The sequence below is a fragment of the Novosphingobium panipatense genome (genome assembly GCF_900182875.1).
Lineage (GTDB): Bacteria > Pseudomonadota > Alphaproteobacteria > Sphingomonadales > Sphingomonadaceae > Novosphingobium > Novosphingobium panipatense.
In genome coordinates, this window is the sequence record NZ_FXUI01000007.1 from 114099 (window position 1) to 205481 (window position 91383).

Consider the following 91383-nt stretch of genomic DNA (forward strand, 5'->3'; position numbering starts at 1 on the left):
CCGAACAGGCATGGCCGCCAAGGTAGGCCGCCTTGAACCCGACGTGCTGGACGATTCGCCCGGTAAGCGCGCTGTACGCTTCGGCAGCCACGAAGTGCTCGCCGTTCTCGATCAGCGCGCGCAGCTTTTCACCCGGTGTCGGCATGTCCTGTCTCCCTCTCTGGGATCGAGGGCTCGCACGTCGCCCCCGAACAGGCAAGCGTGCGGGCGTACCGGACCAAAGGCTTCAGCGGCTTATCGGCGGGGCGTTGCCAATGCGCTCCAGCGTCGGGACCAGTTCATCGAAGTGGTCGATCACCGCCGCCGCGCCCAGCTCCGCCGGCGCCATGTCGTTGAATCCGAAACTGACCGCGACGCACGGCAGCCCCGCAGCGGCAGCCGCCAGCGTATCGTAGCTGGTGTCGCCCACGTAAGCCGCCGCGCCCGCTCCGCCCTTTTCACGCATCAGGTGAAGAAGGTCAGGCCTGGGCTTCGCACGGCCGGGGCCCAGCGTATCCCCGCCGATGATGGCGTAGAACCGCTCCGAGAGACCCAGTTGCTCGAAGATCGCTCTGGCGAAGCGCTCAAGCTTGTTAGTCACGACGGCGATGCGCACCCCCCGCTGCGCCAAGGCATCGAGCATCGCCTCACCCCCCGGAAACAGCCGCGTCTCGACCGCGATGTTGTCGGCGTAGAAGTCCAGCAGCGCAGTGTGCAGTTCCTCGAACCGCCTCGCCTCGACCGGCCCGCCGGTCGCCAGCAGCGCCTTGTCCAGCATCCTGCGCGCACCGCCGCCTACAAAGCCGCGCACTTCGTCGCGCGCGACGGCGCGCCGTCCTTCCAGAGCGAGGGCGTGGTTCACCGCGTGATCGAGGTCACCCAGCGTGTCGAGCAGCGTCCCGTCAAGGTCGAACCCCACTATCGCGAAAGGAAAATCAGTCATGGTGCGATGCAGTGACGGCACGGGATGGAAACCGCAACAATTTGCTGGCACTAGAGCGCGCATGACATCTGCCAGCCCCACCCAGACCACGCCGCTCGCCATCGTCGTTCTTGCCGCCGGCAAGGGAACCCGCATGAAGAGCGACCTGCACAAGGTGCTCCATCCCATTGCCGGTCGCCCGATGCTCGAGCACCTGCTCGCCAGCGCGGCCGAACTTGCGCCGGAACGGCAGGTAGTCATCGCGGGGCATGGGCGCGAGCAACTGGCCACGGCGCTCGGCACCCGCGCGACGATCGCGGTACAAGACCCGCAGCTTGGCACCGGCCATGCGGTCCAGCAGGCCGAGGAGGCCCTCTCGGGCTTCGATGGCGACGTGCTGATCCTTTACGGCGACGTGCCTTTCGTGCGGCCGCAGACCATGCGCGCCATGATCGAGCGCCTTCACGCACCGGACGGGCCGGCCGTCGTGGTGCTGGGCTTCGAACCGCAGGATCCGCTGCAGTACGGCCGCATTCTCGCTCACGACGACGGCCGCATCGCCATGATGGTCGAGTACAAGGACGCGACGGACGAACAGCGCGCCTGCCGCCTCTGCAATTCCGGGCTGATGGCCGTGAAGTCCGCCGATCTCTTCGGCCTTCTCGCCAAGGTCGGCAATGAGAACACCCAGGGCGAGTACTACCTGGTCGACATCGTCAACATCGCGACGCTGGAAGACCGCGCCTGCGCCGTCATCGTCACGGACGATGAGGACGAGGTGGCCGGGATCAACAGCCGGGGCGAGCTTGCCGAGGCGGAAGGCCGCTGGCAGCACAAGCGCCGCGCGCAGGCGATGGCGGACGGCGTCACGCTGGTCGCTCCCGAAACGGTGTTCTTTGCGTGGGACACGCGCCTCGGTCGCGACGTCACGGTGGAGCCGAACGTCGTATTCGGTCCGGGCGTGACGGTTGCGGACAAGGTCGTGATCCACGCCTTCTCGCACCTTGAAGGCGCCACTCTCGAGAGCGGCGTGGAGGTCGGACCCTACGCCCGCCTGCGCCCCGGCGCCGTGCTGAAGGCCAACGCCAAAGTCGGCAATTTCGTCGAGGTCAAGAAGGCGGTGCTGGGCGAAGGCGCCAAGGCCAATCACCTGACGTATCTGGGAGACGCCGTCATCGGTGCCGGTGCGAACATCGGCGCTGGCACGATCACGTGCAACTACGACGGGTACTTCAAGCACCAGACGGTCATCGGCGACCGTGCCTTCATCGGGTCCAACAGCGCCCTCGTGGCTCCGCTCCGGATCGGCGCCGATGCCATCGTGGCGGCGGGCAGCGCCGTGACACGAGACGTCGCGGACGGCGAACTGCGGCTCGTGCGCGGGGAACAGCTCGTCAAGCCGGGCTGGGCGGACCGCTTCCACGACGCGATGAAGAAGAAGAAGGCCGAGAAGCCCCGCTGATTACCGGCGTCAGGGCCGCCGCCTCCTGGCGGCGCGGCGGCCGAACGAACGATCAGGAGCCGATTGCGGTGCGACGGGCGATGTTGCCGAGTTCGGCCCGGGCGATTGCGCTTCCCGGATCGTACTGAAGCGACTGTTCGTAGAAGCCCTTCGCTGCATCGAACTGTCCCATGGCCGCCTTGGTGAAGCCCATTCCGCGCAGCGCGCGTGCAGCGACCTTGGTGTCTGCGCCGCCGGTCGTCTTGTCGACAACGGCCCAGGCCTTCGCGAAAAGGTCATAGCTCTGCTGCCAGTCGCGCCGGGACTTGAACAGTTCCGCGTATTCATTCGTGAAATGCGCGTTGGCAGGCGCCATCTGCGATGCCTTCCGCAGCTCGTTTTCCGCGAGGTCGCCACGGCCGAGATCGATGAGCGCGAAGCCCTTGCCGAAGTGCGCCTCGCACAGGGCCTTGTCGACCACGATGGCTCCGGCGGCGTCCTGCCCGTCACTGCGGCACAGGCGCGGGCGCATGTCCCCGGCGAACTGCCGCTCCGAATCGGCGATGACCTTGTCGAACATCTTCACCGCCTGGTCGTGCTTGCCCTGCCGGAGAAGATTATAGCCGCGCTCCACATGGGCTGCGGCGTCGAAGCGCGTGTCGGTGACGCGCGCGGGGGCATTGAAGCTGTTGCTGGCCAGCTTGGCGGGCGCAGGGGTGGCCGTGTTGGCGTGCGCCGCACCGGCAAGAAGCAGGGAAGTCAGGACACAGGACGCAATTCGAGCGTTCATCAGCGATTTTCCTCTCCCGAGACACTGTTCTGCGCCGGTCTGCGCCGAGCTCTTTGATGAGGCCAAGTCGTCAGCCAGTGTTCGTTGAACGCCCGAAGATATCCGACGTCCGTGGTTTGACAAGTCATCTTGACGAAACCAAACCCAGTTTATCGCAAATGTCGGCACGCAGGCCGGTAACTGGAGTTTTACGATGGCGAATAGCCCCTGGAGTCACAGCCGTAATTCGTCGATTTCGGATGACGTCGACTTCGAGATCAAGGGTCAGGACCTGCAATTTGTCGAGATTGAACTCGATCCGGGGGAAAGCGCGGTGGCGGAAGCCGGTTCAATGGTCTGGAAGGATTCGTCGATCGATATGACCACGGTCTTCGGAGACGGTTCGGCCGACCAGGGCGGCGGTTTCATGGGGAAGCTGCTGGGGGCGGGCAAGCGCCTCGTTACGGGCGAAAGCCTCTTTACCACGGTCTTCACGCATCGCGGCCACGGTAAGGCGCGCGTCTCCTTTGCCGCACCCGTGCCCGGCGCGATCCTGCCGATCAAGCTGGACGACGTGGGAGGCCGCCTGATCTGCCAGAAGGACGCCTTCCTCTGCGCGGCGCGCGGGGTCTCCATCGGCATTCACTTCCAGCAGCGCATCATGACCGGCCTCTTCGGAGGCGAAGGGTTCATCATGCAGAACCTGGAAGGCGACGGCTGGGTCTTCGTCCAGATGGGCGGCACCGTCATCGAGCGGGAGCTCCGCCCCGGCGAGGAACTGCACGTCGATACCGGCTGCGTCGCCGCCTTCCAGCCCAGCGTCGAATTCGACGTGGTGCGCGCCGGCTCCGTCAAGTCGATGATTTTCGGCGGCGAAGGCGTATTCTTCGCGCGCCTGCGAGGGCCGGGCAAGGTGTGGATCCAGTCCCTGCCCTTCTCGCGCCTGGCGGGCCGGATGCTGTCGGCCGCCGGTTCACGCGGTGGCCAGAATCGAGGCGAAGGCTCGATACTTGGCTCCTTCGGCAACCTGATCGACGGAGACTAAGTTTTATCGAAAGCGGCGCGCTCCACCCCGGATTGTCCCGGTGACGCGCCGCTTTCCATCACATCGAAGGCGCATATCCGCCGTTGAGGGGATAGGTCTGGCCCGTGATCCACTCGGCCGCGTCGGAGCAGAGGAACGTAACCAGCGCCGCCACGTCCGTCGACTTCCCGTAGCGGCGGATGATATAGCGTGCGACCTGCGCCTTGGCGCGGTCACTCTCCATGATCTCGGCAAGCTTCTCTTCCGGCATGTCTGGCATCAGGGAGGACAACGAAACGGCGTTGCAGGTCACGTTGTAGCGACCGACCTCCTTTGCGATGGAACGCACGAAGCCCTGGGCCCCGGCCTTCGCTGAAGCATAGACCGCCAGCTTCGGCTCCCCCACGCGACCGGAATCCGAAACGATCGTCACGATGCGGCCCTTCTTCGCTTCAACCATGTTCGGAATGAAGGCGAAGCAGGCATTGTACACGCCGTAGAGGTTGGTGCGCAGGTACTGGTCCCAGGCCGAAGGATCCTCTTCCCAGAAGTTCACCCTCGGCCTCAGCAGGGCGGTGGGGCCTGCCATTCCCGCGTTGTTGACAAGCACGGTTGCGGGCCCAAGCGCCTCCTTGATCGCCGCGTTCGCCGCGCGGATCGCGTCGAGGTCTCCGACATCGAACGGCACCGCCAGCGCCGGAACGCCGGTCCTGCGGATTTCCTCCGCCACTGCCTCGGCCCGCTCCGGAACGAAGTCGTTGACGGCGATGCCTGCGGCATTGTGGCGGGATAGCTCCAGCGCGATGGCGCGTCCCGCGTTCTGCCCGGCTCCGGTGACGATCGCGACCTGCCCTCCCAGATCCAGAAGATCGTGCTCACTCATCTCTCTGCTCCAGTCCCTGTTGCCTGACTGTTTGATAGTATATACTATCTTTGATGGCGATGCCGGATGGTGGCCCGGCAATGGCGATCATCCGGGCGATGCCGTTCGCGGTTCGGTGCTAGTGAAGAGGCACGCACGCACAATGCCAAGCGCAGAGCACGCTGCTCCGGAGGATATCGCGGCGACGGTGGCCGGGTGAGGGAGGAGAGGACATGTTCGAAGAATTCGACCTGAGCGGCCGCGTTGCCGTGGTTACCGGAGCTGGCACGGGGATCGGTCGGGCGACGGCCCTGCTCCTCGCCCGACGCGGTGCCGACATCGTGGCGGTCGGACGCAAGCGCCCTGCCCTCGATGCCGTCGTGCGAGAGATCGAGGTGCTCGGCCGCAGTGGTCTGGCGGTCGAGGCGGATGTCCGCGAGTTGGACCCGGTCCAGAACATGGTCGATACCGCAGCGACGCACTTCGGGCGCCTTGACATTCTGGTCAACAACGCGGGGGGCGCTCACGGGCACGTCGGGATCGCCCAGATGCCGCCCGCCAAGTGGGAGCGCGACATCGCGCTGAACCTGAACTCCGCAATGTATGCCTCACAAGCTGCCTTCCCCCACCTGCGCAAAGTGCGGGGCTGCATCGTCAACATATCGTCCGTCGCGGGAATGCACGGCACGCAGGGTGTGGCAGCCTATTCCGCAGCGAAGGCCGGGCTGCAGATGTTCACCCGCGTCTCGGCCGCCGAGTGGGGTCCCGTGGGCATACGCGTCAATGCCGTGGCGCCCGGCATGACGGCGACGGAGAAGGCCCGGGCCGGATGGGAGAAAGCTGGCTTCGATGCGGACAGCGCCACTCACGTGTTTCCGCTGCGGCGGTACGGCTATCCGGAAGAGGTGGCGCAGCTGGTGGCGTTCCTCGTCAGCGACGCCGCAAGCTACATCACGGGCGAGGCCATCGCCGTGGCCGGAGGACCGGTTCTCGGCGGCATGGTGACAATCGAGGACTGAACTGCGAACCCTCCCGGTCAAGACCGGGAGGGGGCCCGCGATCAGTCCGCCAGCTTCGCTTCCATGGCGGCGATCTCGGAGCGCAGCCACATCGTCTCAGACAGGTTGCTCCCGCCGCTCTCCTTCAGCAACGCCTCATGCGCCGCCTTGCGCACGGCGAGCGAGCGGGCGTTGGCGGGCTCGGCACTCAAGGCGATGTCCGTGAGGTGTATGGCTTCCAACGGAGCCCCGCCGTCGAGCTTCGCCTGCGCGCGCGCGGCCAGGATGTCCGCGCCACCTGCAAGCTCGACAAGGTCGGCATCCACGCTTGTCCTGGGCACACCGTAGAGGGCCGTCGTACCCTCCTCGTAATGCAGCCAGCCCGAATACTCCCGCCAGATCGACTTGACGGCCCAGCTCGCCTTGCCGTGGTATTCGCCGATCGCAAGCCCCTCGGGCCAGGCGAAATCGCGCATCAGGCTATGAACATCGCGCCCTTCCGTCATGCCGCCCAGTGTGTAATCGCGGACGTAGGAGACGGCGGCGTGCAGCCTGTCGAGGTCGGCCCGGATGCGGTCCTTGCCTCGGATCGCTTCACCGTGGCCGGTGATAACGATCTCGGCGCCGAGATCGCGCACCGTTTCGAGGGACTTCAGGTAATTGCGGACCAGTCGCGGCTTGTCTCCGCGCAAGGTGTTGAGAAAGGGCATGGATAGCCACACCGGCCCGAACAGGTTTCCGGTGAAAGCGATCTTTTCGCGCGGCATCCAGACGGTCAGGCTGTCGATCGTCTCTCCTTCGGGCGTGGAGATCAGTTCAAAGCAGCGTCCGCCCAGTTCCATGGTCAGGCGGCGGTCGACAAGAATGTCGGGCTTCACCTCTGGAGCGGCCTTCGGGGTATTGCCGCGTTTCAGCGTGGCCCCCCACAGCTTTCCGCTGCGGGGACCGAAGAAGGGCTGAAGCCTCATCATGTCGCCAAGCGCTTCATTGAAGCCGGGACCGCCCACGACCTGGGTGCCCTCTTCCACAAAGTCGGGTACGCCACCATAGTGATCCGCGTGGCTCTGCGTCAGGATGATGAAGGCCAGCGGACCCGTGCGATGCGGTTCCAGCAGCCGCTTCGTCCGCTCGGCGTTGTCCATAAATCCGGTATTGATCATCACATCGCCTTCGCTGGTGGTCACCAGATAGGCATTGGAGATGTCGTTCGCCTGGAAGACGAAATCCGTCACGGCAATGGCCGCAGTCTGCTCGTCACCCGAACGCACCAGATTGGCAAGCTTTGGCCCGGCGTCTTTCACCTCGCTCATTTCAGTTCTCCTCAAACCCGATCATGACCTTGGCCGACTGCGGCATGGCGGCGATCTCAAGGCCTTTCATGACTTCGCTGAAGGGTAGCTTGTGGCTGATCATGCCGGCGATCTTGTCCTTCAGGCGCGGCATGGCAGCGATCACCTCGGGCATCTCTGTCGGGTAGCCGACGGCCGTCGTGATCGTCATCTCGCTGGTCAGCATACGCCCGGCGGGGAATTCAATCGGCTTCATATACGCCGCCGTAATGACGAGCCGGGCGTGAAGCTTGGCCATCATTATGACCTCGGTCAGGATGTTGGGCGCACCCGCGGCGTCAATATAGGCGTCCGTACCCACGCCCACGCGGCCGTAACTCGGCACCTCGCCATGAAGACGTGCGAGTTCCGCGCGCAGATCCACCTTCGTCGGATCAAGCGCGGCCTGCACACCAAGAGCGCGTGCGCGTTCCAGCCGCTCCTCCGCCAGATCGAGCGCAACGACGTCGGTAATGCCACGGTCGATCAGCCACAGCACCATGCCAAGCCCGATCGGTCCGCAGCCGAACACGACGACCTTGTCGCCCGGCTTGACCTCGGCCCGGTTGACCCCGTGCATGGCCACCGCAAGCGGTTCGCACATGGCGGCGACGTCGAAGTCGATCCCCTCGGGGATGGGCAGGATCGACTCACCGAGCCGGGCCTCACGCACGAGAAGCTCCTGGGTAAAGGCGCCTTCCGGCCCGCCCGACCCGATGTTGCCCGGGGTCATCATCGGATTGACGACGACCGCATCTCCCACCGCGATTCCTTCAACCGAAGGGCCGACCTCCATCACCTCCCCAGCGCCTTCATGACCGAGCGCCGTAAGCGTCCCGGGCGTCGGTATGCCGCCAATCTTGATGTAGGACAGGTCCGATCCGCAGATCCCGACTGACTTCATCCGGACGACGACATCATTGGGACCGGTGGGCGGGCGCTCGTAGGCATCCAGCCGCACGTCACCCGATCCATGGATCCTGAGCAGTTCCATTCGCCTCTCTCCTCGCCGGTCCGCCGCCCTCACGGCCGGACCATGTATCCCCCGTCGATGGTGATGGTCTCACCGGTCATGAAGCTGCTGGCGTCCGAGCACAGGTAAGCGCCGATTCCTTCGAAATCCGCGGGCCGACCGGTGCGCTTCATCGGTATCGTCGGCGCAAAGTGCTGCGCGACCGCTTCCGCCCGCGCGCCTTCGCCCATCATTGGCGTGATAATCAGGCCCGGCGCGACGACGTTGGCGCGGATGCCGAGCGGCGCCAGTTCGATGGCGAGACAGCGGATCGCCGCGGCCACCGCCGATTTCGATGCGGCATACTCCATCTTGCCGGGCAGTCCCTGAAAGAGCGAGAGCGATCCGCAGGCCACCAGGCTGCCGCCGCTTTCGTCTCCAGCCTCGACGCGCTCCTTCATCAGTCTCGCGCCTTCGCGCAGGGTGAAGAAGGCGCCGTGCAGCGCGGTCTTCTGGAAGTCATACCAGTGGTCCGTCGGCATGTCGAAGACCGAGTTGTAGCGCGGCGATGCGCCGGAGTTGGCGAACACGCAGTCCACCCGGCCAAAGTCCGCCATCACCTGATCGTAGCCCGCAACGATGTTCGCCTCTTCGGAGACATCCACCTGGTAAGCGATCACCCGTCCCGCGCCGGCCGCTTCAAGCTCCGCCTTGGCCTTCGCGCTTTTCTCGGCGTTGCGGGCCCAGATCGCGACATCACTGCCCATCCTGGCCACACCCATGGCAAAGCCGAAACCGATGCCGCCGTTGCCTCCGGTCACCACCGTCACCTTGCCCGTGCAGTCAAACAGGCCCTTGGCCATCACTTTCTCCCTCGATCCCGGTTCACGCCTTCAGGCGGCGCATTCGTGGCCGCGATGTTCAGGGGCGGGGCGTTGTCCCGCAAGCCCGAGCGCCATAGAAATACGGTCGGAACGTGGCGTTCGGGACATATAGCGATCCCTTGCGCCGGAAAGACGCCGATGATGCCTGACGAAGTGCAACGCCCCTCCATGAGCGTGGATGCCCGCCTTGAGAGCGACGGCATCTGCGCCCAGCTTGTGCGTTTCGACATACCGACACCTACGGACACCCGGCACGCCGTTGCAGAGGGCTATCATGTCAACATGTGCCTTACCCCGCGTCCGCTGCAGTCTCGCGGAGGGTATCGGCACCGTTGGGGGCCGCACCGGCTGGAGCGGCTGGGTGACATCTTCGTGATTCCTCCGGGCGAGGAGCTGTCCATCAAGGGTGGCACCGGCCGGCAGGTATCACTGATCTGTACGATCGACGCGGCGCTTGTTCACGATCTTGCGGGCCAGAGCCTCAGCTGGGACGACGCGCACCTCGCCGCCGCGCTCGACATCGGCAGCGCACAGATCCGCGCCCTCCTCTTTCGCATCACGGCCGAGGTGCGCCACCCCGGGCTGGCCTGGCAGAAGATGTTGGCCTTGCTTGGCAGCCAGCTGGCCATCGAACTGGCCCGTCATTGCCTGGAGGTGGCGGAGCGTCCCGTGACCGGCGGCCTTTCCGGCTGGCGCCTGCGGCTGATCGACGAGCGCCTGGCCGACTACTCGGCGGCGCCCTCGCTGGAGGAACTGGCCAGGCTCTGCTCGCTGTCCATCCGGCAGTTAACGCGAGGCTTCCGGGTCAGCCGCGCCTGTTCGATCGGGGACTACATCGAACAGCGCCGGATGGAGGCGGCCAAGCGACTCCTCATGGACGGCGAGAGCGTCAAGACGATCGCCTTTTCCATGGGCTTCTCGTCCCCTTCCAGCTTCACCTTCGCCTTCCGCCGCGCTGTCGGAGCAAGCCCCAGTACCTTCCGGCAGCGGCAGGGGCGTGCGCTTGAACAGCCCGTCGGGTCTTGACCGGAAATCGACATAACGTCCGGATCTGGCACTCCAAGCGCGTTGCCTTGCAGGTGTGAGGGACGATTACTCTTCCCTCATGAACGGCCGCACAGGCCGATGGGAGAGGACAACCGCATCATGGCCACGACTGCCGCCGAACGACTCGTACCTGACGCTCTGGTCGAGCAGGCGATCAAGGACACCGGCATCGACAGCTTCGACAACGACAGCTGGCGCGAAGGCTTCGACGTTTTCACGCGCTCGTTCAACGAAGGCATTGACCGGGGCTGGATGACCGACGGCGGCATCGAGCGCGCGCGCAACGACACCCTTCATTACCTGCGCGGCCGCCTCAAGGTGTCGCAGTACCTCCGCGACAATCCCCAGTTGCTCGAGCGCCCGGTCGAGCGGCCGGTCTTTGTCATGGGCGTGCCGCGCACCGGCACCACGCTAATGTCCAACCTGCTTGCGGCCGACCCCGCCCGCCGTTCGCCCCTCACCTGGGAGATCGACGACCCGGTGCCGCCGGTGGGGTCCAACGCGCTGCTGACCAGTGATCCCCGTGCGACCAGCCGTCTCGCACAGGAAAAGGCCGCGCTGGCGGCAAACCCGGCCATGGGCAAGTACTACCGCGGCTCTGCCATCTATCCGAACGAGTGCGTGTTCTTCATGGCGCACGATTTCAAGACGCTGATGATCGAGTCCAAGGGCAAGCTGCCGCTGTACAAGGACTTCATCTTCTCCTGCGACATGACGAGCGCGTACGAGTACCACAAGAAGTTCCTGCAGGTGCTGCAGCACCACGCGGGCGGCGTCTGGAACGTCAAGAAGCCGAGCCATGCGCTGTGGCTGGAAACGATCTTCAAGGTCTACCCCGATGCCCGTGTCATCTGGACGCACCGCGACCCGTTCACCGCCACGGGCTCGCTGTGTTCGATCATCTCGCTCAGCCATATGGCGCACATGGGCAGGATCGACGCCGAGTGGCTCAAGGAAGACTACCCCTGGCAAGCGGCCGAGCACGCCAACCGGATCATGGATTTCCGCGACATGTACGGTGAGGACAAGATCATCGACGTGCATTACGCCGATCTCGTCAGCGATCCGGTGGCCGCCACCAGGAAGGTCTACGCCGCCCTGGGGGACGAATGGACCTCCGAGGCCGAGGCGGGCATCCAGCAGTGGGTGGACGATAACCCGCAGGACAAGTTCGGTCGTCACGAATACAAGCTGGCTCAGTACGGTCTTTCGAAGGCGGACCTGGAGCCGCTCTTCGAACGGTATCTCTCGCGCTACGACATCGCGCGGGAGGGCTGAGATGCTGGAAGGGCTCCATTACCAGAACGCCTACGTCTGTGACGAGTTGGAGGCAGGTATCGACCTTTTTCGCGGCCGCGGGCTGGAAAAGGACCCTGTCATCATTCCGGTCGACCAGACGGTCGTCACGCCGGGGGGGCCGAAGCGCCAGAAGGGCCGCATCTGCTTCATCTGGATCGGCGACCTGCAGTACGAGCTGATCGAGAACGAAATCGACGAGGTGGGCCTTTACGCCAACTGTCTGTCGAACGGCGGTCCCCTGCGGTTCCACCACATCTGCTTTCGCGTGCCGGACTGGGCCGACTTCCGGTCCCGTGTCGATGCGCAGGAGTTCCCCGTCGCGATGGAGCGCGGCCTTTCGGCTGAAGCCGAGGGCGGGCTGAAATTCCTTTACCTCGATGCCCGCGAGGTCTTCGGACACTACATCGAGTACACGTGGATGCCCGAACCCATGTGGCAGCACATCCGCGCCATGTAAGCGGTTGCCCCGGCGTGCCGGGGCAGCCGCTCACAGGCGATCATCAGGCCATTTCGGCGGTGACATCCTTGTAAAGCGTCGTGCGCTGGCGCAGGCGGCGCCCGACGCTTTCAGCGGCCGCGCGCATGTCCGCCACGTCGGCGAGTTGCCCGTGCGAGGCACCGGCCGCGCGGCTGATGCTCTCGTCCATCAGAACGCCGCCGAGGTCGTTGGCTCCTGCCGCCAGCACCGCCGCCGCGCCCGGCATGCCCAGCTTGACCCACGAAACCTGTATCGATCCGATCGCTCCGTGCAGCGCGAGCCGGGCGACGGCATGCATCATGACCGCCTCCCGCCAGGTCGGCCCCTTCCGGCACTGGCCCTTGCGATAGAACGGCGCTTCCATGTGGACCAGCGGAAGCGGCACGAACTCGGTGATCCCGCCGGTGTCGAGTTGGAGGTCGCGCAGCGCAAGAAGGTGCTTCGCCCAATGGCGCGGGCTTTCGAGGTGACCGAACATGATGGTCGAGGTCGTCGGCAGGCCTACGCGATGTGCCGAAGCCACGACGTCGAGCCACTCCTGCGTGGTGAGCTTGTCCGGGCAGATCCTCTCGCGAATGTCGTCGCAAAGGATCTCGGCCGCCGTCCCCGGCAGCGAACCCAGGCCCGCGTCCCGGAGCATGGACAGGTAATCGCTCACCGGCATCTCCAGCGTTCGCGCCCCCTGGCTCACTTCCAGCGGGGAGAAGGCGTGCACGTGGAGTTGGGGACGAGCGTCCTTCACCGCCCGCAGAATGGAGAGGTAGGTCTCGCCCGTGTAGCGGGGATGGATGCCTCCCTGAAGGCATACCTCGGTCGCGCCGCGCGCCACCGCCTCCCGCGCGCGTGCCGCGATCTCCTCCAGATCGAGGTCATAGGGTTTGTCGCGAAAGCCCGCCTTGCTGCTGGTCTTGCTGAAGGCGCAGAAGGAACAGGCGTGGGTGCAGATATTGGTGTAGTTGATATTGCGATTCACCACGTAGGTAACATCGTCGCCCTGCACCTCGGCGCGAAGCACATCCGCCGCTTCGATCACCGCCTGCGCGGCCGCGCCACGTGTGGCGAACAGTGCCGCGATCTGGTCTTCATCCAGCCCCGTGCCGCTTGCGGCCCGATCGAGGATGCGATGCAATTGCGAGGCCACCGGCCCCTCGTGGCGACGGCCGAGAGGCGCCTTGACCGTACCCGGCGCGCGATCGGCGATGCCGGGACTCCACCGGCTGTCGCGCCCCAGTGCCTCGGCATCCGCCAGCCGCAGGACCGCCGGTCGCAGGCTATCATCCAGCCAGCCGCCTTCCTCCACGAAGCGCGGATAGATGGTCAGGCGCTCCACCAGCGGTAGACCGGCCCGGGCACACACGGCTTCCAGTCGCTCGATCTCGGGCCAGGGTGCTTCGGGGTTGACGTGGTCGAGCGTGACGGGCGAGATCCCGCCCCAATCGTCTATTCCCGCCTCGATCAGTTCCAGCAGTCGCTCGTCGTTGAGATTGGGCGGCGCCTGCACGGAAACCGTATCCGGCAGGACGATCCGGGCCGCGGCCACGACACGAAGGAAGTCGTTTTCCGTGGCCTCCGCCGCCCCGGACATCTTCGTGCCGGGCTTGGGACAGAAGTTCTGCACGATGACTTCCTGCAGGTGCCCGTGCTCTTCATGAAGATCCCGCAAGGCCAGCAAGGCACCCATCCGTTCCTCAGGACGTTCGCCGATCCCGATCAGGACGCCGCTGGTCGTCGGCACCCGCGCCCGACCAGCCGCCGCCAACGACGCCAGACGGACCTCGGGCGCCTTGTCGGGCGAGCCGTGATGGCACATGCCCTTTTCCATCAGGCGTTCCGACGTGCTTTCCAGCATCAGCCCGACCGAAGCGGCGACCGGGCGCAGCATTCGCCAATCCTCCTCCTCCAGCACACCGGCGTTAACGTGAGGCAGAAGCCCCGTCTCGAGCAGCACTCGCTCCGCGCAGTGCCGCACGTAGTCGATCGTGCGGCTGAACCCTCTTTCGGCCAGCCATTCGCGCGCGGCCGCGTAGCGCCGCTCCGGCGCATCGCCCAGCGTGAACAGCGCCTCCTTGCACCCGGCAGCGACCCCGGCCCGTGCGATCTGCAGCACTTCGTCCTCGCTGAGGTAAGGCGCTTCAAGGCGTGACGGCGTGGTTGCGAAGGTGCAGTAATGGCAGACGTCGGCACAGAGCCGGGTAAGCGGGATGAAGACTTTCGGGGAATAGGTCATCCTGGCGGGGGTGTAGTTGCCGAACCGCGACCCGCGGCGCGTGCGGGCCTCTGCCATGAGCTCATCCAGCGGTGTGGTGAGCAGCCTCGATACAAGTGCAGTGTCGTCGCGTGCCATGGTCATCCTGTCTCGATACCGGCTGCGCTCAGTGCTACGCGCGCTAGCCTCTCCCGGTCACCGGCAGCGCACATGACTGTGGGCGTGACGGTGACTGAAAGGCCCCTCTCCTGCAAGCCCCCTGCATCGGCGGCGTCCGCGCTGTCTATGATGATGTGGTCGAGAAGATCGCCGTAGTGATCGGCTATGGAGGCGTTGGAGACCGGCCTGCCCAGTTCTGCGAGCAGCTTGCCCAGCGGCCCCTTCAGCGATGCCCCGCCAACAAGAGGCGAGACCGCCACGACCGGCACCCGGCGATGACGCAGGGCTTCCCACACACCGGGAAGGCTTAGGATCGGATCGACGCTGAGGTACGGATTCGAGGGGCAAATCACGATCGCGCCGAGGTCCTGGCTCTCGAGCGCGGCGGCAAAGGCCGGTGACGGCGCAGCCCGTAATGCGCCGCTGAAACGGACCCCCGTGGCGACGGGCCGGCACTGCTCCTTCACGAAGTACCGCTGGAAATCGAGCCACCCTCCGGCCGTGCCGACCTGGGTGCGGACCGGAGCGTCGCTCATCGGAACTATCGCGTGCGCGATACCCAGCGCGCGGGTCAGTCGGGCGGTGATCTGCGACAGGCTGTCGCCCTGCCGCAGACGCCAGGAGCGCGCGATGTGCGTTCCCAGGTCGCGGTCGCCAAGATTGAACCAGTCCGCTTCCCCAAGGGACCGCAGCATCGCCATGGCCTGCCAGCTCTCGTCCTTCACGCCCCAGCCCCGGGACGTGTCGTTGAGATCGGCGAGCGCATAAGCGACGGAGTCGATATCAGGGCAGATCGTCAGCCCCAGGTGTTCGAAATCATCACCGGTATTCACCACAAGTGTCAGATCCTGCGGCGAAACTGTCGCCGCAAGGCCAGCCGCCAGCTTCGCCCCGCCGACGCCACCACTAAGCGCCAGAACGTGCTTTCCCGTCATCGAAACATATCCTGTTCAATCGGTCGCAGCCCGCTTGCGGCGCCCGGTCCGTCCTCTTGCGTGGTCCAGCGTGATGCACCCCGGACCAGCGCCACAGGGGTTCCTTCGTCGCCTTCCCCCATGGCGAGGCCCGCCATGGCCGCCAGCGAATCCGCAACCGCGATCACGGTGGCCTGCAACGTCCGCCCGTAAAGATCGCTTCCCCTTCCGCGCCGATCCTCGATCATGGAGAGCCCGGCGCAGCCGATGGCGGTGCCGACCGTGCCGATCCGCCACGCCCGCCCCATGGAGTCCGCAATCACCACGCCGATCCGGGCGCCCGTCCGTACCTGCAGCTCATCCCGCAGGCGCCGCGCCGACGCATCGGGATCGACGGGCCAGAGCAGAACCGTGCCCGCGTCTGCGCCTTCCACGTTGCTGGCATCGATACCGGCATTGGCCAGGACATGCCCGGTGCGATGGCGCGCGATGATGGCCGCCGGGTGCGGCCGCAGGATCTCGGCACTTTCGTCGAGGATCGCCTGCGCCATCGGCGCTGGCCGACCGGTTGCCTCAGCGAGCCACTGCGCCTCCGCGCCCGGCTGCAGGGATGCGAGCGCCACCGTGCGGCCTTCCACCTTGGATACGATCTTCTGCGCGACGACACAGATATCGCCGTCGCGTAAGGCGTCCCTTTCGGCGTCGAGGGCTGCGCAAATCGCTTGCGCAATGGAGTGCCCGGCGGCGAACATGGGCAACCCGGTCAGCGGTCGCACGGATAGTTCTGGAACGAGGTTCATTCTGTTCTCCCGGACAAAGCTTGTACGTGCGCGGCCCGGGACGACAATCGCCTGAGGCAAGATTTCGCGGGAGGGATTTCAGGACATGGCCAGGATCGCTGTCATCGGAGGCACGGGGGCGCTCGGCAAGGGGATCGCGCGTCGTTTGGTCGGCGCCGGGCACGAGGTCACCATCGGTTCCCGCTCGGCCGAGAAGGCGCAAGCGACCGCGCAGGACCTTGGCGCCGCTGGCTTCGCCGCGAACGCAGATGCGGCCGAAGGCAAGGACGTGGTGATCGTGACCGTGCCCCATTCCTCCCAGGCCGATACGCTGGCCGGCATCCGTGACCGGGTGGGTGAAGCGGTCGTCGTGGACACAACCGTCCCGCTCGTGCCGCCCAAGGTGATGCGTGTTCAACTGCCCGCCGAAGGCAGCGCGGCAATGCAGGCGCGGGCGCATCTCGGCGCCGACATCCGACTGGTGACGGCCTTCCACAACGTCTCGGCCCATCACCTTGATTCCGACCATCCCATCGACTGCGACGTGCTCGTCTTCTCGGACGACGTGGCGGCGCGGCAGACCGTGATCGACCTCTGCCCTGGCATGGGCCTACGCGGCCTCTCGGGCGGTGCTCTCGCCAACTCGGCCGCTGCGGAAGCGCTGACCTCCATTCTCATCTACATGAACAGGACCTACAAGGCGGATGGTGCCGGTATCCGCTTCACCAATCTGGCGGAAGCGCCGGCCATCCCGTGACCGTATGGGCGCTCATCGCGGCCAAGTCGCCGGGCCAGGGCAAGACGCGCCTCGCCGCTGTTCTGTCACCGCGTGAGCGGGGCGCACTGGTGGAGGCCATGCTCCGCCATGTCGTCGGCGTGGCGCAAGGCGTGGCGGACCGGACGCTCCTGACAGGGCTTCGCCGCGGTGGATGGGACACGATCGAGGATCCGGGCGGAGGCCTGAACCCGGCCTTGATGCACGCCCTCCGCACCATAGCGGCAGTAAACCCGCCCGACCGGCTTGTCGTGCTGGCGGCCGACCTTCCCAGGCTCGCGCCGGAGGATATGGTCCGGCTCGCATCGATCCCCGGAGCCACCGTCGGCATCGCGCCGGATCGCCATGGCACGGGCACCAACGCGCTCTCGCTTCCCCTGCCCCACGCGGCGGCCTTCGCCTTCCACTATGGAGCAGGCAGCGCCGCCCGGCATAGGGCAGAGGCGGATCGGCTGCGACTGAACGCAGTGACGATCACCTCGCCCGGGCTGGCGAAAGACATAGACGAGCCCTCGGACTTGGCCGATGCTGGCCGTCTGTTCAGCCCTTCGGCCTAGCGCAGGTGTGGGATCACAAAGCCGAAAAGGGTTCGGAGGCGGAGGGGGATCTGTGCAGGCAAGCGACCTCGACCTGAGCGGCCAAGTGGCCTTCGTGACCGGCGGCGGAGGCGGTATCGGGCGGGCGATCGCACTGTGCATGGCCGACATGGGCGCCGACATCGCCATGATCGAAGCCATTCCCGAGCGCTGCGAACAGGTCGCCCGGATGGTGGAGGAACGCGGCCGCACGGCGCTGTGCATCCCGGGCAATGTGATGGATATCGACGCCCTGCAGAGCGCCGTTGCCCGCGCCGCAGACACTTTCGGCAGACTCGACATCCTCGTGAACAACGCAGGCGGCGTCACCCGGCGCGGATTCCTGGACATGACGGAGAAGAACTGGCGCCGCCACGTCGACCTCAACCTGATCAGCAACCTTGCAGCCACCCAGGCGGCGGTGCCGGTGATGATCGCAGGCGGACGCGGGGGCGCGATCGTGAACGTCACCAGCATCGAGGCCAGCCGCGCGGCGCCCGGCTATGCCGTCTACGCCGCGTGTAAGGCCGGCATCAACAACCTGACCCGCACTTTCGCGCTTGAGTTCGCCGAACACGGTATCCGCGTCAACGCCATCGCACCGGACTATACGGTGACGCCCGGAACCCGCGGCAATTTCACCGGACGTGTGGATGAAAGCACCTGGCATCAGCCAAGCACCGCGCAGGCCGATGGCATCGGCAGGCGCATTCCCGCAGGGCGAGCCGGCATCGACGAGGAGTGCGGCCGCGTGGCTGTGTTCCTTGCCTCGTCCATGGCGAGCTACGTCACAGGGACCATCATCCCCGTGGACGGCGGCTCCTGGGCATCCAGCGGCTGGGTGCGGGATCGCGGCGGCACCTGGATCCTCCCGCCGGACGTCACCGAATAACGAACGAGAGAGCGATGACCTTCACCCTCAGCACCAGCCTGCCCTTCGACCATGTGGACCAGCCTCGGGAATGGGGAACGATGGAGGCGCTGCACGAAATCGCAAGAGCGGTGGAGAAGGCGGGCTTCTTCGCCGGTTCCGTCACGGATCATCCGGTGCCATCCTCCCGGTGGCTCGACAACGGCGGGCATTATGCGCAGGACCCCTTCGTGATGCTCTCCATGCTCGGAGCCGCCACCACGACGCTGCGGCTCCAGACAAACATCCTCGTCCTGCCGTATCGCAATCCGTTCATCACCGCGCGGGCGATTTCCAGCCTCGACCATTTCACCGGCGGGCGCGTGATCCTCGGGCTGGGCGCGGGCTACCTCAAAGCCGAATACAAGGCGCTGGGGGTGGACTTCGACACCCGCAACGACACCATGGACGAGTACATGAAGGCGATGAAGCTCGCCTGGACCGGCAAGGACTTCACCTTCGAAGGCAACGGATACACCGCACTGGGCAACCGCGTGCTGCCCACGCCCGTGCAGACCCCGCACCCGCCGCTGCTCGTGGGGGGCAACTCAAAGCGCGCCCTTCGCCGGGCGGTGGAACTGGGCGACGCATGGCACCCGTTCTTCGTGCCAAAGGCCGTGACCGATACGGCCCGCACCGCCAACCTCGAGGGCGACGAGGACATCCTCGCCGCCATCGGCTACATGGCAGAGCACTGCGAGAAGGTAGGCCGCGCCGTCCCGCCCCAGGTCATCGCGTCCTCGACCTACAGCGTGAAGGCCGGGTGGAACGCGCAGGAGGCGCTTGACCACTTCGCCCACCTCAAGTCCCTCGGGGTGGACGGTTCAGGGGCGACGATCTACACGCGAACGCGCGCCGAATACCTCGACCAGGCACAGAAGTTCGGCGAAGAAGTCATTGCGAAGATTGACTTCTGAGCGCCATGTGCTGTGTTGGCCTGGCAGCCGACCCCGGCCGAGCGGCCGCATTTCCCCGCCCGGTTCAGAGTGCCGTCAGGGCCTCGTGGAAAGCCTTGACGGCGGCTTCTTCGTCGCCATTCCACACCGCCCCTGAAGCGGCGACGAAGTCGGCACCCGCGCGCGCAAGATCCGCACAGTTCGTGGGCGTCACGCCGCCGATGGCGACACAGGGGATCTCGAAGATGGACTGCCACCACTCCAGCAGGTCAAGCCCGGCGACGTGCTTCGTCTCCTTCGTGGTGGTCGGGAAGAATGCACCGAACGCGACGTAATCCGCACCCGCCTCACCGGCCTCCATAGCAAGATGGCGGCTGTCGTGGCAGGTCACGCCGATCTGCGCATCGCGTCCCAACGCTTCCCGCGCTTCCTGCACGGTTCCGTCGCCTTGCCCGATGTGAACCCCGTCCGCGCCGAGCCGTTTGGCAAGGCTGATCGAATCGTTCACGATGAACGCTACGTCCCGATCCGCGCAGATCTTCTGCAGGGGTTCTGCCAGCCGGGCTGCGGCATGCTGGTCCAGATCCTTCACCCGAAACTGGAACGCCGCCACTTCTGCGGCATCGAGCGCGCGTGCAAGACGATCGGGAAAGCCGCCGCCGACGTCCAACGGCGAAATCAGGTAAAGCTGCGTGGGCTCGCGGGGGATCTCGGCTTCGTCTGTCATGGCGTCGGCCCTACCGCTTCGCGGCGGACAGGAAAAGACCTCGTTGGCAGGACAGCATCATGAAGCCCTCACGACGACACGGCTGGATCACGCCTTCGGAATTCCTTCGGGGCGCTCTACTGGCAATGCTGCAGGCCGCACGGTAACACCGGCATTCGAAAACTGTTCAGGGAGCAATGCACATCCTCGGCTCAATGAAAACGACCGGCCTTCTTCTCGCCCCTGCGCTCGCCCTTGCCGGCTGCACGCTTATTCCTCCTGCGGACCCGTCGCGCATCGGAGCCGCACCGGTAGCGCAGCCTGTGCCCGCCTACACGCCCGCTCCTGTCTATACACCGCCGGCCGATTACAACCCTGTCCCACCGCCTGCCGTGCAGGACAGGCTCATATACGCGGCACTCGGCCAGACCGTCGCCGTCGATGGTCCGCGCCTCACCCCGCTGCAGGTGCTGGAGGACAGCCGCTGCCCGATGAACGCACGCTGCGTCTGGGCCGGACAGGTCCGGTTGCGGATCCGCATCGAGACCGGGACCGGCGGCGAACTGGAACTGACGTCCGGCAAGCCGGCGCGGGTGGCTGACGGCACGCTGGAACTGGTCCGGACCAGCCCCGACAAGATGACGGGCAGCGGCAGCGGCGCCATCGATCCGGCCGCCTACCGGTTCGGCTTCCGCTTCGTGGGCGGATACTGAACATAGCAAAGGCGGCACCCGCTCGGATGCCGCCCTCACTGACGAAGGTTCGTGAAGATTAGACGGCAGCTGCCGCTTCGGCCTTCTGCGTCGAACCCTTGTGGATCTCGGCGATGGCTTCGCCCAGAGCTGCGTCGAATTCCGCATCGCTCATCTGCGAGCGCAGGTCCGACAGCAGGGCCCGGCTGAAGCTCGCGATGATCCCCTTGTTCCTCGACAGTTCAACGCACGCTTCCGCACGCGAGTAGCCGCCCGAGAGGGCGACGACGCGCAGCACCTTCGGATGCTCGACCAAGGGATCGAAAGTGCCCGGAACGACCGGCAGCGACAGCTTCAGCATGACCTGCTGCCCCTCGGGCAGCGCGTCGAGGTTCTTCAGGATCTCGGCCAGGAGGATCGTGTCACACTCAGCGCGAGTTTCGCTCTTGATGTTCACTTCCGGCTCGATCATCGGCATCATGCCGTGCGAGAGCACCTGCTTGCCGACCTCGAACTGCTGCTTGACGACGGCAGCGATGCCTTCGGCGTTGGCGGAGTTGATGAGCGAACGCTCCTTCGTGCCGTAGACACCCAGCGCCTTCGAACGGGTGAGCAGTTCGTCCAGCGTCGGCATCGGCTTCATCAGCTGCACGCCGTTCACTTCATCCTCAAGGCCCTTGTCGATCTTGATGAACGGGACCACGCCCTTGGCGATCAGCGCCTGCGGGGTGGGCACGCCGTTGACGGTGCCGTCCATGGTGCGCTCAAACAGGATCGCACCAATGACCTTTTCACCGGTGAACGCGTCCGACGAAATAATGCGGGCGCGCATTTCGTGGATCAGGCCGAACATTTCCTCCTCGTTCGACCAGGCGCCTTCTTCGATCCCGTAGCCCTTGAGCGCCTTGGGCGTAGAACCGCCGCTCTGATCCAGCGCCGCGATAAAACCGTTACCGGCGGCCATTTTGGCGGTCATTTCCGAATACTGCATGGTTTCTCCTCCTGAGGTGTTCGGTAACTTGATCTTAGCCTACGCTGCGCTCCCCTCGTTCGCAACTGAGGCATCCGTTAATTCGGTACGCTGCGCGGGGGCACGTGGCGTGCCCGGGCGTGCAGCAGAATGTTGAGACGACGGCGAAGCGGAATGTCGATGTAGCGTACACACAACCACCCCAGCCCCACGCATGCGGAAAGGTATAGCGCTCCCATGAGCGCAGGGTTCCAGCCGAGATCATCCTTGAACCAGCGAAGCGGCTCCATCAGTCCCCAATGGACCGCGTAGACTGCATAGGACACCTCTCCCAGGAACCACGCGACGGGCACCAGCACCCGCGACGGCTCTCCGCGCGATCCGAGCCAGACCAGCGCGGGAGCCACGAACAGGCTGCAGGCAAGGTCGTACCACGCCTTCGGGATGGCCTGCGGATTCGCCACGAGCATCGTGACTATGGCGAAGAGGCAGAACACGCCGAGCCATCCCGGGTGACGGATGTCCTTGGCGGGCAGTTGGGCGAGCAGAACCCCGGCCGTGAAGGACATGGCCGTACGCACCAGTGAAATGCCAAGCTGGCTCCAGAGCGGACCGATGTTGCCGCCATCATTCGCCAGCACGGCGGGAACGAAGATGCAGGCGGACGCCGCCGCCACCGCCACCTGCCCCTTCCGGGGCAGCCGGAACAGGACAAGGACCAGCGCCAGGCTGGCCACAAGTTCGAAGAACAGGGACCACGCCGGCACGTTCAGAGGGAAAAGGGTGTGCGTGAACGGTGAAGGCAGCATCAGCGCGTTGAAGGGCAGCGAGCTCGCGATCTTCTCATAGCTGAAGATATCGCCCCTGCCCGTCCACCGGTTCGAGACGGCGGATAGCGTGGTGATGACGATCCCCGCCAGGAACAGCGGATAAAGCCGCACGACGCGCTGCTTCATGAATTGCACGCTCGTCAGTCCGGTGCGCCAGCGCGGCAGATACGTGCGGCACAACACAAAGCCCGACAGCGCGAAGAAGAAGTCAACCGCGACATAGCCGTGCGGCGCCTGCGAGATGTTGTAATGAAAAAGCGCCACGCCGAGCGCCGCAATGCCTCGCATGCCGTCAAGGGTAACATACCGGCCCTGCCAGGGCGGCGCTGCTCGGTCACTGGCGTTCATGCGCGGGGCACTTCCGAAGGCTTTCGTGTCATCGTTCGTCCCACACCGGGACGGGCTTCGACTGGCGGCAAATCCCTCTTAGGAGTTTCCGCCGCCAGCGAGCAATTCAGGTCTTCCGCCCGACGGTGGGGCGGGGGCCAGGAGGCAATCAGGCAGACAGCGCCGCGACGCCGGGCAGCTCCTTGCCTTCCATCCATTCGAGGAAGGCACCGCCGGCCGTCGAGATGTAAGTGAAGTCCTGTGCAACCCCGGCATGGTTGAGCGCCGCCACCGTGTCGCCACCGCCGGCAACGGAGATCAGCGAGCCTTCCGCCGTAAGCGCGGCGGCGGTCTTCGCCAACGCGACGGTGGCCGCGTCGAACGGTGCCATCTCGAAAGCGCCGAGCGGCCCGTTCCAAACGAGCGTGCGGCAGGTCTTCAGCACGTCGCCCAGCGTTTCCGCTGCCGCCGGGCCTGCATCGAGGATCATTTCGTCCGCCGCCACTTCATGGACGTTGCAGGTGCGCAGGCTCGGCGGATTGGCCGCAAACTCCTTTGACACAACGACGTCGTACGGCAGGTGCACCGTGCAGCCCGAAGCGTCCGCAGTTGCGAGGATCGCGTTTGCGGTGTCGGTCAGGTCATGCTCGCAAAGCGACTTGCCCACATCCACCCCCTTCGCCGCAAGGAACGTGTTGGCCATGCCGCCGCCAATGATCAGGTGGTCGACCTGGGTAACGAGGTGCTTCAGCACATCCAGCTTCGACGACACCTTGGCGCCGCCAACCACGGCCGCGACCGGCTTCTCGGGCGCACCGAGAGCCTTGTCGAGCGCTTCGAGTTCGGCCTGCATGGAGCGCCCCGCATAGGCGGGCAGGACGTGCGCTAGACCCTCGGTCGTGGCATGGGCGCGGTGCGCGGCCGAGAAGGCGTCGTTGACGTAGAAGTCGGCATTGGCGGCAATGGCCTTCGCCAGTTCCGGATCGTTCTTCTCCTCGCCCTTCCAGAAGCGGGTGTTCTCGAGGATGGCGATGTCACCCGCGCGCAGGATGCCCACGGCCTGCTTCACCACGTCACCCGCAATTTCGGGAACGAACATCACTTCCTTGCCGAGCGTCTTTTCGACCGCTCCGACCACCATCGAAAGCGACTGCGTGGACACGCGCTCCCCCTTGGGGCGGCCGAAGTGCGCCAGCAGCAGGACCTTCGCGCCCTTTTCGCTCAGTTCGAGAATGGTGGGCGCCGCCGCACGGATGCGGGTGTCGTCCGTTACCGCCCCGTCCTGCATGGGCAGGTTGAGGTCAACACGCACGAGCGCCACCTTCCCTGTCACGTCACCAAGGTCATCAAGGGTCTTGAACGCGGTCATCTCTCGATCCTTATCTCGTCGCCCACGGCGATAGCGCCGTCCTCAAGCACCGTACCCAGCACGCCGCCCCGCCAGTCCGGCATGAGCGCGCCTTCGAGGCCCGGCACCACATTCTCCATGCGGCTGCACGGATCGCATTCCATGGTTATTCCGATGCGCAGAGTCGGGCCAATGGCCACCACGTAACCGGCCTGCCGCGGAAAACGCAGCCCTTCGACCAGCAGGTTCGCACGACGCGAATGCCACGAAGGACGCTCTCCGAAGAGATCCGACACGTTCAGCTCATCGAGCGCCGCCTCCCAGCTCTCGATCTCCATGAGGGAGATCTGCCGGCGCGGCGCGCGCCCCGGACGCACCGCGCCGCGAAAGTCCCCCTGGACTCCCGCGGCGGCAGTTACGGTGACGGACCGCATATCCTCCATCGGTGCACGCGAACGTCTGCGCCGCGCGATGCCGATGAGGCGCCCCGTCACCATCGCAGGTTTTACAGCAGGCCGCCCATGACGCCAGCCGTGTCGACCATGCGGTTGGAGAAGCCCCACTCATTGTCGTACCACGAGAGTACGCGCACCAGCTTGCCTTCGAGCACGGCCGTTTCCAGGCTGTCGATGGTGGACGAGTGCGAATCGTGGTTGAAGTCGATCGATACGAGCGGCTCTTCGGTGTAGCCGAGCACGCCCTTGAGTTCGCCTTCCGCAGCCGCCTTGAGCAGTGCGTTGACTTCCTCGGCGGTGGTGTCGCGCGAGGGCACGAAGGTCAGGTCGACGACCGAGACGTTCGGGGTGGGAACGCGGATCGACGAACCGTCGAGCTTGCCCTTGAGGTCGGGAAGAACGAGGCCGACGGCAACGGCGGCACCGGTGCTGGTCGGGATCATGTTCATCGCGGCAGCGCGCGCGCGACGCGGATCGGAGTGGATCTGGTCGAGGATCTTCTGGTCGTTGGTATACGAGTGGATCGTGGTCATCAGACCGCGCTCGATGCCGATCTTCTCGTGCAGGACCTTGGCGAAAGGCGCCAGGCAGTTGGTGGTGCACGAAGCGTTTGACACGACGGTGTGCTCGGCGGTGAGCTGGTCGTGGTTGACGCCGTAGACGACTGTCAGATCGACGTTCTTGGCCGGAGCCGAGATCAGTACGCGCTTGGCGCCGGCTTCGATATGCTTCGAGGCGGAAGCCTTGTCGGTGAAGAAGCCGGTGCACTCCAGCGCGATGTCGATGCCGTTGGCCGCATGCGGCAGGTTCGCCGGATCGCGCTCGGCAGTGACCTTGATGCGCTTGCCGTTGACGATCAGGTCGTCACCATCGACTTCGACGGTGCCGGCGAAGGCGCCGTGCACGCTGTCGCGCTTGAAGAGGAGAGCGTTCGCCTTGGCGCTCGCGAGGTCGTTGATCGAAACCAGTTCGAGGTCATGGTCGGTCCGCTCGAGAATGGCACGGGCAACATTACGCCCGATACGTCCGAAACCGTTGATCGCAACCTTGGTCGCCATGTATATCTCCTCCTACTTAAGCGCTGAGCTGGTCCATGATCTTGGGAACGATGGCATCGACCGTGAAGCCGAAGCGTTCGAAAAGGACCTTGGCCGGGGCCGACGCGCCGAAGCGGTCCAGGCCAATGTTCAGGCCGCCATTGCGGCTGAATGCAGTGAAGCGTTCCCACCCGTGCGTGACCCCCGCCTCGATCGAGACGCGCAGGATCGACGGATCGTTGGGAAGGATTTCGTGCTTGTAAGCGGAGTCCTGCGCCTCGAACAGCTCCATGCACGGCATCGAGACGACATCCGCGCCGATACCCTGCGCTTCAAGGGCGTCGCGCACCTTGACCGCCAGCTCCACTTCGGAGCCCGTGGCGATGAGGATGACCTTGCGATCCCCCTTTGCCCGGCGAAGGGTGTAGGCGCCGCGAGCCGAGAGCATGTCGCCCGAGGTGCGTAGCTGCGGCAGGTTCTGACGCGTGAGCGCCAGGACGGAGGGCGTTTCCGCCGATTCCAGCGCAAGCTGCCAGCACTCGGCGGTCTCGATGACGTCCGCCGGACGGAAGACGTTGAGATTAGGGATGAGGCGCAGCGACATGACCGTTTCCACCGGCTGGTGCGTCGGTCCGTCTTCGCCGAGACCGATCGAATCGTGCGTGAGGACGTAGATCACGCGGGTCTGCTGCAGCGCCGACATGCGGATGGCGTTGCGGGCGTAGTCCGAGAAGATCAGGAACGTGCCGCCGTAAGGAATGACGCCGCCGTGCAGCGCCATGCCGTTCATCGCGGCGGACATGCCGAACTCGCGGATGCCGTAGTAGACGTAGCGGCCCGCGTAGTCTTCCGCCGTGAACGGCGCCTGGCATTTCGCCTTGGTGTTGTTCGAACCGGTGAGGTCAGCCGAGCCACCCACCATGTCCGGCACCAGCGGTGCCAGGACGTTCAACACGTTTTCCGACGCCTTGCGGGTCGCGACGTTGCTTTCGCCCTCAAGCCAACCCGCGAAGGCCTTTGCAGCCTCGTCACCGGAGGGCAACTCGCCGTTCATGCGACGCGTGAATTCCGCTGCCTTGTCCGATGCAGAAAGCCGCGCCTCCCACTCGGCCCGGAGCTTCGCACCCCGTTCGCCCAGCGAGCGCCAGTCGGCCAGCACTTCGGCCGGGATCTCGAACGGAGCCGAGGTCCAGCCAAGGTGACTGCGTGCTGCGGCGATCTCGGCGTCGCCAAGCGGCGCGCCATGGACATCATGGCCGCCCTGCTTGTTGGGCGCGCCCTTGCCGATGACCGTGCGGCACGCCACCAGCGTCGGCTTGTCGGAAGCCGCAGCCTGGCCGAGCGCCCGCTCGATGTCGGCGAAATCGTGGCCATCGCACTCGAACACGTCCCAGCCGGACGCACGGTAGCGCGCGGGGATGTCCTCGGAGGTCGAGAGCGAAGCGTCGCCGTCGATCGTGATCTTGTTGTCGTCCCACAGAACCTTGAGGCGGCCCAGCTTCAGCGTACCGGCAAGACCGACCGCTTCGTGGTTGACGCCTTCCATGAGGCAGCCGTCACCCGCGATCACCCAGGTGTTGTGATCCACCAGATCGTCCCCGAAGGTGGCAGCGAGATGACGCTCGGCCATGGCCATGCCCACGGCCATCGCCACGCCCTGCCCCAGCGGACCGGTCGTGCATTCGACGGCTTCGATCAGGAAATTCTCGGGGTGACCGGCGCAGACAGAGCCCAGCTGGCGGAAGTTGCGGATGTCGTCCAGCGTCGGGCTGGCGTACCCTGAGAGGTGCAGCAGCGAGTAGATGAGCATCGACCCGTGGCCGGCGGAGAGCACGAAGCGGTCCCGGTCCGCCCACTTGGGCTGCGAGGGATCGAACTTCAGGAACTTCGCGAAGAGCACCGTTGCAACATCGGCCATGCCCATGGGCATGCCGGGGTGACCGCTGTTGGCGGCCTGAACCGCATCCATCGACAGCGCCCGAATGGCGTTGGCCATCGGCGCAAGGCGGTCGGAAGCGAGGGTCATTGAAAAACTCCGGGTACGCGGGAATGCAGGGCGATTCGTACTTTGCGAACCCCTTTAGGGAGAGGTCGCCTCCCGTCAAGTTCGGCTCCCCTATTCGCGTGGCTGACGCCCTGAATCGTACCCGTTCGCGCCCGGTCGACCATGCTTTCGAGGTCAGATCGTCGCGCTCGGCGCACTTGTGGCGCGATGCTTGCCCAAAAGGTTGTGAACAACGCGGCTCAACTGCTTGCCTGGCGACCACAATGCAGCCAGCGCTGAACCATGGAAAAGGCCCCTGCCCTGCTGGCGCTCGACCGGATCGACGCCGCCCTGGCGCGGATCGAGGCAGCCGCGTCGAGCAATTTCGGTCGCGACGAAGACCTGCGCCGCCGTCACGACGATCTCAAGCAGAGCGTCGCGCGTTCGCTTGCCGGGCTCGACCAGCTTCTGGAAGGGCGCGGCTGATGGGCAACGTCACGCTTTCCATCGGCTCTCGCGAGTTCACCCTGGCCTGCTCCGACGGCGAGGAAGGCCATATCCGGCGGCTCGGCGAGGTCGTGGACGCCAAGGTTGCTGCTGCCGGCGCTGTCGGACAGACCGAATCGCGCATGCTGCTGTTCGCGGCGCTCATGCTGGCCGACGAACTCCACGAACTGCGCGTTCGCCCCGCTGTCAGCGCCATCCCCGATGAAGTGGGAGAACGCCTGGCCGCGCTTGCCGCGCGTGTTGAAAATCTTGCCGACCTTCTTGAGAGTGACGCGCCGAACGCCTAACTAGGTTTCGACGGGATCTGCCCGGCACGAGCCGTTCGAACATCCCTGAGGCTATAAGCAATCCATTGGGAGCTGTCCCTGCCCGGATCCTGGTCCGATGCACATGGTTCCCACCTGACGTCGAGGCGTCAGAGGATTTCTAGGAAAACGACCCATGGTGGACCCGTCACCCCCCATCGATCCGGCAACCGGCGAGGCGCGCGCCGGTGATGCGGCCGCGGCAAAGGCCGCGCTGCGCCAGCACTTCCGGCAGCTTAGGAGCGAGCATGTGAAGGCGCTGCCGCAGACGCTGCGCGCCCTGATCCTCAATCGCCCGCCCGCGCCGATCGCGACGATGCTGCCCGAGGGGTCGACTGTCGGCCTCTATCATCCGGCAGGGGCCGAGGCGCCCGCGTTGGGCTGGGCGCGGTGGCTGTCTGAGAACGGCCGGCGCATTGCCCTGCCCTTCTTTGCCGCGCGGGATGCTGCGATGGAGTTTCGCACCTGGAGCAATCCGTGGGATGATGAGGCCCTGGAGGTCGGCCCGTGGCGGACGCTCCAGCCTTCCAGCCCCGAAGAGCGTGTCATTCCCGACGCGGTCATCGTCCCGCTCGTGGCCTTCACCGCCGACTGCCACAGGCTCGGACAGGGCGGCGGGCATTATGACCGCTGGCTCGCGGCAAATCCGGACGCCATCGCGATCGGACTTGCATGGGACTGCCAGTTGGCCGAGGAACTGCCTGTCGAAGCACACGACCAGCCTCTGGCAGCCGTGGTCACTCCGACACGGATATACAAAGCACACGATTGAGAGACAGAGAGGGCCCTGCAATGCGCGAAGCACCCACATGGCGAATTCCGTTCGGGGTGCTCCTGCTGGTCCTCGCGCTGGGCATCTATTCGATCGCCGTCGCCACGTTCGTCCCGCCGCTGATCGGCACCTGGCACGCACTGGCGCAGACCCCCGTCTACATCTTCTTTGGCGTGATCTGGCTGCTCCCTCTCAAGCGCTTCCTGATCTGGATGGAAACCGGACGCTGGAGCGCCCCCGCCGCCGCCGAATAGAGGCAGACTTCGAAAAGCCAGACGTGCAGATACGAAAAAGGCCGGGCAAAGCCCGGCCTTTTCATCTCAATCGCTGTGGGACCACTTCAAGAAGAAGTGGCGCGAGTGACGGGGCTCGAACCCGCGACCTCCGGCGTGACAGGCCGGCACTCTAACCAACTGAGCTACACCCGCGCAGCGATATCATGTTTACCGGTTTCCCGGCCCGACTGCCCAAGCAGCCGGTATTTTTCCCAAGTGGCGCGAGTGACGGGGCTCGAACCCGCGACCTCCGGCGTGACAGGCCGGCACTCTAACCAACTGAGCTACACCCGCGTTCTTGCGGTTGCGTCCGCTTGGGAGCGCCGCCACTAGGCCAGCCTCGCAGGGCTGTCAACGGCTTTGCGAAGCGCTTTTCGATTTTTTCTGAAAAAGCAAAATTCGGCCGTCTTTTCAGAGGGTGAACCGGAGTATTCCTCCCCAGGCAAGGCATTCCGGCAGCAGGCCTCTCACACACGAAACCGATGGTCGGGCTCTCTCGTACTCCCAGTTGCGCCGCTTGCCCGCTGACAGCCACTCGACAACCGTGCGATCGGTCTCCACCGGGACCGCCGTCCTGGCCCGGCGATCCATTTCAGGACATCGCGTCTGTGCGAAGGAGCGAAGCCGTCGAGCGTTCGCTGTGCACCCGAATTTGGCCAAGGCGGCGAAGTTCTCCGGAATAGGAATATCGGGCTTTGGAGCACGCGACGGGCGTAGGCCGCCTGAAGGGATCCACGCCCTTGCCGCCCCGCGAGTCTGTCGCGCAGTTCCGCTTCGATGGCAGATCGGACCCGGTTCGCACGTGGCCGAACTGGCCTAAGGCAGCGTGGACAAATTCGGCTCGCCGAATGGCCGGGATGGGTGGGAAGAGGAATGTCTGCATTGCGGTGTCAGATACTTGATATCGGGCGGTAGCGTCGTTTAGCGTATCTAAATGTCCCGAGCCAAAATTTTCATATTGCTCGTTGTTGCCTTAATCTTTGTGGGAGTAGCCGTTGTCGCAACTTCAGACCTCGTAGAGGAGCACGAGCAAAAATGCAGAGAGAACGTCAAAATCATCGTGCACGATGAACTTCTCTGGCAGCAGTTTCGGTCCGAAGCTCAGACTGCTTATCGGAATGAGGCGGCGCAAGTACCTCCTATGACGGGCCGGACTTACTACGTTGGAGTAGGCGAATTTACGGTTTCATTTGGAAAAGGTCGGACATATTTCCGGCCTTCCGCTAAGAATCAAATATTGCGCGACGACCTTTTCATTATGAAAGGTGACAAGACAGTCGCCCAATTTGTGGATTTCATATATTCGTATGGAGGTTCACTGGGCGGCCCTACCGGGTTCAACTGCCTGCACCATTATCAAGGAATGAATTTATCCCAACATAATTTGCCGAGCACTAGGTGACGTCCACTCTCGGGTAGCCAAAATGTCTAGATGAGCGTCCGCCTTGGGGCGTTTCCAGACCGTCCGAATTTGTCCACGCGCCCTAGGGCCTCGCCCTGCTGATCTTCGCCGTGGATGACGAACGTGCAGTGCGCCGTGAACGGGGCCACGTCCGCCACATTTCTGCCGGCGACGGTGAAGTGCGGCATACCCACTTCACAGTCTCCTCTGCATCGGGCAGCGCGGCGTGAGCGATGCCGCCCAGGTGTCCGAGAATCGGACGGGCGAAATCCGCCGCGGCGACGATGTATTCGTCCACACGCGGATCCCGCCCGATCTCAAGTCGTAACTTATCCTGCAAGAATGAGCGCGGGAGCCTCTATAAGCGTCTTCAGGTCCTGTGCGAAGCTGGCTGCGTCCCAGCCATCGACGACCCGATGGTCGCAGCTGATCGAGATGTTCATGAGCTTGCGCTTCTCGATCCGCTCGACGCCGTCCGCGCCCTTGACGAACATAGGCCGCTCCACGATCCGGTTAGGGCCGATGATCGCGACCTCCGGCCGGTTGATGACGGGCGTGGTCGCCACGCCGCCCATGGGGCCTAGTGAGGTGACGGTGATCGTCGAGCCGGACAGTTCGGACGACTTGGCCGAACCATCGCGCGCCGCATTGGCAAGACGGGCGATCTCGGTCGCCAGCTGCCACAGGTTGCGGTCCTGTGCGTCGCGGATCACCGGAACCATGAGCCCGGCGGGCGTCTGCGCCGCCATGCCGAGATGCACCGCACCGTGGCGCGTCACCACGCCGACCTGATCGTCGTAGTGCGCGTTCAGCATCGGATACCGCGGAAGCAGCCTGCAGATGGCGGTGATCAGGAACGGCAGCATCGTCAGCTTCGGCCGCTCGCCACGCCCGGCGTTCAGCTGGGCACGCGTTTCCTCCAGCGCCGTCACGTCGAATTCCTCGACATAGGTGAAGTGCGGGATGTTGCGCTTCGACGCAGCCATGTTCTCCGCGATGCGGCGGCGAAGACCGATGACGCGGACCTGCTCGTCCTTGCCGCGGCTGGCTGCAGCACGGAAGCCTCCCCCGGTGTTGTAAGAGAGGAACGCGTCCAGATCGCCATGACGCACGCGGCCATCCTCGGCCGACCGCACTTCGGCGAGGTCGATTCCGAGATCCTGCGCGCGCTTGCGTACGGCGGGGCTGGCCTGCACCTTGGCGGCACTGCTCCTGCCCTCCGCCGTCTCCGTAGTCTCCCTGGCGGCGACAGGTTCGGGCGCAAGGTCGGCGGGCGGCTTGGCGGCAGAGTCCGGTGCCGCAGCGGCAGCGCGGTCCACATCGCCGGCATCCGACGTCTCGGCCTCGATCCGCTCCGCAACCGCTTCCGCCTTGGGCGCAGGCGCCTTGCCCTCCTCGTTGCCGCTGCCTTCCACCTCGATGACGACGAGAGGCGAGCCGATTGCAATGACATCACCCGCCATGCCAGCGACTTCGACGACGGTGCCCGACACGGGGCTTTCCATTTCGACCGTGGCCTTGTCGGTCATCATGTCCGCAAGGCGGCCGTCTTCCTCGACCGTGTCGCCGACTTTCACGTGCCAGGCGACAATCTCGGCCTCGGCAATGCCCTCACCGATGTCGGGGAGCCTGAAGATATAGCGTCCCATGCAATCAATCCTTCAAGAGCCGGTCCACCGCCTCGCCAATGCGGACGGGACCAGGGAAATAGGCCCACTCAAGGCTGTGGGGATACGGAGTGTCGAAGCCGGTGACGCGCTCGACAGGCGCTTCGAGGTGATAGAAGCAACGCTCCTGCACCAGCGTGACGAGTTCGGCGCCGAAACCGGAGGTGCGGGTAGCCTCGTGTATCACCAGGCATTTCCCCGTCTTCTCCACGGACTTTTCCACAGTCTCGATGTCGAGCGGGACAAGGGTGCGCAGGTCGATGATCTCGGCGTCGACCCCCTTCTCCGCCAGGACCGCCTCGGCCACATGGATCATCGTGCCATAGGCGAGGACCGTCAGCGCCGACCCTTCCCGCACAATGCGCGCCTTGCCGAGAGGGGTGCGGTAATAGCCCTCGGGAACGAGGCCACCGGGATGGCCTTTCCAGGTGCGCGACGGCTTGTCGTAGTACCCGTCGAAAGGCCCGTTGTAGATGCGCTTGGGCTCGAAGACGATGACAGGGTCGTTGTCCTCGATCGCTGCGATCAGAAGGCCCTTGGCATCGTAGGGCGTGGCCGGGATCACCGTCTTGATACCCGCCACGTGCGTGAACAGCGCCTCCGGGCTTTGACTGTGGGTCTGCCCGCCGAAGATGCCGCCGCCGAAGGGCGACCGTACCGTGATCGGCGCGGTGAACTGTCCCGCCGAGCGGTAGCGCATGCGCGCCGCTTCGCTGATCAGCTGGTCCAGGCCCGGGTAGATGTAGTCCGCGAACTGGATCTCGGGCACCGGGCGAAGGCCGTAGGCCGCCATGCCCACCGCCGCGCCGATGATGCCGCACTCGTTGATGGGCGAATCGAACACGCGGTTGCGACCGAATTTCTTCTGCAGGCCCGCCGTCGCGCGGAACACGCCGCCGAAATAGCCGACGTCCTCGCCCAGGATGACGATGTCCGGATCGCGCTCCATCATGATGTCGAGAGCATCGTTGATGGCCTCGATCATGTTCATTTCGCGCGCGGGCGCGTCAGTCAGGGTTTCGGGCATGTTCATGGGGTTTTTCTCAGACATCGCCCTCCTCCTTCCACTCGGGCCATTTTATCTGCCGCTCGCGGATGGCCTGGGCGGCCTGCTCCTCGAGATGCCAGGGAAGCTCCTCGAACACGTCCTCGAACATGGTGTGGAACGGATGATGGAGACCATGGCCCAGCACGCCGTTCTTCTCGGCCTCCTTTGTGGCCGCCTTCACGTGCTCGACCAGCTCGCGGTCCATGGCGTCCTGCTGCTCTTCCGACCACTCGCCAAGCGCGATCAGGTGCTTCTTCAGGCGCATTATGGGATCGCCCAGCGGCCATTCCTCGCGCTCCTGCGCAGAGCGGTACGCGCTGGGATCGTCGGAAGTGGAATGCCCTTCTGCGCGATAGGTGAAATGCTCGATCAGCGTCGGGCCCTGGTTCGCGCGGGCACGGTCCACCGCCCATTGCGAGGCGGCGTAGACCGCCAGCGCGTCGTTCCCGTCCACGCGAAGACCGGCAATGCCATAGCCAACCGCTCGGGCGGCGAATGTCGTCCGTTCAGCCCCGGCAAAGCCCGAAAAGCTGGAGATCGCCCACTGGTTGTTGACGACATTGAGAACGACCGGCGCGTTGTAGACGGCCGCGAATGTCATGGCCGCGTGGAAGTCACCCTCGGCGCTCGACCCTTCCCCAACGAAGGCCGAGGCGATGCGCGTATCGCCCTTGATGGCGCTCGCCATGGCCCAGCCCACGGCCTGTGGGAACTGCGTCGCCAGATTGCCGGAGATGGTAAAGAACCCGTAGTCGCGCGACGAATACATGATCGGAAGCTGACGCCCCTTCAGGGCGTCGCCGCGATTCGAGTAGATCTGGTTGACCATCTCCACCAGCGGATAGCCTCGGGAGATGAGAACCCCCTGCTGGCGATAAGTCGGGAACACCATGTCGTCTTGCGCCAGCGCCTGGGCGTGAGCGACGGAGATCGCCTCCTCGCCCGTACACTTCATGTAGAAGCTGGTCTTGCCCTGCCTCTGACCGCGATACATCCGGTCATCGAAGGCGCGGGTCAGCGCCATGTTCCTCAGCATCCGCCGCAACGTCTCGGGATCGAGGCCGGGATTCCACGGGCCTACCGCCTGATCCTCCTCGTCGAGGACGCGGATCATGTCGGTGGTCATCGGCCAGGTGTCGCTGGCCGGGCAATTCTCGTCCGGTCGCGACAGCTGGCCGGCCGGGGGCACCGGAAGGTGCGAGTAATCCACAAGGTCTCCGGGCCGGTAACGCGGCTCCGGGACGTAAAGTTCAAGCGGCGGCAGGTTGCCGCCTTTCCGTGCCGTATTCTCGGCCATTTGACACTCTCCCGCCAAGGTCGGGCCGTCAGAACCTTGAGAAGCAAAATTCTACGGTTAAGTCATAATATTTCAAACCTTGGTAATGTCAATCAGACCGCCACCGGTGCCGCGATATGAGCCTGGGGTGCGTAATCCGTTACTTCGAAGTCCTCGATGCGGTAGCCGAAGATCGACTCGGGCTGCCGCAGGATTGTCATCCTGGCGCCCCCTTCCGGCCGCCGTGTGAGCTGCTCTTCCACCAGCGCCGCATGGTTGAGGTATAGATGGACATCACCGCCCGTCCAAACGACTTCCCCCGGTTCAAGGTTGCATTGCTGCGCCATCATGCGCGTGAGAAGCGCGAGCGACCACATGTTGAAGGCAAAGCCCAGACCAAGGTCACAGCTGCGCTGATAGAGGAGGCAGGAGAGCCGTCCGCCCGCGACGTGGAACTGGTAGGTCTTGTGGCACGGGGGCAGCGCCATGGCGTCCAGTTCGGCGACGTTCCACCCTTCGATGATGTGCCGGCGGCTACCCGGGTTGCTGCGCAGGCTGTCGATCACCTGCGCGACTTGGTTCACGCCCGGCCCCCGCCGGAACAGACCATCCTGCACCGGCTCGTACGTGGCCCAGTCGACCCACTGCTTCCCGTACACCGGTCCGAGGTCGCCCCAGGCCGCAGCAAAAGCCGCGTCGGCCACGATCCGGGCGGAGAAATCGGGACGGCTGATGTCCTCGCCCGTTTCCCGGCGGTAGCGGTCGAGCGGCCAGTCCGTCCAAATCTCCACGCCCTGCGCGCAGAGCTGGCGGATATTGGTATCGCCTGTCAGGAACCAGAGCATCTCGCGCGTGGCGGTCTTCCAGTAGACGCGCTTGGTGGTAAGCAGCGGCATGGCGCCGCCGGACAGGTCGAACCGGATCGTCGCGCCCATAATCGATCGCGTGCCGACGCCTGTGCGGTCCACGCGCTCATCTCCGTGTTCCCAGATGTGGCGCATCAGGTCGAGATACTGCCATTCCCAGTGCGGCACGGTGGTCGAAGCGGCGTTGAGCGGTGTCGTCGTCATGAGCACGGGCTTATCGGCCTTGCGCCGAAAGTTGAAGCCCGAGAGCGCCCTGCCGGCGAGAGCCGCCCCGTTCTGCTGGCGGCGAACTTTTTTGCTCAGCCCCCTTGCCACCCCCAAAGTCCCCCTATATAGGCGCGCTCCTGCCCAGGGCGGTCTTCGGAACGCCCTCCGGTCGGGGAGTAGCTCAGCCTGGTAGAGCACTGTCTTCGGGAGGCAGGGGCCGGAGGTTCGAATCCTCTCTCCCCGACCATTTCACCTTCGGGTGAGCAAGCAAGGCCCAGCGGAAACGCTGGGTTTTTTGCTGTCTGGCTCCCGTTTTCGCAGACCTCCTGTTCACCGCCCCGCGAAGTACTGGGAACGCATCTCCGCGACGCGCGCCCGCGCTTCCGCGACGGCGCGCTCCTCAAGCGCCATCAGCACGTGTTCGACGGAGCCTTCGAGATGCATGCGAACGGCGGCCCGTGCCCGCACCGGATCGCGCGCCTTCAGGGCGGTGAGAATTGCCGCGTGCTGGTCCAGGCTGTAGCGAAAGTTGTGGTTGCGCGCTTCCTCAAGCATCCGCCGGCACTCGGGCGAGCGTGAGCGCATGTCCCACAGGTCGCGCACCCCGCGTTCCACAGCGACATTGCGGGTCGCGTGCGCGATGGTCATGTGGAAAGCCGCGACGGCCGACTCCCAATCGTCGAACGTGCCATCCTCCCGACGCATCTCGGCCAAGGCCTCTTCCAGCCGTTTCAGCTCCTCGTCCGTAATATTCACGGCCGCTAGCGAAACGGCCTCCCCTTCGAAGATCAGACGTGCCTGCACGAGCTCCATCGCTGTGACATTCGCGGCCATCGATGCGCGCTCATCCTCGGGCCGGCGCAGGACGTAAGCGCCTGACCCGATCCGCACCTCGATCACACCCATCACTTCGAGGGCGAGCAGCGCTTCGCGGATGACCGGCCGGCTCACTCCCATAAGCACGGCCAGCTCCCGTTCGGCCGGCATACGTCCGCCTACCGGGTAGAGCCCTTCGCGCACGCCATCCATCAGGCGCGCGGCAATCTTGCGGTAGAGCCGGGGCGATGCCGGCTCCCTGGCGGATTGCGCCCCTTCCCCTGGGCTATCCTGTTTCATTCTGGCCCCTTCCCCGTCTGACCGATCTTTCGGCTTCAGTCGTTCGGTCTTACCAGTTCCACGTCCAGCGGAACAAGCAGCCTGCCGGGGCAGTCAATCGGCCTTTCCGCCTCGGGCTTATCCGGAGCGAAGCAACTGGACACCCCAGTCCCGCTCGAACAGGTACAGCAGCAGCCGCGCCGCTTCGCCGCGTTCCCCGGACAGGCCGCCGTCCCTCTCGATCAGCAGGCGGGCGTCGTCGTGCGCCATCGGCAGCAGGCGGGTAATCTGCTCCAGATTGGCGATGCGGAAGGGCGTGTCGCCCGACTGGCGCGTTCCCAGCAGTTCACCCCCGCCGCGTAGCTGGAGATCCTCTTCGGCCAGCCGAAAGCCGTCCTGCGTCTCGCGCATGAGGGCAAGGCGCTGGCGCGCGGTCTCCGACAGCTTGTCGCCGCGTAGCAGGAGGCAGGTGGACTTTCCCGATCCACGCCCCACCCGCCCGCGCAGCTGGTGCAGTTGCGCGAGCCCGAACCGCTCTGCCTGTTCGATGACCATCAGAGTCGCGTTGGGAACATCGACGCCCACCTCGATGACGGTGGTGGCGACCAGCAGGCTGGCCTCGCCTCGCGCGAACCGCTCCATCGCCGCGTCCTTGACCTCTGGCCGGAGCTGGCCATGGACGAGAGCCACAGCATCGCCAAAACGTTCCTTGAGCGCCGCGTAACGCGCTTCCGCGGCCGCAAGGTCTTCGTTCTCATTCTCGGTTACCATGGGGCAGACCCAGTAGGCCTGCTGGCCCGAGGCAATGTGTCTGGCGAGCGCCTGCGCCACGTCGTCCAGCCGCTCGACAGCGACGACCCGCGTATCGATCGCCTGCCGTCCCGGAGGCAATTCGTCCAGCTTGGAGACTTCCATCTCGCCGTACTGCGCGAGCGTCAGCGTACGGGGGATGGGCGTGGCCGTCATCGCCAGGGTATGCGGCACCCGGCGTCCCTTGCGCGCCAGCATCAGGCGCTGGCCAACGCCGAAGCGATGCTGCTCGTCGATCACGACAAGCGCGAGGTTGCGGTACGTGACACTGTCCTGAAAAATCGCGTGCGTGCCCACCACGATCTGGATGGAACCGTCCAGCAGGCCCATCAGGATCGCTTCGCGCGCCTTGCCTTTGTCACGCCCGGTCAGCAGGGCGATCTCGACGCCGGTACCCCGCAGCATCCGCGACAATGTTTCGTAGTGCTGCCGCGCCAGGATTTCGGTCGGCGCCAGAAGCGCGGCCTGTGCGCCCGCCTCGACCGCGATCAGCATCGCGGACAGCGCAACGACGGTCTTGCCCGACCCCACGTCCCCCTGAAGCAGGCGCAGCATCGGGGCGCCCTGCGCCAGATCACCCTCGATCTCCCGGATGGAGCGGGCCTGTGCGCCGGTCAGGGCGAAAGGAAGCTGCAGCTTGGCGCGCAGCGCGCCGTCGCCCTGCAGCGGCGTCCCGCGTTGCGATCGGTTGCTCTCCCGCACCAGCATGAGCGCAAGGGCGTTGGCAAGCAGTTCGTCATAGGCGAGACGGTCCCGCGCCTCCGCGTCGGCGCTGCGATGGGCTGCGGCCAGCGCTTCGCGCCAGACGGGCCAGCCGGTCTTGGCCGCAAGGCCGGGCTCGATCCACTCCGGCAGGTCGGGAAGCCCCTGGAGGGCCTGCGACACCAGCGAGCCAAGGCGTCCCTGGGTGAGCCCCTCCGACAGCGGATAGACCGCTTCGCACAAGTGTCCGAGCGGAGCGGATGCGTTCTCCGAAACATGCTCGGGATGGACGATCTGGAGCATCTGGCCGTACTGGTCCAGACGCCCTGCCACCCAGCGGGTTTCCCCCACCGGCAACTGCTTCTTCGCCGAATACGAAGCGCGGCCGAAGTAGGTGAGCGTGCAGATATTGCCTGCAACGTCTTCGGCGACCACCCGGAAAGGCCCGCGCCCGGGCGGAGCCCGGTGCTCCCGCACGGTGAGGGCGACCACCACGTTCTCCCCGATGCTCCCTTCGTCGAGATTTGTGATGACCCGGCGTTCCACGAACCGGTCAGGCAGGTGGTAGGCCAGATCCCGGATCCGCGTGAGCCCCAGCTTCTCCAGTGGCCGACGCAGCTTCGGGCCGACGCCATCGAGAGCTTCGGTTTCGACGAAAAGGGAATTGAGCGCTTCGGGCCGCATGGCGGGCCTCTTAGCCTGAGTGCGCACCGTTTCGCCAGAGCCGCTGGAACTCCGTTCCCTGCCCTTCCGTTGATCTGGCGAGTTCAAAGAGGAGACAACCATGCTCTTGCCGCACGGAACCGTATTCGCGATCGTCGATGGAGAGAAGTTCGAGCTTTACCGGAACACCGGCATGGAAAGCGAACCGCAGCTCACAGCCCTGAATGCGCCGGCCCTCGAAGCCACGAACTACAGCGCGGCCGCCAATAATCATGACAAGATCTCCCGCTTCCAGTCCGGCGCGCCCAAGGACCGGCTCGACAAGATGGAGGAAGCCGCGCACGTCACGGCGGTGGCCCAGTGGCTGAACGGGCAGGTTCTGGATCGCCAGATCGACAAGCTGGTGGTCGTCGCCGATCCGAAGTCGCTGGGGCAGATGCGGCGGCACTACCACAAGGAGCTGGAGAACGTGCTCATGGCCGAGGTATCCAAGAACCTCGCCGGCCGTCCTCCGCAGGAGATCATCAAGGTGCTGCACTCCTGAGCCCAAAAATCTTGTCCATGGCCGCGCTGCGCTGTAACGCGCGGCCATGACCGACCTCCCGCCCGACAACGCCAGCCGCCTCGCCCGCCTCAAGTTCCGCGCGTGGCATCGCGGCACGCGCGAGGCCGACTACATGATCGGCTGCTTCTTCGACCGGTTCCACCATGACTGGTCGGGTGAGGAGATCGACCTCTTCGAGCGCATCATCGAGGAGGAGGACGTCGACATCATGGGCTGGGCGCTGGGTACGATACCTGTGCCGGACGAATACCGCGGCCCGATGATCGAGCGGATGATGAAGCTGGACTACGTCGAGATCCCTCGCTGATCGGATCTGCACGCACAGGCGCGCCTAAAGCGAACTGACGGTGTGCCCGCCGTCCACGGGAATGACCACGCCGGTCATGTAACGGGACGCGTCCGAGCAGAGCAGCAAAAGCGGCCCGTCCAGATCCTCGAAGGTGCCGAAGCGGCGTTGCGGAATGCGCTGCGTCATGGCCTCGCCAAGCTTGCTGGAAAGGAAGTCCCGGTTCATGTCCGTGGCGAAGTAGCCGGGGGCCAGGGCATTCACCCGGATCCCGTAGCGCGCGCACTCCAGGGCCATCTGCTTCGTCATCTGGACCACGGCTGCCTTGCTCATCGCATAGACCGCCAACTGCCCGCCTTGCCTCAGCCCGAGGATGGACGCGATGTTCACGATCGCCCCGCCGTTCCCGCGCTCCCGCATGCCCCGGCCGATGGACGTCGCCATCAGGAAAGCGCCACGCAGGTTTGTGTCCATGATATGGTCGTACTCCTGCGGAGTGGTATCCAGCACCGCTCGCGCGCCTGCCACGCCGGCATTGTTGACCAGCACGTCGATAGGGCCGGCTTCCTCTGCCACCGCCTCGATGCTGGCGACGTCCGTCACGTCGAGCGGCAGGCACGTCGCGCGTCCGCCGATTTCGGCCGCAAGCGCCTGAAGCGCCTCGACCCGGCGGGCGGCGAGCATCACGTCCGCTCCTTCCCGGGCAAGAACGGTCGCGAAGTGCCGGCCCAATCCGCTTGACGCCCCCGTCACCAGCACGCGCTTGCCTTCCAAAGTGGCCATCATCCGCTCCGATCCTGATCCGGCCCGTTAGCGAGCCTCATGGCGCACCATGGCGCCATCTTTCGCGTTGTCACGTCAAAGACGATGCGAGCTGCGGATCAAGCAGCCGGGCGCGGTGTTACTGCGCAAGATGATTGTATTTCCGCACAGTCCCGCATATCCCGCCTGCCATCTCCGTCATGACTGATTTCAATCGCATCATCACGGCCCCGGCGCCGCTGACCCTCGCCTCGGTCACTCGCGGCGCCCAGCCGCTGGTCATGGCCGACCTTGCCCGCGCCATCGCAGCGAAAGGCCGCACCGTCTTTGTCGCTGACAATGACGCGGCAATGAGCGCCGTCGCCAGCGCCGCGCAGTTCTTCGCGCCCGAGCTGGACGTGATCGAGTTCCCCGCGTGGGACTGCCTGCCCTACGACCGCGCCAGCCCCGCCTTGTCGGTCAGCGCTCGCCGCCTTGCCGCGCTTCATGCGCTGCAACTGAAGCGGCAGGGTCCACAACTGCTGGTCACCACGACCAACGCGCTGCTCCAGCGCGTGCTGACGCCGTTCCGCATCCGCGAATCGGTGCGCCTGCTCAAACCCGGCATGGAAGTGGGCCACGAAAGCCTGATCGCGCTGCTGCGTCGGCAGGGCTACCAGCGCACCGACACCGCCATCGACGCAGGCGAGTTCGCCGTGCGCGGCTCCATCTTCGACATCGTGCCGAGCGGCCTGGACGGCGGTCTGCGCCTCGACTTCTTCGGGGACGAACTGGAGACGCTGCGCCTGTTCGATACCGGCACTCAGCGCTCCACCGGCACTATTCCGGACCACCTGCTGCTGCCCGCCAGCGAAGCTCTGCTGGACGACGACACCGTCAAGCGCTTCCGCACCCGGTATCGTGAGATGTTCGGCGCCAACGCCACGGCGGACCCGCTCTATCAGGCGGTCAGCGATGGGCGCCGCCTTGCCGGCATGGAGCATTGGCTGCCGCTGTTCGAGGACCGGCTGGTGACTCTGTTCGACCACCTGGGGCCGGACGACCTCATCGTGATCGACAACGCCGCGCTCGGCGCTGCGGATGAACGCCTCACCGACATTGCCGATTACCACAAGGCGCGCCTCGAGACATCGGGACAGAAGGCCGGCTCCTATCGCCCGCTGCCGACCGATTCGCTCTATCTCGCCAGGGACGAGTTCGAAGGGTTGATCGCGGCACATCCCGTCCACCGGGCCGATCCGTTCGCCCAGCCGGAAAGCGCGAAGGTCATTGACTTCGGCTTCGGCAATGCACGGGACTTCGCGCCTGAGCGCGCACGAGGCGACAACGCCTACGAAGCCGCCGCGAAGCACCTTCATTCCATTGCCAAGTCTGGCCGCAAGGCGATCCTCGCCGCCTACTCGCCCGGCAGTCGCGCCCGCCTCGTCTCGATCCTCGGCGAGGCACAGGGTCCGGAGCCGCGCGTCGCGGAGACCTGGCAGGAGGCACTGGGGCTTGCCGTGCAGGGCCGCTCCGCCGCGCTGGTGCTGCCGCTGGAGACCGGCTTCTCCAACGAGTCGGTCGAAGTCATCACCGAGCAGGACATCCTGGGCGACCGCCTTGTCCGCCGGAAGAAAAAGAAGAAGGACTCCGACGCCTTCCTCGCCGAACTGGCGGCGCTGACGCCGGGCGATCTCGTCGTCCACATGGACCACGGCATCGGTCGGTATGAAGGCTTGCAGTCGATCCCCGTCGGCAAGAGCCCGCACGATTGCGTGATGCTGACCTATGCGGGCGGCGACAAGCTCTACATCCCGGTCGAGAACCTCGACGTCCTCTCGCGCTACGGCAGCGAAGCGGAAGGCGTCGCGCTGGACAAGCTGGGCGGCGAGGCCTGGCAGAAGCGCCGTGCCCGCCTGAAGGAGCGCATCCGGGAGATCGCGGGCGAACTGATGAAGACGGCCGCCGAACGCGCGTTGCGTCAGGCCCCCGTCCTCGCCGCCGACGAATCCAGCTTCAACCAGTTCGTCGACCGCTTCCCCTGGCAGGAGACCGAGGATCAGGAAGCCGCCATCGCGGACACGCTGGAAGACCTCTCCAGCGGCAGGCCGATGGACCGCCTCGTGTGCGGCGACGTTGGTTTCGGGAAGACCGAGGTGGCGCTGCGCGCCGCCTTCGTCGCGGCCATGGCGGGCCAGCAGGTCGCCGTCGTCGCCCCCACCACGCTGCTGGCGCGTCAGCATTATTCGAGCTTTGCGGAGCGCTTCAACGGCTTCCCGCTCAACGTCGGCCGTCTTTCCCGCCTCGTGCCTGAAAAGGAAGCGAAGGCCACCCGCGACGGGTTGGCGGACGGAACGGTCGACGTGGTTTGCGGCACCCACGCAATCCTTTCCAAGACCGTCAGCTTCAAGCGCCTGGGCCTCGTCATCGTCGATGAGGAGCAGCGCTTCGGCGTGAATCACAAGGAAAAGCTGAAGCAGCTGCGTGCCGACGTGCACGTGCTGACGCTGACGGCAACGCCGATTCCGCGCACGCTGCAGATGGCGATGTCGGGCCTGCGCGAACTCTCCACCATCCAGACCCCGCCGGTCGACCGCCTGGCCGTGCGCACGTACGTCATGGAATGGGACGAGATGGTGATGCGCGAAGCCTTGCTGCGCGAACACCATCGCGGCGGGCAGAGCTTCATCGTCGTCCCCCGCATCTCCGACATGGCCGAGATCGAGGACTGGCTGCACAAGAACGTGCCCGAGGTAAAGTACATCTCCGCTCACGGCCAGATGGCGGCGGGCGAAGTGGAAGAACGCATGAGCGCCTTCTACGAGGGCAAATACGAGGTCCTGCTCTCGACCACGATCGTCGAATCGGGCATCGACATTCCGCGCGCCAACACGATCATCATCCACCGCGCCGACCGCTTCGGCCTTGCCCAGCTTTATCAGTTGCGCGGACGCGTCGGCCGTTCAAAGCTGCGCGCCTATGCCTATCTGACGACGCCTGCAGACCGGGCCCTGTCCGAAGTCGCTGAAAAGCGCCTCAAGGTGCTGGGTGACCTCGATTCACTCGGTGCAGGCTTCCAGCTCGCCAGCCACGATCTCGACATTCGGGGAGCGGGCAACCTCTTGGGCGACGAGCAGTCCGGTCACATTCGCGAAGTCGGCTTCGAACTCTACCAGTCGATGCTGGAGGACGCCATCCTTGCCGCGCGCGCGGGCGGCGTCGGGCTGGAGAAGGACACTTCGGGCCTGTCTCCGCAGATCACTGTTGAAGCGCCGATCATGATCCCGGAAGATTACGTGCCGGACCTCGCCGTCCGCATGGCGCTCTACCGCCGCCTCAACGATGCGGATTCGCGTCAGGAGATCGAGTCGCTGTCCGCCGAGATGATCGATCGCTTCGGCCCCCTGCCCCAGCCGACTGCGAACCTTGTCCAGCTCATCCAGATCAAGCGGCAGGCGATCGAGGCGCACATCGCCAAGATCGACGTCGGGCCGCGCGGCACCCTGGTCAGCTTCCACAACGACAGCTTCCCCAACCCGGCAGGCCTTATCGCCTATGCCGAGAGGCTGAACGGCGCGGTGAAGCTGCGGCCGGACAACAAGCTGGTGCTGCAACGCGCCTGGGGCGATCCGAAGAGCCGCCTCAACGGCCTCCTGCAGCTGACCAAGGGGCTGAGCGCAGTCGCACGCAAAGGCTGAAGCCGGATAGGCGCAGCGCCGTTCGCGCTGCCCCCTGCGCGGCTCGGCGGCACCGGCAGGTGCTAAGCGACAGCGCTCTCCAGACCCGGCTCCTGCGCGGCGGCCAGCGCTGCGAACTTCGCCGCGCTCATCGGCTGCGCGCGCAGGAATCCCTGATAGTAGGCGCAGCCCTCCCGTGCCGCCACTTCGCGCTGCCCCTCCTCCTCGATGCCCTCGGCTATGACTTCGAGGTCGAGCGCCCGGGCCATGGCGACGATGGCGCGCAGCACGGCCACGTCACGGCGATCGGTCGTGATGCCGTCGATCATGGCGCGGTCCAGCTTCAGGTAGTGGATCGGCAGAACCTTGAGATAGCGGAAGTTGCAGAATCCGGCGCCGAAGTCATCCAGCGCGATGCGGATGCCCTGCGCCGAAAAGTCCGCCATCGTCTGCGCCGCGACGGTCACATCGCCGATCAACGCCTGTTCGGTGATTTCCAGTGTCAGCCGCCGCAGCGGGAACCCGCTTTCGCGGATCAGCTCCAGCATCTGGCGGGTGTAGCTGGCGAAGGCCAGATCGGCAGGCGTGACGTTGATGGAAAGGCGCAGCTGGCCCGGCCATTCCCGCGCCGCCCACATCGCCTTGTGCGCGATGTGGCGTGACAGCGGCCCGATATAGTCTGCCCTCTCGGCGATGGCGAAGAGCGCGCCCGCGCCGATGCGGCCAAGCTGCGGATGGTTCCATCGGGCCAGCGCTTCGGCGCCCGTCAGCCTGTCGTCCCCGAGATTGAACTGCGGCTGGAACAGCACTTCGATCTCGTCCCGATCGATCGCCCCGAGCAGGTCCACTTCGAACTGCTGGGCGGATCGGCCCGGCGGCGTGACGCCGCGGTCTGCCCAGGCCAGACGGGTGCCTGGCTGCTCGTGCGCGTCCTCCAGGGCATGGCCCAGTCGGTCCAGCATGGATTCCACCGTCTCGGCAGGATGCGCCCGGATCAGCGCCACGCGCGGGGACAAGCGCAAAACGCCCGAGGGAAGCGCGATCGGCCGCGCAATCATATCCGCCAGCTGATCAGCCACGAGTTGCCAGCGCTCGCGCGTGCAGGCCTCGTTTGCAACGAGCAGAAAGCTGCCACCGCCGGCGCGTGCCACAAGCCAGGGGCCATCCAGTTCCTCGTCCGCGAAGTGGCTGATACGCGTGGCCACTTCCTCCAGCGCGCCGTCCCCTGCCGCCGCGCCATAGGCCATGTTGATGGCGTCGAGCCGGCGCAGGCTGAGCAGCATCGCGTGGACCTGCATGTCCGGCAGGCTGAACGAGGAGTCATCGCGCCAGACGGCCACGCGATCGTGCACGGCCTCCAGCCCGGGAATGGCGGACAGCCGATCCTCGATCCGCGCGGCACGGTTGCGGACCATCTCGTTCACTTTTGCGACCATGGCGCGCTCATAGCCCAAACCTCTTGCCAAACCCTTCAAAATTCTACAGCCAAAGCGGCCGGTGCGGTCCCAGAATGGGACCATCCTGCCCCTCTCGGGAGACACGATGACCAACGACGCGGAGCTGGCCCTGCCAAAGCTCGCCCTTATCGTCTCTGACAGCGCCAAGGCGCAGGCCGGAGCCCGGGTCCTTCACGATTCCCATGACTGGGTTGCGCCTCAGGAAGCCGATGTGCTGGTGGTCCTCGGCGGCGACGGTTTCCTGCTCCACGTGCTGCACGAACTGCTGGACCGCGACGCGATCAAGCCGGTCTATGGCATGAATCTCGGCACCGTCGGCTTCCTCATGAACGGCCCGCTGGACGACGACGCGATCGCCCGTCGCGTGGCGGAGGCGCACCGGGTGCCGGTCCGCCCGCTCTGCATGAACGCGACGACGCAGGACGGGCAGGAATTCAGCTATCACGCCATCAACGAGGTATCGCTGCTGCGCGAGACGCGGCAGACCGCCAAGCTGGAGATCCGCATCAACGGCCGCGTCCGGCTGGAGGAACTCGCCGGAGACGGCATACTGCTGGCGACGCCGGTGGGCTCGACCGCGTACAACCTGTCGGCCCACGGTCCGATCCTGCCGCTGGGTTCGCGCATGGTGGCGATGACGCCGCTTAACCCGTTCCGTCCGCGCCGTTGGAAAGGCGCCATTCTGCCGGAGAGCGCTGAGGTGGAACTGCGCATCCTCGAACCGGGCAAACGGCCGGTGGCCGCGGTGGCCGACCAGAAGGAAGTGCGCGACGTGGCCACCGTCCAAATCAACGCCACTGCGGAGAAGGAGCTCACGCTCCTGTTCGACCCCGGCTTCACGCTGGAGGAACGCATCTTCGCCGAGCAATTTCAGGTCTGAGCCAGATTTTTTTGGAAATTTTCAAAAATCCTCGCGCTCGGGCTTGCCAACCTCGGAGAAGCTGTTATTGGCGCACCCCTGCCCGGCGGTGGAAACACTGACAGGCTGCTCCCCGATAGCTCAGCGGTAGAGCATTCGACTGTTAATCGAATGGCCGTAGGTTCGAATCCTACTCGGGGAGCCAACTTCTTCCAGACAATCCAGCGTAATCAGTCCCTTCGGGGTGCTGATTGTCACGGCCAAGCGGCAGGTAAGACATTATGCGTCTTCGCGGATCGCTGCCCCAGCTTCCTGACAGACGATTCCTACCCCCACAGCGGCATCGCAATCCCTCTTCGGCAAGCCGCTTCTGATCCGCACCTTCGATTACTTCGCGAGCCTCTTGTCGGTGCGTTGGCCACTGACAGCCTTTATGCCTTTGTTCGTCATTCGCAGTTCGCCACTAGAGGCGCTCTGCAGCCGGAAGAAGCGGGCTTAATCGCGGAGACTGCCCTCGAAAGCCGAGCGGGCCGGAAGAAGCGACCGCGACAACGCTGAGGTGGCGTGCGTTGCCAGAACGTAGGCGCCGAATGCCACGGCTATGACCACCACCGCCCACTCTGCCAATCGCGCAAAATATCTGCTTCGATGATGCTGGATGTCTGCGGAAATCCTCGGTCGCAGTGCAACGTCGTCGCGCGGCTTCGCGCGGCGATCATTGCCGCCAGTCTCTCCTGGGCGCTCCGCGAGGAGCTGATCTGCATCGATTTTACTCTGGCTCCGGATCCCGAAGCGCCCTTCCCTGCTCCACCGAACTTGTCCGACAATGCAGGAATGTCCCCGGCGTACCTCGATGAAGGTACCCCTCGCCGGTGGCTGGTGGGACTCCAACATCAGGCCCCGCGTCGAGACATTACGGATGATGACGTCTGACCAGCCCGCATCGCAACGAAGACGAGCCGTGAGATGAACGGCGCGACGCGGTTCCCTTTGTCTGAACGACCCCATGCTTCCCAGTAGAACATAAAAGTTAATGAAGCGTTCTGTCCCTCGATCAGACTGCAATCGAAGGCAAAGGGCAGACGCGGGAACCCGCCGGGGCCTGTGAGGTGACCGCACTTGTTCTTGAGGAAGATGTGTCGTGACGCTTCGGCGCCCCTCCTGACAGCGGATGAACCGCTTTCCGATCGACCTGCTCGACGAGGCTAGGTCACGCGCCGAGTGGCCGAGAAGTGGCAGCTGGAGCGGTTCTGGACGTGCCTCGCTCAGGCATCTTGCGCCGATAGCGGGAGCGGGAGCGGGATCACCTCAGCGCCCGCTCCCCCGGCTTTTTCAAGGTGGGGCCCCCGCAAGACCGGCCAGCGCCATCGCTCAACCGTTGACGATGATGCCGCCGTTCGGATGCAGAACCTGCCCGCTCATGTAGCTGGCGTCGTCGCACGCGAGGAACAGGAAGGACGGGGCCACCTCGTTGGGCTGCCCGGGACGGCCCATGGGTGTGCTTTCACCGAAATGCTCCAGCTTGTCCGGCGTGGCACCGCCGCAGGGGTTCAGCGGCGTCCAGATCGGACCCGGGGCAACGGCGTTCACACGAATGCCGTGCTCGATGAGGTTTTCGGACAGCGACCGCGTGAAGGCGGTGATGGCGCCCTTGGTCGAGCTGTAGTCGAGCAGTTCCTTGCTGCCCTGATACATGGTTACGCTCGTGCAGTTGATGATCGCGGCGCCGGCGGAAAGATGCGGACGAACCGCCTGCGTCATGAAGAACATGCCGAAGATGTTGGTCTGGAAGGTGCGGCGCAGCTGCTCCTCCGAAATGTCCATGATGTCCTTGTCGGGATGTTGCTCGCCCGCGTTGTTCACGAGGATGTCGATGCGACCGAACGCCGCCAGCGTCTCTTCCGCGACTTTCTCGCACATCTTGCGCGAGCCGACGTCCGCGCGCACGGTGATCGCCCGTCGCCCTTCCGCCTCGACGATCCGCTTCGTCTCCGCGGCGTCATCGTCTTCGAGCAAGTAGACGATGGTTATGTCCGCGCCCTCTCGCGCATAGAGCGCGGCCACGGCACGCCCGATGCCGCTGTCGGCGCCCGTGATGACCGCGACCTTCCCCTGCAGCCGGCCCGATCCGGGATACCGTGGCTGCCACTCCGGCTTGGGTTCGAGAGTGCTCTCGTGGCCCGGTAGCGGGTCTTCGTGGATCATCTCGTTGGTCTCGGTCATGTGTATCTCCTTTCCAGATGGAACGAAGGCACCGCGGCGCGGTTTCCCCGCGCCTGCCGTTCGTCGCATCTGCGGAGCCTTCGACGGAGAACGCAGGCCTTCAGAGATTCACGAACCAGAGCCCGGCGGCAATGGCACAGGTCAGGACGAGGAGCCCTTGCGCCGATCGACGGAACCGCTGCGGCGGTATCGGCGCCAGAGCGATCAGCACGGCAAGAAGCGAGCTCAGCCAGAAGATCGCGGCCAGCGGCGCCTCGTTGCCAAGGGCAAACCGTGCGGCCAGCGAGAGCGCCAGCGCCGAGGGCATGCCCCAGACGACCGCGTCCCAAGCCTTGAGCAGCCGGGGCTCGTCATGCCCGCGGCGGCGGCGCTTGCCGAGCCAGATGTACGTGCCGGTCGCGCAGATCGCCGTCAGGGCCAGCCCGAACAGGACATAGGCCATCTTGACCGGAAGGCCGCCGAAATTGCCGAAATGAAGCCGATAGTTGGACGCGGCGATCTGTTGGCCCACCTCTCCGTCGGAAAGTCCGGCCGTGGCGATGAAGCGGCCTTGCCCGTCGAAGCGATAGGTTTCGCCGAAAATCAGGCGACGCTCGTGGAGCGCGGAAACCTGGATCTCCTGCCCCCGGGTGAGCGGATCGTGCAAGGTGACGTACGTGATGGTGCGCGAGGGATGCTGGCGCGCCATATAGCCTAGCGCCGCTGCCACGTTCGGCGCCGGGGCCGCGCTGGCGTCATGCTCGCCCTCCTCTCCGAAAAGGGGCGCGTAGACCGCTTCGATGTCGCCGTCATGATCGAGCGCGGCGATGGCGAAGGCCGTGACAGTCGCAAGGCCGATGACGGCCCCGGTCAGGGCGACGGCCACGGAAAACGGGAGAGTCCAGACGCTCATCCGGTTGTGCCAGTCGGCAAGCGCCACGCCGTTGCCGTTGCGCGCGCGCAGCAGGAAGGCATCGCGGAAGATGCGCGGGTGAGCGACCACGCCCGAGAGGGCAAGCGCAAGCATCATGACGCCGAGGATGCCGACGATGGTGATGCCCACGAGCGCCGGCAGGTTGAGCGTATAATGCAGCGCGACGAGGAAGTCCGACCAGGCGATCTCCTCGGCATTGGCAAGCGTTCCATCCGTGTTCACGTGGGTCGCGCGGGTGTCGGTGGTGATGGTCGTGCGCGGCAGTTCGGGCACCGGCATGTGAACGTAGAGGTGCGTCGTGGTAGGCCCGCCGCGCTCGGCATCCAGTGCCGCCTCCACGCCCCGCTGTACAGCCTGCGGGGTGATGGTGCTCATTTCGGGGGCACGCACCTGCTCCACCCGCTGCATCTCGGCAAAGAAGACGGCGAGGGTTCCGGTGAGGCTGACGAGGTAAAGCAGCGCTCCGCCGAGGAGGCCGATGGCGGCATGCGCGGACAGGGCCCGCTTGACGGTGGAAGGTTCAGGCGCAGTCGTCATGCGGCGATTCCGGCGGCAAGAGCAGGCAGAAGGGGAAGGCTTGCGAGGGCCAGTATCTTAAGCTGCCCTTGGCGGTCCGCCCGCATCAGCACCGCATAGGTGATGAGTGCCCAGACCAGCGGGGCCGCCATCAGCGCCGTGACCAGCGCGTTGGCGGTGCTCCAGCCCAGGGCTTTTCCGAGCTGCACCAGTGCCAGCGCCGCTCCGACAGAAGGGACGAGCGGCAGGACGGCGACCAGCAGAAAGGTGATCAGGCGGCGACCTGTCCGTCGCGGTTCGTTGCCTTCCGGCAGCATCCCCGCCCGTCGGTTCGACGCAGGCGACCGCGCCGCAGGAGCCGTCAGAGCGGCAACAGCGAGCAGGACGAAAGCCGCGCCCATGGCCCACAGGGCCGAGACCGTCGAGCCCCAGGCGCCGGCCCCGGCCCAGCCCCCGGCGACGGAAGCCGCCAGCAGGCCCCAGCCCAGCGTATTCAGCACCGAGGACCGCTTCGCGCGCGACCACGCAAAGCGCAGCGTGCCGACGCCGAGGACGGCGGCCAGCGCAGAAGCGGCGATCAAGGCATCCGTCGCCATCATTCAGCGCCGGGCCGGGCGGAAAAGCTGATGCACGGCGGCACGGCCACAAGGAGGGCAGGCAAGTTTCGACAACGCACGCGGGTCCCCTGACGTTTATCCGCCAGCCTTTAATGCGAGTTACTTGCATTAACAAGGTCGTCAAAAAAGAAGGAGCCCCGGGCGATGCCGAGGCTCCTTCGATTTCGTCAGCCGCGACCGCGAACCGGCGCGAATGCCGTCAGGCCAGAGCGCCGTGACAGTGCTTGTACTTGTTGCCCGAACCACAGGGGCACGGTGCGTTGCGGCTGATCTGGAGATCGGCCCAGGGATTGCCCTCCCCGTTCGCCCCGACGCCGTCCGGGCTCCCTGCGAGCGCGCCGAACAGCTGCGGCATGGCGGCGGAACCGTCGCCATCGTTACTGTTGTCGAGCCCGCTGAGCGGATCGATGTGCCCGGTCAGGAAGTCCGGCAGTTCAGGCAGCTCCGCAGGCTCCGCCATCCGCAGTTCACTGACGGAAATAATGCGGGTGACGTCTTCGCGGATGGTGTCGAGCATGCGCTCGAACAGGCCGAAGGCTTCCTGCTTGTACTCGTTGATCGGCTGCTTCTGGGCATAGGCGCGCAGGAACACCACCTGACGCAGCGCGTCGAGCGTGGCGAGGTGCTCCTTCCAGTAATGGTCCAGGCGGTCGAGCAGAATCGACTTCTCGACCTGGCGCCAGATTGCCGGATCGTCCTGCGCCATCTTGGCTGCCATGTGCGCGTCGGCAAGCTCCGTGATGCGCTGCTCGATGTCCTCCGGTTCGAGCCCGTCTTCCTCGATCCACGCGGAGATCGGCGCGTCGACGTTAAGGATGTCCTTCACCTTGACGGTGAGTTCCTCGACCTTCCAGTTCTCCGGATAGGAGCCGGCCGGGCAGGTGTCCGCGACAAGGGCGTTGATGGTGTCGTGGCGCATTTCGACGACAACGTCATCCACGGCATCCGCATCCATGATGTCGGCGCGCTGCTCGTAGATGACCTTGCGCTGGTCGTTCATCACATCGTCGTACTCGACGACCTGCTTGCGCACTTCGTAGTTGCGGGCCTCCACCTTCTTCTGCGCCGTCTCGATCGCCTTCGAAAGCCACTTGGAGCCGATCGCCTCGCCGTCCGCGAGGTTATTGTTCATCATCTTGGAGAACAGGGTGTCCGGACCGAAGATGCGCAGCAGGTCGTCCTCGAGGCAGAGGTAGAACTTCGACATGCCCGGATCGCCCTGCCGGCCGGAACGTCCGCGCAGCTGGTTGTCGATGCGGCGGCTTTCGTGACGCTCCGTACCGATGACGCAGAGGCCGCCCGCCTCCAGGACGAGACGCTTCTGCTCTCCCACCTCTGCCTTGATGCGCGCGATCGCGGAGTCGCGTTCCGGGCCTTCGGGCAGGTCACGCAGTTCGTCCTCGACGCGGAACTCGACGTTGCCGCCCAGCTGGATGTCCGTACCGCGACCGGCCATGTTGGTGGCGATGGTGACAGCACCGAGCGAGCCCGCCTGCGCCACGATGTGCGCTTCCATTTCATGGAAGCGAGCATTCAGGACCGAGTGCTTGACGCCTTCCTTGTTGAGGAAGTCCGACAGCAGTTCCGACTTTTCGATGGACACGGTACCGACGAGAACCGGCTGGCCTTTCTCGTTCTTTTCGCGGATCAGCTTCGCGATGGCCGCGAACTTGTCCATCGTGTTCTTGTAGAACTCGTCCTCCTCATCGACGCGCTGGACGGGCACGTTCGTGGGGATGGTGACGACGTTCATCTTGTAGATGTCGTAGAACTCGCCCGCTTCGGTGGCGGCCGTACCGGTCATGCCGGACAGCTTCGGATACATGCGGAAGTAGTTCTGGAACGTGATCGAGGCGAGGGTCTGGTTCTCCGGCTCGATGCGGACGCCTTCCTTGGCTTCCACCGCCTGGTGCAGGCCGTTCGACCAGCGACGGCCATCCATCATGCGGCCCGTGAACTCGTCGATGATGACGACCTTGCCGTCCTTCACGATGTAGTCCGTGTCGCGCTTGAACATGAACACGCCCTTCAGGGCCTGGTCCAGATGATGGACGACCTGCGTGTTCTCCACGTCGTAGAGGTTGGAGCCCACGAGGAGACCGGCCGCTTCAAGCAAACGCTCGGCCTTCTCGACGCCGTCTTCGGTGAGCGAGATGTTCTTGGTCTTCTCGTCCGCCTCGTAGTCTTCGGGCTGGAGCTGCTTCACGATGGCATCGACCTGGACGTAGAGCTCGCTCTTGTCGTCGGTTGGGCCGGAAATGATCAGCGGCGTCCGCGCCTCGTCGATCAGGATCGAGTCGACCTCGTCGACGATGGCGAAGTTGAAGGGGCGCTGCACCATCTGGCTGCGCTCGTGCTTCATGTTGTCGCGAAGGTAATCGAACCCGAACTCGTTGTTCGTACCGTACGTGATGTCGGCGCCATAGGCTTCGCGCCGCTCCCACTCGTTGAGGTTGGGTACGATGACACCGACCGTCAGGCCCAGGAAGCCGTGCAGCTTTTCCATCTGCTCCGCGTCGCGGCGGGCGAGGTAGTCGTTCACCGTGACGACGTGGACGCCCTTGCCCTCGAGCGCATTAAGGTAGGTCGCCGTGGTGGCCACGAGGGTCTTGCCCTCACCCGTGCGCATCTCGGCGATTTCGCCGCGATGAAGCACGATGCCGCCGATCAGCTGAACGTCGAAGTGGCGCATGCCGAACACGCGCTTCGAAGCCTCGCGCACGGTAGCGAACGCTTCGGGCAGGATGTCGTCAAGAGTAGCGCCGTCCGCCAGCAGCTGGCGGAACTTGGGGGTCTGGGCGGCCAGTTCCTCGTTGCTCATCGCCTCCAGTGTGGGCTCAAAGGCGTTGATGCGGCCGACGACTTTGTCGAGCGACTTGACGTAACGCTCGTTGGACGAGCCGAAGATGGATTTGACGAGTGCGCCGAGCATGGCGGGGAATCCCTGTTTTCGTGAATGCGTATGATCGATGTGCGCGCGCCGCAGCGAGGCTGGGCGCGAAAAGGTCGCGAGAAAGCGAGGAATGCGCGAACGCGCTATTCGTGCGCGCGGTCTATGCCGGTCAGGACCGTCCTGACGACGATCGGAGTCGGCTCGGCAGTCCGCAAGGGTGCCTGGCGGCGCGTGTTGCGCAGACCGGGTTCCGGCAGGCGCGCCAATGCGACGGGAGCCCGCGGTGACTTTGCGGCTGTACGTTCGAACGCTGCGGAGACCTGCTGGGCGGCCATCTGCGCAACCCGCGCTTCGGCAGGGCCGATCTGCGCGGCAAAGCCCGTAAGCAGGGCAAGCAGGGTCAGGAGCAGGCGATGTGCCATCAGCTCGTCAGATAGGGTCGATGACGGGATGTGTCCACATGCGTTTGCGGTGAACGCCTCGCAGCACGGCTTTCACGCCCTCGACAGCACTGCCGGGATCGGGCGGAAAGACTATCGGCTGCGCCAGCCATGGCCTGGAATACAAGTAACTCCCTTCTTCACGCTTTCCTACAACTCTCCTGGAAGTGTAGCGTCCATTCGGTGCCCCTGCCCCGACCTATCCCGCATCCCGCCACCGTCTGCACCCAGGCCTCCATGAACCGCAAGGCCTTGCTTCAGGACCGTGTAAACCGTGTAAACCTGTTGTTGCCGAAGACCCTCACCCCAAGCTCCCTTGACCTCCAACGCGCACGCGCTAGGCACCCTGCACCATGGCCTACACCGTTTCTCCGCTCGCCTCTCCCTTCCCTGTTCTGCCCGATATCGCGGGTGCTACGCCGCACGCCGTCCGTGCGGGATACAAGGACTGGGGGCGATGCGACCTGACCTACGTCACCCTTGATGAAGGCACGACGGTGGCTGGCGTCTTCACCCGAAATCTCTGCTGCTCCAGCGAAGTGGAACTCGGCCGCGCGAATATCACGCAGGGCCATGCCCGCGCCCTCGTGGTGAACGCCGGCAATTCCAACGCCTTCACCGGTTACCGTGGCCGGGAGGCGGTGGAGCAGATCATGGACCAGGTCGCTGCCCATCTCGGCTGCGCGAGGGAGCAGGTCTTCGTCTCGTCGACCGGCGTGATCGGCGTGCCCCTCCCGAAGGACAAGGCGCGCGAAGGCGTCGCCAAGGCTCTCCTCGCAGAGCCATGCTCGTGGAAAGAGGCGGCGAACACCATCGCGACGACGGACACTTTCGCCAAGGGTGCCACGGCAACGGCGATGATCGGCGACACGAAAGTCACGATCAGCGCCATCATCAAGGGTTCTGGCATGATCGCGCCCGACATGGCGACGATGCTGGGCTACATCTTCACCGATGCCGCCGTGGAACCCGCCTTCCTGCAACAGTGCCTCTCGGCCGCGAACGAGCGCACGTTCTCCTGCATCACCGTTGATTCGGACACCTCGACCAGCGACACCGTGCTCGCCTTCGCGACGGGCAAGGCCGGTAACACGCCGCTCGCCTCGTTCGAAAGCGCCGGTGCTGACGCCTTTGCAGCGGCCATCCATGACGTCTGCCTGCAGCTGTCCCACCTCGTCGTCCGGGACGGCGAAGGGGCCCAGAAGTTCATCGCCGTAAGCGTCACCGGCGCCGTTTCGGACGAGAGCGCCCGCAAGGTCGGCATGGCCATCGCCAACTCGCCGCTGGTCAAGACCGCCATCGCCGGGGAGGATGCGAACTGGGGCCGCGTGGTGATGGCCGTGGGCAAGGCGGGTGAGCCCGCCGACCGTGACAGGCTCTCCATCGGCTTCGGCGGTACCTGGGCCGCCCGTGAGGGGCTGCCGCTGGCCGACTACGACGAAGCGCCCGTCGCCGCACACCTCAAGGGGCAGGACATCTCCATCGAAGTGGACCTCGGTCTCGGCGACGGCGCGGCGACTGTCTGGACCTGCGACCTTACGCACGGGTACATCTCGATCAACGCGGACTACAGGAGCTGAGCATGGCTGCGGCAGAGCCGTTCTTCACGATCTGGGGCCGCCTGAATTCGCACAACGTGAAGAAGGTCGTCTGGTTCGCGGAGGAGCTGCGCCTCGCGTACCGCCGCCACGACATCGGCGGCGCTTTCGGCTACACCGACGCTTACCTTGCAAGAAACCCGAACCGGCTCGTCCCGATGATCGAAGATGGCAAGATCGTCCTCTGGGAATCGAACGCGATTTTGCGGTACATGGCGGCGGAATACGGCGGCCCCGCCTGGTTTCCCGCCGATCCGATCGACCGCGCGCTGGCGGACCGGTGGATGGACTGGCAGATCACTTACGCGGATGCGCAGCGCGAGCCGTTCCTGGCGTTCGCCCGCACGCCGGAGGATCAATGGGACTATGACGCGATCGCTCGCCGCATCAATCAGTGTGCGCAGCACCTGAAGGTCATGGACACGTACCTCGGTGAGAGGCCCTGGCTCTCCGGAAGCCAGTTCGGAATCGGCGACATCCCCATGGGTGTCTACGCTTACACGTGGTTCAGCCTGCCGTTCGACAAGCCGGAGTTCCCGGCCGTGGCCGACTGGTACGCCCGGATCCGCGAGCGTCCCGGCTTCGCGGACAAGGTCATGATCCCGCTGACATGACACGTTCGTCGCTTACACCCAGCCTGCACGACGCCGTGGAAGCCATCATGCGCGAGGCGAGCGGCGCTGCGATCCTCCCGCATTACCAACGTCTCGCGGCAAGCGAGATCGACGCGAAGGCGCCGGACGACGTCGTCACCATCGCTGACAAAGAAGCCGAGCTTCTCCTGACGGATCGCCTCGCGGCCTTGCTTCCGGAAGCCGCGGTCGTCGGAGAAGAAGCCGTCTACGCAGATCCGTCCGTGATGGAGCGCCTGAAGGATCGGCTCTGCTGGATCGTCGATCCGTTGGACGGAACCAACAATTTTGCGGCCGGAAAGCCCCCGTTCGGCATCCTCGTCGCTCTCGCGGACAAGGGGGAGACGATCGGAGGCTGGATCCTCGATTGCCTGACAGGACGGTTCTGCAAGACCGATCTCGGCGGCGGAGCCTGGATCGACGGCGCACGCGTGAGCGCACGCGCAACCGGATGCCAACCGCCGGTCGCGGCCATATCGACCGTCTTTCTCGATGAAGGCGCACGCCAGAAGGTGCTGACTCACATAGCGCCGGAGTACACTCTGGTGGACATCCCGCGATGCGCTGCCGAGCAGTACCCGCGGCTGGTCCTGGGCATCAACGACATCTCGGTGTTCAACCGCACCTTGCCGTGGGACCACGCGGCAGGCGTGCTGTTCCTGAACGAAGCGGGCGGCATGGCGGCACGGCCCGATGGCAGTGCCTACAGGGTCGACGAATACGACCGGCGCGACCTCATCGGCGCATCCAGCCCGCAGCTGTGGGACAGCTTCGCCGCCCTCACCGCCGCGCTGGGCTGAGCGCCCGAAACGCCCCCCCAAAACGAAAGCCCCCGCCGCTTTTCGCGGCAGGGGCCTGCTGGGAAACACAAGGGCAGAGCGGCTCAGAGCTCGCTTTCGATCCAGCCCTTGAGCGCGCTCTTGGGTGCCGCGCCAAGCTTCTTCGCCACCGGCTGGCCGTCCTTGAACAGCACCAGCAGCGGGATCGACTGCACGCCGATCTGAGCCGGCGTGTCCGTGTTGGCCATGATGTCCATCTTGGCGATGGTCACCTGTTCGCCCAGTTCCTCGGCGATTTCCTCAAGCGCAGGAGCGATCATCTTGCACGGGCCGCACCAGTCCGCCCAGAAATCGACGAGGACGGGCTTGTCGGACTTGAGGACGTCGGCCTCGAAGCTGGCATCGGTGACGGCAATGGTGGACATCGAAACACTCCTGAAGGAAACTTTGCCTACAATTTAGGACAGATACCCGGCGGCGCAACGCCGCAGGGCGAAAGGTTTACTCACCCGGCTCCAAGTCGGGCTTGTGCCGGGCCAGCACCTCGGCGGGCACCTCGATAAGACGCGGTATTGCGGTATACAGCAAGGCGACTTCCACCGACCGCCCGGGGAACGTGGCCTCGAGCGCTGCGGCGTAAGCGCCCATCTGGCGCAAAACGCCACGGGGCACGGCATCAATCCGGTCAGGCGGCCGGCGCGCACTCTTGTAATCGACGATGCGCACGCGATCCGGCTCGATGACGAGGCGGTCGATGGTGCCGGCAATGACCTGGCCGCCCACGACTGCTGCCACCGGAACTTCCGCAAGACTGTCCGGCGAGAAAAGGTCAGCCCAATCCGGGTTCTCAAGCACCGCCAGTGCGCTGGCGAGCAGCGCGGCGCGGTCCTCCTGCGCAACGTCGGCGGCATGTCGTTGCAGCCATGCTTCGCCGGCCGACCGGCGCGACGGCGGCGCTACATCGGGCAGGCGTTCCAGCAGCTTGTGGACCAAAGTGCCGCGGCGCGCGGCATCGCGTCCGGCTCCGGGCGGGAACGGCGGATCGGGCGCGTCCTCCTCGCCAAGGGCCGAGGGAGCCAGAGGCCGCGGCGGGCGCGGCTCGGCGGGTGGTGCGCGGTCCAGCCAGCGCGGCAGCGGTTCGCGCAGATCGAGTTGCGGCGCCCCCGTCTTCAACGGCACCGGCTCTGCCAGGACGCCATGTTCGCACCGCCCACCCCAAATCGGATCGGCAAGGACGGCGTCTGTGGGAAAGAGCTGGCGCAGCCGGGCGTACCAGCTCTTCGGGCTCGGCTCGCCCTTATCGCGGCTGGTCAGGGCCCCGCCCACGAACAGCGCTTCCTCGGCCCGCGTCATCGCGACGTATAGCAGGCGCCAGTGCTCCTGTTCGTCAGCGCGTTTCCCTTCCTCGATCCGCTGGGCAATGCGGCCCTGCTTCTCCTCCTTCGACAAGGGCGGGAGCGGGATCAGACGAGTCTCGTTCGCCGGGTCGGGCAGATCTATCCCGCGTTCGCGCGCGTTATCCGGATTGGTCGTGGCGTCCGCAAGGATGACTATAGGCGCCTGCAGCCCCTTCGATCCGTGGACCGTCATGACCCTGACCAGACCGGCGGCATTGTCCGCTTCGCGCTTCAACTCGCCGTCACCCGCATCGAACCACGCGAGGAAGCCGGCAAGGCTTGGGGTGGCCGTGACGGCATAGGCCTTGGTCGCGTTCACCAGTTCGTCGATCGGATCGTTGGCTTCGGTGCCAAGCCGCGCCACGAGCCTGCGCCGCCCCTGCCATGGCCCCACGAGCAGCCACTGAAGGAGGTCCTGCGGCGGCGCGTAGTCCGCCCGGGCGAGAAGCTCGCCCAGCTTCAGCATGACGGCCGCGACCTCCGGCTCGCGCGAACGGCGCAGGTGCTCCCAAAGGCGCGCATGCTTGTCCCGGTAGCCATGAGCCAGCAACTGCTCCTGACTCCATCCCACCAGCGGTGAAACCAGAAGAGCCGCCAGGTTGAGGTCATCCAGCGGCTGCACGGCAAAGCGCAACGCGGCGACCAGATCCTTGACCGCAAGCGGAGCCCCGAGCCGTAGACGGTCGACGCCGGCGACAGGCACACCCGCCGCATGAAGCCGTGCAACGATCAGCCCGGCGAGCTCCTTGCGCTGACGGACAAGCACCATGATGTCTTCCGCCCGGGCGCGGCGCGGCCGGCCTTTCACCAGCGTGAAACCCGGCCCCTGCTCATCCAGCCATTCCCGCACCTGAAGAGCGATGCGTTCCGCCATCTGGCGGTCGGGTCGGGAGAGCCAGTCGGGGGAGACGCCCTCCTCGTCCGGCAGTTCGTCGTCCTCGCCACCGGCGACATCGCTGACGGGCTGCCAAACGGCGACGTAGCCGGGCCGCTCCTGCCCCTGGTGCCGCTCGGCCGGGCGGTCGAGGCCGAAGTTCTCGTGGCCGATTCCGGCGATGGCGCGATCCACGAAGTCGAGGACCGGCTGCGCACTGCGGAAAGACCGATCGAGGCCGTACTCGCGGAACTGCGGCGGCGTGATGGCGCTGCGAAGGGAACTGGCGTTATCCGCCGCCGCGCCCATCTCGCGACGGACGCGATCTGCGGCGCGGCGGAAATTCTCCGGACTGGTGCCCTGGAAGCGGAAGATGGCCTGCTTGTAGTCACCCACGACGAAGAGCGTGCGCATGACATTCTCATGCTGGCCGAGCCCAGCCCAGAATTCGCCCGCCATCGCAAAGATGATGTCCCATTGCGCCGCGTTAGTATCCTGCGCCTCGTCGACGAGAATATGATCGAAGCGGCGGTCCAGCTTGTAGCGGATCCAGTCCGCCTGCGCCTGGTTGGCAAGAAGATCCGCCGCGCGGCGGATCTGGTCGTCGAAGTCGATCAGGCCTTCGCGCTGTTTCGCCGCGTCCCATGCCAGCGCGAAGGCACGCCCCAGACGCAGGGCAGGAACGAGGCGATCGGCAAGGGCGAGAAGCACACGAGCCGCCCGGATCGCCAGCACATCCTCGATCACGCGCGCGCAGGAGTCCGCGTACCCGGGATCGAGCTTGTCCTGCGACGTCGTGGACTTGGGCTCGCCTTTCTGAGTGAGAAAGACCCGGGCAAGCGCCTCCAGCGCCTCCAGCCGCTGCGTGCCGGTACCAAGGAGCCACTCGCTGATCGCATCGACCGCCGTAAGCCCCGTCTTCGTCCCCCATTCGTTGTTGACGGCCATGCAGTGCCGCACCGACCGCACGTCGAAGGCGGCATCCTCGCACCTCGCCGCCAACCAGTCCCAGTCCGCTTCGGGAGGAAGGCCGAGCAGGCGGAGCACATTGGCGCGCAGGTCGCCCGCTTGCCATCCGCCGGGACCGAACCACGCCTCACGGGCGGAGGCGCAGCGCAGCAGGAACGCCATGACCGCGTCAGGGCCGTGGCGCAGGGAAAGCTGCTCCACCGCCCTGAGCAGCGCGGGGTCACCTTTCAGGCCATCCTCGGCATCGACGAGCAGATCCGCCAGCACCTGACGCGCCAGCAAGTCACGTTCCCGATCTTCCATGGGCCGGCTGCCGGGGATGAGGTCCGCCTCCAGCGGGAAGGTCGCCAGAAGCCACTGCGAGAAGGCATGGATGGTGTCGATCCTCAGCCCGCCGCCCGGAGAATCCAGCACCGAGGCGAACAGCGTACGCGCGCGCGCGATGTTCTCAGGAGTCGCCTGTGCACCGATGGCGGCGAGGCGCATGCCAAGCTCGGCTTCGTGCAGACGCACCCACTCGGCAAGCGTGCCGTTGATGCGCGCCGCCATTTCCGTGGCGCCGGCCTTGGTGAAGGTGAGGCAAAGCACCTGCGAGGGGTCCACGTCCGGCTGGAGCAACAGGCGAAGCACACGCGAGGAAAGAACCTGCGTTTTGCCGGTGCCCGCCGAAGCGGAAAGCCACACCGTCTCCTGCGGGTCCACGGCCCGCATCTGGTTGCCGTGCAGCGGATGGACAGTTGCAGGACCGCTCATGCCCGGTCCGCTCCCGTTTCGGGATCGAGGGCGCCGAGCGAGGTGATCCACTCGTCCAGCCGCATCAGCTGATCGTAATCGGCATAGCTTCCCAGTTCAGGATTGAGCCGCGCGGTGAACGGCTCCTCGCCCAGAATCCAGCGATCGAGGGCGTCGTCGAGGTAACGCTGCGTTTCCGGCAGGAAGTCCTCCCGCGGGATTCCGGTCTTCTTCCGTCCCTCCCGCACTGGTTCGAACACGTAGCCCATTGCTCCGTCCCGGCCCTTGGCCATCGACCAGTACTCGAACGAGTCCGCCACGCCGTCGATGCCTTTAAAGCCGCCTTCCCTGGCAATCAGTGCGATGAGGCCGAGCTGAAGTGCGAAGCCCTCTTCGACCCGGCTGCCGGTGGGCGGCTGCCCGGTCTTGTAATCGACCACGGCAAGGCTGCCGTCCTCGCGCCGGTCGATGCGATCGGCGCGCCCGTGTATGCGCACGTCGCGGTAAAGCATGTCGCCCCACTGCTCCACGGCGATAACGTTCCGGCCGGCTTGCTTGCCCTCCAGGATCATGCGTTCGAAGGTTTCGAGCGCCGCCGCCAGTCGGGGCCACCACAAGGCCCGCATGAGCGGATGGGCGTTCTGCTCCGTCAGCACCCCTTGCGCGATCGCGTGCAGACCGCCTGCGGGCTCCTTCGCCTCGTGCCAGCGTTGCATGATGAGGTGCGCAACTTCACCTTTCCAGGCCGCGCTGGGTTCGGCGTCGAGCCCATCGATGCTGCGCAGGCGGAGGATGGCGCTGGCGTAGAACTGGTACGGGTCCCCCCGCAGCCGGTCGAGCCCGGTCACTGACAGATCCACCCGCCGCTGTTCTGCCGTCGGCAGGGGCTGGGGCCTGGGATGCGGAGCCACCGGAGCCGCATCGTCGAGCAGTCGCGCATGACGGACCGCCTCGCGTTCGACGTGGCGCTCCAGCTGGTCGCCGAGCATGGCCCTCACTCGAAGGACAAAACGAGAGGGGATCACCGGGCCGCCCTCGTCACGCTGCGCCCAACTCAGCACGACCTGCGGCGCGCCGAGTGCCGCGGCAAGGTCATGCGCGGCCAGACCGATGCGGAAGTCCGCACCCGGCACGCCCAGCGCCCGGAGCACGGTGGGCGGAAGCAGGGCATCCAGAGATGCGCTGCCGGGCCAGACGCCCTCCACCAACCCGCCACAGATGACGAGATCGGCCCGGCTCATCCGGGCCTCCAGAAGGCCATAGATGGCGACGCGCGGATGGCCGCCCCAGGGTGGCCTGACGGAAACCCGATCCATCACGTCGCGCAGGACGGCGTGAAGTTCACGCGGGTCCAGGAGCGTTCCAGCCGAACCAGCCGCCTCCCTCAGCTCTTCGAGCATGCTGCTGAGCGCCCGGCCGTCGGCGCCTCCCCAGAGGCTTTCGCCGCAAAGTGCCTCCGCGGCATCGGCCAGGAGGCCCATCAGGCGGTCGAGCGGTTCCGTTTCCCCAAGGCTGAACAGCGGCGTCAGGATGCTCTGAATGCCGCCCCACCATTCCGCCACCTTTGCCACATTCGCCCGGGCGCCGATGGGATCGAGGCCGATCCCCGGCCGCGGCCCGCGTAGCTCCAGATCCAGCTTGCGCGCGTTCTCAAGCCATCGCGCCCGGTTTTCGCCTGCACCCGCCAGTGGATGGACGAGCAACGCAATCAGCGGGACAGGCGCAGCCTGCTCCGAAACCACCTCGGCCAGCAGCAGCAGCAGGCGTCCCGCCGCCGTCTGCGGCATCGGCCGGCCGGCGGTATCATCGGCTGCGATGCCCCAGCGCTCCAAGTGGCTGACCACCCGCGCCGCAAGGCCACGGTCGGGCGATATGAGCGCCACCCGCCGTTCCGGCGTTTCCAGCGCCTCGCGGATCAGCACCGCAATCGCCTGTGCTTCTTCCCCGGGATGCGCGCTTTCCATGAGGCGCACGCCGCTCAGCCTGCGTTGCTCGGCGGGAAGATTCACCCAGGCAGCCGATGCGCGAGGAGGCAGGAACAGGCTCGAGATGGCGCGACTGCGCTCCGGCGGCGCGGCGGCAAGGCCGGAGCGATGCCACGGCTGCACTTCATGGCGCGAAACGCCCATGCGGTTCAGCAGGAGCTTGAGATGGTACTGCGGGTGCGTGACAGCATCGCTGCGGCCGAACGGCGGATCTCCCTCATCAGCGGGCGCCCCGGCGGTGCCGAGTTCCGACCACACTTCGTCGGAAAGGGAAAGGTCTAGGTCCGGCAGGACCACAAGGCCTTGCGGCAGCTCGCTGATGACGCGCAGCAGCCGGGCCAGTGCGGGAGAGGCGCCCGTTACCCCCGCCGCGATGACGGGGTGCGCGGGCGGCTGCACACGCCAGCGCGCGGCTGCGTGATCGAACAGACGGTTGCGGCGCTCCGGCGCGTCAATCTCTCCCCTTGCGGCGAGTTCCGCGATCCAGTGCTGCTGCACCATGAGGAAGCTGCGCGTATTGTCCGTCCAGTGCCCGGCGAGATCGCCGACGATGCCGACCACGCGCTCCGACATCAGGTCGATTGGCGCTATCTCCTCCGCGATCAGGCGGTCCATCGTCCGACCGATCTCGAAGGCGCGGCGCAGCAATGCCGCGCCCTTGCCGGCAGCGTCACCCTCCACTTCGCGCAGATAGTGCGCGAGACGCAGCCAGCGACGGGTGCCGTCGGCCGCCGGAGGGATATCCGCTGCGCCGAGCGGATCGAGCAGCGGACCGACCGCCTCATCGAGATCCAGATCGCCCACCACCACCATGCGCGGCAGAAGAAGGCCGTTACCGGAATGACGGACGAAGGCCTCCGTCATGGTGCGCACCGTACGGCGGCTGGGCAGCAGCAGTGTCAGGCGGGCAAGGCCAAGCTCACCTTGCGTGTAGCGAGGCACGAGGCCCGCCACGAGCGCGTCGGCGAAGCCTCTGTGTGCGGCGATGGAATAGACCTTCGGGCGATCCTTCCCGCCCCCGGCCCGGTCAGACACGGGTCAGCCATTCCTCGGTCGGCCTGATCGCCGACGGCTCCCCCACTTCGAACCACAAACCCATGTGCGAGATGCCGAAGAGCCGCCCCTCTTCGATTGCGCGGGACCAAAGGATGTTGGTCGAGAACGGACCATCCGGCGCATCGCGAAGCAGGCGTCGGGACACAAGCTGGATGCCCGTGAAGATGAACGGCGCCACACGCCCCGGGCTACGACGGGAGACCAGGCCCGCCGGATCGAGGTGAAAGTCGCCCTCGCCCTTGTAATTGAGCGCACGGGTATGCGGCACCATCAGCAGCAGCGCATCCATTCGCTCGGCGTCCCACGCGGTGGAAAGCTCCGCAAAAACGTCATTCGGGCCATCGAGCCAGATGTTGTCGCTGTTGAGGCAGAAGAAGGGATCAGGAAGACGGTCAGCCGCCCTGACCATGCCGCCCCCGGTCTCGAGCAGCATGTCGCGTTCATCCGAGATGATGATCTGCGGCAGCGCCTTGCGCACGGCAAGGTGCCCTTCGAGTGCATCGGCCATGTAGTGGACGTTCACGACCGCCTTGGCGATGCCCGCGTTTGCAAGCTTGTCCAATGCATGATCGATCAACGACCTGCCCGCCACGCGCACGAGCGGCTTGGGCTGGGTGGCGGTCAGCGGCCGCATGCGCTTGCCCAGACCTGCGGCCAGAACCATCGCGGTATCGCTGGCGAGCTGTTTCACGGTCATCGTGCGAAGCTACCCCCCTGCGCGGCCCGCAGTTCGGCTGGGATGTTCGCGTCGAACCAGGCCGCCACCGGCGCCAGCGCCGGATGCGCGAGGTCCCGCTCCAGCAAGGCCCACACGCGCGGGATCAGGTCGAGATAACGGGGCTTGCCGTCGCGCCGCCAGAGCCGCACGAAGATGCCTACGATCTTGGCGTTCCGCTGGGCGCCGAGGCGGGCATAATCCGCCAGGAAGCGGTCCACGTTCACGCCCGTCTTCTGGACGTAACGATCGAACATCTGCGCTTCGAGTTCCGCCGAGACATCGCGGCGCGCATCCTGCAGCAGCGACACCAGATCGTAGGCCGGATGGCCGACGAGAGCGTCCTGGAAATCGAGCAGCCCCTGCTTTTCGAGGCTCCCGATCAGCATGATGTTTTCAGCGTGGTAGTCGCGCAGCACGGTGACGCCGGGCCGTTGCCGTGGCAACAGGTCGGCCAGGGCGCGCTCCCACGCGTTGGTGAACCCGGCCGCATCGACATAGAGGTTTTGCGCGGTGCAGTACCAGTCGATGAACAGCTTCGCTTCCCGCAGGTATTCCGAAAGCGAGTAATCGAGGAACGGCCCGGCCGGCAGCTGATGCAGCTTCACAAGAGCATCGACCGCCGAGGAATAGACTGCGTTCTCATCGTCCGGCCACTGGTCGAGATAGTCGCGCATCCGCGCTTCACCGAAGTCCTCCAGCAGCACCAGCCCGCGCTCCGGCCGTTCCGCCAGGATGCGCGGCGCACGCATGCCATTGTCGTCCAGCCAGTGTGCGGCGCGCAGGAACGGCCCCGGATCCTCGTGGGGCGGCGGCGCGTCCATGAGCATCGCGGTTTCGCCACCCGCCTTGCGGATGCGGAAGTAGCGCCGGAAGGAGGCGTCGCCCGGCAGCGGCTCTACCGCTGCGCCTCCCCAGCCGGCGGTGGCGAGGAAAGCATCGAGGCCTTCGGGATAGTTCGGGTTTTCTAACGTCATACCGGCATCCGCCCTAGCCAATCCGCCCCGCCTTCGACAATGGCGATCCTGCCGTCCTCGACAACTTCCAGCGCGACCGAGAGGCAGCCTGGCTCATGCGCGAAACCGCCGGCGTGCTCCGGCCACTCGGCAATGAGCGCCGCGCCTTGCCGGTAATCGTCGAGGCCAATCTCATCGGCCTCGCCGGGATGATTCAGCCGGTAGAAGTCGGCATGGACCAGCGGCAGCCGCACCGTGGGCCGATCGTAAGGCTCGATGATGGCAAAGCTGGGCGAGGGAACCTCCCCGTCATGGCCGAGACCGGCGATGATCGCCCGCGCAAGGGTGGTCTTGCCCGCCCCAAGCCCGCCGGTGAGAGCGATCACATCCCCCGCCCGCAAGGCATCGGCCACGGCACGCCCAAACCGATCCATCGCGGCAAGATCCGGTAACGCGATCGTCTTCACAGTCTCACTTCCAAGGCAATTCGATAAGGGCGGTGGTGCCTTGTCGAGGCTCCGATACGAGGCGCAATACCCCGCCATGTGCTTCAACCAGTTGGCGCGCGAGCGGGAGGCCGAGCCCGTCGCGGCTCTGCACCTTGCCGTCCGCCCCGACCTTCATCCCATCCAGCGCGCGGGCAAGGGTACGGCTGTCCATGCCCTGCCCCCTGTCCTGCACCAATATCTGCAGGCAGTCGCCTCCGGCACCCTTGCTGCGCGACAGTTGCACCAGCACCCGCTCGCCCTTGGGAGAAGCGGCGATGGCATTGTCGACGATGTGCCCGATCGCCCGGGCAAGCCGCCTGCTGTCTGCCACGATGGGGCGCAGCAGCCCTTTCGCCTGAAGGTCCAGCGTCACGCCTGCCTTTTGCAGGCGCCCCGCCCGCTCCTCCACCACGGCCCGGACGAAGGACATCGGATCCACCTCGTCGAACTTCAACGGCAGGAGACCCGCCTCGCTTTGCGAGAGATCCAGCAGGCTGTCGATATGGTCGCCAAGATGCCGCGAAGCTTCGATGATGGAGTGGACATAATCCTTTCCGGGCTCGTTGAGATCGCCGCCCAGACCAAGGTCGAGCATCTCCGCGAAACCGCCGATGGAGGTGAGCGGCGTGCGCAGTTCCTTGCTCATGTTCGCGAGGAAGCGCGTCTTGATCGCATCCGCCTCGATCAGCGCCTGGTTGCTTTCGCGCAGCGCCTGTTCGGCCTTCATAGAGTCGGTTATGTCCAGGACCGCAAGAAGACCGTTCCCGTCCGGGAGGGGAACCCCGGCGTACTCCAGCATACGGCCATCAGAGAGCCCGATCCGCCCGCCAGTCTGTGTCCGGTCAAGCGTGGCGGCCCGCACGACATCGCCGACCATTTCCGCCTCCTCGGCGCGCTGGAGGCGCCCGGCGAGCTTCTTCAGCAGCGCCTCGATATGCGGATGCGTGTCAAGGAACTCGCTATCGAGGCCCCAGTCTGCGGCGAAGCGGCGGTTCCAGATCTGCATCCGCCCGTCCGGTGCGAAGACGGCAATGGATTCGAAAAGGCTGTCGAACGTCGCGGTACGGGTGCGCAGCAGGGTGTCGCGGACGGCAGAGAGGCGGAGCTGCTCGGTCCTGTCCTCGACGATAAGCAGCAGGCCTCCGTCAGGGACAGGCTGCGCCACGATGCGCAGGTGCGTGCCATCGGCAAGCGCCCACGCCTCCTCCTGCGCGTTCCCGGCGGCGAACCAGCCCGCCCGTTCGCGCCGCCAGGCGGGAAAGTCCCGCACTTCAGGCACGCGGCCTACGTCGCGTGCGGCATCGAGGAGGCGCTCGAACGCGGGTGGATCGATCATCACGCGCGGATCGAGCTTGAAAAGACGCTGAAACGGCTGGTTGGCAAAGGCCAGCCGGCGTTTGGCGTCGAATTGGGCAACCCCTGCGGAGAGCTGGTCCAGCAGCGCGCGTTGCGCGTCGCGGAACGCCCGGAACGACCGCGACATCTCCTCCAGGTCCTCGATGTCGATGGCATAGCCGGCGACACCATCCTCTCCCAGCGGCAGATCGCTGACACGCAGGGCACGGCGCTGCCCCTCGATCGTAGTCGATACGATACGCTCGGTCGGTGTGCCCTTCTCCGCTGCCTTGCGGGCGACATGCGCGGGGGATAGACCGTCCACGGCCTCGATGAGTTCGATGCCCCTGGCGACCGCATCCTCCGCGCTCTTCGCCCCTACGGCAGCGACATAGGCATGGTTGACCAGTTGCAGTTCGCCATCGGGCCGGCGAAACCACATGGGCATGGGCGCGGCTTCGATGAGCGAGACGAGCGCGTGGAAATCACCCCGCGCCCGTGCCGCTTCGTCGCGCAGCCGCACGAGCTCCATCTCGTTGTCCGAAAAGTCGAACACCCACACCAGCGCAGCCCCGCCCGGGGAGACCTGCGGATCGGCGAGGTACCCTCGCAAGGCGAGACTGCGGGTCGATCCATGGGGCGTCACCGCCATGCGGAACGGCGTTGCCGCCTTCTGGCATCGGCGCACCGCTTCCGTCAGCTCCGAAAGCTTGTCCGCCGGAAGACCGCGCCCATTGCCGTCCAGTTCCGACAGGTACTGAGGCACTTCGTCCAACCCCAGCCACTGCGCCAGCCGCGGGCCGGCCTCGATGCGGCCATCGGTCCGCACCAGCATGGGAAGCGCGGGTGATTCCTCAACCAGGCGGCTGAGGCGGCGTGCGGACCGCAGCTGGGTTTCGGCATGATGCTGACGCGATCGCGCCGACAGAACGGCCCAGGCAGCAGCAATCGTCCAGGCGCCGAGCAGGAGACCTATGAGGAGAGGCAGGAAGCGCGAAAATTCCATCGCGCACGGCTATGATGTGCAGGCGGCGCGGTGACAATGGGTGTTGGCGCGAAAAGCGGTCGATACGCCCCGGGCCGGGGGCGGCCGCGAGGCGCGAACGCGAAAGGCGCGCCCTTGCGGACGCGCCTTTCTTCGTAACTCCTGCCCGATCAGTAGCGGTAGTGATCCGGCTTGAACGGACCAGCCTGCGGCACACCGATGTAGTCGGCCTGCTTCTTCGAGAGCTTGGTGAGCTTCACGCCCAGCTTCTCGAGGTGGAGCGCGGCGACCTTCTCATCGAGGTGCTTGGGCAGCACGTAGACGCGGTTCTCGTACTCGTCGTTCTTGGTGAACAGTTCGATCTGCGCGAGCGTCTGGTTGGTGAAGCTCGACGACATGACGAAGCTCGGGTGGCCGGTGGCGCAGCCCAGGTTCACGAGGCGACCCTTGGCGAGGACGATGATTTGCTTGCCGTCCGGGAAGGTGACGAGGTCGGTGCCCGGCTTCACTTCCTTCCAGTCGTAGTTGTCGAGCGCCGAGATCTGAATCTCGGAATCGAAGTGACCGATGTTGCAGACAATCGCCTTGTCCTTCATCGCCGACATGTGTTCGCCGGTGATGACCGCTTCGTTGCCCGTTGCTGTAACGAAGATGTCGCAGCGCGTGACAGCCTCTTCCATGGTGACGACTTCGTAGCCTTCCATGGCGGCCTGCAGAGCGCAGATCGGGTCGATTTCCGTGACCATCACGCGGGCGCCGCCCTGGCGCAGCGAGGCGGCCGAGCCCTTGCCCACGTCACCGAAGCCGGCCACGCAAGCCACCTTGCCAGCCAGCATCACGTCAGTGGCGCGGCGGATCGCGTCGACCAGCGATTCGCGGCAGCCGTAGAGGTTGTCGAACTTCGACTTGGTGACCGAATCGTTCACGTTGATGGCGGGGAACGGCAGCTTGCCGTCCTTGGCGAGGTGATACAGGCGGTGGACGCCCGTGGTGGTTTCTTCCGAGACGCCCTTGATGGCGTTGACGGTGCGCGAGAGATAGCCCGGCTTGGCCTTGAGGAAGGCGTTCAGTGCGCGCACGAATTCGATTTCCTCGGCGTTCGAGGGTTCGAAGAGCGTCTCGCCCGCTTCGACGCGTGCGCCCCAGAGCGCGAACATGGTGGCATCGCCGCCGTCATCGAGGATCAGGTTCGCGGTGAGATCGGGATTTCCTTCGCTCGACCAGTCGAAGATCTTGCCCACATAGTCCCAGTAGTCGGCCAGCGATTCACCCTTGATGGCGTAGATCGGGATGCCGGCAGCCGCAATGGCGGCGGCGGCATGATCCTGCGTGGAAAAGATGTTGCAGGTGGCCCAGCGGACCTCTGCACCCAGCGCCACCAGCGTCTCGATCAGCACGGCGGTCTGGATGGTCATGTGCAGCGAACCCGTGATGCGGGCGCCCTTCAGCGGCTGCGACGCGCCGAACTCCTCGCGCAGCGCCATCAGGCCCGGCATCTCGGTTTCGGCGATGGCGATCTCGGTGCGACCGAAGTCAGCGAGCGAGATATCGGCGATGGCGTAGTCGGGGGCAGTGGTCATAGTGGCCACGAGAAACTCCTGATCGTAGTAGGCTCGGCACGAGTGGCCGACGATGCGTGTTCGTACCCTGTCCGAGGGGACGAGGCAAATATAAAGATATCTTTATATGGCTGCCTGCAGCCGTGACACCGTTGCCGCGCGGGAAGCCACGCTTATATCTGGCCCCACCTCAAACTCCCCATCGAGCAAAGGACAAATGCCATGACCATCTCCGTCGGCGACAAGCTGCCCAGTGCAACTCTCATCAAGGTCGGCGAAAGCGGCCCGGAGCCTGTGCAGGCCGCCGATTACTTTGCCGGTAAGAAGGTCGCGCTCTTCGCCGTGCCCGGCGCTTTCACGCCGACCTGTTCCGCCAAGCACCTGCCTGGCTTTGTCGAGAAGGCGGCGGACCTCAAGGCCAAGGGCATCGATGAGATCGTCTGCACCTCGGTCAACGACGCCTTCGTGATGGGCGCCTGGGGCAAGGTTTCCGAGGCGCAGGACGTCACTTTGCTTGCGGACGGCAACGGTGAATTCGCGCAGGCCGTGGGCCTGACGATGGACGGCTCCGGCTTTGGCATGGGCACCCGCAGCCAGCGCTACTCGATGGTCATCAATGACGGTGTGGTCGAACAGCTCAACGTCGAGGCACCCGGCACGTTCGAGGTCAGCTCGGCGGATCACATGCTCGGCCAGCTCTGAGCCTTCCTCCACGTCCTACTGACGTGCGACAGGCGGTGCTCCCCCGGGGCGCCGCCTGTCTGCATGGGCATCGGGGGGGCGTTGGAACACCACGGTGGCTTGGCGATCGGCGCCGTCCAGTCTAGCACACCTGCCAGAAGAAGCGTCAGGGAAGCATCATGGCTCGTAGCGTAATCGTAACCGGTGGCTTCGGCATTCTCGGCCAGGCCGTCGCCCGGGCCTTCGCCAGGAACGGAGACAAGGTGGCGCGCGTCGATTTCGCATCCGCCGCGCCTGACCAGCAGGCCACCCTGGACATCGGCGGAGTGGATCTTACCGATCCCGCATCAACGCAGGACGCGCTGGACAAGGTGATCGCCGCCCATGGTGGCCTCGACGTTCTCGTCAATGTCGCAGGCGGCTTCACCTGGGAAACGCTTGAGGGCGGGTCGATCGATGCCTGGGTCAGGATGCAGTCCATGAACCTGCTTACGGGCGCCACAATCACCAAGCTTGCGCTCCCTGCACTGAAGGCCGCCGCCGCGGGGCGCGTCGTGAACATCGGCGCGGGCGCAGCCGCCAAGGCAGCCGCCGGCATGGGGGCGTACACGGCGTCTAAGTCCGGCGTCCACCGGCTGACGGAAGCTCTGGCGGACGAACTCTCCGGCACGGCGGTGACGGTGAACGCCGTTCTTCCCAGCACGATCGACACGCCGACGAACCGCGCGGACATGCCGGATGCGGACTTCGGCGGCTGGGTGCAGCCCTCAGCGGTGGCGGACGTCATCCTGTTCCTCGCCTCGCCACAGGCACGCGCCATCAGTGGGGCGCTGATCCCGGTGACTCGCGGCGGCTAAGCCGGGGAAGATAGACCACGATGCCGTCACTGGCATAAGTCAGCCGCCACGCCGGACTTTGCGAAAGGGCCTCCGCAAGCGGGCGGTTGTGCACGCTATCGAGCACGAAAGCCGCCGGATTCCACTTGCGTACCACGTCCACTAGGGGGACGATGCCGGTTTCGATGCCGCCGTTGTACTGCCACTCCTTGCGGGAGTACCGGTAGTAGCGGCCATCATAAGCCACTTTCCAGTCGGGATAGCCCGCATCGATAAGGACACCGCCGAAAGGAAAGTCGCCGTATACGGTGCCCTGCACCTGGAACCGGCGCAGGTGCTCCACGGCGGCAAGAGGGAGGCTTGCGGAAAACCGTGTCGGCGCCAGCACCGGTGTGCCAATCGCCACCAGAAGCAGAGCGCTGCCGGCGATCAGCGCTTCCCTGCGGGAATGCCCCTCATCGCCCCCCCTCAAGCAGCGGGAGACTACCGGAACTATCGCGACAGCCCAGAAGAGGACGAAGCGATAGGCCGCCACCGTCATGACCAGAAGCCCCAGAGCTACGGCCAGTTCGCTCGCGTCCAGACGACGGTAGCGCCGCAGCAGCACGATTGCCGCCAGCAGGACGACCATGATCCGCAAGGCGTGCTTGCCGTTCGCTGCGATCCACAGCGGACGCCACTCGCTCGCTCCCATAAGGACGCTCATTTCCGCGTTGAGCGCAGATGTCTCCAACAGCGAGACGCCATCGGGGGTGGCGAACATCGCAGCGAGGCCCAGAAGCGCGAGCGCGCTAGCCGCCACCGGCGGTTCGTTGCGCCGCCGCAGCCATCCAATCCAACGAGGCAGCGCCGCCAGACTCATCGCGATCACCCCCACGCTTACGGAGGGATGCAGGTTCTGCCACGCGACCAGCAGCGATGCGCCGATCACAATCGTGAGCACAGGGCGCAACTGCAATCTGTGCAGCGCCAGCAGCAGCCCGAAACAAAGGCACGCGAAGCTCTGAGGTCGTACGCTGGCGGTCGGCAAGGCAGCGAAGCACGCAAGGGCGATCGCCAGCGCCACTCCTGCAGCCGAAGCGCCGCGCCACCGGCACGCGGCGCTCACGGCCAGGAACCCGCCGAGCCAGCACACAGCATCAAGCACGCGAACCAGATCCCATCCGCCGATCTGGCGCGCGAAGGCGAGCACCGCCTGCCCCGCCCACGCCACGGCCGGCAAGGGCTCTCCGAGGTGCCTGGCCGCAAACGGTTCTGTCCGGATTGGCCCTGCCTGCTCGAGGATGAGTTCGCCCAGCTTCAACTGCCAGAAGATGTCGACATCCCAGACGGGACGCAGCAGCAGTACCAGCAGGATTCCTGCGGGAACGAGCGCCAAAAGTGGTCGGCATCGTGCCCCGCCCGCCCGATCGCCCTGTGAGGTCTGTTCGATCATCTGCCCATCCGTCAAGAACGAGCGCCTCTTGCCACCGCTGCAGCGGCGTTCAAGCCTCTTGTCGAAAGCTGGGTCTGCCCGGAGGGTGCGGACGGCTCCGGTCCGCCCCCCGTCACCGTCCGTCAGCGATCAGTAGCCCATCAGGCTGAGGACTTCCTTGCGGGAGCGTTCGTCCTCCAGGAAGGTGCCCATCATGCGGCTCGTGGTCATGGCCACGCCCGGTGTCCGCACGCCGCGGGCCGTCATGCAGGCATGGCTCGCCTCGATGACGACCGCCACGCCTTGCGGCTTGAGGTGTTCCCAGATGCACTGCGCCACCTCCGCGGTCAGGCGCTCCTGGATCTGCAGCCGGCGCGCGAAACCGTGCAGCACGCGGGCCAGCTTGGAAATCCCGACCACGTGGTTGCGGGGCAGGTACGCGATGGACGCTTTGCCGATGATCGGCGCCATGTGATGTTCGCAGTGGGACTGGAAGGGGATGTCCTTGAGGAGCACGACCTCGTCGTAGCCGCCTACTTCCTCGAACACGCGGGACAGGTGAATGGCCGGGTCTTCGTTGTACCCCTGGCAGTACTCCAGCCATGCGCGCGCCACGCGCTTGGGAGTGTCCAGCAGGCCTTCGCGTTCCGGGTCGTCCCCCGCCCACTCTATGAGCGTGCGGATGGCGTCCTGGACGTGATCGGGAACATCAGGCTTGCGAAGCAATCCATTGTACGGATCGTCCTCGTCCGGCCCCACAAGACTGCTCATCCCGACTTGCTCCTTCTCAGCTTTCTCATCAAGCGTGTACGCATCAGGTGTCCTCGTCCACGGAACAAGCCACGTCGCTCCATGGGCTCGAACATTTCGCCGGGGCGTTCTGGATCAAGCACACCGCTTTCACCAAGTGCTCTTTCAGCTTCCGACAGCTGTTTCAAGGGGAGGCGTTCGAGATATTTTCTTCCGCTGTGCGCTCCTTCGCGGTTTAAGGCGTCCACCATGGCCGCCATCGATCCATGCCGTTCGAGCCCGCTGGCGACCTCCTCTTCCGAGATGCCGCAATGCTCGGACAGAAGCCGGAGCCGCAGCCCGGTGATCCGCGCGGGATCGACATGGGCGTTGGCCGGCCGCCTTATGTCGAGGAACACGTCGCATTCACTGTCCAGGCCCATCGATCGGTTGTTCATGTTCGCAGAGCCGACGCGCAGGATCTCGTCGTCGACGATCATCAGCTTGGCGTGGACGTATATCGGTTCCCCGCCAGCGTTGACCGGTGTGTAGATGTGGAAGCGGTTATGGCGATCGGCGACCTGGAGCGTTTTCACCAGCTCGACACGGGCGGTGTCCATGGCCTTCTGTTCGAGCCAGCCATCCGCTGTCACCGGATTGACGATGAAGAACTCGGGAGGATCGTCCTCTTCCAGACGCCGGCACATCGCCTCCGCAATCGCGCGGGAGGCGAAGTACTGCGTCTCGGCGTAGATGAACCGCCTGGCCCGGGCGATCTGCTCGACGAACAGCCGCTCGATTTCCCGGACTTCCGGACACTTGCCGTATTCGGCCCGTGTCCGTGCTATGCCGATTTCCACATCCTCGAACTCGGCCTTCAGCCCCTCCGGCCAGGGTGAATGGTTCTGCGGCCGGCAGGGCTCGAGCGCTTCGCCTCCGGCCGTTTTCCACCGGTCCCGCCCGAGTTCGCCCAATGCCGCTGCGACATCGCCCTCCAGCATCATCGTAACGTCGTGCCATGGTCCGTACAGCCGTCCCGTGGGGCGTCGCCGCCGCTTGTCACGGGGCAGATGGTCGGATGTGTCCCAGCGGTCCGACGTCATGTCGATACCGCCACAGGCCGCGACGACATCGTCGATGACAACGATCTTCTGGTGATGACTGCAGCCGACCGGGTGAGCGGAATCGAACTTGAAGTCGATCCGGGGATGCTTGGCCCACCGTGCCAGGTCAAACAGCATCGTGCCCCGGAACATGTACTTCACGATGGCGAAGTTCCATTTCAGCACCCGGATCTCGAGGTCGCGGTTGCGCTTCACCAGCCAGAGCATGAACGATCCGAGCCGCGCCGGAAACTTGCGCCGCCTGCCAGCCTGCCACCACCGCCGACCCGACGAGAGCAGGATACGTGAATCGAAGTCCCATCCAATGAGGAAGATGCGCTGCCGCGCCTCCTCCATCGTTTCGCGGATCACTTCGAAGTAGTTGGCCGCATCGATAACCACCAGGGCGCGCGACGCCTTCGCAAAGCGCCAGACAGCGGGCGAGGCCCGCTGGTCGCCATCATCATCTGTCATCACGTCTGTCTTACCTTCCACCACCCCCGATCAAGCCATGAGCCGCAGGTATGTTCCGTCAGACCCCGGCACTCCGCGCGCGCGGGTTTGCCGTGCATCGAGCGGGAGGAAGACTTCCAACAGTCATCCCGAAAGATCGCCACAGCCCCCGCAGGCGCGGTGCAACCGTGTTTTTTCCACAGATGAAAGTCGCTTCGCCGCGCCGAGAGGGCAGCCTGTCCCTAGTTTTCGCAACCGTTCACCTGCCGCTGTTTTTGCCTGCTTATAGTCGCAGACCGCCCGACGCCGTGAGCGAGACGCTTGTTCCGGCTCTCCACGCGATGTGGATGCGGCAGTCTGATCCCGGTTCGCCGGATCGCCTTTGATGCCCCAACAGGGGCTTGTTCCGGAGTCGTCCTCCCACGGCTCCGCCAACAAGGAGTACGCCATGAAAAAGACCCTCATCACTGCCGCACTTGCGGCAGCCGCTCTTGCTCCCGCTGCCGTGATGGCGCAGGCCGCTCCGGCAGCCGCGCCCGCTGCTTCCGCAACGGCAGCGGCAGCGGCCAATCCGACCGTCGGAGCGAAGGTGTTCGATGCTTCGGGCGCAGAAGTCGGCACGGTGGAAGCCGTTCAGGGCGATATTGTCACCGTGTCCACCGGAACGGCCCGCGCCGGGCTTCCCAAGAACGCATTCGTCATGCGGGACAAGGGGCTCACCATCGGCATGACCAAGGCTGAACTGGAATCGGCGGTGAACGGCGCCAGCGCCGAGAACAACGCCAAGAAGGACGCGGCGCTCGTCGCCGACGCTCCGGTCAAGAGCAGCGACGGCATCGTTCTGGGCACCGTCAGCAAGGTCGAAGGCGACAACGTCATCGTCCAGCTGAGCAGTGGATCGGCGGCACAGCTCAAGAAGAGCTATTTCGGCCTTGCCGCTGACGGTTCGCTTGCCCTCGGCATGACGGCTGCGGCCTTTGCAGAAGCCACCCAGTCGACCGCTGCCGCGCAGCCGGCAGCCGGCACCGGCACGGCCGCCCCCACTGCCACCGCAGGGCAGTAACACGGGGCACGCGCCCGTTCGATAGGCGCGCAAACGGGTTGGGTGCAGCAGCATCCAACCCGTTTTTTTATGCGGTGGGCAGAGAAGAGCAGAAACGAAAAACCCCGCACGAGGCGGGGTTCTTAAAAATGGCGCGCCCGGAACGATTCGAACGTCCGACCCTCAGATTCGTAGTCTGATGCTCTATCCAGCTGAGCTACGGGCGCGTGCCAATTTTTTACCCAACAGAGCCAAAATCCCCGAAGGGAGAATGGCGCGCCCGGAACGATTCGAACGTCCGACCCTCAGATTCGTAGTCTGATGCTCTATCCAGCTGAGCTACGGGCGCGTTGGAGGGCCGCCTCTAGAAGGGGAATCGGAATCGGTCAACGCCTATCTTCCACAATCAGGCAATTTTTTCAGACTTACGAAGGAAGCCGAGGAGCGCGGCCGCCAGAGGGTAATCCAGCGGCGGCATGGCCATGTCCTTCAACGTGGCCGGAACAGCCCACTGCAGCGCGGCCGCATCCAGCGCGCGCGGGAGTCCTTCCCACCGGGTGCAGGCATAAAGCAGGATGACGATGGGCTTTGCGCTTGCCCTGCCGGCCGGCGGCCGGGGCTCAGTGTACCCGCTGGCGAAACCCACAGGATGAAGGTCCTCCCGGGCGACTGTCACCCCAAGCTCCTCCTCCAGTTCACGTGCGAGCGCGTCTTCCGGCCCCTCCCCCGGCTCGACCTTGCCGCCGGGAAACTCCCATAACCCGGCGTGAGCCACGCGTGACGACCGCTGCTGGATGAGGACACGGCATTCTTTCTCACCAAACGGACGGTCGAGCAGGGCAGCCGCCACCACGATCATCAGTTCCGATGGACTTCCCAGCGCCGCCTCCTGCCTTCACACGTCATTAACTCCTGCGTGCGACTACAGGCTTTTCCACGAAATTGCAGGGTAAGATGCGCCTCAACCGCCTGCTCAGGACTTTGGCCGACAACCAGGTAGGCGCGTCCACCGTCGAGTACGGCATGATCCTAGCGTTCATAGTGCTTGCCATCCTCGCCGTGCTCCGGGGCTTTGCCGGTGAGACAGTATCGATGTGGGACAACGTCGCCACCCGGTCCTCGGAGGCAATGTCGAAAAACTGAGGCGCAACAGGCTTAAGTCTTTGTCAACGATTGCAGTCTAGAAGGAAGATGTCCAAGGCGCAGAAAGAGACTGAAGCGAGGCGGACCGGGTAAACCAAGACTGCTTTTTCAGGAGACCACCATGAAGTTTCTCAACAAGCTGCGCCGTGACGAAAAGGGCGCGACCGCCATCGAATACGGCCTGATCGCTGCCCTCATCGCCGTCGCAGCTATCGCCGCCATGCAGGGCATGGGTGGTCAGCTGAAGTCGACGTTCAACAAGACGTCCTCGTCGATGGCCGCTACCAACTAAGCGCTGCGACGACGTTGCCTGACAGGGGCGGCAGGGGGTACCTGCCGCCCTTTTCGTTTGTGCTCGGCTGGCGTCCGGTGCTGCCTCAATACGTGACCAGCTTGACCTTCTGCCCCGGCGTGAGTGTCGCATTCGCCTGAAGTCCGTTGAGGACCAGGAACCGCTCCGTCGCCGCATCGGTATAGGCCATCCGTGCAGCCAGGGAGCGCACCGTATCGCCCTGCTTCACCGTTACGACCCTGAGCAGCCGAGGCTTCACGTTGCCGCCTTCTGCCGCCGTGATCCGCCGCAATGAGCGAAACATCGGCGTGAACACCTCCGCGCCGCCAGCCTGCGCCAGCGCGACGAAATGATAGGCTTGCCCGTTACCGAAATCGTAGGCGAAGACGACCAGGTCGACCGTCCCGCTGGATGATTGCACGCGCGAGATGCCATAGGCTGCGGTGAGGCCGTTCACGGTGGTGCGTTCGATCGAGGACGGCGTAATCCGGGTCTGATTCGATTCGGTCAGTCCGGCGAATACATTCGTGATATAAGCATCGAGACCGCCGGTGAGCTTCCCGCCCGCGAACTGCGCCTTGCCCGAAGAGCCACTGATCGTCACCGCGCTCGTACCGTTCACCATGAAGAACCCGTCAGGCGCTTCGAAGGCGAAGCGCAGCGTAGGATGCGTGAACCTGCGCCCATCCACCACGCCCTGCTTCGGGTCATCCCCGTAGACGAGACCGTCGATGCCCGAGAGGAAGCCGTCGCGGTTGGTCATCCCGGTGGCGGATGACCCCGCATATGTCATCGCCGAACGCACGCGCGAGGCGGGATCCGGGTGCGTGGAGGCCCACTCCGGCGTCTGGCTGGTGCTGCCACGAAGCTGCGCTTCCAGCGCATTCTGCCTTGCAAGGCTCTCAAGCACGCTGGACATCGCGCGCGGATCGTACCCGGCGCGCTTCAAATACGTGATGCCGAGCTGGTCTGCCTGCAGTTCCTGCGAACGCGAGAACTTCAGCGTCAGGAGCTGCGATCCTTGCGAGAAGATCCTTTGCCCCAACTGCCCGAAAGCATTGTCGCCTAAGACCGCGCCCGCGAGCACCGACCCGAGCACGCCGAGGATCTGGTTGCGCTGCGCCGTCTTCTGCCGCTGCGCCGAATGGCGAGCCGCGACGTGGCCCACTTCATGGCCCAGCACCCCCGCCAGTTCGGCCTCGTTGTTCATCAGCGCTGTAAGTTGGCGCGTGACGTAGACATAGCCCCCGGGGATGGCGAAGGCGTTGTTCACCGGAGAGTTCAGCAGAGTGACGGTGAAGTCACCCGCCGCGTTCGACAGTCCCGACTGAACGGCGATCCGCTTGCCGACCTGCGAGACGTAGTTTGCCTGGCTGCCGGTCAGCGCCCCGCCGAACTCCGCCAGCAGTTCCGGATGCGCCTGCGCACCCTGGGACTTGTCCGCCGCGCTTATGGCATAGACTTTGGGCGCCCGGGACGACTGCGCGCCCAGGGGTACGGGGCCGGTGACAAGGAAGGTCAAGGTGCCAAGAGCAGCCGTCGTTCGCAGCGTACGTTTCCAGTTCATGCCCAGATGTCCCCTTTTGCTCCTGCAGCCTGCGGCCAAACGTTGCGTCATGGCGGGCGAAACGAAGCAGGTCGAAACCTTGTTCCCTCAGCGGCTTCCGCTCTTATGCCGCTGCGCCGGGCCGAGCGAGAGGATGACGCAGGTTGACCAGCTCGACGAGGCGCGCGCTGTCCACATGCGTATAGATCTGCGTCGTCGCGATGTCGGCGTGCCCCAGCATCATCTGCAGCACCCGCAGGTCCGCGCCCCCTTCCAGCAGGTGCGTGGCGAAGGCGTGCCGCAGGACGTGCGGAGAAACCCGCTCCGGCGGCAGTCCCGCCCTGAGCGCCAGTTCGCGCAACAGCTGAAAAAGCCGAACGCGCGTGAGGTGGCCGCTGGCCCCATTGGAAGGGAAGAGGAAGCGCGATTTGTCTCGGCTCTTACCAGCCCTCACGTCCAGCCAGCGCGAGAGTGCCGCGCGGGCGCGCGTGCTTACCGGCACCATCCGTTGCTGCCCACCCTTGCCGTCGACATGCAGGAACGGAGCGTCTCTTGGAACGGCGGAGAGCGGAAGGGACACCAGTTCCGTGGCCCGCAAGCCTGAACCGTAGAGCATTTCCAGCAGCGTCAGCAGCCGAATCGCTTCCGCTCGGCCGCTTGCCGCCTCTTCGTCGGCCCGTGCAAGGAAACGCTCGACCTCGTCGCGGCTGAGCAATCGGGGCAAGGGGCGCTGTGTCCGGGGGCGTGGAAGCGCACCGGAGGGATCATCGTCGCGCAGTCCCTCATCGACCAGAAAGCCGTAGAACTGCCTCAGCGCGGAGCAGCGGCGAGCAAGACTCGACGGAGCCAGTGCGGCCCAGGCGGCCCCCAGCCCCTCCAGCGCTTCGGCATCCGCACCGGCGAGGTTTCCAAGCGCTTCCTGCGCGGCGGTTAGATCACGCCGGTATGCCGCAAGCGTGTTGGCCGCCGCGCCCCGCTCCGCCGCCAGCATCGCGAGGAAGCGCCCGGCAGGATCGAGGTCGGCCATTCAGCGTGCCCCCGCCGCTCAGACGCGCGCGACCGCCTCGGCGGCAATCATGCGCGCCTCCGCCTCCAGGCCGACCGACCGCAGGGCCGAAACGATATGATAGAGGTAGCGCGGCGTCATGCGCTGCCAGCTTTCTCCCTGCATGCCGAAGGCGGCCAGGAGGACCACGGTCGCCTCATCCCCCCGGCCCGCAGCGCTTTCTATCGCCTCAGTCCAGCGCGTGGAACCGCCCATGTTCATGCCCGCGTCCCGCGCGATGCGTTCCGCCGTGTCCCGATCAAGGCGGTCGAGACCGGCAAGACCCGCGGCGAGCAAGGTGGAACGGCGGCTGTCGGCGCTGTCGTCTTCCTTCACGAAAGTGTCGATTGCTCCGCCATCCAACGCAGCAACCCGCCCGGGAGCAGCAAGCACCAACATGCCCCATGCACGCGATCCCGCCTCGACCACCCTCGACCAGCGCAGCGCGTTGGCGTCATACCCGGCGGCCAGCATGGAGGCGATCAGCAGCGGCGCGCTGTCGGTCAGTTCCGCGCTCGGCGCCACCCGGGCCGCAGCGGCAGCCGTAAGAACTTGCCGACCGTACTGCGAAGGCCCTTTCACGTTCCACAGGCTCTTCATCGCCGTCAGACGTGCCGCGGCATCCTGCTGGACGTAGGCGTCGCGCAGCGCTTCCGCACGCTCCTGCCACTCGCCCGTGACGTACGGATCCGCGTAGATCTGTGAGTACAGGTCCACCATCGCCGCATTCGAGAGCACGCCTTCAGCGGCCGCCCGATCGGCAGCCGCCGCGCGGCGCGTCAGGCTCACCATGGGGGCAAGCGCTGTAGCGAAGTCGTAGGACGGGCCGGCCTGCGCCATCAACGCCGCCGGCGGCTCCAGCCCGGTGCCGATGGCTAGGCCATACCGCCACGGCGTCATCGTGGTGACCTTGTCCCACTCGATCGTCACCGCCCGGCGCGCCTTTCCGGCGGCGCCGGCGTATTTCTGCGCCAGAAGAAGATCGATCTGATCCATCTTTCCGCGGATCCGGTCCCGCTCCAGCCGCGCAATCGCGGCCGTGCTGTTGCCGCGGAAAGCCTCGCAGATCGTGCGCGACGTGTTCCACGCCGCGTCATCCCGCATCGAGCCGTGGGACGCCATGACCGGGCACAGGCCCGTGAAGTCCGCCGTTCGTGCGTAGACATCGAACGCGAGGGTGCTGAACGCGGGGCTGTAATCCGCGATATCGAGATCCTGCAACACCGCGCGCGCCGCGTCTGTCTCACCCATTCGCAGCAGCAGGCCGACACGAAGCGCAACGAAGTCCGCGCCGCTCATACCGCTCGGGGGATTGAGCCGGGAGGCGAGCGCGCGACGCAGGAGGATGTGTCCCCACCGCGAGACGAGCTGCCCGCGATTGCCCAGAAGAGCCACCCGGATCAACGCGCCGTTCTGACCGCGCAGCGAATCCATCGGCAGGCCGCCTTCCTGCGCATCGATCAGACCCGCCTCATCGGGCGTGCGGCGGACGCCGGGCGGCATGTCTATCAGGACCTTGGTGCCCAGAAGCGCCTCGAAGTCTTCCGGCGACATCCGCTCGAGCTCTTCCAGTGAGGGAATTCGCTGGAGCGCACCTTCCGGAGGCTTCGATGCGGACACGACCGCTGCAGGAGCAGACGTGGCGGCCGGAATCGGCTGGACAACCGGGGTCGACGTGGCCGCCACGCGCGGGGCGGCCGAAGCCGCAGCGGCGGGCGTGGCAGCCGACCGCGGGGCCGGACGGCTGGGCGCGGGGCGAGGCGTCGGCCGGGGAGAGGCGGAACGCGAGGGCGCCGGCTCGTCGAACATCTTGGGAAGAAGTGATTCGGGACTGTCCTGCGCCACCGCCCATACCGAAGTGAGGGCCAACGAAGCTCCGGCCAGCAGAACGATCCGCCTCACTTTGCCTGCTCCCCAGACGGCCGGGCGGCCTGCAATTCGGGCACGGGCACGGAAATGGTCTGATCCACCACGGGCTCCACGCCTGCATCGTACCAGGCCACGGTGCCGAGTGCGAGGAGTGACAGCAGAACGACGATGGCTACTGCTCCTCCGAGCGGGAGCTTCCGCCCGGGCCTACGCGTACCGATGTTCACTCGCCTTCCTTCACCATGCTTGCGCTGCGACCTAGCGCAACTATAGGCGATGGGGCAATGGACGTTCAACAGACCCGGTTCTCAGCGCAAGAAATTGCAGCGCTCGCCCGTCGCATAGATCGGCCGATCGTCCTTGTCGGGATGATGGGCGTAGGCAAGTCGAGCGTCGGCAAGAGGCTGGCAACCCTTCTGGACTGCCCCTTCGTCGACGCCGATGACGAGATCGAGCGCTCGGCGCAGATGACCATACCGGAAATCTTCGAAACCTTCGGCGAAGACTACTTCCGAAACGGAGAGCGCCGGGTGATCGCCCGCCTCATCGCCGAGAGCGGCGCGGCGAAGAAGCGCATCGTCATAGCGACCGGGGGCGGCGCCTTCGTGAATGCGGAGACGCGTGCCCTGATCCTGGACAAGGCCATTACGATCTGGCTCGACAGCGAAGTCGATACGCTGGTCGAACGCACCGCCCGCAAGGACAACCGGCCGCTTCTGCGCAACGGCGACCCGCGCGAGATCCTGGCGCGCCTGCGGGAGGAGCGCGCACCTCATTATGCCCTTGCGCCGATCCACGTCGTCAGTTGCAGCGGGCCGCATGTGCAGACAATCAACAAGGTGCTTCAGGAAATCTCGCAATGGCTGTGATCCCCGTCGATATCGCCGCCCGCCCCTACGAGGTCCGCGTGGGTTCCGGGCTCCTCGCGACGATCGCTGAGAACTGCGCCGGCCGCCTGCGCAAGCGCGCCGTTCCGGTCATCACCGACAGCAATGTGCACGCCGCCTGGGGCGCTGTAATCGACAAGAGCCTGCGCGAAGCCGGCCACGAACCGCGCTGGCGCATCCTTGCTCCGGGCGAACAGACCAAATCGTGGGAGGAACTGGCCGCCACGGTGAACTGGCTCCTTGAGCTGGAGGTGGAGCGCGGGGACCACATCATTGCACTGGGTGGGGGCGTGATCGGCGATCTGACGGGTTTCTGCGCATCCATAGTCAAGCGCGGCTGCCACTTCATCCAGGTGCCGACCACCCTTCTGGCGCAGGTCGATTCCAGCGTCGGCGGCAAGACCGCGATCAACACTCCGGCCGGCAAGAACCTGGTCGGCGCCTTTCACCAGCCGTCGCTTGTCCTTGCCGACCTTGCCGCACTGGACACGCTGCCGCAGCGGGACCTGCGCGCTGGTTACGCCGAAGTGGTGAAATACGGCCTGATCGACGACGCCCCATTTTTCGCATGGTGTGCTGAGAACGGCGCGGCCATGCTGGCAGGCGATCCAGATCTCCGGGAATATGCCGTCGCCCACTCGGTCGCGGCCAAGGCCCGCATCGTCGCGGAGGACGAGTTCGAAACCACTGGTCGCCGCGCGCTTCTGAACCTGGGGCACACGTTCGGCCACGCTCTCGAGGCGGAAACCGGATTTTCGTCACAGCTCCTTCATGGAGAGGGCGTCGCTTTAGGGATGGTGCTGGCAGCGCGCTATTCGGCGCGGGCCGGGCTGATGCCGGCTGAAAGGGCAGAAGACGTGGCAAGGCATATAGGCGCGGTCGGCCTGCCGGCAAACCTCGCGGCGCTGGGTCTCGACTGCGACGGCCGCGGGCTCGTCCGCCACATGCTGCACGACAAGAAGATGGATGCGGGCACCCTGCCCTTCCTGCTCATGAAAGGCATCGGTCAGACCTACCTCGACAAGCAGGTCTCGCTGGACGATGTCGCCGTATTTCTCGACGAGCAACTCGCGCACCAGCCCGCCTGAGCTGGCGCTCTGCCCGGCCCGGCAGCGAGGCGCTTGCCCCGCCGCCGTTCCTCTCCGCTTTGACCTTCCGGAGGGTCCGTGCCATGGCTCGCTGCACGTGGGCGCCATGCGCCGCAAGAGGATAACGGGTCCAAGATGACGGCTGCAGAAGCAACCCCGAACCTCGACTTTCCAGAGGAAGCTACACACAACGACCGCGCCTTTCTCGGCCATCCAAAAGGGCTGGGGTACCTGGGACTGGTGGAGGCCTGCGAGCGGTTCTCGTACTATTCCATGCAGACGCTGCTGACGCTTTACATGGTCAAGTACCTGCTGGTTCCTGGCCGCCAGGAGTCGGTGCTCGGTCTCGAATGGCTCAGCACCCATGTGTTCCCCGGCCTTCAGGGGCAGCCCCTCGCCTCGCAGATCTTCGGCGCCTACACGGCCCTCGTCTACCTGACCCCGATCCTCGGCGGCATTCTGGCGGATCTCGTGCTCGGCAGGCGCGCCGCCCTGATCGCGGGCGGCGTGATCATGTCGATCGGCCATTTCCTGATGGCTTTCGAAAGCGCCTTCCTCCTCGCTCTCGTTTCTCTCGTCATCGGCGTCGGCCTTTTCAAGGGCAACATCGCCAGCCAGGTGGGCGAACTCTACAGGCCCGAGGACAGCCGCAGGGCCATGGCGTTCCAGATCTTCTATATCTTCATCAACGTGTCAGTCATCGCCGCTCCTCTGATCTCGGGTACGCTCGGTGAGAAGGTCGGTTGGCACTGGGGCTTCGGCTCGGCCGGCGTGGTCATGGTGATCGGCCTGGTCATCTATCTGTACGCCCGGCCCTGGCTGCCGGCAGCCACCCGAAAAACCCGTTCGGCAGAGCCACGCGCCCGCTTTCGCAAGGGGGACGGCCCACGGCTCCTCGCCGTGCTGCTCCTCGTGCCGATCATGGGCGTGTCGCTGCTGACCAATCAGCAGATCTTCAACGCCTATCTCATCTGGGCGGACCAGCAGTTCCAGCTCTCCTTCATGGGCACGACGCTGCCGACGAGTTGGATGATCACCGTGGACGCCGCCCTAAGCTTCTCGATGCTTGTCGCTGTGGCAGCGTTCTGGGCCTTCATCAGCAGGCGGACGGGGCGCGAGCTGGATGATCTGGGCAAGATGGTGCTGGGCTGCGCCTTCATCATCGCCGGCGGCGGTTGCCTCTACATGGCGGCCGCCACGCAGGGCACCGGCAAGATCGGCCTGTTCTGGCCAGTGCTTTTCCATCTGGTGAACTCGATCGGCTTTGCGCACCTCCTACCGGTTAGCCTCGCCCTGTTCACGCGGCTTGCCCCGGGGGCGTTGAACGCCTCAATCGTCGGCATCTACTATCTTGCGTTTTTCGGCGCCAATCTCGCCGTTGGCAAGATCGGGTCGCTGTTCGAGACCATGGCTGCGACTCAGTTCTGGCTGCTCCACATGGCGTCGGCCACGGCCGCGCTGGTGGGCTTTGGCTTGTTCAAGCTGTTCTTCGCCAGAAGGCTGATGGGCACGAGCTAGAAGACAATCGCACCATGGCGGTGATCGGCTGCCTTCTGCTTATCGTGCTGCCCCTGCTTGGCCTGATCCTCGGCGGTCTGCTGTGGGGAACCGAAGGCATGCGATGGGGCGCGGGAATCGGCTTTGTCCTCGCCCTCGCCGTGCTTGGTGGCAGCACTTACGCTCTGGTGAGGGCCACTCGCCGCAAATAGCAGGTCATCAACCGAAGACAGCGACCGACTGAAGCCCCATCATCGCGGCGCTACCCTCGCTGTTCCACTGGCCGATGTGCTCGCTTGCCGCGCCCTGCGCGCAATAGGGGCTCGTCGACCGTATCAACCACCAGCCATCCGCAGAGGGCGTCGGATCCATCATGTTGACGTGCCAGTGCATCGAGGAGATGGGCACCGCAAAGTCGAGAAGGGGCAGCACCGCCGTCGGCAGGGCGTCTCCGACCAGGACGCATTCGACCTCCGGGTGGAGACCCTCCCGCGCCTTCGCCCGCACCCACCAGCAAAGGTCCGCCTCTCCAGGCGCGGCCTTGGGCAAGGCAAACCGCGACTCAAAATGGGTGCGCAGGAAGGCCGGGGAACGCTCCGTCGGGACCGCCCGCGCCTCGCTCACTGGGATGAGATCCCGCGGCATGGTGTAATGATCGAGCGCGACCACGCTCTCGATCCGGCGCATGAACACGAAACTGGCCGTGAAGCCGACGCCGCTCGCGCCGCTGAGCTCAACGGAAATCCAGGTGGCGTTCCGGCCCCGGCGAAGCACCCGGGATCGCGCCTCCACTCGGCCGGCCAGCGGCGCGACCATGGCGAACTGACCCGACCGCAGCGGCGGCAGATCCTGATCGACGCACCGCGCCGCAGCTAGAGCGATCGCGGAGGTGAGGCCGCCGTAGGCGGTGCGCCCCTGGAGCCAATCCTCCGCGATGGCCACGGCAAAGCCGTCTTCCAGCGGTTCCGCCTCGTCCAGCAGCTGAGGGAGACCCGGCATCAGAAAAGGCGCGCGCCGTTCGGAACCGGCTTGTCCGGCGAGAACAGCGTCACGCGCCCCTCTTCATCCGCAAAGCCCAGCGTCAACGCTTCGGACAACGCCTTCCCGATCTGGCGCGAAGGGAAGTTGACGACCGCGGCGACCTGCCGCCCCACAAGCTCTTCGGGCGAATAGAGCGCGGCCACCTGGCCCACGCTCTTCTTCTCCCCGACCCCGGGACCAAAATCGATCCGCAGCCGATAGCTTGGCTTGCGGGCTCCCTCATAGACTTCCGCAGCGACAATCGTGCCGATGCGAATATCCACCTTCAGGAATTCGTCGAAGCCAATCTGCTCGGCGGGGGGAGCCGCAGGGTCGTGGTCGAGGTGCATCACTCCATCTCGAGGATGATCGCATCCACGGCAAGGCTCTCGCCCGCCCTGGCGTTGACGGCCTTCACCACGCCCGCCTTCTCGGCACGCAGGATATTTTCCATCTTCATGGCTTCGACGACTGCAAGCGGCTGCCCCGCTTCGACCTTGTCCCCCTCACCCACATGGAGTGCAACGAGCAGGCCCGGCATCGGACAGATCAGGAAGCGCGAAAGATCCGGCGGGACCTTTTCGATCATGTGCCGGGTGAGCTTGGCCATACCGGCCGGCAGACAGCCGACCTTATGGACAGCGCCGCGTGTCGTCATCCTAAAGCCCGTGCGGGTCACTTCCAGCTTCAGCGTCAGGTCCTCGCCGTCCACCTCGGCATCCACGAAGCGGTCCCCCGGGGTGTATTCGAGGGCAAGGTCGACCTCCTCGCCGTTGACGGTCACCACATCCTCGTCGATCGACACCTCGTAGACGTCCTTGTCGATGGTAACAGTCCAGTCGCCCGGCGGGTCGAGCGGAGCCCCCAACTGGCCTTCGACGCGCCGTGCGCGATCAGCCCGGGCGGTGGCAACGAACGCGGCGACCGCAGCCAGCTGCACCTTGAGCTCGTCCGATGCGGACGCGCCGGTGAATCCTTCCGGATATTCCTCGGCGATGAAACCGGTGGTCAGTTCGCCCGAGCGGAAGCGCGGGTGCTGCATGATGGCCGAAACAAAGTCGATGTTGTGGCCAAGGCCCTCGATCTCAAAGGCGTCGAGCGCGGCAATCTGCTTGTCCGCCGCCTCGTCGCGCGTTTCGCCCCAGGTGATCAGCTTGGCGATCATCGGATCGTAGAACATCGAGACTTCGCCGCCTTCGTAGACGCCGTCGTCCACGCGAATACCGTCCACGCCGCGGCGGCCGTTCTCCTCACCATCATCCGTCCAGCCCTCGACTGGCGGATTGTAGCGCACAAGGCGGCCCGTCGAGGGCAGGAAGCCGCGATAGGGATCTTCGGCGTAGACGCGGTTCTCGATGGCCCAGCCATCGATCTTCACGTCGTCCTGCGTCATCTCCAGCTTCTCGCCGGCAGCGACGCGGATCATCTGCTCCACGAGGTCGACGCCGGTGATCGCTTCGGTGACCGGGTGCTCCACCTGCAGGCGGGTGTTCATTTCAAGGAAGTAGAAGCTCTCGCCCGTCGGGTCCGCGCCCGAGACGATCAGTTCCACGGTGCCCGCCGAATAGTAGCCCACCGCGCGCGACAGAGCGACGCACTGCTCGCCCATGGCCTTGCGCATGGCGGGCGTGACGAAGGGCGACGGCGCTTCCTCCACCACCTTCTGGTGGCGGCGCTGGATCGAGCACTCGCGCTCGTTCAGATAAAGGATGTTGCCGTGCTTGTCGCCGAGGATCTGGATCTCGATGTGGCGCGGGTTGAGGATGAACTTTTCGATGAAGACGCGGTCGTCGCCGAAGGAATTGAGGCCCTCGCGCTTCACGCTCTCGAAGCCTTCGCGCACGTCCTGCTCGGTGTAGGCCAGGCGCATGCCTTTGCCGCCGCCGCCGGCCGAAGCCTTCATCATCACCGGGTAGCCTATCTCGTTCGAGATGCGCACGGCGTGCTCGGTGTCCTCGATCTCGCCGACAAAGCCAGGAACGACGTTGACGCCCGCTTCCTTGGCCAGCTTCTTGGACTCGATCTTGTCACCCATCGCAGCGATCGCGCCTACGGGCGGCCCGATGAACTCGATGCCTTCCGCTGCCAGCGCCTCGGCAAACGACGTCCGCTCGGACAGGAAGCCGTAGCCCGGATGAACCGCTTCGGCGCCGGTCTGCTTGCAGGCGGCGATGATCTTGTCGGCAATCAGGTAGGACTGCGCGGCCGGCGCCGGGCCGATGTGAACCGCCTCATCGGCCATCTGCACGAACGGTGCGCGGGCGTCGGCATCGGAATAGACGGCTACCGTCTGGATGCCCATGCGGCGTGCGGTCTTGATCACACGGCAGGCAATCTCGCCCCGGTTTGCGATCAGGATTTTCTTGAACATCAGTTCCCCGTCTCCACGTATCCGCGCAGCTGTTTCGTGCGCGCTTCGGTCAATTCCCTTAGGCAGCCGTTCTGCTGCAGCGGCCAGATTGTGCCGCTTTCCTCACGCGGGCCGTTCTCCGCCAGGCACTGGGCGTCGCGCCAGGTGAGCCACTTTCGCTGCGCATCGAGCAGCCGAGTGAAATTTCCGCCGGGGCCCTGCTGGTCGATCGCCTTCGCCGCCGCAGCCGCCCTCCTCCAAGCCTCATTCATCACCCGATCGGCCGATTGGAAGTCGCGGTACGAACAGACGTTCATGTCCGTCTGCGTCATCGCGTTGGCGCAATCGCTCGTGGGCTCCGAGGCGAGGAGGAGGATCGGCAGGATCACCGCTTGATCACTCGGCCGCTTCCAGCTTCGCGCAGCCCCTGGGCATGCGCTGGGCCTCGACCTGCGCGGGCGTCAGTTCGATCGCCATCGGCTTGATGCCGAGGCGTGCGAACATCGCGAGATCGTTGTCGTCGCCCGCGTTGGGGGCGGTCAAGAGCTTGTCGCCGGTGAAGATCGAGTTCGCGCCGGCCATGAAGCACATCGCCTGCGTCATCTCCGACATCGATTCGCGCCCGGCCGAGAGGCGCACCATCGATTGCGGCATGGTGATGCGTGCCACCGCCACGGTGCGCACGAACTCCACGTCATCGATCTTGGCGAGCGGCGTGTCGGCCAGCATGTCGCCCAGCACGGTGCCCTTCACCGGCACCAGCGCGTTGACCGGCACCGACTGCGGATGGTCGGGCAGCGTCGCCAGCGTGTGGATGAAACCGACGCGGTCAGCGCGCGTCTCCCCCATCCCGACAATGCCGCCCGAGCACACGTTAATGCCCGCCATGCGCACGTTCGACAGCGTTTCGAGGCGATCGTCCAACGTGCGCGTGGTGATGACCTGCTCGTAGCGTTCGGGCGAAGTGTCGATGTTGTGGTTGTAGTAGTCCAGGCCCGCTTCGCTCAGCATGTCCGCCTGCTGAGGCGTCAGCATGCCCAGCGTCATGCAGGTTTCCATGCCCATCGCACGCACGCCCTTCACCATCTCGATGATGGCGGGCATGTCGCGGTCCTTGGGGTTGCGCCAGGCCGCGCCCATACAGAAACGGGTGGAACCCTGGTCGGCCGCCTGCGCCGCGCGCTGGAGCACCGCTTGCACTTCCATCAGCTTGGTCGCCTTGACGCCGCTTTCGGCATGGACCGACTGCGAACAGTAACCGCAATCCTCCACGCACCCGCCGGTCTTGATCGATAGCAGCGTGGAAAGCTGCACCTCGTTTGCCGGATGGCTGGCGCGATGCACCTCGGCCGCGCGAAAGACCAGCTCCGTGAAGGGCAGGTCAAACAGGGCAGCGATTTCCTCGCGGGTCCAGTCGTTACGGGGAGCGATTGCGGATACGGTCATAGTCATTCCTTAGCTGGCCAGGGCCAAGCCTGCGTCATAGACGCTGGCGGTGCCCTGATCCAGCATCAGCCTTACTCGGCCGCCTGCAGGTCGGAACCGAGTGGCGGCATGTTGTGTCCGAGCAGCCTGAGCACGTCGGCCGCGCACTCCACCACGTTGGATCCCGGGCCGTAGATGCCCTGAACGCCAGCGTTGCGCAGGAACTCGTAGTCCTGCGGCGGGATCACGCCGCCGGCGATCACCTTCACATCGTTGCGACCCGCCTCGCGGAGCCTGTTGATGAGTTCCGGGATCAGCGTCTTGTGGCCGGCTGCCAGCGACGAGGCGCCCACGACGTCGACTTCGTTCTCCAGCGCCAGCACCACCGTTTCCTCAGGCGTCTGGAACAGGGGGCCGGACACGACATCAAAGCCCATGTCCCCGAAGGCAGAGGCAATGACATTGGCGCCACGGTCATGTCCGTCCTGGCCCATCTTGGCGACCAGCAGCTTGGGCTTGCGACCAAGGCGACGTTCCACCGCAGCCACGCCGTCGAGCACCTGCTGCCAGCGCGG

At 65.4% G+C, this 91383-nt stretch carries 84 protein-coding genes and 6 tRNA genes (1 of these 90 cut by a window edge); 33 read left to right on the top strand and 57 right to left on the bottom strand.

Going from position 1 to position 91383, the window contains the following annotated elements:
* Together QOL62_RS12540 and QOL62_RS12545 are read right to left on the bottom strand one after the other, a co-directional pair.
* Positions 1–145: the beginning of an isocitrate lyase/PEP mutase family protein gene (locus QOL62_RS12540; RefSeq protein ID WP_283406508.1), read on the bottom strand. The gene continues 734 nt to the left of window position 1, outside the view; only the first 145 of its 879 coding nucleotides appear in the window; it begins with the start codon at positions 143–145; the stop codon falls past the left edge of the window.
* Positions 146–226: 81 nt separating this feature from the next.
* Positions 227–922, bottom strand: coding sequence for an HAD-IA family hydrolase (locus QOL62_RS12545; protein ID WP_103730628.1), 696 nt, complete (start codon positions 920–922; stop codon positions 227–229).
* Positions 923–983: 61 nt separating this feature from the next.
* Here QOL62_RS12545 and glmU point away from each other — a divergent pair, with 61 nt between their 5' ends.
* The gene (gene glmU, locus QOL62_RS12550; RefSeq protein ID WP_283406509.1) at positions 984–2363 is read left to right on the top strand and encodes a bifunctional UDP-N-acetylglucosamine diphosphorylase/glucosamine-1-phosphate N-acetyltransferase GlmU; all 1380 of its coding nucleotides are present in this window, start codon (positions 984–986) and stop codon (positions 2361–2363) included.
* A gap of 52 nt (positions 2364–2415) precedes the next feature.
* On the opposite strand, the gene QOL62_RS12555 is transcribed toward glmU, so the two are convergent.
* Positions 2416–3132 (bottom strand): tetratricopeptide repeat protein, encoded by a 717-nt coding sequence (locus QOL62_RS12555; RefSeq protein WP_283406510.1) that lies wholly within the window; start codon positions 3130–3132, stop codon positions 2416–2418.
* A gap of 193 nt (positions 3133–3325) precedes the next feature.
* On the opposite strand from QOL62_RS12555, the gene QOL62_RS12560 reads away from it, so the two are divergent.
* On the top strand, positions 3326–4156 hold the full coding sequence (locus QOL62_RS12560; protein WP_283406511.1) for a TIGR00266 family protein: 831 nt from the start codon (positions 3326–3328) through the stop codon (positions 4154–4156).
* Between the two features lie 58 nt (positions 4157–4214).
* On the opposite strand, the gene QOL62_RS12565 is transcribed toward QOL62_RS12560, so the two are convergent.
* Positions 4215–5018: an SDR family NAD(P)-dependent oxidoreductase gene (locus QOL62_RS12565; protein ID WP_283406512.1), complete on the bottom strand. Its 804-nt coding sequence runs from the start codon at positions 5016–5018 to the stop codon at positions 4215–4217.
* Between the two features lie 212 nt (positions 5019–5230).
* On the opposite strand from QOL62_RS12565, the gene QOL62_RS12570 reads away from it, so the two are divergent.
* Positions 5231–6016, top strand: coding sequence for an SDR family NAD(P)-dependent oxidoreductase (locus QOL62_RS12570; RefSeq protein WP_283406513.1), 786 nt, complete (start codon positions 5231–5233; stop codon positions 6014–6016).
* 41 nt (positions 6017–6057) lie between these two features.
* Here QOL62_RS12570 and QOL62_RS12575 read toward each other — a convergent pair whose 3' ends face one another.
* From QOL62_RS12575 to QOL62_RS12585, 3 genes are read right to left on the bottom strand one after another with little or no spacing between them, the layout of a single operon-like run.
* Complete coding sequence (locus tag QOL62_RS12575; RefSeq protein ID WP_283406514.1) at positions 6058–7305, bottom strand: MBL fold metallo-hydrolase; 1248 nt, start codon at positions 7303–7305, stop codon at positions 6058–6060.
* Between the two features lies 1 nt (position 7306).
* Positions 7307–8317 carry a zinc-dependent alcohol dehydrogenase gene (locus tag QOL62_RS12580; protein ID WP_283406515.1) on the bottom strand — a complete coding sequence of 337 codons (1011 nt, stop codon included), beginning with the start codon at positions 8315–8317 and terminating at the stop codon, positions 7307–7309.
* Between the two features lie 29 nt (positions 8318–8346).
* Positions 8347–9138 carry an SDR family NAD(P)-dependent oxidoreductase gene (locus QOL62_RS12585; RefSeq protein WP_283406516.1) on the bottom strand — a complete coding sequence of 264 codons (792 nt, stop codon included), beginning with the start codon at positions 9136–9138 and terminating at the stop codon, positions 8347–8349.
* Between the two features lie 159 nt (positions 9139–9297).
* Between QOL62_RS12585 and QOL62_RS12590 the strand changes: the two genes are divergently transcribed.
* From QOL62_RS12590 to QOL62_RS12600, 3 genes are all read left to right on the top strand, one after another.
* Positions 9298–10185 (top strand): helix-turn-helix transcriptional regulator, encoded by an 888-nt coding sequence (locus tag QOL62_RS12590; protein ID WP_283406517.1) that lies wholly within the window; start codon positions 9298–9300, stop codon positions 10183–10185.
* Positions 10186–10305: 120 nt separating this feature from the next.
* The gene (locus QOL62_RS12595) at positions 10306–11484 is read left to right on the top strand and encodes a sulfotransferase family protein (RefSeq protein WP_283406518.1); all 1179 of its coding nucleotides are present in this window, start codon (positions 10306–10308) and stop codon (positions 11482–11484) included.
* A 1-nt stretch (position 11485) separates the two neighbouring features.
* Positions 11486–11962, top strand: coding sequence for a VOC family protein (locus tag QOL62_RS12600; protein WP_283406519.1), 477 nt, complete (start codon positions 11486–11488; stop codon positions 11960–11962).
* A 43-nt stretch (positions 11963–12005) separates the two neighbouring features.
* Here the strand turns inward: QOL62_RS12600 and cofH are convergent, their stop codons facing one another.
* Genes cofH through cofE form a run of 3 tightly spaced genes read right to left on the bottom strand, consistent with a single transcriptional unit; the run spans position 12006 to position 16062 of the window.
* Complete coding sequence (cofH, locus tag QOL62_RS12605; RefSeq protein ID WP_283406520.1) at positions 12006–14327, bottom strand: 5-amino-6-(D-ribitylamino)uracil--L-tyrosine 4-hydroxyphenyl transferase CofH; 2322 nt, start codon at positions 14325–14327, stop codon at positions 12006–12008.
* Positions 14328–14329: 2 nt separating this feature from the next.
* Positions 14330–15283: a 2-phospho-L-lactate transferase gene (gene cofD, locus QOL62_RS12610; protein WP_283406521.1), complete on the bottom strand. Its 954-nt coding sequence runs from the start codon at positions 15281–15283 to the stop codon at positions 14330–14332.
* The gene (cofE, locus tag QOL62_RS12615; protein WP_283406522.1) at positions 15280–16062 is read right to left on the bottom strand and encodes a coenzyme F420-0:L-glutamate ligase; all 783 of its coding nucleotides are present in this window, start codon (positions 16060–16062) and stop codon (positions 15280–15282) included. The genes cofD and cofE overlap by 4 nt, the downstream gene beginning before the upstream one ends.
* A gap of 85 nt (positions 16063–16147) precedes the next feature.
* Between cofE and npdG the strand changes: the two genes are divergently transcribed.
* Genes npdG through QOL62_RS12635 form a run of 4 tightly spaced genes read left to right on the top strand, consistent with a single transcriptional unit; the run spans position 16148 to position 19218 of the window.
* Positions 16148–16798 carry an NADPH-dependent F420 reductase gene (gene npdG, locus QOL62_RS12620; RefSeq protein ID WP_283406523.1) on the top strand — a complete coding sequence of 217 codons (651 nt, stop codon included), beginning with the start codon at positions 16148–16150 and terminating at the stop codon, positions 16796–16798.
* Entirely contained in the window at positions 16795–17373 is a 579-nt protein-coding gene (gene cofC, locus QOL62_RS12625; protein ID WP_283406524.1) for a 2-phospho-L-lactate guanylyltransferase, read from the top strand. The genes npdG and cofC overlap by 4 nt, the downstream gene beginning before the upstream one ends.
* A gap of 52 nt (positions 17374–17425) precedes the next feature.
* The gene (locus QOL62_RS12630; protein WP_283406525.1) at positions 17426–18283 is read left to right on the top strand and encodes an SDR family NAD(P)-dependent oxidoreductase; all 858 of its coding nucleotides are present in this window, start codon (positions 17426–17428) and stop codon (positions 18281–18283) included.
* A 14-nt stretch (positions 18284–18297) separates the two neighbouring features.
* Positions 18298–19218 carry a TIGR03619 family F420-dependent LLM class oxidoreductase gene (locus QOL62_RS12635; RefSeq protein WP_283406526.1) on the top strand — a complete coding sequence of 307 codons (921 nt, stop codon included), beginning with the start codon at positions 18298–18300 and terminating at the stop codon, positions 19216–19218.
* A 64-nt stretch (positions 19219–19282) separates the two neighbouring features.
* On the opposite strand, the gene thiE is transcribed toward QOL62_RS12635, so the two are convergent.
* Positions 19283–19924 (bottom strand): thiamine phosphate synthase, encoded by a 642-nt coding sequence (gene thiE / locus QOL62_RS12640; protein WP_103730526.1) that lies wholly within the window; start codon positions 19922–19924, stop codon positions 19283–19285.
* 194 nt (positions 19925–20118) lie between these two features.
* Here thiE and QOL62_RS12645 point away from each other — a divergent pair, with 194 nt between their 5' ends.
* Positions 20119–20616 carry a hypothetical protein gene (locus QOL62_RS12645; RefSeq protein WP_283406527.1) on the top strand — a complete coding sequence of 166 codons (498 nt, stop codon included), beginning with the start codon at positions 20119–20121 and terminating at the stop codon, positions 20614–20616.
* A gap of 58 nt (positions 20617–20674) precedes the next feature.
* Here the strand turns inward: QOL62_RS12645 and QOL62_RS12650 are convergent, their stop codons facing one another.
* From QOL62_RS12650 to tkt, 6 genes are all read right to left on the bottom strand, one after another.
* A complete protein-coding gene (locus QOL62_RS12650; protein ID WP_283406528.1) occupies positions 20675–21586 on the bottom strand; it encodes a fructose bisphosphate aldolase in 912 nt (303 codons plus the stop codon).
* Between the two features lie 77 nt (positions 21587–21663).
* Positions 21664–22743, bottom strand: a complete 1080-nt coding sequence (locus QOL62_RS12655) for an acyltransferase family protein (RefSeq protein WP_283406529.1) — start codon at positions 22741–22743, stop codon at positions 21664–21666.
* A 148-nt stretch (positions 22744–22891) separates the two neighbouring features.
* Positions 22892–24091, bottom strand: coding sequence for a phosphoglycerate kinase (locus QOL62_RS12660; RefSeq protein WP_103730523.1), 1200 nt, complete (start codon positions 24089–24091; stop codon positions 22892–22894).
* Positions 24088–24513, bottom strand: a complete 426-nt coding sequence (locus QOL62_RS12665) for an MOSC domain-containing protein (RefSeq protein ID WP_283406574.1) — start codon at positions 24511–24513, stop codon at positions 24088–24090. The genes QOL62_RS12660 and QOL62_RS12665 overlap by 4 nt, the downstream gene beginning before the upstream one ends.
* Positions 24514–24575: 62 nt before the next feature.
* Positions 24576–25583: a type I glyceraldehyde-3-phosphate dehydrogenase gene (gene gap, locus QOL62_RS12670; RefSeq protein ID WP_103730522.1), complete on the bottom strand. Its 1008-nt coding sequence runs from the start codon at positions 25581–25583 to the stop codon at positions 24576–24578.
* 16 nt (positions 25584–25599) lie between these two features.
* Entirely contained in the window at positions 25600–27588 is a 1989-nt protein-coding gene (gene tkt, locus QOL62_RS12675; protein ID WP_283406530.1) for a transketolase, read from the bottom strand.
* Between the two features lie 261 nt (positions 27589–27849).
* Between tkt and QOL62_RS12680 the strand changes: the two genes are divergently transcribed.
* The 4 genes from QOL62_RS12680 to QOL62_RS12695 all read left to right on the top strand — a co-directional run bounded on the left by QOL62_RS12680 (position 27850) and on the right by QOL62_RS12695 (position 29384).
* Positions 27850–28032, top strand: a complete 183-nt coding sequence (locus tag QOL62_RS12680; RefSeq protein ID WP_103730520.1) for a hypothetical protein — start codon at positions 27850–27852, stop codon at positions 28030–28032.
* The gene (locus QOL62_RS12685) at positions 28032–28340 is read left to right on the top strand and encodes a cell division protein ZapA (protein ID WP_103730519.1); all 309 of its coding nucleotides are present in this window, start codon (positions 28032–28034) and stop codon (positions 28338–28340) included. The genes QOL62_RS12680 and QOL62_RS12685 overlap by 1 nt, the downstream gene beginning before the upstream one ends.
* A 154-nt stretch (positions 28341–28494) precedes the next feature.
* Positions 28495–29130 carry a 5-formyltetrahydrofolate cyclo-ligase gene (locus QOL62_RS12690; protein ID WP_283406531.1) on the top strand — a complete coding sequence of 212 codons (636 nt, stop codon included), beginning with the start codon at positions 28495–28497 and terminating at the stop codon, positions 29128–29130.
* 20 nt (positions 29131–29150) lie between these two features.
* Complete coding sequence (locus QOL62_RS12695) at positions 29151–29384, top strand: DUF2842 domain-containing protein (protein WP_283406532.1); 234 nt, start codon at positions 29151–29153, stop codon at positions 29382–29384.
* A gap of 97 nt (positions 29385–29481) precedes the next feature.
* On the opposite strand, the gene QOL62_RS12700 is transcribed toward QOL62_RS12695, so the two are convergent.
* The 6 genes from QOL62_RS12700 to thyA all read right to left on the bottom strand — a co-directional run bounded on the left by QOL62_RS12700 (position 29482) and on the right by thyA (position 35868).
* Positions 29482–29558, bottom strand: a tRNA-Asp gene (locus QOL62_RS12700).
* 64 nt (positions 29559–29622) lie between these two features.
* A tRNA-Asp gene (locus tag QOL62_RS12705) sits at positions 29623–29699 on the bottom strand.
* A 1437-nt stretch (positions 29700–31136) separates the two neighbouring features.
* Positions 31137–32456 (bottom strand): dihydrolipoamide acetyltransferase family protein, encoded by a 1320-nt coding sequence (locus QOL62_RS12710; protein WP_283406533.1) that lies wholly within the window; start codon positions 32454–32456, stop codon positions 31137–31139.
* 4 nt (positions 32457–32460) lie between these two features.
* On the bottom strand, positions 32461–33465 hold the full coding sequence (locus QOL62_RS12715; RefSeq protein WP_283406575.1) for an alpha-ketoacid dehydrogenase subunit beta: 1005 nt from the start codon (positions 33463–33465) through the stop codon (positions 32461–32463).
* A gap of 52 nt (positions 33466–33517) precedes the next feature.
* The gene (locus QOL62_RS12720) at positions 33518–34819 is read right to left on the bottom strand and encodes a 3-methyl-2-oxobutanoate dehydrogenase (2-methylpropanoyl-transferring) subunit alpha (protein ID WP_103730515.1); all 1302 of its coding nucleotides are present in this window, start codon (positions 34817–34819) and stop codon (positions 33518–33520) included.
* A 92-nt stretch (positions 34820–34911) separates the two neighbouring features.
* A complete protein-coding gene (gene thyA, locus QOL62_RS12725; RefSeq protein ID WP_283406534.1) occupies positions 34912–35868 on the bottom strand; it encodes a thymidylate synthase in 957 nt (318 codons plus the stop codon).
* 173 nt (positions 35869–36041) lie between these two features.
* On the opposite strand from thyA, the gene QOL62_RS12730 reads away from it, so the two are divergent.
* Positions 36042–36118 (top strand) — tRNA-Pro (locus QOL62_RS12730).
* Between the two features lie 83 nt (positions 36119–36201).
* On the opposite strand, the gene QOL62_RS12735 is transcribed toward QOL62_RS12730, so the two are convergent.
* Together QOL62_RS12735 and recG are read right to left on the bottom strand one after the other, a co-directional pair.
* On the bottom strand, positions 36202–36987 hold the full coding sequence (locus QOL62_RS12735) for a FadR/GntR family transcriptional regulator (protein WP_283406535.1): 786 nt from the start codon (positions 36985–36987) through the stop codon (positions 36202–36204).
* A gap of 117 nt (positions 36988–37104) precedes the next feature.
* Positions 37105–39189, bottom strand: a complete 2085-nt coding sequence (gene recG / locus QOL62_RS12740; RefSeq protein ID WP_283406536.1) for an ATP-dependent DNA helicase RecG — start codon at positions 39187–39189, stop codon at positions 37105–37107.
* Between the two features lie 73 nt (positions 39190–39262).
* Here recG and QOL62_RS12745 point away from each other — a divergent pair, with 73 nt between their 5' ends.
* On the top strand, positions 39263–39685 hold the full coding sequence (locus QOL62_RS12745; RefSeq protein ID WP_103730258.1) for a host attachment protein: 423 nt from the start codon (positions 39263–39265) through the stop codon (positions 39683–39685).
* 46 nt (positions 39686–39731) lie between these two features.
* Positions 39732–40013 (top strand): FAD assembly factor SdhE, encoded by a 282-nt coding sequence (locus QOL62_RS12750; RefSeq protein ID WP_283406537.1) that lies wholly within the window; start codon positions 39732–39734, stop codon positions 40011–40013.
* Between the two features lie 24 nt (positions 40014–40037).
* Here QOL62_RS12750 and QOL62_RS12755 read toward each other — a convergent pair whose 3' ends face one another.
* Positions 40038–40775: an SDR family NAD(P)-dependent oxidoreductase gene (locus QOL62_RS12755; protein ID WP_283406576.1), complete on the bottom strand. Its 738-nt coding sequence runs from the start codon at positions 40773–40775 to the stop codon at positions 40038–40040.
* Between the two features lie 179 nt (positions 40776–40954).
* Here QOL62_RS12755 and mfd point away from each other — a divergent pair, with 179 nt between their 5' ends.
* A complete protein-coding gene (gene mfd / locus QOL62_RS12760) occupies positions 40955–44431 on the top strand; it encodes a transcription-repair coupling factor (protein WP_283406538.1) in 3477 nt (1158 codons plus the stop codon).
* A 62-nt stretch (positions 44432–44493) separates the two neighbouring features.
* On the opposite strand, the gene QOL62_RS12765 is transcribed toward mfd, so the two are convergent.
* Complete coding sequence (locus QOL62_RS12765; protein ID WP_283406539.1) at positions 44494–45846, bottom strand: EAL domain-containing protein; 1353 nt, start codon at positions 45844–45846, stop codon at positions 44494–44496.
* Positions 45847–45952: 106 nt separating this feature from the next.
* On the opposite strand from QOL62_RS12765, the gene QOL62_RS12770 reads away from it, so the two are divergent.
* Together QOL62_RS12770 and QOL62_RS12775 are read left to right on the top strand one after the other, a co-directional pair.
* Complete coding sequence (locus QOL62_RS12770; protein WP_283406540.1) at positions 45953–46747, top strand: NAD kinase; 795 nt, start codon at positions 45953–45955, stop codon at positions 46745–46747.
* A gap of 109 nt (positions 46748–46856) precedes the next feature.
* Positions 46857–46931, top strand: a tRNA-Asn gene (locus QOL62_RS12775).
* 290 nt (positions 46932–47221) lie between these two features.
* On the opposite strand, the gene QOL62_RS19905 is transcribed toward QOL62_RS12775, so the two are convergent.
* The 6 genes from QOL62_RS19905 to QOL62_RS12805 form a co-directional block, all read right to left on the bottom strand.
* Positions 47222–47734 carry a PilZ domain-containing protein gene (locus tag QOL62_RS19905; protein ID WP_379502454.1) on the bottom strand — a complete coding sequence of 171 codons (513 nt, stop codon included), beginning with the start codon at positions 47732–47734 and terminating at the stop codon, positions 47222–47224.
* Positions 47735–48097: 363 nt separating this feature from the next.
* Complete coding sequence (locus QOL62_RS12785) at positions 48098–48949, bottom strand: glucose 1-dehydrogenase (protein ID WP_103730271.1); 852 nt, start codon at positions 48947–48949, stop codon at positions 48098–48100.
* A 100-nt stretch (positions 48950–49049) separates the two neighbouring features.
* Positions 49050–50399, bottom strand: coding sequence for a PepSY-associated TM helix domain-containing protein (locus QOL62_RS12790; protein ID WP_283406542.1), 1350 nt, complete (start codon positions 50397–50399; stop codon positions 49050–49052).
* Positions 50396–50977: a hypothetical protein gene (locus QOL62_RS12795; RefSeq protein ID WP_283406543.1), complete on the bottom strand. Its 582-nt coding sequence runs from the start codon at positions 50975–50977 to the stop codon at positions 50396–50398. Before QOL62_RS12795 ends, QOL62_RS12790 begins: the two co-directional genes overlap by 4 nt.
* Before the next feature lie 217 nt (positions 50978–51194).
* The gene (gene secA, locus QOL62_RS12800) at positions 51195–53927 is read right to left on the bottom strand and encodes a preprotein translocase subunit SecA (RefSeq protein WP_103730274.1); all 2733 of its coding nucleotides are present in this window, start codon (positions 53925–53927) and stop codon (positions 51195–51197) included.
* 104 nt (positions 53928–54031) lie between these two features.
* A complete protein-coding gene (locus QOL62_RS12805; protein ID WP_103730275.1) occupies positions 54032–54310 on the bottom strand; it encodes a hypothetical protein in 279 nt (92 codons plus the stop codon).
* Positions 54311–54681: 371 nt separating this feature from the next.
* Here QOL62_RS12805 and argJ point away from each other — a divergent pair, with 371 nt between their 5' ends.
* The 3 genes from argJ to QOL62_RS12820 are packed head-to-tail and all read left to right on the top strand — an operon-like array spanning position 54682 to position 57358.
* Complete coding sequence (gene argJ, locus QOL62_RS12810) at positions 54682–55908, top strand: bifunctional glutamate N-acetyltransferase/amino-acid acetyltransferase ArgJ (RefSeq protein ID WP_283406544.1); 1227 nt, start codon at positions 54682–54684, stop codon at positions 55906–55908.
* A 2-nt stretch (positions 55909–55910) separates the two neighbouring features.
* Entirely contained in the window at positions 55911–56540 is a 630-nt protein-coding gene (locus tag QOL62_RS12815) for a glutathione S-transferase family protein (protein ID WP_283406545.1), read from the top strand.
* Positions 56537–57358 (top strand): inositol monophosphatase family protein, encoded by an 822-nt coding sequence (locus tag QOL62_RS12820; RefSeq protein ID WP_283406546.1) that lies wholly within the window; start codon positions 56537–56539, stop codon positions 57356–57358. Before QOL62_RS12815 ends, QOL62_RS12820 begins: the two co-directional genes overlap by 4 nt.
* Before the next feature lie 83 nt (positions 57359–57441).
* Here QOL62_RS12820 and trxA read toward each other — a convergent pair whose 3' ends face one another.
* The 8 genes from trxA to ahcY form a co-directional block, all read right to left on the bottom strand.
* Complete coding sequence (trxA, locus tag QOL62_RS12825) at positions 57442–57762, bottom strand: thioredoxin (protein WP_103730279.1); 321 nt, start codon at positions 57760–57762, stop codon at positions 57442–57444.
* Positions 57763–57838: 76 nt separating this feature from the next.
* Positions 57839–61330, bottom strand: a complete 3492-nt coding sequence (addA, locus tag QOL62_RS12830) for a double-strand break repair helicase AddA (protein WP_283406547.1) — start codon at positions 61328–61330, stop codon at positions 57839–57841.
* On the bottom strand, positions 61327–64329 hold the full coding sequence (locus QOL62_RS12835; protein WP_283406548.1) for a PD-(D/E)XK nuclease family protein: 3003 nt from the start codon (positions 64327–64329) through the stop codon (positions 61327–61329). Before QOL62_RS12835 ends, addA begins: the two co-directional genes overlap by 4 nt.
* Positions 64322–65047, bottom strand: a complete 726-nt coding sequence (locus QOL62_RS12840) for a nucleotidyltransferase family protein (RefSeq protein WP_283406549.1) — start codon at positions 65045–65047, stop codon at positions 64322–64324. The genes QOL62_RS12835 and QOL62_RS12840 overlap by 8 nt, the downstream gene beginning before the upstream one ends.
* Positions 65044–66042: an aminoglycoside phosphotransferase family protein gene (locus QOL62_RS12845; RefSeq protein WP_283406550.1), complete on the bottom strand. Its 999-nt coding sequence runs from the start codon at positions 66040–66042 to the stop codon at positions 65044–65046. The genes QOL62_RS12840 and QOL62_RS12845 overlap by 4 nt, the downstream gene beginning before the upstream one ends.
* On the bottom strand, positions 66039–66479 hold the full coding sequence (gene tsaE / locus QOL62_RS12850; RefSeq protein ID WP_379511663.1) for a tRNA (adenosine(37)-N6)-threonylcarbamoyltransferase complex ATPase subunit type 1 TsaE: 441 nt from the start codon (positions 66477–66479) through the stop codon (positions 66039–66041). The genes QOL62_RS12845 and tsaE overlap by 4 nt, the downstream gene beginning before the upstream one ends.
* A 13-nt stretch (positions 66480–66492) precedes the next feature.
* Positions 66493–68850, bottom strand: coding sequence for a sensor histidine kinase (locus QOL62_RS12855; RefSeq protein WP_283406552.1), 2358 nt, complete (start codon positions 68848–68850; stop codon positions 66493–66495).
* A gap of 149 nt (positions 68851–68999) precedes the next feature.
* Complete coding sequence (gene ahcY / locus QOL62_RS12860; RefSeq protein ID WP_283406553.1) at positions 69000–70409, bottom strand: adenosylhomocysteinase; 1410 nt, start codon at positions 70407–70409, stop codon at positions 69000–69002.
* Between the two features lie 201 nt (positions 70410–70610).
* Between ahcY and QOL62_RS12865 the strand changes: the two genes are divergently transcribed.
* Both QOL62_RS12865 and QOL62_RS12870 read left to right on the top strand, forming a co-directional pair.
* Positions 70611–71090: a peroxiredoxin gene (locus QOL62_RS12865; RefSeq protein ID WP_103730287.1), complete on the top strand. Its 480-nt coding sequence runs from the start codon at positions 70611–70613 to the stop codon at positions 71088–71090.
* A 158-nt stretch (positions 71091–71248) separates the two neighbouring features.
* Complete coding sequence (locus QOL62_RS12870) at positions 71249–71926, top strand: SDR family NAD(P)-dependent oxidoreductase (protein ID WP_283406554.1); 678 nt, start codon at positions 71249–71251, stop codon at positions 71924–71926.
* Here the strand turns inward: QOL62_RS12870 and QOL62_RS12875 are convergent.
* The 3 genes from QOL62_RS12875 to QOL62_RS12885 form a co-directional block, all read right to left on the bottom strand.
* Positions 71889–73340 (bottom strand): hypothetical protein, encoded by a 1452-nt coding sequence (locus QOL62_RS12875; protein WP_283406555.1) that lies wholly within the window; start codon positions 73338–73340, stop codon positions 71889–71891. The two genes, QOL62_RS12870 and QOL62_RS12875, sit on opposite strands and share 38 nt — an antisense overlap.
* Positions 73341–73469: 129 nt before the next feature.
* Positions 73470–74090 carry a GTP cyclohydrolase I FolE gene (gene folE, locus QOL62_RS12880; protein WP_103730290.1) on the bottom strand — a complete coding sequence of 207 codons (621 nt, stop codon included), beginning with the start codon at positions 74088–74090 and terminating at the stop codon, positions 73470–73472.
* Positions 74087–75625, bottom strand: a complete 1539-nt coding sequence (locus QOL62_RS12885; protein ID WP_283406556.1) for a phospholipase D-like domain-containing protein — start codon at positions 75623–75625, stop codon at positions 74087–74089. The genes folE and QOL62_RS12885 overlap by 4 nt, the downstream gene beginning before the upstream one ends.
* 427 nt (positions 75626–76052) lie before the next feature.
* Here QOL62_RS12885 and QOL62_RS12890 point away from each other — a divergent pair, with 427 nt between their 5' ends.
* A complete protein-coding gene (locus QOL62_RS12890; protein WP_103730292.1) occupies positions 76053–76667 on the top strand; it encodes a hypothetical protein in 615 nt (204 codons plus the stop codon).
* Between the two features lie 129 nt (positions 76668–76796).
* Here the strand turns inward: QOL62_RS12890 and QOL62_RS12895 are convergent.
* The 3 genes from QOL62_RS12895 to QOL62_RS12905 form a co-directional block, all read right to left on the bottom strand.
* Positions 76797–76873 (bottom strand) — tRNA-Arg (locus QOL62_RS12895).
* A 45-nt stretch (positions 76874–76918) separates the two neighbouring features.
* Positions 76919–76995: transfer RNA gene (locus QOL62_RS12900), tRNA-Arg, on the bottom strand.
* A 57-nt stretch (positions 76996–77052) separates the two neighbouring features.
* Positions 77053–77505, bottom strand: a complete 453-nt coding sequence (locus QOL62_RS12905) for a (deoxy)nucleoside triphosphate pyrophosphohydrolase (protein WP_283406557.1) — start codon at positions 77503–77505, stop codon at positions 77053–77055.
* Between the two features lie 95 nt (positions 77506–77600).
* Between QOL62_RS12905 and QOL62_RS12910 the strand changes: the two genes are divergently transcribed.
* Positions 77601–77789 carry a Flp family type IVb pilin gene (locus QOL62_RS12910; RefSeq protein ID WP_103730294.1) on the top strand — a complete coding sequence of 63 codons (189 nt, stop codon included), beginning with the start codon at positions 77601–77603 and terminating at the stop codon, positions 77787–77789.
* A gap of 121 nt (positions 77790–77910) precedes the next feature.
* Positions 77911–78081, top strand: coding sequence for a Flp family type IVb pilin (locus QOL62_RS12915; protein ID WP_103730295.1), 171 nt, complete (start codon positions 77911–77913; stop codon positions 78079–78081).
* Between the two features lie 85 nt (positions 78082–78166).
* Here QOL62_RS12915 and QOL62_RS12920 read toward each other — a convergent pair whose 3' ends face one another.
* From QOL62_RS12920 to QOL62_RS12935, 4 genes are all read right to left on the bottom strand, one after another.
* The gene (locus QOL62_RS12920; protein ID WP_283406558.1) at positions 78167–79648 is read right to left on the bottom strand and encodes a M48 family metalloprotease; all 1482 of its coding nucleotides are present in this window, start codon (positions 79646–79648) and stop codon (positions 78167–78169) included.
* 103 nt (positions 79649–79751) lie between these two features.
* A complete protein-coding gene (locus QOL62_RS12925; protein WP_283406559.1) occupies positions 79752–80654 on the bottom strand; it encodes a tyrosine recombinase in 903 nt (300 codons plus the stop codon).
* A gap of 18 nt (positions 80655–80672) precedes the next feature.
* On the bottom strand, positions 80673–82574 hold the full coding sequence (locus QOL62_RS12930) for a hypothetical protein (protein WP_283406560.1): 1902 nt from the start codon (positions 82572–82574) through the stop codon (positions 80673–80675).
* Positions 82571–82768, bottom strand: coding sequence for a hypothetical protein (locus QOL62_RS12935; RefSeq protein ID WP_283406561.1), 198 nt, complete (start codon positions 82766–82768; stop codon positions 82571–82573). Before QOL62_RS12935 ends, QOL62_RS12930 begins: the two co-directional genes overlap by 4 nt.
* Positions 82769–82825: 57 nt before the next feature.
* Between QOL62_RS12935 and QOL62_RS12940 the strand changes: the two genes are divergently transcribed.
* From QOL62_RS12940 to QOL62_RS12955, 4 genes are all read left to right on the top strand, one after another.
* Complete coding sequence (locus QOL62_RS12940; RefSeq protein ID WP_103730299.1) at positions 82826–83410, top strand: shikimate kinase; 585 nt, start codon at positions 82826–82828, stop codon at positions 83408–83410.
* A complete protein-coding gene (gene aroB / locus QOL62_RS12945) occupies positions 83401–84516 on the top strand; it encodes a 3-dehydroquinate synthase (protein WP_283406562.1) in 1116 nt (371 codons plus the stop codon). The genes QOL62_RS12940 and aroB overlap by 10 nt, the downstream gene beginning before the upstream one ends.
* A 135-nt stretch (positions 84517–84651) precedes the next feature.
* Positions 84652–86034, top strand: a complete 1383-nt coding sequence (locus tag QOL62_RS12950; protein ID WP_283406563.1) for a peptide MFS transporter — start codon at positions 84652–84654, stop codon at positions 86032–86034.
* Positions 86035–86048: 14 nt separating this feature from the next.
* Positions 86049–86225 (top strand): hypothetical protein, encoded by a 177-nt coding sequence (locus QOL62_RS12955; RefSeq protein WP_283406564.1) that lies wholly within the window; start codon positions 86049–86051, stop codon positions 86223–86225.
* 7 nt (positions 86226–86232) lie between these two features.
* Here the strand turns inward: QOL62_RS12955 and QOL62_RS12960 are convergent, their stop codons facing one another.
* From QOL62_RS12960 to QOL62_RS12985, 6 genes are all read right to left on the bottom strand, one after another.
* A complete protein-coding gene (locus QOL62_RS12960) occupies positions 86233–87012 on the bottom strand; it encodes a thioesterase family protein (RefSeq protein ID WP_283406565.1) in 780 nt (259 codons plus the stop codon).
* Positions 87012–87383, bottom strand: coding sequence for a tRNA-binding protein (locus QOL62_RS12965; protein ID WP_103730303.1), 372 nt, complete (start codon positions 87381–87383; stop codon positions 87012–87014). Before QOL62_RS12965 ends, QOL62_RS12960 begins: the two co-directional genes overlap by 1 nt.
* Positions 87383–89404: an acetyl-CoA carboxylase biotin carboxylase subunit gene (locus tag QOL62_RS12970; protein ID WP_283406566.1), complete on the bottom strand. Its 2022-nt coding sequence runs from the start codon at positions 89402–89404 to the stop codon at positions 87383–87385. Before QOL62_RS12970 ends, QOL62_RS12965 begins: the two co-directional genes overlap by 1 nt.
* Positions 89404–89772 (bottom strand): lysozyme inhibitor LprI family protein, encoded by a 369-nt coding sequence (locus tag QOL62_RS12975; RefSeq protein ID WP_283406567.1) that lies wholly within the window; start codon positions 89770–89772, stop codon positions 89404–89406. The genes QOL62_RS12970 and QOL62_RS12975 overlap by 1 nt, the downstream gene beginning before the upstream one ends.
* Positions 89773–89779: 7 nt before the next feature.
* Positions 89780–90829, bottom strand: a complete 1050-nt coding sequence (gene bioB, locus QOL62_RS12980) for a biotin synthase BioB (RefSeq protein WP_283406568.1) — start codon at positions 90827–90829, stop codon at positions 89780–89782.
* Positions 90830–90900: 71 nt separating this feature from the next.
* A partial coding sequence (locus tag QOL62_RS12985) for a cobalamin-dependent protein (protein ID WP_283406569.1) occupies positions 90901–91383 on the bottom strand: 483 nt, incomplete at its 5' end.

Coding starts and splice junctions, on each gene's coding strand:
- QOL62_RS12570 (WP_283406513.1), top strand. CDS start 5,231: ATGTTCGAAGAATTCGACCTGAGCGGCCGCGTTGCCGTGGTTACCGGA.
- QOL62_RS12545 (WP_103730628.1), bottom strand. CDS start 922: ATGACTGATTTTCCTTTCGCGATAGTGGGGTTCGACCTTGACGGGACG.
- QOL62_RS12805 (WP_103730275.1), bottom strand. CDS start 54,310: ATGGCACATCGCCTGCTCCTGACCCTGCTTGCCCTGCTTACGGGCTTT.
- QOL62_RS12865 (WP_103730287.1), top strand. CDS start 70,611: ATGACCATCTCCGTCGGCGACAAGCTGCCCAGTGCAACTCTCATCAAG.
- QOL62_RS12815 (WP_283406545.1), top strand. CDS start 55,911: ATGGCTGCGGCAGAGCCGTTCTTCACGATCTGGGGCCGCCTGAATTCG.
- folE (WP_103730290.1), bottom strand. CDS start 74,090: ATGAGCAGTCTTGTGGGGCCGGACGAGGACGATCCGTACAATGGATTG.
- QOL62_RS12750 (WP_283406537.1), top strand. CDS start 39,732: ATGACCGACCTCCCGCCCGACAACGCCAGCCGCCTCGCCCGCCTCAAG.
- QOL62_RS12790 (WP_283406542.1), bottom strand. CDS start 50,399: ATGACGACTGCGCCTGAACCTTCCACCGTCAAGCGGGCCCTGTCCGCG.
- QOL62_RS12925 (WP_283406559.1), bottom strand. CDS start 80,654: ATGGCCGACCTCGATCCTGCCGGGCGCTTCCTCGCGATGCTGGCGGCG.
- QOL62_RS12575 (WP_283406514.1), bottom strand. CDS start 7,305: ATGAGCGAGGTGAAAGACGCCGGGCCAAAGCTTGCCAATCTGGTGCGT.
- addA (WP_283406547.1), bottom strand. CDS start 61,330: ATGAGCGGTCCTGCAACTGTCCATCCGCTGCACGGCAACCAGATGCGG.
- QOL62_RS12960 (WP_283406565.1), bottom strand. CDS start 87,012: ATGCCGGGTCTCCCTCAGCTGCTGGACGAGGCGGAACCGCTGGAAGAC.
- QOL62_RS12585 (WP_283406516.1), bottom strand. CDS start 9,138: ATGGCCAAGGGCCTGTTTGACTGCACGGGCAAGGTGACGGTGGTGACC.
- cofD (WP_283406521.1), bottom strand. CDS start 15,283: ATGACGGGAAAGCACGTTCTGGCGCTTAGTGGTGGCGTCGGCGGGGCG.
- trxA (WP_103730279.1), bottom strand. CDS start 57,762: ATGTCCACCATTGCCGTCACCGATGCCAGCTTCGAGGCCGACGTCCTC.
- QOL62_RS12785 (WP_103730271.1), bottom strand. CDS start 48,949: ATGACCGAGACCAACGAGATGATCCACGAAGACCCGCTACCGGGCCAC.
- QOL62_RS12650 (WP_283406528.1), bottom strand. CDS start 21,586: ATGCAGTATTCGGAAATGACCGCCAAAATGGCCGCCGGTAACGGTTTT.
- QOL62_RS12940 (WP_103730299.1), top strand. CDS start 82,826: ATGGACGTTCAACAGACCCGGTTCTCAGCGCAAGAAATTGCAGCGCTC.
- QOL62_RS12660 (WP_103730523.1), bottom strand. CDS start 24,091: ATGACCGCGTTCAAGACCCTTGATGACCTTGGTGACGTGACAGGGAAG.
- mfd (WP_283406538.1), top strand. CDS start 40,955: ATGACTGATTTCAATCGCATCATCACGGCCCCGGCGCCGCTGACCCTC.
- ahcY (WP_283406553.1), bottom strand. CDS start 70,409: ATGACCACTGCCCCCGACTACGCCATCGCCGATATCTCGCTCGCTGAC.
- glmU (WP_283406509.1), top strand. CDS start 984: ATGACATCTGCCAGCCCCACCCAGACCACGCCGCTCGCCATCGTCGTT.
- QOL62_RS12890 (WP_103730292.1), top strand. CDS start 76,053: ATGAAAAAGACCCTCATCACTGCCGCACTTGCGGCAGCCGCTCTTGCT.
- QOL62_RS12555 (WP_283406510.1), bottom strand. CDS start 3,132: ATGAACGCTCGAATTGCGTCCTGTGTCCTGACTTCCCTGCTTCTTGCC.
- QOL62_RS12715 (WP_283406575.1), bottom strand. CDS start 33,465: ATGAACATGATCGAGGCCATCAACGATGCTCTCGACATCATGATGGAG.
- QOL62_RS12770 (WP_283406540.1), top strand. CDS start 45,953: ATGACCAACGACGCGGAGCTGGCCCTGCCAAAGCTCGCCCTTATCGTC.
- QOL62_RS12685 (WP_103730519.1), top strand. CDS start 28,032: ATGGGCAACGTCACGCTTTCCATCGGCTCTCGCGAGTTCACCCTGGCC.
- QOL62_RS12950 (WP_283406563.1), top strand. CDS start 84,652: ATGACGGCTGCAGAAGCAACCCCGAACCTCGACTTTCCAGAGGAAGCT.
- tkt (WP_283406530.1), bottom strand. CDS start 27,588: ATGACCCTCGCTTCCGACCGCCTTGCGCCGATGGCCAACGCCATTCGG.
- QOL62_RS12560 (WP_283406511.1), top strand. CDS start 3,326: ATGGCGAATAGCCCCTGGAGTCACAGCCGTAATTCGTCGATTTCGGAT.
- QOL62_RS12795 (WP_283406543.1), bottom strand. CDS start 50,977: ATGATGGCGACGGATGCCTTGATCGCCGCTTCTGCGCTGGCCGCCGTC.
- QOL62_RS12680 (WP_103730520.1), top strand. CDS start 27,850: ATGGAAAAGGCCCCTGCCCTGCTGGCGCTCGACCGGATCGACGCCGCC.
- QOL62_RS12970 (WP_283406566.1), bottom strand. CDS start 89,404: ATGTTCAAGAAAATCCTGATCGCAAACCGGGGCGAGATTGCCTGCCGT.
- QOL62_RS12655 (WP_283406529.1), bottom strand. CDS start 22,743: ATGAACGCCAGTGACCGAGCAGCGCCGCCCTGGCAGGGCCGGTATGTT.
- secA (WP_103730274.1), bottom strand. CDS start 53,927: ATGCTCGGCGCACTCGTCAAATCCATCTTCGGCTCGTCCAACGAGCGT.
- aroB (WP_283406562.1), top strand. CDS start 83,401: ATGGCTGTGATCCCCGTCGATATCGCCGCCCGCCCCTACGAGGTCCGC.
- cofE (WP_283406522.1), bottom strand. CDS start 16,062: ATGAACCTCGTTCCAGAACTATCCGTGCGACCGCTGACCGGGTTGCCC.
- QOL62_RS12955 (WP_283406564.1), top strand. CDS start 86,049: ATGGCGGTGATCGGCTGCCTTCTGCTTATCGTGCTGCCCCTGCTTGGC.
- QOL62_RS12875 (WP_283406555.1), bottom strand. CDS start 73,340: ATGATCGAACAGACCTCACAGGGCGATCGGGCGGGCGGGGCACGATGC.
- QOL62_RS12910 (WP_103730294.1), top strand. CDS start 77,601: ATGCGCCTCAACCGCCTGCTCAGGACTTTGGCCGACAACCAGGTAGGC.
- QOL62_RS12845 (WP_283406550.1), bottom strand. CDS start 66,042: ATGACGTTAGAAAACCCGAACTATCCCGAAGGCCTCGATGCTTTCCTC.
- QOL62_RS12695 (WP_283406532.1), top strand. CDS start 29,151: ATGCGCGAAGCACCCACATGGCGAATTCCGTTCGGGGTGCTCCTGCTG.
- QOL62_RS12840 (WP_283406549.1), bottom strand. CDS start 65,047: ATGACCGTGAAACAGCTCGCCAGCGATACCGCGATGGTTCTGGCCGCA.
- argJ (WP_283406544.1), top strand. CDS start 54,682: ATGGCCTACACCGTTTCTCCGCTCGCCTCTCCCTTCCCTGTTCTGCCC.
- npdG (WP_283406523.1), top strand. CDS start 16,148: ATGGCCAGGATCGCTGTCATCGGAGGCACGGGGGCGCTCGGCAAGGGG.
- QOL62_RS12905 (WP_283406557.1), bottom strand. CDS start 77,505: ATGATCGTGGTGGCGGCTGCCCTGCTCGACCGTCCGTTTGGTGAGAAA.
- QOL62_RS12635 (WP_283406526.1), top strand. CDS start 18,298: ATGACCTTCACCCTCAGCACCAGCCTGCCCTTCGACCATGTGGACCAG.
- QOL62_RS12745 (WP_103730258.1), top strand. CDS start 39,263: ATGCTCTTGCCGCACGGAACCGTATTCGCGATCGTCGATGGAGAGAAG.
- QOL62_RS12690 (WP_283406531.1), top strand. CDS start 28,495: ATGGTGGACCCGTCACCCCCCATCGATCCGGCAACCGGCGAGGCGCGC.
- thyA (WP_283406534.1), bottom strand. CDS start 35,868: ATGACGACGACACCGCTCAACGCCGCTTCGACCACCGTGCCGCACTGG.
- QOL62_RS12885 (WP_283406556.1), bottom strand. CDS start 75,625: ATGACAGATGATGATGGCGACCAGCGGGCCTCGCCCGCTGTCTGGCGC.
- QOL62_RS12710 (WP_283406533.1), bottom strand. CDS start 32,456: ATGGGACGCTATATCTTCAGGCTCCCCGACATCGGTGAGGGCATTGCC.
- QOL62_RS12915 (WP_103730295.1), top strand. CDS start 77,911: ATGAAGTTTCTCAACAAGCTGCGCCGTGACGAAAAGGGCGCGACCGCC.
- QOL62_RS12600 (WP_283406519.1), top strand. CDS start 11,486: ATGCTGGAAGGGCTCCATTACCAGAACGCCTACGTCTGTGACGAGTTG.
- thiE (WP_103730526.1), bottom strand. CDS start 19,924: ATGACAGACGAAGCCGAGATCCCCCGCGAGCCCACGCAGCTTTACCTG.
- QOL62_RS12755 (WP_283406576.1), bottom strand. CDS start 40,775: ATGGCCACTTTGGAAGGCAAGCGCGTGCTGGTGACGGGGGCGTCAAGC.
- QOL62_RS12645 (WP_283406527.1), top strand. CDS start 20,119: ATGAAAACGACCGGCCTTCTTCTCGCCCCTGCGCTCGCCCTTGCCGGC.
- QOL62_RS19905 (WP_379502454.1), bottom strand. CDS start 47,734: ATGGGGTCGTTCAGACAAAGGGAACCGCGTCGCGCCGTTCATCTCACG.
- QOL62_RS12765 (WP_283406539.1), bottom strand. CDS start 45,846: ATGGTCGCAAAAGTGAACGAGATGGTCCGCAACCGTGCCGCGCGGATC.
- QOL62_RS12590 (WP_283406517.1), top strand. CDS start 9,298: ATGATGCCTGACGAAGTGCAACGCCCCTCCATGAGCGTGGATGCCCGC.
- QOL62_RS12855 (WP_283406552.1), bottom strand. CDS start 68,850: ATGGAATTTTCGCGCTTCCTGCCTCTCCTCATAGGTCTCCTGCTCGGC.
- QOL62_RS12735 (WP_283406535.1), bottom strand. CDS start 36,987: ATGAAACAGGATAGCCCAGGGGAAGGGGCGCAATCCGCCAGGGAGCCG.
- QOL62_RS12580 (WP_283406515.1), bottom strand. CDS start 8,317: ATGGAACTGCTCAGGATCCATGGATCGGGTGACGTGCGGCTGGATGCC.
- bioB (WP_283406568.1), bottom strand. CDS start 90,829: ATGACCGTATCCGCAATCGCTCCCCGTAACGACTGGACCCGCGAGGAA.
- cofH (WP_283406520.1), bottom strand. CDS start 14,327: ATGGCACGCGACGACACTGCACTTGTATCGAGGCTGCTCACCACACCG.
- QOL62_RS12965 (WP_103730303.1), bottom strand. CDS start 87,383: ATGCACCTCGACCACGACCCTGCGGCTCCCCCCGCCGAGCAGATTGGC.
- QOL62_RS12920 (WP_283406558.1), bottom strand. CDS start 79,648: ATGAACTGGAAACGTACGCTGCGAACGACGGCTGCTCTTGGCACCTTG.
- QOL62_RS12595 (WP_283406518.1), top strand. CDS start 10,306: ATGGCCACGACTGCCGCCGAACGACTCGTACCTGACGCTCTGGTCGAG.
- QOL62_RS12665 (WP_283406574.1), bottom strand. CDS start 24,513: ATGGAGGATATGCGGTCCGTCACCGTAACTGCCGCCGCGGGAGTCCAG.
- gap (WP_103730522.1), bottom strand. CDS start 25,583: ATGGCGACCAAGGTTGCGATCAACGGTTTCGGACGTATCGGGCGTAAT.
- QOL62_RS12565 (WP_283406512.1), bottom strand. CDS start 5,018: ATGAGTGAGCACGATCTTCTGGATCTGGGAGGGCAGGTCGCGATCGTC.
- QOL62_RS12870 (WP_283406554.1), top strand. CDS start 71,249: ATGGCTCGTAGCGTAATCGTAACCGGTGGCTTCGGCATTCTCGGCCAG.
- QOL62_RS12820 (WP_283406546.1), top strand. CDS start 56,537: ATGACACGTTCGTCGCTTACACCCAGCCTGCACGACGCCGTGGAAGCC.
- QOL62_RS12720 (WP_103730515.1), bottom strand. CDS start 34,819: ATGGCCGAGAATACGGCACGGAAAGGCGGCAACCTGCCGCCGCTTGAA.